The sequence below is a fragment of the Dactylosporangium maewongense genome (assembly GCF_039531485.1).
In the GTDB taxonomy this organism is placed as follows: Bacteria; Actinomycetota; Actinomycetes; order Mycobacteriales; family Micromonosporaceae; genus Dactylosporangium; species Dactylosporangium maewongense.
Genome location: NZ_BAAAQD010000017.1, coordinates 57,672 through 168,826 on the forward strand (window position 1 = coordinate 57,672; position 111,155 = coordinate 168,826).

Below are 111,155 nucleotides of genomic sequence, written 5' to 3' on the forward strand. Positions count from 1 at the left end.
GAGTTCGCGGTCGTGCTGCCGGGCTGCGCCGAGGAGGCGACCCAGGTCGCGGAGCGGATCCTGGCCGCCTGCCAGGCCCCGGTGAACCTGTCCGGGCACCGCCTGGAGCTGCGCGCCAGCATCGGCGTCGCGGTCGCCCAGCGCGGCGGGCCCGACGCCGGCAGCGTCGATCCCAACGAGCTGCTGCACCGCGCCGACCTCGCCATGTACGCCGCCAAGCGCCGGGGCACGCCCAGCTGGGCGGAGTACACCGCCGACGCCATGGACGCCGAGCAGGCGGTGCCGGCGCTCGCCGACGACCTCGCGCGGGCGGCCGACGCGGGGCAGTTGCGGCTGCTCTACCAGCCGATCGTCGCGCTCGAGTCAGGCGATCTGGTGGCCGTCGAGGCGCTCGTACGGTGGCAGCATCCGACGCGTGGCCTGCTCGGACCGGACGCGTTCATCCCGCTCGCGGAGCAGACCGGGCTCATCCACGGCATCGGCGGATGGGTGCTGCGGGAGGCGTGCCGGCAGGTCGGTGCGTGGCAGGCAGAGCTGCCGCCGGGGCGTTCGCTGCACCTGAGCGTCAACCTGTCACCGATCCAGCTGGAGCGGCCGGCCCTCGCCGACGAGATCCTCGAGGTCCTGGAGCGGGAGGGGTTCGACCCGCGGGCCCTGGTCGTGGAGATGACCGAGAGCGCGCTCGTCGACGACCGGTCCGCCGTGCCGCAGCTGGAGCGGCTGCGGGCCCGCGGCGTGAGGGTGGCGCTCGACGACTTCGGCACCGGCTACTCGTCGCTGCGGTACCTCACCCGCCTGCCCGTCGACATCCTCAAGCTCGACCGCTGCTTCGTCGCCGACCTCAGCGGCGACCCGGAGCGGGCCGCGGTCGCGGAGGCCGTCATCCGGCTCAGCCAGATCCTGCACATGGACACCGTCGCGGAGGGCATCGAGGACCCGGCCCAGGCGACCGAGCTCACCCTGCTCGGGTACCGCACCGCACAGGGCTTCCACTTCGCCCGCCCGCTGCCCGCCGGCGACGTCGAGGCGTTGCTGCACCGCTCCGCCGCCGAGTGGCCGAGCCTGCCGACGGCGTTGGACCCCGCCGCGCCCCGCCCGGTGGCCGTCCACGGTTGAGCCCGGCTCCCGGCGGGCCGCGACGGGTCCGCCGGAAGCCGGTCGCCGTGGCTCAGGTGATGGTGAGGCTGTCGATGTTCGCCCCGTTGGCGCCGGTCGTGGTCGCCCGGACGGTGACCTGGCTGCCGGCGGGCAGGGACGCGGTGAACGAGGTGGTGCTCCAGGCGTCCCAGGAGCCGGTCGGGTTGAACGCCAGGGCGCCGTTGACGCTGGTGCCGTTGACCGAGATCGCGAGGGGCCGGTTGGCGGTGCCGCCGTTGGCGTAGCGGAACGTCAGTGTCCTGGTGCCCGCGGCGGGCACGTTGACGGTCCACTGGACGTAGGCGCCGCTGGCCGAGGTGTCGGCGAAGTCGATGAAGCCCGTCCCGGTGTAGTCCGCGTGACGGGTGTCGATGACGGCGCCGCTGAGCAGGGCCCGTTCCGCCGGGTAGGAGGTGCCGCCCGTGACCGCCGGGAAGGCCGCGCCGCTCGGCTCGACCGTGGCGGCCACGCCGCCGCCGGCGACGACCGGGATCGCCGCGGTGACGATCGACAGGACCTTGCGGGTGGCGTCCCACACCGTGCCGCCGCCGCTGGTGATCGCCGTCGCCTCGGTGCTGTAGGCCGGCAGGGTCGCGCCGCCGTTGACCCGCATGCCGACCGGGGCGGTCAGGCCGTGGACGCGCACGATGTACCGGCGCGCGGTGGGTGCGCCGTCGTAGGTGCCCTGCGGGTGCCGGATCACGGTCCTCGTCGCCGCGTCGGTGTAGGTCAGGGTGGTGACGGCCCTGGCGCCGGAGACGCGGTGCGCCTCGGTGACGCCGTCGTCCTCCACCAGGTTGAAGGTGCCGTCCGCGCCGGCGTACACCTCCATCTCCAGCTGCCGCTTGTTCAGGTAGGCGGTGCTCTGCGCGTACTGGTACTTCGGCAGGATCGCGCCGGCCTTCACGAATAGGATGATCTCGCCGGTGTGGGTGACGTAGGGCAGGTCGGACGCGTCGGTCCCGACGTGCTTGATGTCGGCCCAGAAGTTGTACCAGGTGGCGCCGGCGGGCAGCCAGACGTTCTGGGTCGCGCCGCCGTCGGACGTGACGGGCGCGACGAGCAGCGACGGCCCCCACATGTACTGCAGGTCGTGCGAGTAGGCGTTCGGCCGGTTCTGGTAGTCGATGACCATCGCCCGGGCCATCGGCATCCCGGTGGTGCTCGCCTCGTGGGCGATGCTGTAGATGTACGGCAGCAGCGTGTACCGCAGCTCGCCGTACTTGCGGAAGTCCGCCTGGATGACGGCGCTCTGGTCGAGCGGCCAGCGGGAGGCGATCGCGCCCTGCGACGTGGTGCTGGCCCCGCTGTGCGGCCGCCAGATCGGCGACAGGCTCGACCAGGCGGCCGTCCAGTTGCGGTAGAACGGCTCGGGGATCAGGCCGCCGGTCTGGCCGTGGAAGCCGCCGCCGTCGATGTTGGAGAAGGGGAAGCCGCCGATCCCGCCGGCCAGCATGCCCCGGATCTGCTGGCGCATCTCGTCGTAGGTGGAGCCGATGTCGCCGGTCCAGTAGTGGCCGTAGCGCTGCTGCCCGGCCGACGCGCCGCGGCTCCACGTCCACGGCCGCTTGGCGGTGCCGATGTGGCCGGCCGCCTGCGGGTCCCAGCCCTCCTCGCCGACGCCCTTGTGCAGGTAGAAGAAGTACGCGTTGCGCAGCTCCGACCACTTCTTGCCGCCCGCGGAGTCGGCGTTGAACGGGATCGGGCCCAGCTCGTCGGTCTCGTCGAGCCACAGCCCGTCGCCGGGGAAGTGCAGCGCCGGGTTCAGGGCCTTGGTCCAGAAGACGTTCCACACCCAGGCGCGGGTCGCGGGGTTGGTCCAGTCGGGCACCGAGCCGCTGTCGGCCACCCCGGTGAGGTCGCTGGCCTTGAAGCTGTAGCCGGGCGGTGGCCCGCCGACCCAGCCGGCCATGAGGTTGGAGTTGTTGCGGTTGTAGTCCAGCGTCATCGTGACGCCGTTCTCCGCGGCCCACGCCTGGTATCCGGCCGGGTCCGGCCACCGCGTGGGGCTGAACTCGAACCATGAGCCGCCCCACGCGCCGGTGCCGTTGCGCCAGCGGTTGTCGTTGACGTGGTGGTCGAACGGGTAGCCGGCGTCGCGGTGCTGGGTGATCTTCGTGCGCCACCAGTTCTGGTCGCTGACGTCGGGGAAGCCCTTGTCCGACATGTGCAGCCCGAAGATGGCGATCTGCGGCAGGCGCGGCCGCCCGGTCAGCTGGGTGTAGCGGTCCAGCAGCTTCGCGAACTCCGGGCCGTTGATGAGGAAGTAGTCCATCTGCGGCCGCACGCCGGCGGTGTTGTGGTCGTCCGCGGAGAACGCGTAGTCCCTGGCGGCGCCGTTGGCGAAGGCGAAGGTGGTGTCGAAGGTCGTGTTGAAGAAGACGCCGTAGCCCTTGGTGGACAGGTACAGCGGCACGATCGCGGGCGCCTGGTCGGAGCGGACGGTGCCGTAGTTGTGCGACACGACGTCGCCGGTGCGGTCGACCCGGGGGGAGCGTCCATAGAGCCCGTGCCCCGCCTTGACGAAGTGCTCGTCGGCGGGCGGCGGGACGAAGGCCTCGGTGATGACGCTGTTGTTGGTGCCGCCCCAGGTGATGCTGCGGGTCGCGTCCTCCTTCGCCAGCAGCGCCCCGGTGCCGCGGTGGTAGAACTCCAGCCGCAGCGGGTTCTTCTGCAGCACGATCCGGATGCCGTCGGCCGCGCCGGTGACGATCGTCAGGCTGGTGCTGTCATTCGTGACCGTGAGGGTGCCGCCCATGCCGGCGTGGTTGGCGGGCACCACCATCTCGTAGCGGGAGTCGGCGAAGAACGTCTCGCCGCTGCGGATCGCGCGGACCCGGACGATCTGGTTGCCGTACGCGGTGATCCGCAACCGCTGGCCCGTGGTGCTGGTGACGGTGACGCTGCGGGCGTCGGTCAGGTGGGACGCGTAGTCGCCCAGCTGCTCTCCGACGGCCGCGACGGCCCGGCCCGGCCCGGCGGCGACGGCGCCGATCGACAGCCCGGCGGCCATGCCGAGCACGTTCCTTCTCTTCATCGCATCGACTCTCCTCGACAGGTGCGGGCGAATCCGTTGCGCTTGTGGCGGTGAGGTGTGCGCAGCGGCGCGCGCGGCGAATTGGGTCTCCGGGCGGGTTGGCGGTTGGAGCGCGCCGGAAACGGTTCCCACAGTGGTCCGCCGCAGTGAGTTTTGTCAATACCTTGCAATAGGCCGGTTTCGCATCGATGGCCTTCGTGCTACCGTCGACGAACTGACAAGATCTGGAACCGCTTCCAGGATGACGTGAGGAGCTGCGGATGGCGGCGACGATCAAGGACGTCGCCCGGCTCGCCGGGGTCTCCCAGTCGTCGGTGTCCCGCGCGCTCGCCGCCCCGGACCAGGTGCGGCCCGCCACCCGGGAGCGGGTCGAGCGGGCCGTCGCGCAGCTCGGCTACGAGCCGAACCGGATCGCCCGGGGGCTGAGCACCGGGCGCACCGGCACCATCGGGTTCCTGGTGCCAGACATCGCCAACCCGCTGTTCGCCGGCATCGTCAAGGCCGCCCAGCGCCGGTCCCGGGAGTTCGGGCTCGCCGTGCTGCTGGCCGACTCCGACGAGGAACCCGCCACCGAGCTGGACCTCATCCGGACGCTGACCAAGCAGGTCGACGGCTTCGTGCTGTGCGCACCCCGCGCCGGCGACGACGAGCTGCGCTCCGTCTGCGGCGACCTGCCGGTGGTGCTGCTCAACCGCCGGGTGGGCCAGCTGCCGTCCATCATCTTCGACAACGCCGACGGCATCCGCCAGGCGCTCGCCCATCTCGCCGCCCTCGGCCACCGCCGGGTCGCCTACGTCGCCGGCCCCCGCACCTCATGGGTCAACCGCGAGCGACTGCGCGCCTTCCGTGCTGTGGCGGCCGGCCTCGGCCTCGAGGGGGTTGAGGCCGGCAACGTCTCGCCCGACTTCGAGGGCGGCGTCGCCGTCGCCGACCTGGTCCTGGCCGCCGGCGTCACCGCGGTCATCGCCTACAACGACATGATCGGCCTCGGTCTCGCCAGCCGCTTCGGCGCCCGGGGGGTGACCGCGCCCGGTGACGTGAGCATCATCGGCTTCGACGACATCCCGGCCTCGGCCCTGGTCACGCCCGCCCTGACCACCGTCAGCCAGCCGAAGGACCAGTGCGGCCGGGCCGGCATCGACCTGCTCGCCGACCTGCTCAACGACCGCGACCGCCCCAGCGGCACCCGCACGTCCCTGCCGGCCCGGCTGATCGTCCGCGCCTCCACCGGCCCGGCCCCCGCCACCGTGCGCTGAGCGACCGTGCGCTGAGCGACCGTGCGCTGAGCGACCGTGCGCTGAGCGACCGTGCGCCGGACGGCCGCGTGTCGGGCGGTGGGTGGGTACACGTGCCCAACCGGTGGACAGGACGGCTGCAACCGAACCGCTACCGTTTCGCACCGGAGCCGACGGGCGGCTGTGGCGGATCGCCGCGTCCCCGCAGCCGCCCGTCCCCGTCCCCCCTTGATGGAGAAATACCTCGTGCTTCGTCGCATCACGGCGCCCCGGCAGCAGCGGGACGCCGGCTCCACGGTCAACGAGATGCTCGTTGCGGCCGTCGTGGTCGCCGCGCTCGGCGCGATCGCTGTCACCTCGGTCGGCGACCTCACCGGCAAAAGCAGGTCGACCGCCTGCGAGGCCGACAAGCGGGCCGTCGAGATCGCCTATCAGGCGTACGTCGCCGACGAGAACGCGAAGCCGGCGGCGGTCGGCGACCTGGTGACGGCCGGCTACCTGAACGAGGAGCCGCCCGCCGCCAACGGCATCACGCTCGACGCCGCCGGCACGGTCACCGCGACCGCCTGCTGAGGGCCAGCGCCCGCCGAGCGCGAGGGCCGGCAGGTCACCGGGCGCGGTGGCGGTAGTGGTGAACGACGAGGGCGGTCGCGCAGGCGAGGGTGACCAGCCCGAAGACAGCGCCCACGAACGGGTTGACGCCGATGCCGGACATGGCGGCGTTGTTGGCGGCGCTGAGGACCAGCACCAGCCACAGGACGGGGCGGAGCATGCCGCGGCGCTCAGGCGCGTCGGCGGCTTCGATGCGGTAACGGTCAGTCATGCCGGCAACGCTATGCAGCCGGGTGCCCGCCAGCGATCCAGCCAGCGCGCCGGTGCAGGTACAGCAGGCTGTACTTTCCGGGCCGCGAGCGGCCGGCCGTCCCGCTCGTCGCCTATCGTCTCTGCCGTGCGGCAGTACATTCGGGACCGGGTGCGCACGTCCGTCGACGCGCTCGAACGCGTCGTCGGCGGGCTCGGCACGGCGACCATCGCGCTCGGCGCGTTCCTGTCGCTGTTCGTCACGGCGGTCGCGTCGCTGGCCGGCATCGGCCTGGTGGCCGTCCCGTCGGCATTGAAGGCGGCCCGGTGGGCGGCGGACCGGGAGCGGGCGCGACTGTCGCGATGGGACGCCGTCCTGCCGTCGCCGCCGCCGGTGCCGGTCGGCTGGCGCGACGCCGTGCGCGACCCGTGGGTCCGGCGGGATGCCGCGTTCGTCGCCGTCCACGGCACGGGCGGGTTCGCGCTGGGGATGATCGGGCTCGCGCTGCCGCTGTCGGCGGTGCAGTACCTGCTGTTCCCGCTGTACTACTGGGCGCTGCCGCCGGACGTGGGCGGCCCCGGCTACGTCACCTGGCGCATCGACGGGCTGCCCGACGCGCTCGCCGTCGCGCTCATGGGTGCCGGCTGGCTCGCCGTGTCCGTCGCGCTCGGCCCCCGGATCGCCCGCTGGCAGGCGGCGCCGGGGCGGCGGTGGCTTCCGCCGCCGCGGGACGTGGACATGTCGCTGCGGATCGCCGAGCTCACCGCCACCCGCGCGGCCGCCCTCGACGCGCACGCCGTCGAGCTGCGCCGCATCGAACGGTCGCTGCACGACGGGGCGCAGAACCGGCTCGTCGCGGTCACCGTGCTGCTCGGCGCCGCCCGGCGGGCCCTCGCCCGCGATCCGGCACTGGCGGCGGAGGTGCTGGACCGCGCCCACGACGCCGCCGAGCTGGCGCTCGCGGAGCTGCGGACCGTCGTGCGCGGGATCCTGCCGCCGGTGCTCGACGACCGCGGACTTGCCGGCGCGCTCGACGGCCTGGCCGCCGGCTGCGGCGTGCCGTGCACCGTCGAGGTGGACGTGCCGGGGCGGTGCGCGGCGTCGGTCGAGGCGACGGCGTACTTCGTGGTCGCCGAGGCGCTGACCAACGTCGCCCGGCACAGCGGCGCCGGTACCGTGGCCGTCACCGTGACGAGAAGGACCGACCGGCTGCACGTGACGGTGACCGACGACGGCCACGGCGGCGCCGATGAGGGCCGTGGCTCCGGGATCGGCGGCATCCGTCGGCGGGTCGAGGCCCACGACGGCCGGTTCACCCTGACCAGCCCACCCGGTGGGCCGACGACGATACATGTGGAGCTGCCGTGCGGATCGTGATCGCCGAGGACGACGCCCTGCTGCGGGAAGGCCTGGCCCTGCTGCTGCGGGCCGAGCAGCTCGACGTGGTCGCCGTCACCGGCGCGCCGGACACGTTCCTGGCCGCGGTGGACGAGCACCGGCCCGACGTCGCGATCGTCGACGTCCGCATGCCGCCGACCCACACCGACGAGGGCATCGTGGCCGCCGTCGAGGCGCGGCGCCGCCAGCCGGGCCTCGCGGTGCTGGTGCTGTCGGCGTACGTGGAGCAGGCGTTCGCCACCGACCTGCTCGCCGGGGGAGCGGCGCGGCTCGGCTACCTGCTCAAGGAGCGGGTCGGCCGGGTCGAGGAGTTCCTCGAGGCGCTGCACCGCGTCGCCGGCGGGGGCACCGCGATCGACCCGGAGGTGGTCCGCCAGCTCTTCGCCCGCACCCGCCCCGACAGCACGCTGAGCCTGCTCAGCCCGCGGGAGCGCGACGTGCTCGCCCTGATGGCCGAAGGCCTCGGCAACACGGCGATCGCGGAGCGGCTGTTCGTCACCGAAGGGGCAGTGCACAAGCACATCCGCAGCATCTTCGCCAAGCTCGGCCTCGCGCCCGACGACCGCGCCGACCGGCGGGTCACGGCGGTCCTGCGGCACCTGGAGGACACCCGGCGTCTGGGTTGACCGCGGGAGTAGGTACAGCCTGCTGTACCACGGTCCGCCAGCACGCTGGATCGATCATGGCCGGGTGCCGCCATAGCGTCGTCGGCATGGACATGAACGTTGGACAGGACGCCGGCGCGGCGGTCCGCGTCGAGCAGCTGACCCGCACGTACGGCACCGGACCGCAGGCGGTCACCGCGCTCGCCGGCGTGGACGTGCGGTTCGACCGCGGCACGTTCACGGCGGTGATGGGGCCGTCCGGCTCCGGCAAGAGCACGCTGCTGCAGACCGCGGCCGGCCTGGACCGGGCCACGTCCGGCCGGGTGTGGATCGGCGGCACCGAGCTGTCCGGCCTGTCGGAGACGAGGCTGACGAAGCTGCGCCGAGACAGGATCGGCTTCGTGTTCCAGGCGTTCAACCTCGTCAACGCGCTGACGGTGCAGGAGAACATCGTGCTCCCGCTGCGCCTGTCGGGCGGGCGGCCCGACCAGCCGTGGCTGCACCACGTGGTCGACCGGGTCGGGCTGCGGGAACGCCTGCACCACCGGCCGTCCGCGCTGTCCGGCGGGCAGCAGCAGCGGGTCGCGATCGCCCGGGCCCTCGCCACCCGCCCCGAGGTGATCTTCTGCGACGAGCCGACCGGGGCGCTGGACACGGAGACCGCGGCGGACGTGCTGAGCCTGCTGCGCGCCGTCGTCGACGAGCACCGGCAGACGGTCGTGATGGTGACGCACGACCCGGTGGCCGCCTCGTACGCCGACCGGGTCCTGGTCCTCGCCGACGGCCGGATCGTGCGCGACCTGCCGCAGCCGGGCGTGGAGCGCATCGCCGAGCAGCTCGCGTCGCTGGGCCGCCGCCGGGCGGTGGCGGCGTGAGCGGGCCGCAGCGCAGCGGAGGAGCCGCGAATCAGCATTGCAGTGTCGGGTCAGGCCGACGCCGGAGCGCAGCGGAGGTGGCGGCATGACCAGGCTGGCATTGCGGATGCTGCGGCACCGTCCCGGTTCGGCGGTCGCCTCGCTCGTCGCCCTCGCCGCGGGCGTCATGATCCTCATGGCCATGGGCGCGCTGGTCGAGTCCGGGCTGCGGTACAAGCCGGCGCCGGTCCGATACGCCGCCGCCGACGTGGTGGTCGCGCACCGCGACATCACCATCAGCGCCAAGGACCTCGACGGTGAGGTCGTCCGGTCGACGGTACGGCTCCCCGAAGGCGGCACCGTCCCGGCGGACCTGGTCGAGCGGATCCGCGGGCTCGCCGGGGTCGCCACGGTCGCGGCCGACGACCCTGTGCCGGTCGGGTTGCCCGATGTCACCGGGCACGGCTGGGCCAGTGCCGCACTGACACCGTTCCGGCTCGTCGCCGGAGCCCCGCCGGCCGTGGAGGACCAGATCGCGGTCGACCGGCGGCTCGGGATGGCGCCCGGCCAGCAGCTGAACCTGGTCGTCGGCGGCGCCGCACGGACGTACCGGGTCAGCGGCGTCGTCGACGGGCCGGCACCCGCGGTCTTCTTCACCGACGCGCACGCCGCGACCCTGTCGCCGCACCCCGGCCGGGTCGCCGCCATCGGGGTCGTCGCGCAACCCGGCACCGACAAGGCCGCCCTCGCGGCGGCGGTACGCGGGCTCGCGGCCGAAGCGGACGCGAAGGTCTACACCGGCGCGGACCGCGGCCTGGCCGAGGGCTCCGCCGACCTCGACGCGCGGGACCTGCTGATCCAGGCCGGCGGCGCGTTCGGCGGGTACGTCGTGCTGCTGATCGGGTTCGTCGTCGCCGCCACCGTCGGGCTGTCGGTGCGGCACCGCCGACGCGACCTCGCACTGCTGCGCGCCGTCGCCGCGACCCCCGGCCAGGTCCGCCGGATGATCATGGCCGAGGCGGCCGCGGTGGGTCTCGCCGCCGTCGCGATCGGCGTCCCCGCCGGCCTGCTCGCCACCCGGTGGGTGCGCGGCCAGCTCGTCGGCCGCGGCTTCGTCCCCGCGACGTTCCCGATCGCCGACGGCCTGCTCGCGACCGTCGCGGCCGCCGGCGTCACCACGCTCGTCGCGGTGCTGTCCGCGCTGATCGCCGTCCGCCGCGTCACCGCGATCCGCCCCGTCGAGGCCCTCGGCGAGGTGGCGGTCGAGCCGGCTCGCGGCGGCAAGGTGCGCCTCGTCTGCGGTCTCGTCGCGCTGGCCGGCGCGGGCTCCTCAGGCGCGTTCACGCTCGGCGCCGGCGGGCAGGCGGCGCTCGCCGCCGCGGTCGGCATGCTGTACCTGTTCGTGACCGCGGTCGGCCTCCTCGCGCCGTGGATCAACCGGGCCGCCGCCCAGGCGCTGGCGCCGGTGCTGCGCGCGGTGTGGGGGACCAGCGGATACCTGGCGACCGCCAACCTGAAGGCGAACGCGCGCGGCACGGCCGCCGTGCTCACCGCGCTCGTGCTGTCCGTCGGGCTCGGCGGATCCGTATGGTTCCTGCAGGACAACCTCGAACGGCAGACCCTCGCCCAGCGCCGCGACGGCCTGCGCGCCTCGCAGGCCCTGGTCTCCCCGGCCGGGCTGCCCGTCGGCGCCGCCGACGACGCGCGGAAGCTTCCCGGCGTCCGGGCCGCCACGTCGGTACGGCGCACGTCCGTCATCGTGAAGTTCCTCGACGGCGCGGAGACGGTCGGTGCCCAGGCGGTCTCCGGGCCGGACCTGACCGCCACGATGGACCTGCGGGTGCGCCAGGGCGACCTGTCCGCGCTGTCCGCCGGTACCGTGGCCGCATCGTCGATCAGAGCATCGACCCACGGCTGGGAGATCGGCGACACGGTCCCGCTGTGGCTCGGCGACGGCACACCCGTGCGGCTCACCCTCGTCGCCGTCTATGAGCGCGGCCTCGGCTTCGGCGACATCACCCTGGCGCGCGACACGGTCGCCGGTCACACCGCCCGCGACGTCGACGACGAGGTCCTCATCAGCACGTCGGGCCCGGCGGACCTGTCGGCCCTCACGGCCCGGCACCCCGGCAGCACGCTCGTCGCCACCAGCGGCCAGACCCGGCAGCTCGCCGCCGACCTCGCCGTCAGCGCCTGGCTCAACAGGCTGCTCGTCGGCGTCATGGTCGGCTACGCCGCCCTCGCGGCCGCCAACACGATGGTCATCGCGGCCCTCGCCCGCCGCCGCGAGCTCGCCGTGCTCCGCCTCGCCGGCGTCACCCGCGGCCAGGCGAAGCGGATGGTCCACGCCGAACAGGCCGGCCTCCTCGGCGTCGCGGTCCTCATGGGTTCGGCGATCGCCCTGGCCACCCTGACCATGGTGGTGCACGCGGTGACCGGCGAACCGCTGCCCTACGTGCCGCCCCTCGGCTGGGCCACCGTCATCGCCGGCACGGCGCTGCTCGCCCTGCTCACCACCGTGCTGCCGATCGGCCGCCTGCTGCGCGTCCCGCCGATGGAGCACATGGGCGTGAAGGAGTGAGCGCCCGCCGGAGTCCGTACGATGCGTCGGGTGCGGACGTGGGACTTCGGCGCCCTGCGGACGGCCACCGTCGGCGGCGTGGCCGTCGTCGCGGGCATGTTCAGCACGGTCGACCAGGCCACGGCCTGCACGCTGCACGAGGCGGACACGGGCCGGCTGCTCGGCGGGTGGCCGATGCCCTACGACTGGTGCTTCTCCCGCCCCGACACGAACCTGTCGACGTTCGCGGCGGACGGCGAGGCGTACTCGATCGTCCGCGGCCGCGGCTACGACTGCATCGTGCACCGGCTCACCGTCGACGGTCCGGAGCCGGTCGGCCGGTTCGAACCGGACGGCGACGGCGTCTACACCGTGGCGGCGGCCGTGGTGTCCGGGCGGCCGGCGGTGCTCAGCAGCGACTGGCGGCGCGTCCACTACCACGACCTGCGCACCGGCGAGGCGCTCCGGGCGCCGTGGAGCGCGCCGGACGGCTGGCGGGTGGACGAGCTCGTCGCGGTGGCCGGCGGGGCGTACGCCTGGCTGGAGCCCGACGACGACTCGCCGCGGACCGACTGGCGCGGCTGGCTGTGGGACGCGATCGGTGGCCGGCCGGTCGGGCCGCCCGTGTTCGTGCGCGGCTACCGCTGGGGCCCGTGGGCCCTCGGCCGGCGGCCGGCGCTGCTGGTGAAGACCGACTGGCGGGAGTACCGGGTCCTCGACCTGGCCCTGCGCTGCCCGGCCGGCCCGGCGCTGCCGGCGACCGTGCAGGACCTGAGCGCGCCCGCGGTCGGTGTCCTGCACGGCCGTGCGGTCCTGGCCGCCGTGACGGGACCCGCGCTCACGGTGTGGGACCTGCTCACCGGCGCGGCCCGGCACGTCGTCGCCTTTCCTGATGTACCGCTCGCGGTGGCCGTCGCCGCCGACCGGCTGTACGTCGCCGACCCCGAAGGCGAGATCAGCGCGCACCCGGTGCCGCCGCGGGCGCTGCACCCGCTCGCACCCCGGTAGCAACCGGCGGCGCGGCCGTCCGTACATGGATGCATCGCGCACTGGGTATGCGGCACACGGGCGCGCGCGCCCGCCACCTGTCATCAGCTGGATCGACCATGGAGGTGTGCGCCGGATGCGTGCCCTGACCGTCATCCCGCGGCAACGGCAGTCCCTCGCCGTGACCGACGTCCCCGACCCGGAGCCGGGCGACGGCGAGCTGCTCGTCGAGGGGCTGGCCGTCGGGGTGTGCGGCACCGACAAGGAGATCGCCCACGGCGACTACGGCTCGGCGCCGCCGGACCGGCAGCGGCTGGTGATCGGGCACGAGTCCCTGGGCCGGGTCCGGCACGCCCCGTCCGGCAGCGGGTTCGCGCCCGGCGACCTGGTGGTCGGCATCGTGCGCCGCCCGGACCCGGTGCCGTGCGGTGCCTGCGCGCACGGGCAGTTCGACATGTGCCGCAACGGCCGGTACACCGAACGCGGCATCAAGGAGCTCGACGGCTACGCCAGCCAGGCCTGGGCCGTCCAGCCCGGCTACGCGGTGAAGCTCGACCCGGGCCTGGCCGGCGTGGGCATGCTGCTGGAGCCGGCGAGCGTCGTGGCGAAGGCGTGGGACGAGATCGAGAAGATCGGTGCCCGCGCCTGGTTCGAGCCGAAGACCGTGCTGGTCACCGGGGCCGGGCCGATCGGCCTGCTGGCCGCGCTGCTCGGCGTGCGGCGGGGGCTCGACGTGCACGTGCTGGACCGCGTCACCACCGGTCCGAAGCCGGGCCTGGTCCGCGACCTCGGCGCCGTGTACCACCACGAGCCGATCGGCACCGTCATGTCGGGAGTGCGCCCCGACGTCGTCGTCGAGGCGACCGGCATCGGGTCGGTGGTGTTCGGCGCGCTGGCGGGCACCGCACCGTACGGGATCGTCTGCCTCACCGGCGTCTCGTCGGCCGGGCGCCGCGTCACCGTGGACGCCGGCGACCTCAACCGGGAGCTCGTCCTGGACAACGACGTGGTCGTCGGCTCGGTGAACGCCAACCTCGGCCACTACGCCACGGCCGCGGACGCGCTGGCCCAGGCCGACCGGGACTGGCTCGGCCGGCTGATCACCCGCCGGGTGCCGCTGGAGCGGCCCTCGGAGGCGTTCACCGCCACCGACGAGGACGTCAAGGTCGTCATCACCCTCGACGACCGATGAGCACGGGCCGGGCCGGTGCCGTTCAGCGGGACAGCGCCTTCTCCAGCTCGGCCTTGCTCATGGCGGAGCGCCCCTTGATGTTGCGCTGCCTGGCCTCGTTGTACAGCTGCTCCTTCGTGCGTCCCTGAGCGCCCGAGTGCGAGCGCTTCCCGCCGCGATGCCCGGACGACACGTCGTTGATCGAGGAGCGGCTGGCCGTCCGCGACTCTCCCGCGCGGGCCCGCTCCTTGTTGACCGTCCGCGCGGCGATCTCCTCGGCGACGTCCGTTGACCTGCCGCGCCGTTTCACGCTTTCCTTGATGTGCTCGTACTGCCGTTCGCGCTTGGCATTGGAACCGGCTGGCATCTGCTCCTCCTGGGATTGCGCAGGACCTCTTGCCGGTACTGGTTCCCATCCACGCGGCGGGTAAGCGCGGCCGCACCGCCGGTACCCTGGCCGACCGGGCGTGCGGGGATTGTTCAAGTCGGCCCGGACGGTGCCGATGTCTGCCGACGACCAGCTGGCGGGGGCGAGGAGGGTTGAGGATGCGGCTGTCTCGCGGGGTCGGCGCGTTGCTGCCGGCCGGTGCGGTGCTGGCGGTGCTGGCGGTGCTCGCCGGGCTGCTGCTGCCGCCGGACGCCTCCCGGCCGGTGACGGTCCTGGCCGACCTCGGGCTGCTCGGTGCGCTGACGTTCGTGGTGCACCGCACGTCGCGCGTCCCCGGGGTGCCGCCCGCGGCCGCCCGGTTCTGGGTCAGCCTGGCGCGGGCGCTGCTGGTGTACGCGATCGGCATGGCCGTGGACCTCGCCGCGTTGCTGACGACCTCGGTCAGCGGGCGGTCCGTGTCGATGTACGGCGCGCAACTGGTCTATCCGGTCGCCGGCGTGTTCACCATGTACGCCGTGTTCCGCTACCCGACCGTCACCCACAGCCGGTCGCAGAAGCTGCGCGTCGGCCTCGACGCCGGCATCGTGCTCGTCGGCACCGCCGCGTTCATCTGGTACTTCACGGTCAGCAGCCACTGGGCCCCGGACCTTGGCTGGCTGTCGCTGTCGGAGACCCTGGCCCTGCCGGTGACGGTGCTCGTCGCCGGGTTCGGCGTGCTCCGCGTGGCGCTCGTCGGCGCCGGCCTGCTCACCCGCCCCACCCTGGCCTGCTACGCCGCCTGCATCACGCTGTCGGGCGTCGCCACCGCGCTGCCCATCGGGCAGGAGGAGGCGCCGATCGCCCCGACCGTCCTGCTGCTGCTGGCGCAGCTGTCCTCGCTGACCGGGGCGGTGCTGCAGCACCAGGCGAGCGTCGCCGGCACCGTGCCGCCCCTGGCCCGCCGCGACCGGCCGTTCAGCGTCCTGCCGTACGGCGCCTCCGCCGCCGCGTTCGGGCTGCTGGTCGCCGTCGTCGGCCCCGGGCTGGACTGGCGCCGCGGGGGAGTCCTGGCCGGCACCGGCGTCCTGCTGGTCCTGGTCGCGACCCGCCAGCTGGCGGCCCTGCACGAGAACAACCGGCTGCTCACGCAGAACAGGGCGCTCACCGAGCAACTGCGGCACCAGGCGTGGCACGACGAGCTGACCGGCCTGGCGAACCGGGCCTCGTTCAGCCGCCACGTGGACGAGGCGATCGAGCGCTTCACCGCGACCGGCGACGACACCGCGCTGCTGCTCATCGACCTGGACGGGTTCAAGGCGGTGAACGACACCTTCGGGCACGTGGTCGGGGACCAGCTGCTGTGCGACGTCGCCGGCCGGCTGACCCGCGAGGCCGGCGACGACGCGGTCGTGTGCCGTCTCGGCGGCGACGAGTTCGTCGTGCTCACCGGCCAGACCGGCGGGCGCGCCGCAGGGCTCGCCAGCCGGCTGGTGCAGGCCGTCGCCGCCCACGCCGTCATCGGCGGCAACCCGGTCCGGGTCGGCGCGAGCATCGGCATCGCCGCTGTCAGCGACGCCCCGGGCGGCGCCGCCGACCTGCTCCGCCGCGCCGACACGGCCATGTACGCGGTCAAGTCCGCCGGCAAGAACAGCTGGCGCCTCAGCGACACCCCCGCGCCCGCGCCCGCGCCGGTGAGCTGACAGCCCGTCCCGCCCGGGCTGGTCGCTACCGGCTGCTGCGTTTGACGGGAAGCCAGCTCTCCAGCATCGGCGCCAGGGTGGGCACCAGCCGGTCGCCGAAGACGCAGAGCGTCTGCTCCCAGGGGTGTCCGAACGTGCCGGTCCGCATGTCCTCGGTGAGGAAGATCGAGTAGTCACCGTTCGGGACGACCGGCGTCGACCAGTGCTGGTCCTGCTGGCAGGCGAACAGATGCGGCCAGAACCGGAACGTCTGATGCTGCCAGTCGAGCACCACCAGGCCCGTCCCGATCTCGAGCACCCGCGCGAACGCGACCAGCGCGAGGCTCCCGACGGCGCTCGCCGCCGCGGAGAACTCCGGGTGGCTGCCGGCGAAGATCGGCGCCAGGTCGAAGGTGACCGACGGCACGGGCTCGTTGATCGCGGGCCACGATCGCATGCCGGGCCGGAAGGCGAACCGCTGGTGGAACGGCTCCCAGTAGATGTCATCGGCATCCATGGGAATCGGTTCCCACGCCGGTCGGGCCGACGGTTCGGCCGCCGCCACGCGGTCGGCGGAGCCGTGGACGACGCCGGCCAGCCTCTCCTGGATGCCGCGCAGCACGGTGCTGGTGTCGCGGTCGGTGAAGCCGGTGTCCGCCTCCCAGTCACGGGCCCAGCCCAGCGTCTCGCTGGCGAACGCCAGTTCGGTCGCGAGCAGCAGGCGCCGGCAGTCGCGGCGCGTCATGGGGCGGGCCGCGTCGACGAGGCCGGCGAGGCGCTGGACGTCGGCTCGGAGCTGGCGCTGGTCGTCGTAGCCCAGCAGCCGGGCGGAGGTCTCCCTGTCGCCGTCCGTGCGCTCCCACTCCATGACGCCGAGGCGGAGCAGCGTCCGTTCGACCGGTGTGAGGCCGGCGAGATCGACCGGCGCGTCCAGGTCCATAAGGTGATCATGCGGCATGCGGTCGGGTCGCGGCCGCCGGCTTCCGGTGTGGTGGCAGGGGCGGGTGGCGTCAGCCGACCGGGACGGTGGCGGGGCGCTGGTCGCTGATCCACCGGCTGAGGTCGGCCGCGGGCATCGGGCGGGCGTAGTGGTAGCCCTGGGCGATGTCGCAGCCGAGCGCCTGCAGGGCGGCGACGTGGGCGATGCCCTCGACACCCTCGGCGACGACGGTCATGCCGAGGTTGTGGCCGAGCTCGATCGCGCCGCGGACGAGGACGGCGTCGTCGTGGTCGGCGTCCATGTGCAGGACGAACGTGCGGTCGACCTTCAGCTCGTCGACGGGCAGGCGCTTCAGGTACGCCATGGACGAGTAGCCGGTGCCGTAGTCGTCGATCGACAGCCGGACGCCGAGCTCGTGCAGCTCGGTGAGGGTGGCGGTGGCGGTCGCGGGGTTCGCCATGACGGCCGACTCGGTCACCTCCAGCCGCAGCAGCGACGCCGGCACGTCGAACTCGCGCAGCAGCGCGACGACGTGGCCGACCAGGCCCGCGTCGAGCAGGCAGCGCGGCGACACGTTGACCGCGACCGGCAGGGTCAGGCCGTCGTCCAGCCAGGTGCGGACCTGACCGAGCGCGGCGCGCAGCACGTACAGGGTGAGCCGGCTGATCAGTCCGGTGGTCTCGGCGACGGGGATGAACTCCGCCGGCGGGATCGCGCCGCGGGTCGGGTGCTGCCAGCGCACGAGGGCCTCGGCACCGGACACCTGCCCGTCGTTGAGCCGGATCTTCGGCTGGTAGTGCAGGGTGAGCTGGTCGGTGCTGTCCAGGGCGCGGCGCAGGTCGCCGAGCAGCAGCAGGCGGCTGCCGTCCTCGACCTGCATCGCCGGGTCGTAGACGGCGACACCGGTCTTGGTGTCCTTCGCGCTGTACATGGCGATGTCGGCGCAGCGCAGGGCGGCCTCGACCGTGGTGGCGTGCTCCGGGGCCGCCGCGACGCCGATGCTGGCCTCGATGTCGACGGTCACGTCGTCGAGCACGAAGCTGCGGTGCAGCTCGCTCTGCAGGCGGGTGGCCAGGCGGGCGGCGTCGTGCGCGGCGGCCTGCGGCAGCAGGATCGCGAACTCGTCCCCGGACAGCCGCGCGACCAGGTCGCCGGAGCGCACCGTGGCGCTCGTGCGGGCCGCGACCTGCCGCAGCAGCTCGTCGCCGTAGTGGTGGCCCAGGGTGTCGTTGACCTCCTTGAACCGGTCCAGGTCCAGCATCAGCACGGAGGTGCCGGCGCCGCGGTCCTGCGCGTCCCGCAGCGCGTCGGCGGCGCGGCGGGCGAACAGCGCCCGGTTCGGCAGGCCGGTCAGCGAGTCGTGCGAGGCCAGGTACTCGCTGGAGGCGGCGTGCCGCATCAGCCGGCGCTGGTACCCCACGCTGGCCACCAGCAGCACCGTCATCAGCACCAGCCCGACCGCGAACCCGGCGACCGTCGCGATGAACGCGAGCGTCTCGACCCGCTCCAGGTGCCGCAGCGCGCGGGCGGCCTGCGCGTCCCGCTCGACGGTCGCGGTCTGCACGATCCGGTTGATCCGCTCGAACAGCGACTGCGCCCGGCCGGTGTCGATCCGGGCCACGTCACCGTCGTCGACGGCGTCGAAGACGTCGGTGACCGCCTGCAGGTACTGCCCGTGCAGCGCGCCGAGCTCGGTCGCCAGGCGCCGGTCGGTGTCGGTGCCGAACCGTTCCACGTCGAGCAGCGCGTCCTGCAGCGACGCGCCCGCGGTGGTGTGCGACGTCCGCACGACCGATCCTGGCTCGACCCGGTACAGCCGCTCGCTGCGCTCCTCGGTGATGACGGCGTCGTGGATGCGGCCGTACGCGGCGGCGAGCGCGCACACCTTGCTGACGGCCGCCGCCGACCGGCGGGTCTGCGCCACCCCGGTGACGCTCAGCCCGGTCAGGCCCAGCATGATCACGGCGAGGCCGGTCACGGCGTACCACCGCCGTCGCTGCGAACGCTGCACTGCCGCCGCCCCTCGAATGCCTGGCCGTCGTCCGACACCACGACATCGGGGCGCACGGTCCGGGGCTGAGCGGGGCTCGCGGGCCGCTCCCCGGCTGCACCCCGGTTGCGACCGTCGGTCGTCCGCCGGTGTCAGCCGGCCGGGTCGGGTGGGCCGCCGGCCTCGCCCGCGGCCCACATGCGGGCGGCGATGCCGACCCGGTTCCGCACGCCGAGCTTGGCCTGGATGCTGGCGACGTGGGTCTTCACCGTCCCGGTGGAGATGCTGAGCGACTCGGCGATCTCCGCGTTGGTGCCGCCGGCCGCCACCGCCCTGGCGACGTCCCGCTCCCGGCCGGTCAGCCCTGAGACGCCTGAGACGCCTGAGACGCCGGCCGCCGCCGCGGGCAGCGGCTGGAGGCGGCGCAGCAGCCGGACGGTCAGCTGCGGGCTGATCAGCGTGTCGCCGGCCATCGCCGCCCGGACCGCCTCGATCAGCAGCGCCGGCCCGGACCGCTTCAGCAGGAACCCGCAGGCGCCGTCGCGGAGCGCGGTGGTGAGGTAGTCGTCGTGGTCGAACGTGGTGACGACGACGACCCGCGGGCCGGTGCCGGCCAGCCGCCGGGTCAGCTCCAGCCCGTCGAGCCCGGGCATGCGGATGTCGGCGAGGACGACGTCCGGCCGCAGGTGCCGGGCCAGGTCCAGCGCGGCGGTGCCGGTCGCGGCTTCCCCGACGACGGTCATGTCCGGCTGGCTGTCCAGCACCAGCCGGAAGCCGATCCGCACGTTCTCCTGGTCGTCGGCGATCAGGATGCGGGTGGTCACGGCTGCCCCAGCGGCAGCACCGCGGCGACCCGCCACCCGTCGCCGGACGGCCCGGCCTGCAGCGTCCCGCCGAGCAGGTGCGCCCGGTGCCGCAGGTCGGCCAGTCCGGTGCCGTTGCCCGGCGTGCGGGCGCCGCCGGGTGTGGCGTCGTTGGTGACCGTGACGGCCAGCGCGCCCTGCGTCCGGGCCACGACCACCCGCACCGCCGTCGCGGCCGGGGCGTGCCGGCGGACGTTCGTCAGCGCCTCCCGCACCAGCCGGTACGCGGTGGTCCCGACCTCCGCCGGCACGCCCTCGGGCACGGCGACGTCCGACTCCACGCGGGCCGGCCCGTCGAAGCGGCGCAGCAGGTCCGGCAGGTCCCCGAGACCGGGCGCGGCGCCCGGCGGGCCGGCGAGGTCACCGAGCATCGCCACGGTGCGGTCCATCGTGTCCAGCGCCCGCAGCCCGGCCGCCTCGACCCGGGCCAGCGCGTCCAGGGCCCGGGCCGGGTCGGTGCCGGCGACGAACCTTGCGGCCTGCGCGAGCGCGACGATCCCGCTCACGTCGTGGGCGACGAAGTCGTGCAGGTCGCGGGCGAGCGCGAGGCGCTGCGACCGGCGCTCCCGGGCCACGGAGTCGCGGCGGCGGGCCTCCGCGAGCCGCGGGTATCCACCGATCACCACGGCGACCGCCGGCCCGCCGGCCCACAGCGCACAGGCGCCGACGGCGTCCAGCAGCGAGTCCGACGGCAGGAACCGCAGCACGCACACGGCGACCGCGAGCCCGGCGACGCCGACCCCGGCGGCCGTGGCGCGCCGTGGCGCCCACCGGGTCGCGGCCACCACGAGCGCCAGCAGCGCCCCGCACTCACCGATCCCGGCCCAGCCGGCGGCGTCGCCGTAGTCCGGCGGCGCGACCGTCATGCGCACGGTCGCGGCCAGCGACACCGCCCCGGCGGCGACGGCGAGGCGCGCGGGCCACACCCGCCGGTCAGGCCGGCCGGTCGCGGCGACGACGGCCGCGACCACGACGGCGCCGCCCGCGGCCGCCGCGGGCACGACCGCGAGGGCCCCGATCGCAACGCTCACCCGATCAGCGTAGAGACCCGCCGGCGGCGCCGCGGTCCGCCGAACGGCAGAGCCGGCCCCGCCCCGGCCCCGGGAATCCGTCCTTCGGTAGATGCCCCGCCGCCGCCCGCCCGCCGAGGGTTGGACGCATGACACCACGCATCAACTGGCCCGCCCTGGCCGCCGGCTGGGCGCTCGCGTACGGGCTGCTCGCGCTGCACTGGACCGCCGGTGGCGCCGGCTTCCCGTTCGGCGCCGCCGACCCCGACCCCGGCATCGCGAAGGGCCTGTCCATCCTCGGCGGGGTCCACCGGTCCACGGCGGCGCCGGTCATCGCGGCGGCCGCGCTCGGCGCCGCCCTCGTCGCCGGCCTGCTCGCCGCCGGCGCCCGGCTCGCGGTGCCCGCCCGCGCCGGTGCCGCGCTGGAGGCCGCCGCCTGGACCGTGGCCTTGGCTCTGGGCGTCGTCGTGCCGGACTACCGGCCGCTGGTCGCGCTCGGCCACGTCCCGGTCCTGCTCGCCGGCAAGCCGTTCGGCTGGCCCGACGGGGTGTCGGTCGCCTCGCAGCTGCCGTGGCCGGTGCTGCACCAGGGCATCCTGATGGCCGGCGGTGTCCTGTTCGCCCTCGCCGCGCTCGCCCACCGCCGTGCCCGCCGCGGCGCCTGTACGACCTGCGGCCGGGCCGGCCTTCAGGCCCCGGGCCGGGATCCGGCGCGCTGGGGCAGGGCCGCGGTGTGGGTCGCCGCCGGTGTCCCGGTCGTGTACGCCGCGACCCGGTTCGCCTGGGCCCTCGGCATCCCCCTCGGCTTCAGCTCCGCCCAGCTGCGCGACATGGCCGAGGAGATGCCGGGCATCTGGTGGGGCGGCGCGGCGCTGGGCGGTATGGGCCTCATCGGCTCGGTGCTGACCTTCGGCCTCATCCGCCCGTGGGGCGAACGGTTCCCGCGCTGGATTCCGCTGCTGCGCGGCCGCCGCGTGCCGATCAGCCTCGCCGTCGTCCCCGCGGTCGTCGTCGCGATGGCGGTCACGTCGGCGGGTCTGATGTTCGCCCGCGTGCTGTACCTGGACCCCGACCCGGACAAGCTGGCGATGATGGGCCCCGCCCTGCTGTGGCCGGTATGGGGCGCAGCCCTGGCCGTCGCCGCGGCCGCGTACCGCACCCGCCGCCGCGGCGACTGCCGGACGTGCTCGCCACGGGCCTCACACAGGCCTCACACGGCGGCGGACGGGCTGCGCGCGGGCGATTGACAAAACATCTTTTTACGTAAAGACTCGCTTTCGCATGAGTGACCTCGCCCAACTCGGCGGCTCCAGTAGGCAGTACCGAAGGAGATCCCAATGACAGAGCTGACAGAGCACAGTGATCTGCGGCTGAGCGCGGTCATGCCGGCTGCGCTGAAGGTGGTCCACGCCGCGCTGACCGACGCGGCCGCGCTGCGGGTGTGGCTGGCCGAGCAGGCCGAGGTGACGCTGCCCGACCGGTTCCAGTTCTGGGGCCGCCACACGCCCGACGGTGCCGAGCCGCGGCAGCGGGTGCTGTCCGCCGACGAGCGCGGCCTGCGGCTGGCCTGGACCGTCGGCGGTGTCGAGACCACGGTCGAGATCACCCTGACCGAGCACGAGGCCGGCGCCGACGGCACGGAGAGCACGCTGCTCACCCTGACGCAGACGGACCTGCCGACCTTCGCGGAGGTCCTGTCGGACATGGCGGGGCCGCGCGGTGAGCTGCAGACGTTCTGGACGCTCGCCCTGGAGAACCTGCACGACCACCTGGCGGGGCGCGAGCTGACCCCGAAGTGCGACTACACCTCACCGCAGCTGCAGGGCTCGGTGGTCATCGACGCCCCGCCGCAGGCGGTGTTCGACGCGCTCACCCAGTCGGACCGCTACACCAGGTGGTCCGGTGTCCGCGTCGACATCGAGCCGAGGGTGGACGGCCGGTTCGCGATGGGCGGCTTCGACCTGGACCCGTCGGGCGGCGTCAGGTTCGTCGAGTTCGAGCCGGGGCGCCGGGCGTCGCTGCGGTTCCCCGACGGGCTCACCTCCACCTGGGAGCTGGAGGGCTCGGGCGGCCGGACTCGGCTCACGTTCGTGCAGAGCGGGTTCGACGTGGAGAACCCGCCCTACCCGGGCTGGTCCGGCTGGCTCAGTGGCCTCGCCGCGGTGCGGCGCTACCTCGAGGTGCCCGGCTTCCGCCGGATCTGGCGCCAGTACGAGGCACCGGGCATCCCCGCCGGGATGTTCGCCATCGACGACTGACGGCGCCGGCCAGACCCGGTGCGCAAAGGGGGAGGGCGGAGCGGTGATGCCGCTCCGCCCTGCACGGTGTCGCCGGGTGAGCTCAGTGCGCGGCGAGCGGCATCGAGGACGGGGTGATCGGCGACGGCAGGGCGCCGCCGGTGCCGAGGTACTCGTGGACCGCCGCCGCCGCGGAGCGGCCCTCGGCGATCGCCCACACGATCAGCGACGGCCCGCGGCGGGCGTCACCGGCGACGAAGATGCCCGGCGCGTCGGTCTGCCACGCGGCGTCGGTGTCGATCGTGCCGCGCCGGTTGCGGGTCAGCTCGACCTGCTCGAGGTGGGCGCCGTCCTGCGTGCCGCCGAAGCCGATCGCCAGCAGGGCCAGGTCCGCGGGGATCTCGCGGACGGTGCCCTCGACCTCGGTGAGGGTGAAGCCCGGACCGAGCAGGACGTCGACCAGCTCGACCGCCTGGAGCTTGCCGTCCTCGGTGCCGATGAAGCGGCGGATCGCGCAGCCGAAGTTGCGCTCGCCGCCCTCCTCGTGGGCCGAGCCGCTGCGCAGCATGATCGGCCAGGTCGGCCACGGGTTGCGGGCCGAGTCGCGCTGCGGCGGGGGCAGCGGGGCGACCTCGACGAGCTGGACGCTGGCCGCGCCCTGGCGGTGCGCGGTGCCGAGGCAGTCCGCCGCGGTGTCACCGCCACCGACGACGATGACGTGACGCCCTTCGGCGCTGATCGGCGGGGCGTCCAGCGAGCCGGCGACGACCCGGTTGGCGCCCTCCAGGTACTCCATCGCCTGGTGGATGCCGCTCAGCTCGCGGCCGGGGGTGTCCGGCACGTCACGGGCGTCGAGCGCGCCGCAGGCCAGGACGACGGCGTCGTGCTGCTTGCGTAGGTCCGCGAGCGACACGTCCTCGCCGACGTGGCAGCTGGTGACGAACGTCACGCCCTCCGCCTCGAGCTGGGCGACGCGCTGGTCGATGTGGTGCTTCTCGAACTTGAAGTCCGGGATGCCGTAGCGCAGCAGGCCGCCGATGGCGTCGCTGCGCTCGTACACCGTGGTCGCGTGACCGGCGCGGGCCAGCTGCTGCGCCGCGGCGAGACCGGCCGGGCCGGACCCGACCACGGCCACGCTGCGCCCCGACGGCGCCGCCACCGGGAACGGCTTGAGCGGCCCGCCGTCGGTGGCGCGGTTGATGATCTCGACCTCGACCTGCTTGATCGTGACCGGGTCGTCACCGATACCGAGGACGCAGGCGGCCTCGCACGGCGCCGGGCACAGCCGCCCGGTGAACTCGGGGAAGTTGTTGGTCGCGTGCAGTACGTCGGCCGCGCGCTCCCAGTCACCGGTGCGGACCAGGTCGTTCCAGTCCGGGATCAGGTTGCCCAGGGGGCAGCCGTTGTGGCAGTACGGGACACCGCAGTTCATGCACCGGGCGGCCTGCTCGTGGATGAGCTGCGAGTCCGCGCGCTGGTAGACGTCGCGCCAGTCCGCGACCCGCTCGGTCACAGGACGCAGCAGCGGCAGCTGACGCCGGTACTTCATGAAGCCCATCGGATCGGGCATGCCTGACCTCCACCGTTGCCTGTGGGTGCATCGGAATACGGTGGGACAGCGTTGGCCCGGCCTGTCGGTGCACCTTAGCGGTGCAGCCCAGGTTTCTCACAGTGGGTACCGGAGCCAAATTTCCCACACCATGCCCGCACACCTCCCACCTGGTGGAAGCGACGGCGCACGACCTGGCGTTCTGGCAGGCGCTCATGGCGCCCCGGTGCCGATCACGCCGTCCCAGATAGTGGCTGTGCCGTCGTCGCCGCGGGACGGCTGTCCAGGGTCCGGCCCGTCGTGCATACTGTGCCGCCAGATGATCAAGCCCGGGCGGATGAGAGCACAATGAACGACCACGACGACGACCCGTTCCACGGGCTTGACGACTGGGCCAAGGACGTCGAACGGCGGGCGAAGCGGGCCCACCGCTGGGGCCGCGTGGCGCGCCTGTTCCGTTGGTCCTTCGGTTGGTCCGAGGTCACCAAGACGACCCTCTGGATCGCCGGCGCCGTCGCCGCGGCGGTGCTCCTGGCCGCCGCCTTCCCGTATGTGAGAGCGGCGTTCACGTCCGATCCGGGCGGCGGCGACACCGGTCCGGCCGCCTACCCGACCCAACCGGTGCCCAGCGGCATCTCCGTGACCACCTCGGCGAGCGCCGCCCCGACCGGCCCGTTCGACGGCACCGCGGCCGCGACGTACCCCAAGGGCGACGCCGGGATCACCTTGCCGCCGGCCATCGCCGTCACCGGATTCACCCAGGCCGAGGTGGGCGCGGACCTGCAACTGGTGCACCAGGCGCTGGTGGCCGGCCGCCTGGACCAGAAGATGCTCGTCGGCCACGACAACTCCGCGTTCCTCGTGCTGCTGGCACCGAACGCCCGCACCGGGACCACGAAGTGGCTCACCGGCGCCACCCGCATCAACGCGGTGACCTGGATCGACCCGTCCACGAAACTCGACCCCGACGAGCAGCCCCGGGTCAGCGGCCGCGTCACCTTCGACTCCGCCAAGGTCGACGGCGTCCAGACCCTGCGCGTCACCACGAACTTCGTCTGGGTCTACGCGTTCGACGTGCGCCAGCCAACCCCGATCGCCGCCGTGCACGACAGCATCCGCTGGGAGTTCCCGAAGCCCGACCAGGTCCGCAAGAACGACCGCGGCATGTGGATCGCCGACACCGACTCCTACGTCGCGTGGATGGACTGCGCCAGCGCCGACAAGGGCCTGCTCGCCCTGGGCAAACCGGCAGCCGCCACCCCGCACCCGAGCGAATCCGAACCCGCCGACGCCATCCTGCGCCCCGACCACACCCTCGACATCGGCGACGACTGCGCCAAACCCCCCACAACCCCCAAGCCGTAGCGGCCGCGTCACCGGTGGGGTGCGGCGGCCCGGAGCGGCACTACCGGGGCAGAGATCACCGAACTCGAGGACGCCGCCCGGCCGTGTCCCGCCTGAGTCTGCCGAGGGCTTCGCTGATGCGTTCCTGGAACAGTTCGTCGGCCCAGACGACGTCGTCGGCGGAGCTGGCCACGCCGGAGCGGTCGTCGCCGTCGAGGAGCGCTTCCAGGACGGGAATCGTCTCGACCGCGTGCAGTTCCACGATGAGCGGGAGCGCCGAGCGCCCGCCGTAGTCGAGGAGCCCGCGGCTGAGCGGCTCGGCCAGCTCCGCCGTCGGCACGCCGAGCCGGGCGAGCGCCCGGACGGCCGACAGCCTGCTCCAGCGGTCACCAAGGCGGTCGCGCAGCAGCGGTTCCAAGCGGGCGACCGAGCCGGGCGAGTCGAGCGCGAGGTCGGCGATCAGGTCCGCGGCATGACGCGCCGGGGTGTCCCCGGAGGCCAGCACCGCCTCCACGGTTGGCAGCACCTCCGTCGGACCGGCCACCGCCGCCACCACCCTGGCCGCCAGGACTTGTTGGTCCCGCTGTGGGTGGACCGGCGCGGCGACACCGGTCAGGAACGGGGCCGCGACGGTCATCAAGGAGGCCAAGGCATCGCCGAGGTCACGGAGGTCCGGCATCGACGGCCCCGCACCGCTGGTGAGCGCGACCCGGAGAGCGTCGACAACGACGTCGGTTTCCCCGGTCAGCCGCCGGACCGCCAGCGCCGCGTCCAGGTCACCTGCTTCCGTCGCTCGAGTCCGCCAGTACGGGACGGCGGCGTGCTCGTCTTGGCCCAACAGCAGCAGCGCCTGGGCGACCTGCGGACCGGCGTGCGGCAAGGCGGCGGCCAGCGCCGGCACGAGCACGGCGGCGCCGGCGCCCCAGTGCCCGACCATCCCGGCCAGCACCTCGGCGTCCGCCGGACGGGCGACCAGCCGGCCGTGCACCGTGGCCAGGACCTCCGGCGTGCAGCGGACCGCGCCGGGCGCGAACCGGAACCGGTGCCCTCGGGCGGCCGCCGCACAGACCGGCACCACCCAGCGCGGGTCACCGAGCCGGTGCAACGTCTCGACCGCCCGGTATTCGACGGTGAATCCCGGCGCCCCGGCCGTGTCGGGGAAGCGGGCGGCGACGTCGGCCACCACATCGGCGAACCGCCCGGCCGCGGCGCCCGCCCGGCGCAGCACGTGCATCACCTGATCGCGGACGTCAGGATCCGGATCGTCGAGCATCGCCGCGACCATCGGCACGAGCAGCGCGGGCGCCGACCGCCGGGCGTCGCTCCGCGCGCTCAACGCCCACAGCCCGGACTCGCGGGTCCGCGGGTTGCCGGACCGGAGCATGTGCTGGACCACCTCGTGAGTCGCGAGGTCTTCGAACCATTCCGCTCCGCGGGTCCACGGCCAGGCGACGGTCGCACCCGCGTCGATCGCGGCCACCACGGTGGGGACCGTGCCCGCCGGCCAACCCAGGCCAACCCGGAGCAACGCCACCGCGGCCGCCGCGCTGACCGCCGGCCCGCCGCGCAGGGCAGCCTCGCCGAGCGCCGCTTCGGCGGCGCCGGGATCCACCTCGCCCAACGCGAGTGCCAGGGCCGCCCGCGCCTTCGGGTCGTCCTCGACCGCCCACCGTTGCCACAACGCTCCGGCGGCGACGCCGGCCCTGGTGGCGGCATACGCGGCGGCCTCGCGGACCGCGGGCTCGGCGTCGTCGAGCAGGCCCGTCAGCGGCTCCAACTGGTCGATGACCGCCGCCCGTACCTGCGGGAAGGCGGCACCGGAGGCGTGCTGGGGGTCGGCGAGCATGCCGAGCATCCAGACGAAGTCAGCCCGACGGACCGCGGCCACCGCTGCCAGCTCCGCGAGAAACGGCACCGCGGCCGCCGTAGCGGGGTACACCGTGCCCTGGTGGAAGATGCTGCCGTGCAGCTCGGAGATGGCCTCCTCGTTGTCCTCGGATGCCGCCTGCCGGAGAAGGTCCGGCACGTCGCCCGCGCTGCCGTACGCGTGTGACAGCTCGCCCCAGGCAACTGCGTCAAGGCCACCAAGCACGCCGCGCACCCTACCCCGCGGCGGTTACCGGGTGAGTTGGACGACGTACTCGGTGTCGTGGTGGTTTCCGACGAGCTCCGTGAACTCGCCGGCGACGAACGTCCAGCCGCCGGCGTCGATGATGGCCCGCAGCTTGTCGATGGGGATGCGGACGGCGTCGTCTGGGACGTTCCACGCGTCGATCGATTCGCGGGCGCGGGCCTCGAGGTCCTCGATCGTGGCGATGTCGTCCGGGTCGGGTTCGTCGCCGCTGTACGGTGTCCAATCGCCCTCGGTGACGCGTCGCATCAGTTCCGTGGTCGCCGCCTCGGGGTTGTCGATGCTCTCGTCCCAGTCGTGCTCGTAGTAGCTGAACATGAGCAGCGCGGACTCGGTCATGTCGCCGGCTGCCGGGTGAGCTTGACGACGTACTCGGTGTCGTTGTGGTGCCCTTCGAACTCGGAGAACTCGCCCGCGACGAACGTCCAGCCCCCGCCGTCGATGACGGCCCGCAACTTCTCGATCGGGACGCGCACGACGTCGTCGGGCACGTCCCACTCGTCGACCGCCTCGCGGGCGCGGCCCTCAAGCTCCTCGATCGTCGCGATGTTCTCCGGGTCGGGTTCGTCGCCGCTGTACGGCATCCACGCACCTTCGGTGACGCGCCGCATCAGCTCCGCATCCATCGCCTCAGCACCCTCAAGACTCTCGTCCCAGTCGTGCTCGAAGTAGCTGAACATGAGCATCACGGTCTCGGCCACGGTGATGATCGTAGGCGTCACCGGACGATGCCCGCGTGTGGAGCGGCCGGACTGGAGGGATGCCGCTTGGACGAGCAAGGCCTGGCAGGTTGGAGGGCGTCGATCGAGGCGGCCGTCACGCGGGCGCTGCGCGACATCGTGTCGACGTGTTCGGGCCTGTGGGTCAGTCCGCGGGCTGCGTGTGCCGAACCGGCTGGTGTGGCAGCAGCGCGTCGGTGAGCGTGGAGGTCAGCCAGTCGGCGTAGTCGTCGATGGGCCAGCCGCAGGTGGTTGTCAGTCGTTCGAAGACCTCGATCGACGTCAGCGCGAAGATGATGTCGGCCGCGCGGTCCGCGTCGACGCCGGGTCGCAGAGCGCCGGCCGCGGCGAGCATGCCGGCTGGGCCGCGAGTCCCGGTGCGGCGCTGGGCCTCCGACTCCTGCAGGAGTGAACCCAGGCCGCCGGCCGCCGCGCGCAGCACCGCGTGCACCGGGGCGATGCGTTCGGCGGTGGTGGCCACCATGCTGGCGTAGAGCCGCAGTTTGCGCGCTGGGTCGGGCTCGGCGATGATCGCCGCCACGGCCGGCCGCTCGCTCATCGCGACCGGCGCGGCGTCGCCGGCCAGGGTCGTGTCGTAGACCAGCTTTGCCAGGCCTGCCTTTCCTCCGGGGCAGGCGGCGTAGAGCGTCTGGACCGCAACCCCGGCTGCGGCAGCCACGTCGCCCATGGTGGTGTCGGCGTAACCGCGGGCGAGCATGAGTTCCCGGGCGGCGTCGGCAATTCGCTGGCGCGTGCCGTCGGACTGCTCGCGACGGAGTTCGCTCTCGTACCGGCGTTTGGGCTTGTCGGTCATCGGACACCATGTTGCCAGAATTTTCAGTGGAAGACATTCTATTCAATATAAGTCGATCCAATCGAGTGGAGTTCGGTCATGCGTACCTGGTCGTTCGAGGTCGTGCGTGCCCTGGCAACGGCGCTCGTCGCGCTGTATGCCGGCGGCGTCTTGTTCGTGGTCATCGCGCCGAGCGTGACCCGCCTGCCCGCCGACGCCTACACGCGCTGGTGGCAAGCCATGAACACCGATATGAGCCGGACCATGCCACCGATGTTGCTGACCTGTCTGGGCCTGCTGGCCCTCACCGCAGTGCTGAGCTACGGCCGTTCGAAGCCCGCCTTCGTCGCGGCGGTCGTGGCGATCCTGCTCATCGTGGTCACCATCGGGCTGACCGTGAGCCGGCTGGAGCCACTCAACGCCATCGGCGACACGTGGAACCCGGACGCTCCGCCAGCCGACTGGACCGAGGTCCGCAGCCGCTGGCAGCGACTGCACCTGGTGCGTACCTTCCTCGCCCTGCTGACCCTGGTAACCCTCCTGGCTGCCCACGTCGTGGAGCGGGCGGCGACGCCGTCCAGCGCCACACCGAGCCCGAACCCGAGCCGGTCAGCCGAGCTGACGGCAGCTCAACCGACGGTGTAGTCCGTCCAGCCCAGCGGACTCGGCGGCGCCGCCCAGCATGATCGTTCCACTAGCCTGTGGTGGTGGCAGGAACCGAACTGGACGAGTTGATCGTGGCTGACGGCGCGGCGCTGCGCGCGTGGCTGCTGGACCACCACACCGCCTCCCCTGGCGTGTGGCTTGCGCTGACCAGGAAGGACGGCTCCGTCACCACGCTGACCTGGCAGCACGCGGTCGACGAGGCACTGTGCTTCGGCTGGATCGACGGGCAGGCCCGCAAGCGCGACGAGGGGAGTTCCTGGAGGCGGTTCACCCCGCGCCGGCCCCGCAGCGTCTGGTCCCAGCGCAATGTCGCCAACGTGGCCCGGCTGGAGGCGGCCGGCCTGATGCTGCCCGCCGGCCGGGCCGCGGTGGACGCCGCGAAGGCCGACGGGCGGTGGACAGCCGCCTATGCGCCGTCGTCGGAAGCGGAGGTGCCGGCCGACCTGCGCGCCGCGATCGCCGCCGACCCAGCGGCGCAGGCGATGTTCGACGTGCTCACCAAGACCAACCGCTTCTCCCTCATCAGCCGGGTCAATACCGTCAAGCGGGCCGAGACGCGCACCCGGAAGATCGCCGAGTTCGTAGCGATGCTCGCCCGGCACGAGACGATCCATCCGCAGCGAGCCAGGCCGGCGGACCCGCCGGCATCGTGACGGGATACGGCATCATTCGGCTGTGGCGATCGGCGGAACCGCGCGGCACGAGACTCAGCTTGATCTGCCGGACCGTGTCGCCGCCGCGGTGGCGGCGGCCCGCGGCGCTGGTTTCACCGCGTCGTGCCTGCCTGAGCACGGTCGCTTGCTGCGGCTGCTGGCCGCCGGGATCGGCGCCGGACGCATCGCCGAGACCGGCACTGGGTACGGCGTCGGCCTGGCGTGGATGGTCAGCGGGGCGCATCCTGACGCTCAACTGTTCAGCATCGAACGAGAACCGCATCGAGCCCAGCGAGCGCAACAGCTGTTCGCGGATGACTCGCGGGTGAAGGTCCGCTGCGGTGATTGGCGCGAGCTGGTTGACGAGGCGCCGTTCGACATGCTGGTCCTCGACGGCGGCGGCCAGGGCAAGGCGGACGAGCCACCGCTCGAACCAGCCGACTGGCTCCGCCGAGGGGCCGTGGTGGTGATCGACGACTTCACTCCCATGACCAGTTGGCCGCCCCGACACGCAGGAGAGCTCGACGAAGCACGCATGTTCTGGCTGGAGCATCCGCGGCTACGGACAACGGAGATACGCGTGACGCCGACCGCGGCGTCGCTCGTCGCCACGTACATCGGCTGAACAAGGTCACGGCGAGGACGGGGGAGCGGACCGGGCAGATACCGGCTGTCGGGCAAGCGTCAGCACGCCGAGCGCGGCGGCGGCACAGACGAGCATCGTCGCCGCCATCGGAACGGCGGAAGCCTGGCCGGCCAGGCTCATGGCGGACGCCGCGACGCCCGCGACCAGGAACTGCAGCAGCCCCTGCAGCGAGGAGGCGGCACCGGCCGAGGCGCCGTGCCCGGCGAGGGCGAGCGAGGTGGCGTTGGCCAGCACGACGCCCAGCATCGACACGACGACGAACAGGGAGACCAGCAGCACCGGCAGCGGCAGGCGGGCCACGGCGGCCACGGCGACGCTGGCGGCGCCCGTGACGGCGACGCCGAGGGCGCCGCGCAGCAGCGTGTGCTCGTGCGCGACCCGGCCGACGAGCAGCCCGTTGAGCTGGCCGAAGAGCACGATGCCCAGGCCGTTGCCGCCGAAGACGAGGCTGTACTGCTGGGCGCTCAGCCCGTACACCTCCTGCAGAACGAACGACGAGCCGGAGATGTAGGCGAACACCGCCGCGAACATCAGCGCCGCGGCCAGGACGTGCCGCAGGTAGTGCCGGTCGGTGCCGAGGGTCCGGAACGCGCGCAGCGTGTCCCGGAAGCCGGACCGGCGGCGTTGCGCGGGCAGCGACTCGGGCAGCGCGAGGACGACCGCGACGGACAGGACGGTGCCGAAGCCGGCCAGCACCAGGAACACCGCCCGCCAGGTGGCGACCGTCAGCAGCTGCCCGCCGACGACGGGCGCCAGGATCGGGGCGGCGCCGTTGACGAGCATGAGCGTGGAGAAGAAACGGGTCATGGCGGTGCCCTCGAAGAGGTCCCGGACGATCGCGCGGGACAGCACGACGCCGGTCGCGGCGCCGAGGGACTGCACGGCCCGGCCGGCGATCAGCCAGCCGACGTCCGGGGCGAACGCGCACCACAGGGAGCCGGCGACGTACAGGGCCAGGCCCAGCAGGAGCGGCCGGCGGCGTCCCCAGGCATCCGACAGCGGGCCGGCGATCACCTGGCCGGCGGCGAGCCCGACCACGAAGACGGTCAGCGTCAGCTGCACCAGCGGCGCGCTGGTGTGCAGGTCGTGCGCCATGCCGGGCATCGCCGGCAGGTACATGTCGATGGTGAGCGGGCCGAACGCGGCGAGCGAGCCGAGCACCACCGCCAGCCGGGCCCGCCGCCCGCGGCGCAGGTCCTCGCCGGCAAGGGTTATCAGCACATAACTATGATGTCATAATCCACTAGGATGTGAACCGTGGGCAACGACACCGATCTCGCCGACCTGGCGCAGCTGATCCTCAATGTCGGCCGGCTGGTGCGCGCCCGTACACCGGAAGGCCCCGACGTCGTGCCCATGACCGAGACTGAGCGGCACGTGATGCGGGTCGTGGACCTCTTCCCGGGCGCCTCGCCCAGCCAGATCGCCGACCGCGCCGGGCTCCAGCGCACCAACGTCAGCACCGCCCTGCGCGGCCTCGAGGAGAAGGGCATGGTCGCCCGCCGCGCCACCGCCGGCCGCGGCGTCGCCGTCCACCCGACCGAACGCGCCGCCGCCAACCTGCGGACGCTGCGTGCCGTCTGGGCCCGCGAGCTCGCCGAGGCCCTCGGTGAGGACCTCGGCGACGTCCGCCGGTGCACCGCGCTGCTCGACCGCCTGGAGCGGCACTTCACCACGGCGCGCTGAGCGTCAGCCGACGGAGACCCGCCAGCCCATCGGCGTCACGGCGGCGGCCGGGTGGAAGTACGTCGTGGTGCCGCCCGGCGACATGGCCACGATCATCCCGCCGATCTTCAGCCCGGCCGCGTCATAGGTGAAGACGTTGCCGCCGCTGTCGCCCAGCCGGGTCATGACGCCGCCGCCGCTGACCAGCCGGTCGAGGCTGCACGTGGTGATGCCGTCGGTCATCAGCACGCAGAGGTTCAGCGCGTCGACCGTGCCCGAGCACACCTCGCCGCCGAACGCGCCGTTGGTGCAGAACGTCTGGCCGACCACGGAGGCCTTCGTCCCGCGGATGGTGTCACCGTAGTCGCTGGTCGAGGGGCCCTTGTAGGTCCACGGCGTGAAGGTCCCGAGGACGTACTCGACGTCCTTGCCGTTGTCCGTCAGCGTCCGGCTTGTCACCGTGCCGATCGAGACACCGTTGTTGGAGACGACCGCGGCGTTGGCGAAGCAGTGGCCCGACGTGACCATCCTGCGGGTGGCCGGCGTGCCGGGCACCTCGACGAAGAACCCGGCGGTGCAGGCCGTGCCGCCCGAGGTGATCCGGATCCCGGCGGCCCAGGGCTTCCAGTCGGCGGTCCGGCTCGCCCTGGTCGCCCGCGCGGCCTGGTGCAGGGCGACCCGGTCGCCGAACTCCGCCCGCGCGGCGGCCACCAGCCGTGGCGACAGCTCCGTCACGCCGACCGCGACGCGGTTGTGGGTGACGTCGACGTACCACTCCGACAGTGACGCGCCGCCGGGCCGCCACCGGCCGACGCGTTGGCGCACCGCGTCCAGCTCGGCCAGGCTGTGGCTGACCGGGACGAGGTCGACCCGCCATCCCCGCCCGCCCAGGCCGGCGGCGCTAGGGCCCACCTTGGAACGCGCCGCGGCGAGCCGGCCCGGCGCGTACCGGATGGTCAGGACGTTGCCGGCCTCGTCGACGCTCACCCCGCCGAAGGTCGCCTGGTCGGCGCCCGCGAGGGAGACGAGCTCGTCGGCGCGGGCCTGGTCGACGACGAGCGGTGACGGCGCCGCGCCGGCGGGCACGGCGGATGCCGCCGCACCCACGATGCCGACGAGCGCCGTCACGATGTACCGCCTGCACAGCGAACGCATGAGACCGCCTCCGGAAACATCGACGAGCATGGTTGCTCGGTGCACTCGATGGCACCACCCGGGTGCGTCCGGCGGTAGGGCACTCAGCGATCCTGTTGGCGATACAGCAAGCGGTACATCAGGCCGCTGTCACCGAGTCGATCACCTCGAACGCGGCGTCCGGCCGGCCGATGACGACGACGATGTCGCCGGCCCGGCACCGCAGGTCCGGCCCGGGGGACGGCACGACGTGCTCGTCACGGACCACCGCGATCACGGTCGCGCCGGCGACGCCGGTGCCGGTCAAGGGCCTGCCGACCCGCGGCGAGTCCGCCCCGATGAGGACCTGCAGCACCGCGACGCCGTCGGTGTGCCGGTCGAGGCGGGCGCAGTGCGTCATCGGGCCGGTCGTGCCGACCAGTTCGGCCACGGTACGGGCCTCCGCTGCGGTGAGCAGGACCCCGGTGAGGCGGGTGTCCGGGTCGGCCGGGTCGTACACGACGAGCTCCCGCCGGTCGTCGTCGTGCCGGATGACGCCGACGTGGTGCCCGTCCCGGGCGGCGAGCACGTGCAGCGTGCCGATGCCGGGCAGGGGAGCGCTGGTGGTGCGCGGGACGCTCCGCCGGGTGGCCATGCGCGGCGCCGGCGGCGGTGGGGATCCGGGTCGGGGGCGCCGGCGTGCCGGCGTGATCGGTGGTGTGGGGTTCATGACGGACGACCTCCTGAGGGTCAACGCGACGAGACCGTCGACCCCGGCAGGGTCGCGGCTGCGGACAACGTGGACGCTCAGGAGATGGGTGGGCCCCGGCAGGTCGGCACCGCCGCCGGCCGTCCGGCGTGGACGATGGCGGCGGCCGGGCCGCGGCACGCCGGCCCCAGGACGGGGTCGGCGTCGGCGACTGGTGGGAGCACGGCGAGCCAGTGCGGCGCGCCGGACCGTAGGTCCCGCGACTCGGGCAGCTTCCTGCCGTGCGGTGTCTCGGCACCGGCCGCGGCGATGGCGACCGTGCCGCGGGCGAACTGGAACGTGTCGCCGGGCAGCGCGTCGTGGGCCCGGGAGAGTCCGAGCAGCAGGACGCACGCGCTCAGCGCCAGGCCGACCGCGGTCGTGCGCAGGACGGAAGCGATTCGCATCCCGCACCTCCCGCCCGTCGGAGCCGTCTACTTTACCAGGCGAAACGGGCGGGAGGTGCGGGAGTCGCAAGTGGACAGTCAGGCGGTGCAGGGCACCCCGTTGACGAAGACGGTCGGCGGCGGGGTGGGCGGTGCGGTCCGGGTGCCGTACATGCCCACGGTCACCGAACCACCAGGCGGGATGACCCGGTTCCAGCTCGCATGGGTGAGGGTGACCGCGGCGCCGGTCTGGCTGGAGGTGGCGTTCCAGGCCTGGGTGACGCGCTGGTCGCCGGGGAACGTGAAGGTGATGACCCAGTCGGAGATGGGCGTCGTCCCCGTGTTGGTGACGGTCACGTCGGCGACGAACCCACTGGCCCAGACGGATGTGTACGTGAACGTGGCGCGGCACGACAGCGCTGGCGGCGAGCTTGCGGACGGGCTGCCCGGCCCGCCGGTCCCGCCGGTGACGACGACCGTGTTGGAGGCGATCGACACGTTGCCGGCCGCGTCGCGGGCCCGGACGTAGAACTGGTCATGGGGCGACACCACCGCGGCCGTGTACGTGGTGCCGGGGACCGTGGCCAGCAGCGTGGAGATGAACACGCCGTCGAAGCGGTAGACGTTGTAGCCGGTGACGGCCACGTTGTCCGTGGAGGGCGACCAGGTCAGCGTGGTGCTGGGCCCGCTGGTCGGGTCGGCCCGCAGGCCGGTCGGCGCGGCGGGCGGCACGGTGTCCGGGCCGGTGTCGGTGACCGGCGTGACGACGACGACCGTGTTCGAGCCGCCGGAGCGGTGGCCGAGGCCGTCGTGGGCCGAGACCTGGAAGGTGTACTGCTGGCCCGGCCGGATGTCGGTGGTGACGGTGGCCGTGGTGACGTCGCCGACGGCGATGACCCGGCCGTAGTCGTTGAACGCCGGCATGGACGTGATGTCGTAGCCGGTGACCGCGCAGCAGCCGCGGCTCGAGGCGGTCCAGCTCAGCGTCACCGACGTGGACGTGACGGCGGTCGCCCGCAGGTTCGTGGGCGGGGTCGGCGGGAACGGCGAGGTGTTGGGCGTCCCCGAGGTTGAGGGCACGGGCGGGGCGGGGGTGACCGCCACGCTGCCGTTGGCGTCGTTGACGGCCACCAGCAGGGCGCCGGCGAGCATGGCGGTGCCGGCGACGGACGCCAGCCGAAGCAGCGATCGAGTTCCGGGCATGGCCCGAGACTGGCTCATCGCATCGACAGCGGTCAACGAATTGGGTCGGCTGCCACTGTACGGCCAGCGGCGACGTGAAAGTTACGACGCCTGGCGGACGGGGGTGTCGGGGAGCCAGGCGTCGGCCAGGTCGCTGAGGGGGACGCCCAGGGCCTGGCTCAGGCAGACCACGGTGCCGAACGCCGGCGCCGGGAGGCGGCCCGTCTCGATCTTGCGCAGCGTCTCGGGGGAGATGCCGGCCGCCAGGGCCACCTCGACGAGGCTGCGGCCCGCCCGCGCGGCCCGCAGTGCCGCTCCGAGGCGCTGGCCCGCGGCGATCTGTTCGACGGAGAGTGGTTGGCGAACCATGCGAGCAGGATACCGCCTCGGACCGTGTGTGGTATAAAAATACCGCACACGGAAGTGGGGAGAGGCGTCGTGATCGAGCTCAAGTCCGCCGACGAGATCGGCCGGATGGCGGTGGCCGGGCAGTTCGTCGGTGAGCTGCTGGCCGAGTTGAGCGGCGTCGCCGCGGTCGGCGTGAACCTGATGGACGTCGAGCACCACGCCCGCCGCCGGATCAAGGAGCGCGGCGCCGAGTCCTGCTACTGGGACTACGCCCCGTCGTTCGGTAGCGGCCCGTTCCGCAACGTGCTGTGCCTGTCGGTCAACGACGCCGTCCTGCACGGCCTGCCGCACGACTACGTGCTGCGCGACGGCGACCTGCTCAGCATCGACATGGCCGTCGGCATCGGCGGCTGGGTCGCCGACTCCGCGCTGTCCTTCGTCGTCGGCACCCCCGACCCCGCCGACCTGAAGCTCATCGAGGCCACCGAGGTCGCGCTGGAGGCGGGCATCAACGCCGCCCAGCCCGGCGGCCGGCTCGGCGACATCTCCGCCGCGATCGCCGAGGTCGCCCACTCCTACGGGTACAGCGTCAACGGCGAGTTCGGCGGCCACGGCATCGGCCGCACCATGCACGAGGCCCCGCACGTCGCCAACGTCGGCCGCGCCCGCCGCGGCATCAAGCTCGAGCCCGGCCTCACCATCGCGATCGAGCCCTGGTTCTGCCGCTCCACCGACAAGATCAAGTACGACAAGGACGGCTGGACCATCCGCTCCGCCGACGGCTCCCGCACCGCCCACTCCGAGCACACCGTCGCCGTCACGCCCTCCGGCCCCCAGGTCCTCACCCGCCGCCCCACCCCCGGCGCCCCGGCAGACTCCGCGCCGACGGGCGCCACCGCCGCCTGACCCGGGGCGAGGCGCCCGCAGACGGACCCGATCCGGCGACGACCGGTGCGCCACCGTCCGGCGTGACCGGGCGAACGCCACCGCCCGGCGCGGCTGGGGGAGCACCGCCGTCCGGCGCGGCCGGGCGGCCACCGCGGGACGCCGCCAGGCGGCGCCAGAGCAGCGCGGCGGCGACGGCGGCGAGCAGCAGGACGACGCTGCCGGCGATGTCGAGGACGTAGTGGTTGCCGGTGGTGAGGACGGTGGCGGCCATGAGCAGCGGGAAGAGCCACGGCAACAGGGCCACGCGCGGGCGGGCCGGGCGCAGCGCGGTCCAGGCGGCGTACGCGCACCACAGCGACCAGCCGACGTGCAGGCTCGGCATGGCCGAGTAGTGGTTCTGCCCGTTCGTGGTGTCGGTGGAGGCGTCACCGAAGAGGTCGTACAGGGCGACGACGTCCACGACGCCGGGCAGGGCGAAGCGCGGCGGGGACAACGGCACCGCCCAGTAGACCGGCAGGATGAGCAGCAGCATCGCGACCATCGTGCGGCGCACGTGCCGGTACACGGCGGCGTGGCGGAGGTACACCCACAGCAGGACGCCCGCGATCGCCACGTAGTACAGGCGGTAGAAGTACACGGCGACATGGCTCAGGAGCAGATGGCCGGCGAGCCAGTGGTTGGCGCCGCGCTCGACGTCGAGGTGCAGGCCGCGTTCGATCGACTGCAGCGCCACGGCGTTCGAGGTCGCGGCGGCGGCGTCGGTGCCGGCGGCCGCGTGCAGGTGCGTGAACACCACGAGCAGGACCAGCAGGCCGACCACCTCGGGGAGGGCGCCGGGCCGCCGCGGCCCGTCGGCGCCGTGGAAGCGGTGCTCGGTCCCGGTGGCGCGCCGGCTAACCCACCTTAGCACAGCCGAAAAAATCTTTTGTCGGTAATGCACCGACCGTAACGCACCCATTGTCAGTGCGTCAAGCCGGTCACCGAACGGCCGGCGAGGGTGCGTCGCCGGGTCCCCCGTTGAACCCGGCGAAGCGCCGTACGCAGTGCACTACGCCGCGGCGGCGGCCCGCAATCCGTTCGAACCTCGTCGAACGGTGCCAGGCGTGGCGCGAGTCGGTAGAGTTCGACGGTGATCTCGGTGTCGGTCGGTGGTCCGGGCCTCGCATACGTGCGGCTGACGCCGTCGCCGGTCGCGGAGACCCTGGAGTGGCTGCGCCTGGCCGCGTGCGGCGAGCGGCACCGGGAGTACGGCGACCCGGGCGCAGCGGCCCGCTTCGCGCTGCGGGACCGCGACGTCGCCCTGGTCGGCGCGGTACTGCGCACCTACCGCCACTACGTCCCGGACCTGCTGATGCCGAGCCCGCCGGAGCAGGACTGGGACGCCGCCTGGCGGCAGCAGCTCGAGCAGGTGCGTGCGACGCCGGCCGCCGACGCCGTCCGGATGCTGCCCGGCAACCTGCCGCGGGAGGTGCGCGACGCGGTGCAGCAGGGCACGTTCGCCGGGCGAGCGGCCCGGGCGCTGCGCCACTTCTACGACACCGTCCTCGCGGAGCAGATCTCCACCGTCCGCGCCGCCATCGACGCCGAGGTCGCGATGCGCGCGCGGCTCATGGCCCGGCACGGCATCGGGCACGCCGTCAACACGCTCCACCCGAAGATCCACTGGTCGGGCGCGGCGATCGACCTGCGGGTGGCGTTCCGCGAGACGTGGGACCTGTCGGCCACCGGCCTGCCGCTGGTGCCGTCGCTGCTCGGCCGGCCGGGACTGAACATCCAGCTGGGTGACCCCGCCAACTCGTTCGTGCAGTACGCGCTGCGGGCGACCCCCGCCCCGCCGGCCCAGGTGCAGGGCCCGGTCCAGCTCTTCGGCGCGCACCGGGCCGCGATCCTGCGCGACCTGGACGTGCCGCGCTCCACGACCGAGCTCAGCCGGCGGCACCGGCTCAGCAAGTCGACGGTGTCCTACCACCTCGCCGCGCTGCTCGGCGCCGGCCTGCTCGTCCGCGCCCGCGAGGGCAAGGCCGTGCACTACAGCCGCAGCCGCGACGGCGACCAGATGATGGCGCTCCCGGTCACCCGGAACTAGCCGTCACGCTCGCAGGCTCGCGGCCAGCGCGGTGACCTCGGCGGCGGTGGGCAGGCTGGCGCGGGCACCGACGGCCCGGGTCGCGAGGGCGCCGGCGGCGCAGGCGAGCCGGACGGCGTCGTCGAGGTCGCGGCCCGCGTCGAGGGCCCAGGCGAGCGCGCCGCAGAACGCGTCCCCGGCGCCGGTGGTGTCGACCGCCCGCACCGGATGGGCAGGGAACTCGGTGACGCTGTCCGGCCGGTGTACCCGGCAGCCGGCCGACCCGAGCGTGACGACCACCGTGCCGACACCCCGGGCCAGCAGGGTCTCGGGCGGACCGAGCAGCGCCAGCTCGTGCTCGTTGGGCACCAGGACGTCGACCTGCGCGAGCAGCGACGACGGCAGCGGCCCCGTCGGTGCGGGGTTGAGCACGAACGTCCAGCCCGCCGCGGCCGCCCGCCGGCCCGCCTCGGCGACGGTCTCCAGGGGCACCTCGAGGCTGGCCAGGACGACGCCGGCGCCGGTGAGCTCGCCGACGTCGTCGGGTGCCAGGTTCGCGTTGGCGCCGGGGACGACGGTGATCGCGTTCTCGCCCCTGGCGTCGAGCATGACGATGGCGAGTCCGGTCGGCGCCGGGTCCTGCCGCACCCGCGTCACGTCCACACCGTCGAGGCTGCCGTAGTCGAACCCGGCGCCGACCCGGGCGACGAGCGCGCACGCCCCGCCGAGCCGGCTCACCGCGACGGCCTGGTTGCCGCCCTTGCCGCCCGCCACGGTCGTCGACCCGGTGGCGATGATCGTCTCGCCGGGCGGCGCGATCCGCGGCGTGTGGACGACGAGGTCGACGTTGACCGCGCCGACGACCAGCACGCTCATCGGACCCCGCCGTCCCCGCGCGCGACGTTCATGACGCGAGGTGTGTCTGCGATGTCCACCCCGCGATCATCCTCCACGAGGAGTGCCCGGCGTCCGCCGGTACTGATGACCGATGGGGTGATCAGTCCACCGTCAGGCGGTCTGGTACCAGATCTCGAGGAACGCGCCGGTCGGCGCGAACTTCTTCCACTGCAGCTGGTCGTTCTCGTCCAGGGCGCGCAGGCCGAACGTGATGTCGGCACCGCCCCCGGCGGCCTTCTGCTGGACGGCGTTGGTCACGCCGCCGCTGAACGTGACCGCGTGCGGCGCCGAGCCGCAGGTGGTGTTGGCCGCCGTGGAGACCGACGCAACCTTCGTCTGCCAGTAGCCGAGCGAGTTGGCCCAGGTGGTCGTCGCCGGAGTGGTCAGGTCCTGGGTCTTCCACAGGTCGACCGGCGTCGCGGCGCACGAGGCCGAGTGGTTGAGCGTCAGCGTGACGGTCGCGTTGAGGATCTGGGTGCCGGCGACCGGGGCCAGGCCGTCGAAGCGGACGAACGACCGCCACGCCCGGGTGGTGCCGTACTCCCGGCCGGAGCGCATGGCGTCCCGGTTGGTCGTCCAGAACGAGGTGGTCGGGTAGCCGCTGGACACCTGGGTCCACGCGTACGTCGACACGTACAGCACGGCGGTGCCGTCGGCCTGCACCTGCAGGCTGCTCGTGGCGAAGCGGTGGTCGAGCGCCTCGACGGTGATCCCGCAGGCCTTCGCGGCCGCGGCGGCCGCCGCCTCGGTCGGTGCGACCGGGGAGCAGGAGGGTGCCGCGTGGCCCGCGGCGGGCGCGAAGAGCACGGACGCGGCAACAGCCGCCACCGCGAGCAGGCTCTGGGCAGACTTCTTCCAGACAGACGTCATCGAATCCCCCGTGGATCGCTTGGGCCACCGGCGCGCGGCCGTGCTTAAGCACATCGCCCCCGGTGGATGTCGATGCTCAACGTAGGTCAATGCCTTCGCCGGAGCAAGAGGGTCCCGGCAAACTTCGACGGAACCCTGCGCCGTCATGTCCGGGCGACAGCGCGGAAGCGTATGGCGTACTGGCCCGCCGGGACGGCGGCGAGCATGGTGACCGCGAGGAGCAGGACCGCGAGCAGGGGCTGGCGGCTGTTGAGGTAGGTGCCGGCGGCGAGCACGGCCACGACCACCGAGGCGAGCAGTCCGCCGCCGGTCAGCACCGCCCAGGCCTGGCGGCCGGCGCGGACGGCGAGCGCGAGCGCGGCGGCGCCGGCGAGCAGCGCGAGGATCCAGCTGACCTGCCACGGCTGCGGGCCGACGTGGTTGCCGGGCCAGTCCACGACGCCCAGGCCGAGCAGGCCGCGGTGGACGTTGCGGCCGGGTCCGGACGCGTCGATGACGGTGATCGGCGTGAGCGGCGAGAACTTCGCGCGGACCGGGTTGACGCGGCCCAGGACCATGGCCGCGGTGCTGGCGACCGCGAGCAGGACGGCGGTGACCGCGGTGGCGAGCAGCGCCGGCCGGACGCGGTCCGGTGCCGGCCGGCCCGCGCCGCGGACCGCGAACCACGCGACCGGTGCGGCGCAGGCGAGCAGGCACAGTACGGCGATGAAGGCGGACCCGGGTGCGCCGCCGGCGGTGGTGGCGTCCCGGAGCCAGCCGAGCAGGTCGTGCCGCTCGACGCCGCCGTCGCCGTCGTGGACGAACCGCGTCGCGCGCAGGAGCAGCACGGTGCCGGCCGCGGTGGCCGTGAGCGCCGCGGCCCAGGGCCAGGAGCGGGTCCGTGCCGCCAGGACGGCGGCGACGAGGGCGAGCAGCGGCAGCGCCGCCGCATACGCGACGCCCTCCACGGTGATCCCGAAGTCGGTGGAGCCGGGCGAGCGGGCCTTGAGGTCGCCGAACGCTGCCGCCGCCGCGTCCCCCAACCGGCCGGGTGCGTCAGGACGAGACCTGACGGTGTCGCGCCGCCGAGGGTACGGGCGGCCTCACCCCCGGCCCGCCGCAGCACCGCGGCGATCGCGTCACGGACGGGCACCTCGGCACCGCCGAGCAGGAGCGCACCGTCGTCGACGCGGCGCTTCGGGTGCGGCTCGTAGGCCGACGGGTCGAGCCGCGCGCCGCGCTGCGCGTCGCGCCCGACGAGGAGCTCGCCGCCCTCGGCGTGCACCCCGGACGGCAGCAGCGGCGAGGCGTCGAAGAGCAGCAACTCGACGGCGCGGTGCGGGTCGGCCCGGGCGAGGGCGGCCACGGTGTGCGACGTGCCGAAGTCGATGCCGAGCGTCTCCCCGTCAGACATGCACCGAGCCTATCGACCGCCGTTGCTGGACGGCGAGCGTCACACCCGCCGCCGCGCCCAGCGTCGCGGCCCCGCCGTGGACGTCGCCGAGGACGAGCAGCACGAGCGCCGCGACGAGGCTCACCGTCCCCAGCACCCGGACCTGGACCGACGTGCCGAGCACCAGCGCCGCCGCGGCGAGGGACGCGGCGAGGCCGAAGTCGACCAGCGAGCTGCCCGCGCCGACCGGCAGGACGACGAGCCCCCACAGCCCGCCGAGCACCTGCACCGTGCCGGCGAGCACGAGCCACCGCGCCGCGCCCCAGCGGCGTTCGGCGAGCGTGCCGAGGACGGCCAGCGCGACCAGGTTGAAGACGGTGCCGGTCCAGCCGCTGTCCTGCACGACGAACGAGCTGACGAGCCGCCACACCTGCCCGTCCGCGATCGCCGTCCGGTCCCGCCGCAGCGCCTCGAACAGCCCCGGCGCCACCGTCAGCTGCAGCCCCGACACGACCGCGACGACCGCCACCGCGACCAGCGTCGCCACCGGCACCTTCGCGGGCCCGGCCGGGCGCGGCAGTCCCGCCCCGGCCCATCCGGCGGTGACGAGCAGCGCGACGTAGAGGACCGCCATCCGGGCACCCCGAATCAGTGGGCGAGCGCGACGACCGTGTGGGCGACGCGTTCCAGCAGGTGTTCGTCGTACGGTAGCCACGGCACCGCCGAGGCGGGGACCCGGTGCCGCACGTCGGTGGCGACCGGGTCGCCGTCGCGGGTGACGCGGGCGGTGGCGAGGTGCACGGCGTAGGGGCCGACGTGGACGTGCCGGTCGCCGAACGACACGCCGTCGACGCCGGCGAGGATCCGGCGCAGCGCCGCGCGGCGCATCCGGTCCGGCTCGCCGAGCGGCCGGTCGGCGAGCCGGGTGAGCACCTGCCAGCGGGCGTCGTCGCGCAGCTGCGGGTCGTCGTCGAGACCGAACGCGGCCACGCTGACGAGCAGGTCCACGCTGCGCAGCGCCTCCGACACGAGCACCGGCGGCGCGTCGGTGAACCGGGCCGGGCACCACTGGCCGCCGTCGCGGTGCTGCAGGTGCAGCGCGCCGGTGAAGCCGAACCCGGACGCGCCGCGGTGCAGCGGGCCGTCGACGGCGAACGCCACCCGCCACCGGCCCAGGTCGCGGCGGAGCAGCCCGGCGCCGTGATCGCCGCGCCAGCCGTCGCGCACCGCCACGCCGAGCAGCGGCCGGATCGCCACCGCGTACCCGCCGAACATGTCGGTCTCGGTGCCGTCGCCGGCCGGGTAGTGCTCGCGGAACGCCTGCCGGACCGGCTGCGTCAACCGCCGCTCGACGACCGTGTCCCGCCAGGCGGCCCGGTCCGCCGCGCCGGCCCGCGCCGGGTGCCACAGCCGCACCCGCCCGCCCCGCGGCGGCGCGCCGAGGGCCGCCTCCCACCGGCCGGGCGCGGTCTCGGCCTCCCAGATCAGCCGCGCGGCGAGGTCGCCGGGCACGTCGGCGTGCCACCGCTCCCACGGGAAGCTGACGTCGCCGAGGTACCCGCCCTCGAGGGCATGGGTCATCGTCGTCAGCTGCGCCCGGGTCGGGGTGGCGCCGGCGGGCAGGCGCAGCGCGATCGCGGGCCGCCGGGCGAGGCCCTGCTCCGCGACGGGCACCAGCCGGTCGAGCTTCTTGACGAGACCGGCGTGGCGGGCCGCGGTGCGGGCCGCCCGCAGCGCCGCCACCGACTCCGGCGTCGGCCAGGCCGCCACCGCCTGGGCGAGGGCGTGGCCGGCCGCCTGGGACGGTGCGGTCCTCGCCGAGGTCGGCGCCACCACGGCGCCGGGCAGCAGCCGCTGCAGCACCTCGCCCACCCAAGGCTCGTCCCGCAGCAGCGCCACCTGGCACGCCCGCCAGAGCACGTCGACCTCGAGGGGCGTGAACGCCTTGTCCGCCGCGTACGCGGTCCGTCCACTGTGGATGCCGACGATGCGCGCGCCGGCGGTCTCCAGCGCGGTGCGGGCGAACGGCACGTACCCGGGGAGGCCGGCGAGCCGGTCGATGATGTCGGGCAGCGCCGCCACCCCGCCCATGTCCCGGTGCCGGTCGGCCTCGGCCACCACCGCCCGCCCCGCCACGTCCAGCGCGAGCACCTCCTCGACCTCGGCGGCCGCGAGCGGGTCGCCGGCCAGGTCCGCCCGGACCCCGGCGCTGACGGCCGCGTCGACGGCGGGCCCGGCCAGGGCGGCGAGCACGAGCTTTCCGAACCCCCGGGCGTCGCGGGCCAGCACCGTCGCCGGTGCGGCGAGGTCGGGCGGGAGCGGGCCGGTGCAGCGCAGCACCGCGGCCACCGCCACGCCGGGGCTGAACCCGCGCTCCGCGATGGTGTGGAACAGGTCGGTGCACACGGCCGGGGTGAACGCCGGCGAACGCTCCTGGACCGCGAGCCGCACCGCGCCGGCGGCCGTGACCGCCGCCGGTGCCGTCTCCTGTGTCGCCCCTTGTGTTGCCCCTTGTGTTGTCTCCGCGGCCACCTGCCACGCCGCCACGAACAGGGCGCCGAGCTCCTCGTCGCCGACGCGGCTCAGGTCCGGGGGCTCGCCGGTGAACCGCGGGTCGTCCGGGGCGGGCCCCGTCATGGCCTGGAGCAGCCGTTGCGCGTAGGGGCCGAGGGTCACGCCGGTGGAGTGTAGAGGCCGACGAGCCGGGCGACGGCACCCTGGTCTCCGTCGATGTCCACGGCGTCGAGGCCGAGGCCCTCGAAGAGGATGTGGGTCCACGCGGTCGAGTCGGCCGTCACGGTCGCGGCGGGGTCCCGGATCTCGCCGGTCCTCACGTGTACGGCGCCGCCCTCGGCCACGGTGTGGAAGACACGGACGGGCGGGTGGGCGCGCCGGGCGTCGTGGAGGCGCAGCACGACGGCCGGCACCTCGCCCGGCGCCTCCGGTGCCATCGTCCGCATCGCGAGGACGACCGCGTCGGGCGTCATGCCGCCGGTCGTGGCCGGGTCGGGGCCGGCGGAATACCAGCGGCCGAGGGCCGCCAGGACGCCCTCGAGGTCGCGGCCCCACGCGGTGGCGACATACGCCCGGGTGCGGGCGAGGTCGGGCAGCACGACGTGGTCGACGATGCCGGCCTGGCACAGCGACCGCAGCCGCTCGGTGAGGACGGCGGGGGTGATGCCGCGGACCGCGTCCTGCAGGTCCCCGAAGCGCTTCGGGCCGAGGATCAGCTCCCGCACGATGATGAGCGTCCACCGGTCGCCGACGAGGTCGAGCGCGTTCGCGGCGCGGCACGCGTCGCCGTGGTCGCCGTAGCCCTGCCTGACCGGCACGCGCGTCACACCCCTCCCCGCTCCGGCTCACCCTGGATCGCTCCGGAACACTCTGGCTCATCCCGGCTCACTCTGGTGAACATAGGTTCGACTATGTTTAGGATACTGGACATGACCGCTTCCCATGATGTGACGCCCACCCCGGCGGTCGTGGACCGCGCGACCTGGCTGCGCGAGCGGGAAGGCCTGTTGGCCCGCGAGAAGGCCCACACCCGCGAGGGCGACGCGATCGCCGCGGCGCGCCGCCGCCTGCCGATGACCGAGGTCACGCCGACCTCCCTGGTCGGGGCCGGCGGCCCGACCCCGCTCGCCGACATCTTCGCCGGCCGCGACCAGCTGGTCGTCTACAAGCACATGTGGCACCTGGACAAGCCGTTCGAGGACCAGTGCGAGGGCTGCACCGCGTCCATCTGGGACTTCCACGACGCCGCCTACCTGGAGGAGCGCGGCATCTCGTTCGCCGTCTTCGGCGAGGGCCCGTATTACCAGATGGCCCCGTTCCGGGAGTTCATGGGCTACACCCACCGCTGGTATTCGACCTACGGCATCGACGACCCCGCCTACGCCGGTGGTGGCGTCATCGCCTGCTACCTGCGCCAGGGCGACCGGTTCTTCCTCACGTACGAGACCACCGGCCGCGGCGTCGAGGCCATCATGGGCTCGCACAAGCTGCTCGACATGACCGCCTACGGCCGCCAGGAGGCCTGGGAGTCGTCCCCGGACGGCTGGCCCCAGGAGCCGACGTACACCAGGTGGCGCCGCGACGGCCGGCCCGTGCCCCAGTGGACCAGGCCGTCCGTGACCCCGGTCGGCGACCGGCAGGAGCCGCACTGCCACTGAGCCCGGCCTCCGTGGAGGATGCCGGGTTCCTCCGGCGTGCCTATTGACAAAAAAATCTTGTACGTAAAGACTTGGCTTGTCATGAGAGACGTCGTCTACCTCGACCAGATCGAGCAGGCTGAGGCCCTGCTCAAGCCGCAGCGGATCGACGTGCTGCGGCGGCTCGCCGAGCCCCGGTCCTGCACCGAGGTCGCGGTCGAGCTCGACCAGACCCCGCAGCGGGTCTACTACCACGTGAAGCGCCTGGTGGAGGCCGGCCTGGTCAGTCAGGTCGCCGAGCGCCGGGTGCGCGGGATCCACGAGGGGATCTACCAGGCGGCGGGCCGGTCCTACTGGCTGTCCCCGGGCCTGGTCGGCCGGATCGGGCTGCGCCAGGCCCGCGACCTGCTCAGCCTCGGCCACCTGGTCGACCTGATGGAGGAGGTGCAGGCGGACATCGCCGCGCTCGACCTCACCCGTCCGGACCTGCCGTCGATCGGCGTGTCGGGCGAGATCAAGGTGCGCCCTGAGCAGCGCAAGGCGTTCCTCGAGGAGCTGCAGCAGACGCTGCAGGACCTGTTCACCCGCTACGGCGGCGCCGAAGGCGACGGGTTCCGCCTGGCGGTCGCCTGCTACCCGAAGGAAGACCCCGCGGACCGTGCCTGACCCGCGCCTGGTCCCGGCCGCTCAGGCGTTCCTGCCACACCCGGGCACCCGCCGGTGGCCCGGTCACGGCGGGGTGTCGGTCGGTGGGGGCGGCGGTGGCAGGGTGACGGTGACCGTCAGGCCGCCGGTGTCCTGTGGCTCGGCGACGACCGTGCCGCCGTGGGCGCGGACGATCGACCGGACGATGGCGAGGCCCAGGCCGGTGGAGCGGCCGCCCGCCGGGCGGCCGGCGGACAGCCGCTGAAACGGCTCGAACAGGCGGTCGACCTCCGCCGGCGGGATGGCCGGGCCGCTGTTGCGGACCACCACGACCGCCGGGCCGCCGGGGGCGCCGGGGCCGCCGGTCGTCACGTCGACCCAGCCGCCGGGGACATTGTGCCGGACCGCGTTGTCCACCAGGTTGCGCACCAGCTGGTCGAGCAGGGCCGGGTCGCCGAGCGCGGGCGCCGGGCGCAGGTCGGTGGTGACGGTCAGGTCGGCGGCCACGGCCTCGGGGTCCGCGTCGCCGAGCGCGGTGGCCGCGGCGAGCGCCAGGTCGTGCGGCTCGCGGGTGACGGCACCACTGTCGCTGCGGGCCAGGGCCAGCAGGCCGTCCAGCAGCCGCTCGGCCCGGCCGGTCGCGGTGAGCACGCGGGTCGCCATCGCCTGCCACTGCTCGGGCGTGCTCTGCCGCTTGGCGAGCAGGACCTCCGCGCCCGTCCGGACGATGGCGAGGGGGGTCCGCAGCTCGTGCGAGGCGTCGGCGACGAACCTCCGCTGGCTGTTGAACGACCCCTCCAGCCTGGTCACCATCGCGTCGAAGGTGTCGGCCAGCTCCTTGAGCTCGTCGTCCGGACCGGCCAGCGCGACCCGCTCGTGCAGGTGGTCCTGCGAGATCCGCCGGGTCGTGGTGGTCAGGGTGCGCAGCGGCCGGAGCATGCGGCCGGTGACGATCCACGAGACGCCGACCCCGGCGACGAACGTCAACGCCAGCGCCAGGACCGACATCTCCCCGGTGTGCAGCAGCTCGCGCCGGCGCAGCCGCTCGGTCTCGGCCAGCTCCCGCTTCACCGCCTCGAACTTGTCGGCCCCCTCCGAGCCGTCCGTGGGTGGCTGGATCACGGCCAGTTCGGCCGCGGTCGGGCCGTGCACGTTGGTGTAGAGGCTGTTGTACAGCAGCGCGTAGTTGAGCGCGAGCAGCCCCGCGCAGGTGAGGACCAGCATCACCGCGTACACCAGGGTGAGCCGCAGCCGGATCGAGCGGCGGGGCCGGTGCGCCTTCACAGCCGGTACCCCGCGCCGACGAGCGTCTCGATCAGCGGCGGGTCGCCGAGCTTCTTGCGCAGCCGCGCCACGGTCACCCGGACGGTCGCGGTGAACGGGTCCGCATGCTCGTCCCACGCCCGCTCGAGGAGATCCTCGGCGCTGACCACGGCGCCGGCGGCGGACATCAGGATCTCCAGCACGGCCAGCTCCTTCGTGGTGAGCGGGATGATGCGCCCGCCGCGGGTCACGACCCGCCGGCCGGTGTCGAACGTGAGGTCGGCGCGTTGCAGCACCCGCGGCGCGTTGTTGGCCCGCCGCGCCAGCGCCCGGATCCGCAGCACCAGCTCGTCGAAGACGAACGGCTTCGGCAGGTAGTCGTCGGCGCCCAGGATCAGGCCGGCGACCCGGTCCGCCGCCTCGCCCGCGGCGGTGAGCATCAGCACCCGCGCGTCGCTGCCGCCCGCGGCGAGCGCCGTGCAGACCTGGTCGCCGTGCAGCAGCGGCAGGTCCCGGTCGAGGACCACCACGTCATACCGGTTGGCGCCGGCCTTGTGCAGCCCGTCCAGCCCGTCGCCGGCCACGTCCACCGCCATGCCGTGGTCGCGCAGCCCGTCGGCGACCTGCTCGGCCAGCAGCGCCTCGTCCTCGATCAGCAGCACCCGCACCGGACCGTCCTTTCCCTGCCATTGTCGGTGGGCGGGGATAACACCAGCGTTACAGACGCTGTGACGCCCGCGTTGCCGGTCCGCTGCTGCACTGGCCGCCATGAGAACGAGACTCCTCGCCCGGGCCGTGCTGCCGCTCCTGCTCGCCGCCTGCGCCGGCGCCTGCTCGAAGTCTGGCAGCGACGACGGTGTCGCCACGGTCGACGGCACGTCCAGGCCCAGCGCGACCGCGACCGGCAGCCTGCAGGAGCAGGCGATCGCCTACACGCGGTGCATGCGCGAGCACGGCGTCCCGCTCGGCGACCCGGAGGTCAGCGCGTCGAGCATCCGGATGGGCCCGGTCGACAAGGCCGCCGTCGGCAACGACAAGCTGGTGGCCGCGGAGGCGGCGTGCGCGCCGCTGCTGCCGCAGCTCCCGCCGGCGGAGGCGGCGGCGAAGGTGGAGAAGTCCCGGGAGTTCTCGCGGTGCATGCGGGCGCACGGCTTCCCCGACTTCCCCGACCCGGACGCCGACGGACGGGCGGTCGTGCCGGACCCGATCCGCCAGAGTCCGCGGTACGAGGAGACGAAGCGCCTCTGCGACGACCAGGTCCGCTCGTTCACCCCGTCCCCGGCGGCGTCCCGATGAGCAGGTCGCTGACGGCCGGGTCGCTGCCGCTGCTGTGCGACGACCACGTCCGGTCCTGCACGCCGAGCCCCGCGGTGACCCGGTGAGACGGCGCGGGCAGGCCGCCGCGGTCGCCGGGGTCGTGGGCGCGGCCACGGCGGCGGCCGTCGGGCTCGCCGGGTTCCAGTTCGGCGGCGGCGACACCGGCACCCAGGACGCGTCCGACCTGCCGCCGGCCACCGCGCAGGTGACCCGCACGACGATGCTGGACACCGACGACGAGCCCGGCAGCCTCGGCTACGGACCCGCCACGGCCCTCGCGGGCCGGATCCCGGGCGTGCTCACCCGGCTGCCGCAGGCCGGCGACGTCATCGACCGCGGCCAGCCGGTGTACCGCGTGGACGACGCGCCGGTCGTGCTGCTGTTCGGGGAGGTCGCCGCGTACCGGACGCTCGCGCCGGGCGTCGTCGGCGCCGACGTCCGGCAGCTGGAGACGAACCTGCGGGCGCTCGGCTACACCGGGTTCACGGTCGACGACAGCTACTCGACGACGACGGCCACCGCGGTACGCCGCTGGCAGCAGGCGAACCACCTGCCGCAGACCGGGCAGGTCGAGCTCGGCCGGGTCCTGTTCGCGCCCGGGGCGATCCGCGTCGACACCGTCACCGCCGGCGTCAACGCGTCCACCGGGGGCGGCGACGAGGTGCTGCGGTTCACCGGCACCGGACGGGAGATCACCGTCAAGCTCGACGTGTCCAAGCAGCGCCTGGCCCGCAAGGGCGTCGCCGTCCAGGTCCAGATGCCCGACGGCCGGACGGTGCCCGGCCGGGTCGAGCGGGTGTACACGGTGATCGAGCAGCAGGACGGCCCGCCGCTGACGAAGATCGAGGCGATCGTGTCGCTGGGCGACCCGTCGGCCGCGACCGGCGTCGAGGCGGCCGTGGTCACCGTGACGTTCACCGCCGCCGAGCACAAGGACGTGCTGACCGTGCCGGTCGCGGCGCTCGTCGCGCTCGCCGAGGGCGGCTACGGCCTCGAGGTCGTCGAGGGCTCCGGCACCCGGTACGTGCGGGTGGAGACCGCCCTGTTCGCCAACGGCCGGGTCGAGGTCACCGGCGACGGCCTGCGCGAGGGCATGACCGTGGGGATGCCGCGATGATCGAGCTGACCGGCGTCACCAAGGAGTACCCCGGCGGGGTCCGGGCGCTCGCCGGGATCACGCTGCGCATCGGCGCCGGCGAGCTGGTCGCCGTGGTCGGCCCGTCCGGCTCCGGGAAGTCGACGATGCTGCACATGCTCGGCACCCTCGACCGGCCCACCTCGGGCACGGTCGCCGTCGACGGGCACGACGTGTCGCGGCTGTCGGACCGGCAGCTGTCGGCGCTGCGGGCGAGCCGGATCGGCTTCGTGTTCCAGCAGTTCCACCTCGCCGCCGCGGTGCCCGCACTCGACAACGTCGCCGACGGGCTGCTCTACGCGGGCGTACGGGTGAAGGAGCGCCGCCGGCGGGCGGAGGCGACGCTGGAGCGGGTCGGACTCGGGCACCGCCTCGACCACGAGCCGCACGAGCTGTCCGGCGGCGAGCGGCAACGGGTCGCGATCGCCCGCGCCGTGGTCGGCGGGCCGGCGCTGCTGCTCGCCGACGAGCCGACCGGCAACCTGGACACCGTGTCCGGGCGGGGCATCCTGGCGCTGCTGCGGGAGCTGCACGCCGGCGGCACCACGGTCGTCGTCATCACCCACGACGCTTCGGTGGCGGCGGCGCTCGACCGGCAGGTCCACATGCGGGACGGCCTGGTCGTCGCCGACTCCGCGACGGCGGCGGGATCGTGACCGCGGCCAAGCTCGCCCCGGCCCGCATGGACGTGCGGGACGTGGTCCGGGTCGGCGCGGCGGGCCTGCGCACCCGGCCCACCCGGGCGCTGCTGTCGGCGCTCGGCATCGCGATCGGCATCGCCGCGATGGTCGCGGTCGTCGGCATCTCCTCCTCGTCCCGGGAACAGCTCGACCGCCAGCTCGCCGCCCTCGGCACCAACCTGCTGACGGTCGCGCCCGGCCGCACCGTCGAGGGCGACGCGGCGAAGCTGCCCGCCGAGGCCGAGGCGATGATCGCGCGGATCGGCCCGGTCACCGGCGTCTCGGCGACCGGGAAGGTCACCGGCGCCAAGGTGTACCGGACGAACCGGATCAACCGGGCGGAGACCAACGGCCTCACCGTCCTCGCCGCGCGGGAGAGCCTGCCGCGGACCGTCGGCGCCGCGGTGCGCGGCGGAACCTGGCTCAACGGCCTGACCGGCCGGTACCCGGCGGCGGTGCTGGGCGCGGCGGCCGCGGAGCGGCTCGGCGTCGGGCGGGCCAGCCCCGACGTGGAGATCCTGGTCGGCGGCGAACGGTTCACCGTGATCGGCGTGCTGCGCCCGGTCGCGCTCGCCCCCGAGCTGGACGCGGCGGTGCTCATCGGCTGGGACGTCGCCGCCACCGCGTTCGGCTTCGACGGCCGGGCCAGCACCGTCTACGCGCGGACCCGCGACAGCCAGATCGAGGCGGTCCACGGCGTCCTGGCCGCGACCGCCAACCCGCAGGCGCCCGGCACGGTCGCGGTGTCCAAGCCGTCGGCCGTCCTCGCCGCCCGCCGGGCCGCCGACACGACGCTCAACGGCCTGCTCCTCGGCCTCGGCGCGGTGGCCCTCCTGGTCGGCGGCGTCGGCGTGGCCAACACGATGGTCATCTCCGTCCTGGAGCGCCGTGCCGAGATCGGCCTGCGCCGCTCGCTCGGCGCCACCCGCGGCCAGATCCGCCTCCAGTTCCTCGTCGAGTCGCTGCTGCTGTCCACCATGGGCGGCCTCGGCGGGGTGGTGCTCGGCGTCGCCGTCACCGCCGGCTACGCCACCTACCAGGCGTGGCCCTCGGTCGTCCCGGCGTGGGCGACCGCCGGTGCCGTCGCCGCGACGATGCTCGTCGGCGGGGTCGCCGGCCTGTACCCGGCGATCCGCGCCAGCCGGCTGTCACCGACCGAGGCGCTTTCCGCGCCCTGAGCCACAAGTTCGGAGCGGCCGGGCACGGCGGGCCCGGCCGCACGGGTACGGTCACACTCATCGCCAGATCGCTGCGGGGAGGGCACCCGGGTGCGGCACGAGTCGCACTGCCACCTCGACGGCACGGTCGCGGCCCAGGCCGCCGGCAACCTCGAGGACGGTGGCCATGCTGGAGCGGGTTGACTACGACGTACGGCAGCATTCGGTGTACTCGGCCGGGCGGGCGCTGCCGGAAGGGACCGCGGGGCTCTGGTCCGGGGTGTTCGCCAGGTGGGCGGGCGCGGCGAACCCGTTGACGGTGCTGGACCTCGGCTCGGGCACGGGCCGCTTCACCCCGATCCTCGCGGAGACCTTCGGCGGCCCGGTCTACGGCGTCGAGCCGTCCGGGCGGATGCGGGAGCAGGCGGCCCCCCACCCGCGCGTGCAGTACCTGGCGGGCAGCGCGGAAGCGATCCCGCTGCCGGACGACTCCTGCGACGTCGTGCTGCTGTTCCTCGTCTTCCACCACATCGTCGACCGGCCCGGCGCGGCGGCGGAGATCCACCGGGTGCTGCGCCCGGGCGGCCGGGTCCTGGTCCGCAGCGCCTTCGCCGACCGCCTGCCCGACCTGTACTGGCACCGGTTCTTCCCCAGCGCCCGCGACGTCGAGCTGCGCATGTTCCCGACGGTCGCCGAGGTGACCGGCCTCTTCGAGGACGCTGGCCTGACGGTCCTCGGCCTCGACCGGATCCGCGAGACGGTCGCCACCGACCTCGCCGCCTACGCGCGGCGGCTCCGCCTGCGCGCCATCTCCACCTTCGAGCACCTGACCGAGGAGGAGACCCGGCTCGGTTTCGCGGCCCTGGACCGCGCGGTCGCCGCCGGGGACGACCCGGGCCACATCACAATGGACAGCGACCTGCTCGTCCTCGGCGATTCCTGAGGAACCTGTCGGATCGGGCGGGACGTGTTCGTAGATGGGATGAGCGCCGCCGACGAGGGCGGCCCGGACCACGGGAGATGATCCGAGGATGCAGTACCTGGTTTCCGTCCTCTTCGACGACAGCATCGTGCCCAGGGACGACGAGATGGCCGCGATCGACGCGTTCAACGACCGGATGCGGGACGAGGGGCACTGGGTCTTCGCCGGCGGCCTCGCCGCGCCCAGCGCCGCGACGGTCCTCGACAACCGCGACGGCGCGGGCCTGATCACCGACGGCCCGTACGTGGAGACGAAGGAGTACCTCGCCGGCTTCTGGGTCTTCGAGGCGCCCGACCTCGACGTCGCCCTGAAGATCGCCGCCGAGGGTTCGCGGGCCTGCAACCGCCGCGTCGAGGTCCGCCCCTTCGCCCAGCCGTGACCCGCCGGTGGCGACCGCTCGGCCGAGCGGTCGCCACCGGGACAGGCTCAGCTCAGGAGACCAGCCACTCCTGGGCCTTCGTGGCGTTGCAGTCGTAGATCTGCAGCTGGGTGCCGTTCACGGTGCTGGAGTTCGGCACGTCCAGGCAGCGACCCGACACGGGGTTGCGGATCGAGTTGTTCGGGCCGAGCTCCCACAGCTGGTTCGGCGTCAGGTTGCAGTCGAAGAGGTGGATCTTCGAGCCGTTGGTGGTGCCGTAGCCGACGACGTCCAGGCACTTGCCCGCGACGCGGATGGTGCCGTCGCCGAGGACGGTGACGATCTGCGAGTTGGCGCCGCCGTTGCAGTCCCAGGACTGGATCGGGTTGCCGTTGGTGAGAAGGCCCAGGTTGTTGTCGATGCACTTGCCGGGGATGCCGGAGTGGACCATGCCGATGCCGGCCCACTGCATCGTCCACTGCTGGGCGGAGTTGCCGTCGCAGGTCCAGATCTGGATGCCGGCCCCGTCGGCCGTGCTGGCGTTCATGACGTCCAGGCACAGGCCGGAGTTGGGGTTGCGGATCGAGTTGTTCGGGCCGAGCTGCCACTGCTGCGCCACGGTGTTGTTGCAGGTGTACAGCTGCACCCGGGTGGCCGGTGCGGTGCCGGAGCCGACGACGTCGAGGCACTTGCCGACGATGCGGATCGTGTTGTCGCCCGCCAGCGTCCACAGCTGCGAGTTGTACCCGCCGTTGCAGGACCAGGACGTGACGTTGTTGCCGTCGGCGGACCCGCCCGTGTAGTTGTCCAGGCACTTGCCGGGCAGGCCCGAGCGCAGCAGGGTCAGCGCGCCGGCCGGCGGGGCTCCGGTGACGGGCTTGGTGGCGCCGGCCGACACCTGCATGCCGTCGATGGTGCCGGCGAAGAACTCGGCGGCGGCGCCGGCCTGCAGGGTGCGGCCGACGGTGAACGGCCCGGCCGCGTCCCAGGCCCCGGCGATGGTCGCCTCGGCCTGCAGCTTGTCGTCGACGAACAGCCGGATCCGGCCGGCCTGCGCGTCGTACACCGCTTCCAGGAACGTCCAGCTGTTGAGCACCGGCGCGGCGAGCGAGGTCACCTTGACCACGGCCGGTGCGTCCACGTCGGTGCCGGTCACCGCGTAGGCCCACCGGTTGGCGACCTTGTCGTACCGGACGGTGAACGCGGCACCACGCGTGCCCTGCTGGGCGAAGACGCTGCGGGACACGCTGGTGTCGGTGATCCGGACCCAGCCGCTCACCGAGTACGACTGGTCGGTGTGCACGACCGGCCCGGCGGTGGCGGCGGCGCCGGTGACGCCGTCCAGGCAGAGCCCGCCGCTGAGGTCGTTGCCCTCGCACCAGGTCGCGCCGGGCGCGTCGGTGAGGGTCAGCGGGTGCTGGTACCCGGAGTCGTCGGTGACCTGCCGCGGCACGTCCTCGTCGTAGTCCTCCATCGCCCAGGCGCCCGTCGGTACCGGCGCCACGAGCGGCTTGAGGTCCAGCGACGGGTCGATCGCCCGGTCCCACACCCGCACGTCACCGATGTCGCCGGCGAACCTGTTGTTGCGCGAGCCGTTGAACTTGCCCTGACCGATGAGCAGCGCGCCGGTGGCGTTCCAGTTCGTGGGCCGGCTCACGGTGCCGGACAGGTCGCCGTTGACGAAGAGTTTCGCGGTCTTGGTGCCGGCGTCCCAGGACACCGCCAGGTGGGTCCAGCGGTTCGCGACCGGCGGCGCGGCCGAGTTGGCGCGGACGATCGGCGGGTCGGTGGTGTCGCTGCCGTACAGGCTCAACGACCAGCGGTTGTCCGGCGCGGGCCGGTAGTGCACGGCGAACCCGCAGGCCATCGCGCCTTCCTGGCACATGACGGTGCGCTGGCTGTCGGTGGCGGTGAGCCGGACCCACGCGGCGGCGCTGAAGCTCTTCGACGTGTCGAGCACGGGTCCGGCGGTGGCGGCGAGGTCGTCGACGCCGTCGAACCGCAGCGCGCCGTCCGTGCCCGCGACGGGGTGCGCCCCGAGGACGCGACCCGCCACCCAGGTCTGGCCGCCCGTGACGGTGGCGGCGGGGCCACCGGCCGGCGTCGTGTTGAGCGTGACGCCGGTGCCCTCGTCCAGCTTCCACACGGCCTTGGGATCGGAGGCGGTGTTGACGAGGAAGCGGTAGTCCCTCGGCGGCGACGCGTTCTGCGCGGCGTCGCGGGAGCGGACGGTCAGCACGTGCTCGCCACGGTGGGTCGGGGTGACCCAGACGGTCGCGGGCCCGCCGGTGACGGAGGTCGCGACGTACGCCTTCGCGCTGCCGTCGAGCTGGTACTCGTAGTCGACGATGTCGGTCTCGCCGTTGGCGCCGAACGTGAACTGGCCGCTGCGCCCGACGGAGCCGCGCATGGTGTCGTTGGGCGGCGACTCCAGGTACAGGCCGTCGGCCGCCGTGACGGTCGGCACGACCCCCGGCGGTGTCGTGTCGACGGAGAACTCGCACCACGCCGAGTAGTTCGACGTGCCGCCGAGGGTGTCGCTGACCCGCACCTGCCAGCGGTAGGTGGCGCTGGTCAGGGTGCCGGCCGGCACCTGCACCTCGCCGAGGGTCCCGGACGGGATGCCGGAGTCGCTCTTCGGCCAGCCCGCGACGCCGGCCCAGGTGCTGCCGTTGAGCCGCTCGAGCGAGAACGCGGCGGACAGCTGGCCGCTCTGGTCGCCGTCGGGGTCGGAGACGGTCGCCTTGAGCCACGGCGTCATGGACCGCACGATCGGCCGGGTCGAGCCGGTGACGCAGGCCTGCCCGGCGGCGGTGTAGTCGGTGTGCGTCGTCATCTGCGCCGCCTGCGGCGTGTTCGGCAGGCTGTTGTACTCCACGGACAGCGCGGTCGAGGCCTGGTCGAACTTCTTCCACCGGTTGCCGACGGTCTCGTTGGCGCCGTTGCTGTCGCGGGCGGAGAGGCCGAGGGTGTAGCTGCCGCGGCCCTGGCCGAAGCCGACGATGTCGTTCACCAGGGTCTGGTTGGAGAACTCCATGTACATGTTCGGCTGCGGGTCGTTCGCGCAGCCGGCGCCGGTGGACGGCTTGTGGGCGTTGCCGGACTTCTGCTCGATGTGCAGGTCCAGGCCGGGGCCGGACCAGGCCTGCCGGCCGGACCCGGTGAGGTCGCCGGTGCGGTACAGGTTGACCGGCGTCGCGGTGCACGACCACGAGTGCGTCATGTACGTCACGAACTTGGCGTTGCGGATCTGCTTACCCGGCAGCCAGGTCAGGTCGAACGCGAAGAACGAGCGGAAGGTGCCGGACCCGTCGGTGTTCAGGCCGACGCGGACGATGCCGTCGTCGCGGTTGGCGTTGGTGGAGTCGGTGTAGCCCCAGCGGGCGCGGCCGACGCCGGTCCACGGGTCGATCACGACGGGGTACGCGACGTTCGGGTCGGCGAGCATCGCGGCGTCGGGCACGATGACGAGGGAGCCGTCCTCGACCGTGGTGGGGAGGTCGGCCTTGCGTGAGTCGTCGGGCACGTGCCGCAGCAGCGAGTTCTTCCCCGCGGACCGCGCCGCCGCGAGGGACCGCTGCGCGCTGGGCACGCCCGCGGAGTCCCACATGAGGGCCGGTCCGGCGGACGCGGTGACCTTGCCGGTGGTGTCGCGGGTCTCGTAGCCGCCGCCGGGGCGCTGCTTGAGCGACCAGCCGGTGCTGCTCAGCCCGAACTTGAGCTTCGCCAGGGCCGGGTTCGCCGCGGCCTGCCGGGTCTTGACGATCAGCGAGTAGCCGAAGCCCTCCACTGTGGACTGCACCTGGAGGTCGACGTCGGGCAGGACCGACTCGTACACCGCGGTGTCGCCCTCGATGCGGGGTGCGGGCAGCTTCGACGGCCAGGTCAGGTTGAGCGCGCCGCCGGCGCCGGCCAGGGTGACGAGCGGTCCGGTGCCACCGGCGGAGAACCGCACGTCCGCCACGGACGCGGCCGGGGCGAGGGTCGTGCCGTCCTTACGCAGCGACAGGTCGATCTGCCGCCAGGCGCCGTCCTTCTTCGTCCACTGCGGCACCGCGTAGCTCTCCCGCACCAGCGTCCCGCGTGGCGTGGCCATCGTGCGGGCCATCTCGGACCTGGAGTTCGCCACCTCGACCGTGCGGCCGCTCTCGACGGCCTGCCGCAGCGCCGCGGTCTCGGCGGCGCGCTGGTCGACCGGCGGCGCGACCTGGCCGGGCTGACCGGGCTGCCCGGGTGCCGGGTCGGCGGCGGCCGGGTCGCCGGCCACGGCCACGACGGTCAGCGCGAGGCTGATGGGAAGAGCGCCGGACAGGAACCTGCGCACGGCGCGATGAAATGAGATCACTGGATGCCCCCGCGAAGTGAAAGTGAGCGAAACGTAGGGGCAGCCCGACTTCCGTGTCAATCGATCGAGGTGATCTCGGCACGGTTGGTGACGCCGTGACGTCGGCGAATGAAACGGAATGCTTCGGTATGTCCTCCAGATCAATCTCCGCGGAAAACTTCGAGCGGGCGTGTCGGATCGGCGGCGGCGGGTTCGTAGGTCAGGTAGACAGAGGGGCCGAGGAGAGGAGCGCACCGTGCAGCACCTGGCGTCCATGATCCAGCGCAATCGCATGATCGAGGTCCGGCCATCTCTGTGAGTGATGTGCGGGCCGCGCTCACCCGGGCCCACCAGGAGGAATGGGCGTGGGTGGTCGCCAGCCTGACCAGGCACTTCGGCGACCTCGACATCGCCGAGGAGGCGACCGCCGAGGCGTTCGCGACCGCCGTGGAGCGCTGGCCGGCCGACGGCGTGCCGCCGAACCCCGGCGCCTGGCTGACCACGACCGCCAACCGCAAGGCCATCGACCGGATCCGGCGCGAGAGCAAGCGCGACGACAAGCACAAGGAGGCCCGGATGTTGCACGACGACACGCCTGCCGAGCCTCTGGGCGCCATCGACGACGAGCGGCTCCGGCTGATCTTCACCTGCTGCCACCCGGCGCTGGCGATGGAGACCCGCGTGGCGCTGACGCTGCGCATGGTCGGCGGGCTCACGGTGCCCGAGATCGCCCGGGCGTTCCTGGTCCAGGAGACCGCGATGGGGCAGCGGATCACCCGGGCCAAGGCGAAGATCAAGGCGGCGCGCATCCCGTACCGGCTGCCCTCCACCGAGGATCTCCCGGCTCGCGTCGCGGGCGTGCTCGCCGTGCTGTTCCTGGTGTTCAACGAGGGCTACCTGGCCACCGGCGCGGACAGCGACCCGGTGCGTCCCGGCCTGACCGCCGAGGCCATCCGGCTCACCCGCCTCATCCGCGCCCTGCTCCCGGCGGACGGCGAGGCGGCCGGGCTGCTGGCGCTGATGCTGCTCACCGAGGCCCGGCGGACCGCCCGGGTCTCCGCGGGCGGCGAGCTGGTCACCCTCGCCGAACAGGACCGCGGCGCGTGGGACCCGGCGCTGATCGCAGAGGGGCACCGGCTGGTCCGGCAGCGGCTGGCAACGGGGGAGGCGCCCGGGCGGTACCAGATCCTCGCCGCGATCAACGCCGTGCACACCTCCGCCCGCGATGTGCGGGACACCGACTGGTCGCAGGTGGTCGCACTGTACGACCAGCTCGTCCGACTGGACCCTTCGCCGGTCGTCGCGCTGAACCGGGCGATCGCCGTCGCCGAGCTCGACGGGCCGGACGTGGCCCTGGCGGCGGTCGACCGCCTGGAGGGCCGGCTGGCCGGCTATCACGCGTTCCATGTGGCCCGCGCCGACCTGCTGCGGCGGCTGGGGCGCGGTCAGCAGGCGCGGGCGGCGTACGACAGGGCGATCGAGCTGGCCGGCAACACCGCCGAGACCGCGTACCTGACCCGCCGCCGCGACCAGCTCGGCTGAGACGCCGAGGGTCCCGGACCGTTGCGCACCGGCCCGGGACCCGTTGTTCGTCAGCTGTGCGCGACGTTCAGTCGTTCACGACGTCGCGTTGTGCGCGACGTCAGTTGTTCTCGACCAGCGTGGTGCCGCTGGCGGCGTAGTAGCCGACCTGGCACAGCACCTTCGACGTGCCGCCGATCGAGGCGCGCGGGCCGGTGACGCTGTAGGACGACCCGCTGCCCATCGGCTTGCAGGTCGCCTTGGCGCGCAGGTGGAAGTACGACGGGTAACCGGTGCAGGGTCCGCCACGGTAGCCACGGGAATCTTGTGATCCATCCCACAGAGAGCGCTCTCTCGAACCGGTGGACCTACGCCCATTGGTGTAGCGCTGGGTCATCGCTGGGCTGATGACGGTGGCGCCGCGGTGGGCCAGAGTCGAGTCATGTCGAACGAACGCACGGTCGAGCGGCCCCGCCAGCCGTCGCCTCGCAGCGGATCGCCTCGCAGTGGGTCGCCGGGCCGCCTGCCGCGCGTGACGCTCGTGGTCGCGGTCGTCGTCAGTCTCGTGCTCGTTTATCCGTACATCGGCCTCGACGCCTCAGAGAGCCGCCTCAGCGTCAGCGGGACCGTGCACTACGCCACCCTGGTCGCGCACATCTTCACCGCCGCCGTGGCGCTGATCCTCGGCCCGCTGCAGTTCATGGCGCGCGTGCGGGCCCGTCCGCGCGTCCACCGCACCATCGGCCTGGTGTATCTGCTCGCCGGGGTGCTGCCGGCGGCGGTGACCGCGGTGCCGGTCGCGCTGTGGTCGGGCCGTCCGGTGACGCAGGTCGGTCTCACCGTCGCGGCCGTGCTGTGGCTGATCACCGGCGGTCTGGCGTACCGTGCCGCCCGCCGCCGCGACTTCACCGCCCACCGCGAGTGGATGCTGCGCAACTACGCGCTGACGTTCCTCGCTGTGACCGCCCGCGTGCTGGTGCCGCTGCTGCTGCTGATCCGGCTGCCGTTCAGCACGGAGAGCGCCGCGACGCTCGCACCCACCCTGATCCCTTTCGGTCAGACCGCCGGCTGGATCGTCAACCTGGCCGTGGCGGAGGTGTTCATCCGGCGCTTACGCCGGGCCGGCCGGTAGTGTTCGCCGGTGTGGAGCGGCTGGTGCGGCGCGTCGAGGTGGACCCCGGCGCGTCGTGGGATCCGGACGCCTGGTGGGCCCTGATCCCGGCGGTGCGGTCCCTGCTGGACCGGGGCCTCAACCTTCCGGCGGGCGTGACCTTCCTCGTCGGCGAGAACGGGTCGGGGAAGTCCACCCTGATCGAGGCGCTCGCCCAGGCGTACGGGCTGAACCCGGAAGGCGGCTCCCGCGGCGCCATGCACCGCACCCGCGAGACCGAGGCCCCGCTCGGCGCGCAGCTGCGCTTCGTCCGCACGGCCGGCGCTCGCGGCAACGCGTACTTCCTGCGCGCCGAGACGACCCACGGCCTGTACACCTACCTCGAGTCGCTCGAAGACTCGCCCGACTGGGACCTGCACGAGCGCAGCCACGGCGAGGGCTTCCTGGCCCTGCTGGAGCGCAAGTTCAACCAGCCCGGCTTCTACCTGATGGACGAGCCGGAGGCGGCCCTGTCCTTCACGTCCACCCTCACCCTCATGTCCCGCCTGGCGACCCTGGCCGAGTCCGGCGCGCAGGTCGTCGTCGCCACCCACTCACCGGTCCTGACCGCGCTGCCGGACGCGACGGTCCTGGAGCTCGGCGAGCACGGCATCCGCCGCACCAGCTGGGCCGACCTCGCCGTCGTCGAGCACTTCCGGGCGTTCCTCGGCCAACCCGACCGGTACCTGCGCCACCTGCTCTGACCGCGCCGACGGCAAGGCCCCGGCGACCGCGGTCGCCGGGGCCTGTTCGTGCAGAGGGTTACTCGGCGCTGCCGTCCTGCGGCACCACGAGCACCACGCGGCGACGGCGCGCCGCCAGGAACAGCACCACGCCACCCGCCAGCAGCGCCGCGCCGACCGAGGCGACAAGCCCGGTCTGCGCACCGGTCAGCGGCAGGCCACCGCCCGAGCCGCCGGGGTTCGGGTTGATGACCACCTCGGCCACGTCGTTGCCCGGGTTGGCGTCCGCCGGCGGCTCGGCCGGGTCCCGGAACGGGTTGGTGAACGAGACGGTGCCCGTCGCATGGGCGATCACCTGCGTGATCTTCAACTTGAACGCCGTCGTGTACGACTCGCCCGGCTTGAACAGCGACGAGTCGATCCCGCAGTCGTAGAAGCGCTTGCCCGGCACCGGGTCCCAGCCGATGCTGCCGTCGTCCTCCTTCCACCGGGCGACGCAGCCCTCGCCGACCCCGACGACCTCGGTGCCGTCGGGCACGACGAAGTTGAACCTGGCGGCGGGCTCGCCGCCGGTCCGGTACGCGTCCAGCATCGAGACGCCGGTGTTCTTGACGCCGATGTTCACCGTGACCACGCTGCCCACACCACCCGAGGCGGTCGCGCCGATCGTGGCCAGGTCGTGCGAGTTCAGCACGCCGTAGGCAATGCCCGCATAGTTGTCGTTCTTGTCGATCTCCGGCTGCGCCTTGAGCGACTTGACGATCGGCTCCTGCTGCCGGATCTTGAACTTCTTGCCGGTCGTCGCCTTGGTCGTCTTCGTCTTCGCCTTCGCGAGGACCTCCGGCGGAAGGTCCTCCACGACACTGTCGGCGAGGGCGAGGAAGTCGACGCCCTTCCAGCCGAGCGCATCGGGTGCCACGACGGCACCCATGCCGGGCGTCTCCTTACCGTTCTCGTCGATCGTCACGAACTCCCGGCCCGCGCCGGGCTCGATCGTCCCGTCGACCGGGCACTCGACGATCAGCGGGTACTCGGTCTCGGTGTAGGTGCAGCCCTCGTACTTGAACGGCGCGATGCCCGGGTCGAACATCATCGTCATCGTGGCGTCGGCGGCCGCCCGGTTGCCGGCGTTGACGAACGCCGCCTTCGTGAACAGGACGTCGCCGGGCTTGACCTCGGGAATGGGGGAGACGTACACGGGTGCGGTCACGACGAGGTCGGCACCGTCGGCGATCGTGACCTTGTGCACGGACGCGGGCAGGTCGGGCGCGTTGTCGGCCATCGTGTCCAGCGTGAACGTGCCCTTGTCGCCGACCGCCGCACCCTTGTCGGGGTGCAGGACGAGCACGACGGGCACGGAGGTGAAGTCGGCCTGCGGCAGGTCGCAGACGATCTTCTTCCCGGTCGCCTTGCACTGGTCGTTGCCGTCCGGCACGGCGAACGTCGCGACACCCGCCAGGCCGGTCTGGTCGATCTCGAACCGGGGCTTGACGGCATTGTGCGCGTCGACCCAGACGGTCACGGCCTTGCCGGGCGTGCCGACGGCACCGAGGCCGATGTCGGAGTTGGTGGCCGCGCCGACGGACGGGAAGTCGTCCTCGGCCAGCGCCGACGTCGCCGGCAGCGCCGCGAACACGAGCGCGGACGCGGCGAGCGCGGCGCCTGTGGGACGCCCGCCGCGCGAGCGGGCTGGGAGCGGCCGTGCACGGCGCGACCAGGGCGGAGCGGGTGGTCGAGGACTGGATCTCGGCCGGTTGGCTGATCGACGGCACGGACACGCACCCCTGGGCGTATGTGGACTCCTCGGGCTGGTCCAGGCTGGAGATGGCGCTGCTGAGCCAGGCCGATCCGTTGCTCGCGGCCCGCGAGCTGCGGCGCCTCGCGGCACAGTTCGGCCAGCGGTCGTGGGAGCTGCGTCCGGCCCGGCACAAGCGCTGGCCGTGGCCTGACCGGCGGCTGATGCTCGAGGTGGCGGGGGATGCCAACCGGCTCACCCGGGACGCCACTACGCCGTCCAGGACCGGCGCGGTCCGGGCGGATCTGTGCCTGCATCCGGCGCTGCTGCGCGTTCCGGTCGACGCTGAGCTGGTGCGGCACGGCCGGTTCGACGCCGCCGACCTGCACCCCTTGGTCCGGTCCGCCCTGTTCCCCGCCGCGCGTCCGGGCGCCGCGGGTTCGGGCGCCGCGGGTTCGGGCGCGGCGTGGGCACCGGAGATGGTGCCGGCCGGGTTCGCCGAGGGGGAGCGGGTCCGGGTCCGGTGCGGCGCCGCGTGGCACTCGGTCAGCGTCCGGGGCGGCCGCCTCGAACTGCTCGACCACACCGACGCCGAGCGGCGCCGGGAGCACGCGCTCCGCTCGTTCGGCGGCACGATGAGCGGCTGCTTCAGGACCGAGGCCGCCTGGCACGACGGGGAAGGCGTCCTGCCGAGACGCCTGCGCGCCTACCGGCAGGACCTGTGGCGCCGGATGACGCACGGCGGCGGCAAGGTGGTGCACGCGCTCCTCGACGCGGGCATGGACCCGCGGGTCCGCGACGTCGCGGGCCAGACCTTGCTGCACCGGGTGCACCAGTTCGAGCACGCCGACCTGCTGCCCCGCCTGCTCGCCGAGCACGTCGACGTCAACCCGGTCAGCCGGCGCGGCTCCACCCCGATGTGCGACGCCGTCGTCCACAACGCCCCGGCCGACCTGATCGAGACCCTGAGCCAGGCCGGCGCGATTCCCCACCTGTCCCGCCTCGACCCACGCACCTGGCCCGTTCAGGCGCGAGAGCAGGAGGTGGTCACTGGTCGACGGTGAAGATGACGGAGCGGCCCGCCGCGGCGGCGTGCTGGTAGAAGTCGCGGACGTCCTGCAGGTAGGACCACGTGTATTCGAAGTCGTCGTCGTCCAGCACGCCCTGGTAGTCGTCGGGGTCGATGCGGTGGTAGCGGTCGCGGAGCCAGGTCTCGTCCACGGTGCGCAGGGCCTCGGCGACCTTGACGACGTCGGCGGCGAGGACGTGGGCGACGACGTACTCCTCGCCCTCGTAGTGGTGGCGGCCGCCGAGCACGGTCAGCGGGAGCGGGCCGCCGTCGCGGTAGGCGATGTCCAGGGTGCCGTCGCCGAGGCAGCGGTGCATGGCGTCCCACGCCTTGTCGGTCTCGCACAGCCACTCGTCGTCCCACGCCGCTTCGACGGCGTGGACGAACGCACGGACCTCGGCGTCGTCGCGCGTGGCGGTGAGCGCCGCCTCCTGCGCGGCGGTCAGCGCGAAGAACACCCCACGGCAGCCCATGGCGGATGATCTTAGGTCTCGATGCCGCGGCGGTCATCCGGCAGATGGCTGTGGAACTTTCGATGGCGGGCACGCTGCGCGGGGGTGACGGCACGCTGTACCACCGCTGCTCCGGCGGCGTGGTCGGGCCGTGGCGGCCTGCTCCGCCGCTGGTCGGCGGCGGACGGCGGCGGCTGGCGGTTCTGCTGGAACGGCGTTCGGCGGACAGCTGGCTGCTGTAGGGTCACCGCCGTGCGGGGGAGGGTCGTGAGCGTCTGGCGGCATCCGCTGGTGCGGTTCGTGGCGTTCGCGGGGCTCGGGTTCGGGTTCGACGTCGGGCTGCTGCTGGTGTTGAAGGCGGCGACGCCGCTGCCGGCGTTCGCGTGCGTGACGATCGCGTTCTGGGCCACGTACGCCGTGAACTTCGTGCTCAACCGGTACTTCACCTTCGACGCGAGCCATCGGGCGGTGGGGCCGCAGGTCGCGAGGTTCGTCGTGCAGGTGCTGGGGGACTACGCGCTGACCGTCGGGGCGGTTCTCGGGTTGCAGGCGCTCGGCGTGCACCTCGCTGTCGGCCGGGTCGCCGCGGGCGGCACCACGCTGGTGTTCAACTACGTGATGTACCGGTGGTGGACGTTCCACCGGCCGGTGGCCGGCGGCAGTGAACAGGACGCCGAGCAGGCCGTCGCGGCGGCGTCCGGTGGTGCCTCGGCCGGCTGAGAAAGCCGGGCGGTTCGTGGTGCGGGCGGGCGGGTACCCCGGTAGGTGTCGGGACGTCGACGTACGGAGGACGACCATGCTGCCGAAGATGATCGCCCGGTGGGCGGTCGCCGCGATCGCGGTGCCCCTCGCGATCGCCGGTGCCAGGAAGGTCAGTGAGCGGATCGAGGCCCGCCGCGGCGCGACCCGCACCACCCGCCTGCTCCGCAAGGGTGTGGCCACCGCGGAGCGGTTGACCGGCCGCAAGCGCCGCCGCCCGGCCTGGTAGCCGCCTCAGGCGCGCCGCCGGCCGCCGGAGCCGGGTTGCGGCGACGTGGTGCGGGAATTCATGGCAGCGTGGCGGCGATGCCGAGGGCGAGCTCGATGGCGCGGGCGGCCAGCGGGGAGTGGGTGCGGCCGGCGCGCCACAGCAGGTAGATCTCGCGGGGCGGGAACGCCGGGTCCAGCTCGTGTACGGTCAGCGAGTCGTCGACCCTGCTGAGCGCCAGCCGTGGCAGGACGGCGGAGCCGATGCCCGCTCGTACCATCGACAACACCGCGTCGTTGCCGGCGCTGCGGAACACGATGCGGGGGTGGACGCCGGCGCGGGCGAAGGCGGCCTCGATCCGGGGCTGGTCGCAGTCGGCGGGCCACGCGACCATCGGGGCGAGGTGCAGGCCGGCCAGCGGCACGGGACCGTCGGGGAAGTCGCCGCGGCGGGCGACCAGCACGTATGGGTCGTCGAGGAGCTTGCGGTGCTCGACGTCGCCGTCGGTGCGGCCGTCATAGAACATGAGGTCCACGTCGTCGACGCGGGGCGGGTCGCTCTCCTCCTCGAACAGCCGGATGTCGCAGGCCGGGAACTCCTCGCGCAGCGCGACGACGAGCCGCGGCAGGAGCGCGATCGACAGACTCTGGAACGTGCCGATGTCGATGCGGCCCTCGCCGGCGCGGAAGCGGTCGATGGCGTCGACCATGGCGTGCGTCCGGGTCAGCAGGTCGCGCCCGTGGGTCAGCACGACCTGGCCGAGCGGGGTGAGCCGCACCGGCCGGGGCCCGCCGGGGCGGTCGAACACGGCGCCGCCGACGGTCTTCTCGAGGGCGGCGATCTGCTGGCTGACCGTCGACTGCGTGTAGCCGAGACGGGCGGCGGCCCTGCTGAACGAGCCCTCGTCGACGACGGCCGTCATGGTGGCGAGGTGCCGCAGTTCGATGTCGGTCACGACGCCGAGTGTATATCGGTGTAGGCGATGGATAGCATCATGAACGATCGCTTTTCAGCATGGAGAAGCGAAACTAGCGTGATCGGCATGAGCACCTTCGTACTGATCCACGGCGCGGGAGACTCGGGCTGGTCCTGGCATCTCGTCGCGGATGCGCTACGCGCCCGTGGGCACGACGCGGTCACGCCGGACCTGCCCGAGGGTGAGGGCGCCGACCTCACGACCTACGCCGACGCGGTCGTCGAAGCGGCCGGCGACCGGCGGGACCTGGTCGTCGTGGGCCACTCGTTCGGCGCGTTCACCGCACCGCTCGTCGCGGACCGGATCGGCGCCGACGCGCTCGTGCTCGTCGCCGGCATGATCCCCGTGCCCGGCGAGCGGCCCGGCGACTGGGGCGGCGGCGCCGGCTACCGGGACGCCGTCCGGGAGCAGGCCGCGCGCGACGGTGGGCGCACCGGCAACGACGACCCCGATGTCTGCTTCTACCACGACGTGCCCCGCGACCTCGCCGAGGAGGCGAAGCGCCGGGAGCGCGCGCACCCGTCGGAGACCGCGGCCGCGGAGCCCTGGCCGTTGGCCGCGTGGCCGGCGGTACCGACGCGATTCCTGCTGTGTGTCCAGGATCGGTGTTTCCCGCCCGGCCTCTTCCGGCGGCTGGTGCCTGAGCGGCTCGGCATCACGCCTGACGAGATCGACGCCGGGCACTGCGTCGCGCTGAGCCGGCCGGTGGAGCTCGCCGACCGCCTGCACGGGTACGCGCCGTGACCCGGGCGCCGATCTGGCTCCCGCTGTTCGACGCCCTCGCCGATCCCCGCGTCGCGGCGAGGCTCGCCGCTGAGGCGGAGGAGGCCGGCTGGGACGGCTGTTTCGTCTGGGACCACATCCGCTGGCGCGAGCCGGTCCGGCAGGCCGCGGACCCGTGGATCACCCTCGCCGCGATCGCCGCCGGCACTGAACGGCTGCGGCTCGGACCGATGGTCACGCCGCTGCCGCGGCGCCGGCCGGCGAAGGTGGCTCGCGAGACCGCGACCCTCGACCGGCTCAGCGGCGGGCGGCTCACGCTGGGCGTCGGGCTCGGCGGCGATCGGTTCGGCGGGGAGCTGTCCCGGTTCGGCGAGCAGGTCGACGACCGGCTGCGCGGGCAGATGCTCGACGAGGCCCTCGACATCCTCACCGCCGCGTGGTCCGGCGAGCCCGTCCGCCACCGCGGCGCGCACTACGTCGTCGACGACGTCGTGTTCCTCCCGCGACCGGTGCAGCGGCCCGGCGTGCCGGTGTGGGTGGCCGCCATGCCGGGCAGCGTGAAGCCGCTCCGGCGGGCGGCCCGCCACCAGGGCTTCTTCCCGGTCAACCTCCAGCACGCGGACGAGCTCGCCGAGGCCCTCACGAAGATGACGGTGCCGGACGACGTCGCGGTCGCCCTGCCGCCGGGTGCGGATCCCGCCGCGTACGTCGAGGCGGGCGCCACCTGGCTGCTGACCGAGTTCGACGCCGAGGCGCTGTCCCTGGACCACGTGCGCGGCGTGATCGGCGACGGCCCACCCGCTTGAAACCGATTGAGATCAAGTGCGAGTGGTCATGGGCACATCACCGCCGTATGGTGTTGCGGTGACCGAACGTGTGGCGAACCCGCAGCGTGGCGCAGCGACCAAGCGCGCCAGCAGCAGCATCCAGGTGGACAAGTCCAAGGCCGCGAAGCGCGCGGCGGCGAAGGCCGCCCGGGCCAAGGCGGTGGCGGCGGAGAAGCGCCGACGGGTGCTGAGCATGATCGGAGCGGCGCTTGCGGTGCTGCTCGTCGTGGGCGGGATCGTCTGGTTCTCGCAGTCCGGTGACGACGACCCGTCGACGCCCGCGGCCGGCACGAACAGCAGCGCCGGCGCTACTCAGGATCCCGCTCAGGGCGCGACGGACGCGGCCTTCCCGCCGTTGCCCGACGGCGCCGACCCGGCGCTGAAGACGAAGCCGACCGTGACCGGCGGTACCGGGGCCGTCACGAAGCTGGTCTCGACCACGCTGGTCGAGGGCAAGGGCGCGGCCGTGCAGGCGGGGCAGACCATCACCGCCAACTACGTCGGCGTCACCTACGCCGACGGCAAGGAGTTCGACGCGTCCTGGAACCGGTCGCAGCCCCTCGAATTCCAGGTCGGCGCCGGCAGGGTCATCAAGGGCTGGGACGACGGCCTCGTCGGAGTCAAGGTCGGCAGCCGGGTCCAGCTCGACATCCCGGCCGCGATGGCGTACGGCGACAACCCCGAGGGCGGCAGGCCCGCCGGCGCCCTGCGGTTCGTCGTGGACGTGCTCGCCGCCGCGTAAGGCCCCACCCCGGCGTGTGCACATCGCGCACAAACGGGCATGCATCAACTACCGTCGATCTTGCGAGTCTGCCTACAGTCCTCCTCTTGTACCTCGACGAGGAGGGGAGAGCACGTGGTGCTTCGCAGGCTCGTGGGCGCGGCGACCGTCGCGGTCATGGTGGGGTCGGTCGGGCTGGCAGTACCTGCCGCCGCCGCCCCCACCATCAGCACACCGAAACAGCTGACCAAGGCCGTGACGCTGCCCGGCGTCCTGCGGCACCTGCTCGCGTTCCAACTGATCGGCGACCTCAACGGCGGCAACCGCGCGTCCGGGATGCCCGGGCACAAGCGCAGCGCCGACTACGTCGCCGCCCTCCTGCAGCACGCCGGCTACCAGGTCACCCGGCAGCCGTTCCAGTTCAACTTCTGCGACGAGTCGAGCTCGTCCTTCGCGCAGACCGCGCCGGCGGCCACGACGTACGTCGAAGGCACCGACTACGACGTCATGACCTGCTCCGGCTCCGGTGATGTCACCGCCGCCGTCGTCCCTGTCGACCTGAACCTGGCAGAGCCCCGGGTCGCCGTCACCTCCGGCTGCGAGGCCACCGACTTCACCGCCGCTGTCACCGGCAAGATCGCGCTGATGCAGCGCGGCGGCTGTCCGTTCGGCACCAAGGTCGCCAACGCCGAGGCGGCGGGCGCCGCCGGCGCGATCGTCATGAACCAGGGCAACGGCGACCGGGCCACCGCACCCGACCGGTACTCGCTGCTGCTCGGCACCCTCGGCAGCCCGGTCGGGATCCCGGCCGTCGGGGTCTCGTACGACACCGGCGCCGCCTTCTCGACCACCGCCGGCCTCACCGCCCACCTCACCACCTCCACCACCGCCGAGATCCGCGACACCGAGAACGTCATCGCGGAGACCAAGGGCGGCAACGCGGGCAACGTCGTCATGGCCGGCTCCCACCTGGACTCCGTGCCCGAGGGCAACGGCATCAACGACAACGGCAGCGGCAGCGCCGCCCTGCTCGAGGTCGCCCTCCAGATGGCCCGCAGCAAGCCGGTCAACAAGGTCCGCTTCGCGTGGTGGGGCGCCGAGGAGGCCAGCCTCGTCGGCTCGACCTTCTACGTCAACAGCCTCACCCCGGCGCAGCAGACGCAGATCAAGCTCTACCTCAACTTCGACATGATCGCCTCGCCGAACTACCAGTTCGGCGTCTACGACGGCGACGACTCCGCGGCCGCCGGCGCCGGCCCCGGCCCGGCCGGCTCCGCCCAGATCGAGGCCCTCTTCGAGGCGTTCTTCGCATCCCGCGGCCAGCAGACGAACGCCGCCGACTTCACCGGCCGTTCCGACTACGGCCCGTTCATCGCCGCGGGCGTGAACATCCCTGCGGGCGGCCTCTTCACCGGCGCGGAGGTCATCAAGACCGCCGCGGACGTCGCCAAGTTCGGCGGCGTGGCCGGCGTCGCCTACGACCCCTGCTACCACAAGGCGTGCGACGATCTGTTCCGCGTCACGCAGAAGGGCGGCGACCCGGCCCTCTACGCCCAGCTGCGCAGCATGTACACCCTCGTCGGCAACGTCAACACGTTCGCCCTCGACACGAACGCCGACGCGATCGCGACCGCCGTGATCACCTACGCGTTCGACACGTCGTCCATCCCGCCGCGCACCACGACCACCGCCGCGGCCCGGTCCTCGATCTCCTCCACCTCGATCTGACCCGGTTCGGGCGCCGGTCAGCCGGCCGGCGCCCGTCAACCACCGAACCGGCGGTGCCGAGCGGCGTAGGACCGCAGCGCCCGCAGGAAGTCGACCTTACGGAAGCCCGGCCAGTACACGTCGCAGAAGTACAGCTCCGAGTACGCGGCCTGCCACAGCAGGAACCCCGACATGCGATGCTCGCCGCTGGTGCGGATGACCAGGTCGGGATCGGGCAGCCCGCCGGTGTAAAGACGCTGGGCGATCTGCTCCACGCTCAACGTCTGTGCGATGTCGTCGACGGTACGACCAGCGAGCGCCTCCTGCTCCAACAGCGCCCTGACCGCCGCGACGATCTCCTCCCGCCCGTCGTACCCGATGGCGATCGTCAGCCCGAACGGCGCCCCGCTGTCCCTGGTGGACTCCTCGGCCAGCTTCAACGCGTGCCGGGTCGAGTCGGGCAACACGTCCAACCGACCGGCCAGATGCACCCGCCACGGACTCGCCGGCCGCCGCAACCGCTCGGCGACGACCTCCTCGATCATCCGCATCAGGTTCCCGACCTCGCCGGCGTCACGCTTACGGACGTTGTCGACCGACGCCACGAACACCGTCACGTGCTGGATGCCGAGTTCCGCGCACCAGCCGAGCACCTCGTCGAGATGCTCCGCGCCGTACCGGTGCCCGACCCTGGGGTCGTCGAACCCCATCTGCCGCGCCCACCGCCGGTTACCGTCCATGACCATCGCGACGTGCCGCGGCAGCCGCCCACCGGCCAGCCGCCGGCTCAATCGGCGCGCGTACAGCCCGTACACCGCGCCCCGTACTGACTCGAACATACCCGCATCAAACCGCCCCGCCGCCCCGCGAGCGCCCGCCTGCACAGCATCTTCACGCCTTCACCACACCGGCCTCCGGCGCGCCGCCGCGCCGCCGCGCAGGTCAGGGCCGGCGAGGCTGGTTGATACCGGAGGGCGCGTCGCGGGTGTACGTACGGTCGACGTCGCCATCGTGATCCAGGTCCTCGTACACGGTCTCGTGCCCGCCGTGCCCGATGACCACCTGATCCATCTCGCCGTCGCCGTCGGTGTCGACCGCGTACCCCAGGCTGTCCTGCGGGTGCCCGAACGCGTCGCTGGGCACGATGTCCTCCTCGACGCCGCCGGGTTCGTCGGGCAACTGGCGGATCAGGTCGATGTCCCCGTCCCGGTCACTGTCCACGAAGATCCGGTCCATGTCGCCGTCACCGTCCGAGTCGTACAGCAGGTTGTCGGGCTCCGGCGGCTCCGAGTACCGGTGCAACGCACCGTCATGCACGTCGCCGTGCCCGTAGTCGTGCGCCATCTCGCCGCCCGCACCCTCGTGCCCGTAGTCACCGGCCGGCACATCGAAGAAGTCCGTCATGCGGCCACGGTAGGGACCGCCCCGCCGCGCACCCACACTCCGTACGGAATCCGACGCACACGCCATCACGCACAGGCGACGCAGGTGCGGGCGAACGGACGGATCGCGAGGCGACCAGCGGGGATCGGCCGGCCGCAGCGCTCGCAGATGCCGTATTCTCCCGAGTCCAGCCGCGCCAGTGCGTCATCCAGGTCCGCCAGCCGGCGACGGGTCGCGTCGAGGACGGCGGCGAGCTGCGCACGCTCGTAGGCGATCGTGCTCCCCTCGGGATCATGCTCGTCGTCGGCGTTGGAGTCCTGACTCGCCTCGAACACGGCGCGCAGGTCCGCCTCGAGCCTGTCCACCTCGCCGGCAACGGCCGCCCGCAACTGACCCAGCCCAGCCCGGGTCTCGTCGTCGGCCACAGCTCCTACGGTACGTCGCCAACGCGCAGCGCGAGCCGCGCTTTGATCGGAGGTCCGCCGGACGCCGCCCATCTTCCGTGCGTTCCGGCGGTCAAGCCTTCACGAGAGCCGCAAGCTACGCGCGCCAGTGTGACCCTCCGGCCATCGCCGCGTTGTACCTGCTCTGCAGCCTCACCTGGAACGACCTGTTGCCCGAACTGACAGGCACCGACCCGCGCCGCCGGCGGGAAGCCGCGTGGCACCTGGTGCGGGGCGCCGGCCCTGAGAACGTCATCGACGAGGTGGTCCGCGGCCTGCTCGCCGACGCTGATCCCGTGCTGCGACGCACCGGCATCGCGGTCGTCGACAGGCTCGGCCTCACCCACCTGCACCCCGACGTCCGGTGGAGGATGACGGCAACGGTTGGGTCCGCCACGACGCCCGAGCATGCCTCGATGAGGAGTTCGGTGCTGCTCGGGCGGACCTGGACGCCACGCTGGCGGCGCGGGGCCAGCAATGGCAGTCAGAAACAGCTGCAGTTCCCGGCCCGGACTACTGATGCAGCACACGTCACGGCCCTGCAGCACCAGCCGCTCACGACAGAGGCCGCACCGCTCGCGCAGTGCCCGCCTGGCAACCTCTTGACGGTCGGCGGTCAAGTCTCGTTGCGCCACATCAGACCCCGTGTATCAGCTGCTTCCTCTACGCACCATAGATGTCCAGGCTGAGCGTGATTCGACGGTCCGCAAGAGACATCAGCGTGTTGGGCGAGATCTCCAACCCCTCGTTCACGCGCGCTCCATGAACCAGCCGCAGAAGAGACTCATGTTGAACCTGCTGGCGAGCTGTCGCCAGACCTCGATGTCCGGCGTGAGGCGCCCCAACAGCTCGACCGCTTTTGCGTCAACGTCGGCAGGCTCGGTCTCTGGCGCGTGGTAGGTCCAGAGACCGAACTTCGCGACACGTACGGTGCCAAGTTTGCTCGCAATGGTGTCGCCGCGACCGTACGCCATCGAGGGAGGAGCTCCCAGCAAGGAACTCACCTCGTCCGGAATCAAGTCCTCGCCCGTCACACGGAGCGACGCTACTGCACGACTCAGCTCGGCCATCGGCGCAAGGCTATGGTCTGCAGGCCGTACGTGCTACGGATTGGTCGGCGTCCGCTTGTTGGCCAGATTCGTGCGCCGCTCTCATGGACGGCGGAGCCTTCCGGCCCGTTCGCGGTGAGGTCTGCCGGGCGACTCATCGAGTGGAGCTGCATCGGTTGGCTACTTCATCGGCTTGGGCGGGAGGTGGTGTTTGCAGGCCTCATGGGCCGCGATGAAGGCGGCGTCGTCGGTGTCGGCGAGGACTCTGAATCGGTCTGTGAGCTCGATGTTGCCGTCCTCGTCCGGGTCGGGGAAGTCCGGGAAGCCGTGCTCGCGCATGCAGGTGACGTAGTCGCGGGTCTTGGCGAGGTCCTCGGCGCTCGCTGGGGGCACGTCGGAGAAGGCCACCTTCCAGTCGCGCACGAGCGGGCGGCACGGCTCGGGTGGCAGCCAGTCACCCGTCGACTCGGGCGGGAAGCTCCAGCGGCCGCGGTCGTCCTTCACCGGGTCGGGGAACGTGGGGAACCCGTTGGCGCGCATGCACTCCGCCAGCCTGATCGCGGCGGCCTGATTCGAGCTGGGCGTGGGGGACGGACCGGCGGCCGTGTTGGTGGCAGGGGTGCCGGTGCAGGCGGCGAGGGTCAGGATCGTGAGCCCGGCGGTGACAAGCGTGCGCAGTGTCATGGCTCAACAGTCGCGGAATCCGCTCGTGGGGTCGTCCCCGAAAAGTGGGCTGATGGCACCCACGTTCAGGGGTGGTTGCGGCGGTACCCCCGAAGGAGGGGGCGCACGACCAACCAGCGGGGGAGGTCGCGCGGACGGAGCCGGCCGAGGATGGACGGGGACGACAGGAGGACGCCAGTGACCGTGCTGGAGCTACGCGAAGTGCGCAAGACCTACCCGGGAGTGCCGCCGGTCGAGTCGGTGCGCGGGGTGACCCTGACCGTCGACGCCGGCGACATGCTGGCCGTGCGTGGGCCGTCCGGGTCCGGGAAGTCGACGCTGCTGCACCTGATGGCGGCGCTGGACCGGCCGACGAGCGGCAGCGTGCGCCTCGACGGCCAGGCCGTGGAAGCGTTGAGCGACCGGGCCCTCGCCGGGCTGCGTGCGCACCGCGTGGGTGTGGTGTTCCAGCAGTTCCACCTGCTCGAGTCGCTGACCGCGCTGGACAACGTGGCGACCGGCCTGATCTACCGCGGCGTCCCGGCCCGGGCCCGACGGGCGGCCGCCGCCGAGGCCCTCGACCGGGTCGGTCTCGCGCACCGGGGCGGGCACCGGGTGACGAAGCTGTCCGGCGGCGAGCGCCAGCGGGTCGCGATCGCACGCGCGCTCGTGGGCCGCCCCGCGATCGTCTTCGCCGACGAGCCGACCGGCAACCTCGACTCCACCACCGGCGCCGGCATCCTCGACCTGATCCGAGAGCTGAACGCCGACGGCACCACATTCGTCGTCGTCACCCACGAGGAAGCGGTCTCCGACGCCTGCCACCGCACGGTCGTCATGCACGACGGCCGGCTCGCCGACGACGGGCAGGCCGCGCGGTGCTGAGGAGAGGTAGTGACGGAAGGCCGTCCGGACGGCGGCGAGAGGAGGGTCGTGACGGAGGCCGTCGCGCGGAGGGTCGTCGCGCGCCGGTGAGGTGAGGCCGTGCGGAAGGTCGTTACGGAGACCGCCGGGTTCGTCGTGGCAGAGGGCCGCACAGCCGGCGATGGGACGAGGATTGTGGCAGGCCGGGGCCTTCGGGTACTAGGGACGTGCCGGCCAAGGGGACGAGGACGCCCGACGGATGAGGGCCGACGCGTGGTCAGTCCGGGTCGGGTTTGAGCGCGTCGCCCAGGGCAACGACACCCTGTTGCAGGCCGAAGATGGCGGCCTGGGTGCGGTCCTGGAGGTCGAGCTTGGTCAGGACGCTCGACACGTACGACTTCACGGTCTGCTCGCCGAGCATCAGGGCGCGGGCGATCTCGCGGTTGGACCTGCCGCGGGAGATGAGGGCCAGGACGTCGCGTTCGCGGGCGGACAGGCGCGACAGCGGGCCCTGGTCGCCGGCGCGGACCCCGCGGACCAGCAGCGCCGCCACGTCGGGGTCCAGGACGCTGCCGCCGGTCGCCGCGGCGCGGACGGCCTCCACGACCCGGTCGACAGCGGTGCTCTTCGACAGGTACGACACCGCGCCGGCGCGGACCACGTCCAGCGCCCGGTCCTCCGCCGGGAACGACGTCAACACGATGACCGCGGCCGGATCGTCGCGCTCGCGCAGCGCGTGCAGCACACCGAGACCGTCCATGCCGGGCATCACCATGTCGAGCAGCACCACGTCGGGGCGCAGCTCGCTGATGGCGGCCAGGGCCGTGGCGCCGTCCACGCACTCGCCGACGACGGTCAGGTCAGGTTCCTGTTCCAGGGCGAACCGCAGCCCTTGCCGCACCACCTCGTGATCGTCGACGACCAGGATCCGGATCACGCGGCACCCGCTGGCAACAGCACCTTCACCGTCGTGCCCGCCTGCGGGGCGCTGACCACGTCGACCATGCCGCCGAGTTCACGAACCCGGTCGCGCATCAACTGAATGCCCATTCCGTGCCGCCCGTCGGCCTCGGACGGGTCGAACCCGCGGCCGTCGTCGTGCACCGTGACTGTCACCTGACCGGCCGCACGGGTCACGGTCAGTTCGACGGTGTCCGGCGCTCCATGACGTACAGCGTTGCCCAACGCCTCCTGCACGACCCGCAACACCGCGTGCTCGACGGGCGGGTCCAGGTGGCCGGCCTCGACGCGGGCGGTGACGGCGATGCCGAGCCGCTCCTGGTACGCACGGCACAGCTCGTCGAGCGCCTCGGACAGCCCCGCATCCTCCAGCGCGACCGGTCGAAGCTCCAGCAGCATCGCGCGCATCTCCCGCTTCGTGCGCTCCAGCGACGCCTCCAGCGACGCCGCCTGATGCCGCAGCTCGGATCCGGCCGGCAGCGCCTTGCGCAACCCGCCGGCGAGCAGGCTGGCCGAGAACAGGTCCTGGGAGACGGAGTCGTGCAGCTCGCGGGTGATCCGGGTCCGCTCGGCCCGGCGGGCCTGCGCGCCGGCCGCGGCCCGGTCCGAGGCGACAGCCTCCTCGAGGCGCTCGGCCATCGCGTTGAACGACCGCTCCAGCCGCGCGACCTCGTCGTTGCCGGTGACCGGCAGACGGATCCGCAGGTCGCCGCCGGCCATCGCCGCGGTGCCGTCGGCTAGGCGGCGGATGCGGCGGATCAGCGGGCCGGTGCTGAGCAGACCGAACAGCGCACCGACCGGCACCAGCATCAGCATCACGATCCCGCCCGGGATGAGGAGCCCTTCGAAGCCGGCCGTCGCGGAGGCGGACCCCGGCTTCGCGTCCGCGAAGTTCTTGGCCACGATCAGCCGCACGTAGACGGCGCCGACGAAGCGTGCGTTGTCGTTCTGCATCCTGATCTGCACGGGCGACGCGGCCCACCCGGCGGGCTGCCCGTCGACGGTCGTGCGGCCGCTGCGCACGGACGTGCACGCGGCCGCATTCCACACAGCGGTGCCGGTGGGCAGGAGCGACGCCGGCGATGCCGCCAGGATGAAGCCGTTGACATCGGTCAACGCCACAAGCAGCTCGGGGCGGGAGTCGGAATTGAGGTCCTTCGACAGTCCGCCGCCGCGCACCAGGGTCATGAGGAGCTCGGCGTCGGTCCCACCAGGATTCACTGGCGCGCGGGACACCTGCTCGTCGACGGCGGCGGGGGTCGCCACCGCAAGGCGCTCGGCCTTGGCGCGTGCGGCGTCGACCTCGGCGTCGGCGACCTGCTGGCGGGCCTGCTCGACGCTGTCGCGGGCGGCGACGAACCGCGGCAGCATGACGGCCAGCGCGACGGCCTCGACGACAAAGACAGCGATCGCCGACACCACCACGTAGGACACCGCCATGCTGGAGCGCAGGCCCAGCCTCGACATCATGGACCCAGGCTACGCAGAACGCGGGATTGCGAGGCCCCGCGTCGGTACTCGATCCGTCACCTCTTTCGGGGGTGGTGGGCCACCCGGGAAAGAGACGCCACAGCGCCACGTTTGGGGGCGGCGGGCGGCACGCCGCCCCGAGCACAGTGGGTGCCATGAGCGGGAAGCGATGGAAGGTCCTGTCCGCGGTGACGGCGGCAGGGGTGGCGGGCGCCGCGGGGTTCGCCGTCCACGACGGACGGGCCGGGACGAGCGCGACATCCCAGGAGGCTGCGGCGGCAGCACAGGCGACGGCGGACGTGCGCCGTGGCGACGTTGCGGAACGCCGCTGGGTCACCGGGACCCTCGGCTATGCCGGGGAGACGGCGGTGGTGGCGCCCGGCCCGGGCATCCTCACCAGGCTGCCCGCGGCCGGCGACGTGATCGCGCGGGGCGGCGCGTTGTATGAGACCGACGGTGTGCCGGTGCTGCTGATGTATGGGTCCCGCCCACCGTGGCGGCCCTTCGGGCCGGGAATGACCGACGGCGCCGACGTCGAGCAGCTGGAGGCGAACCTGGTCGCGCTGGGCCACGGCGGTGGCCTCACCGTGGACCGGCGCTTCACCGCCGCCACCGCGCAGGCCGTGCGCCGCTGGCAGCGGGCCGCCGGGCTGCCCGTGACCGGCGAGGTGCCCCTCGGCCGGGTCGTGTTCCTTCCCGACGCCGTCCGCGTCGGCACCGCATCGCTACCCGTCGGCGCCGAGGTCGCCGCGGGCGTGGTTGTCTCCCACGGCACCGGCGCGGCCCTCACCGTCCAGTTCCAGCTGGTGCCGCGGCAGCTGCCGGCCGCGAAGGCCGGCGACGCCGTGGTGGTGACCCTTCCCGACGGCACGTCCCGCACCGGCACGATCCAGGAGATCGGCGCCGTTAGTACACCGGCCGGCGACGAGAACCCGTCGCAGAACGGCGGCCAGAACCAGGCGTCCGCGCCGGTGACGGTGCTGGTGGAGGGTGCGCTGACCGGGCTCCGGGACCACACGCAGGTGCAGGTCGCGGTGACGGTCGCCGTGCACCAGAGGGTCCTCGCGGTGCCCGTCACAGCGCTCAATCCGGTCGCCGGCGGTGGGTACGAGGTCGTGGTCGTCGACGGTGGCGCCACCCGGCGGGTCGCGGTCGAGGCCGGGATCTTCGACGAGCGCGCCGGGCTCGTCGAGGTCCGCGGCGATGGCCTCGCCGACGGGCAGAAGGTGCGGGTGCCCCGTGCGACGTCATGACCTGCGACGCAGCATGTTGCGGCCGGCGGACCTGCTGCCGCTCGGCACGCTCGGGCTGCGGTCCCGCACCGCCCGGGCGCTGCTGTCGGGCCTGGGCATCGCGATCGGCATCGCGTCCATCGTCGCGGTCCTCGGCGTCACCCGCTCCAGCCAGTCGCACGTCCTCGCCCAGCTCGACCGGCTCGGCACCAACCTGCTGACCGTCGCCAGTGGCGTCGAGCAAGACGGCGCCGAGGAGCCGCTGCCGGGCACCGCCGCGCCGATGATCGGCATGCTGCCGGCCGTCCGCTCCGTCGCGCCGACCGCGCGCCTGGACGCGGTCACCGTGTACCGCAACGACCGCGTTCCGCAGGGCCGCACCGGCGGCCTCGCCGTCCGCGCCTGCGATGCCTCGCTGCTCGGCACGCTCGACGGCGCGCTGCGCACCGGCACGTTCCTCGACGACGGCCGCTACCCGGTCACCGTCCTCGGTGCGCAGGCCGCCGCCGTCCTCGGCATCGACGACGTCGCCGACGGCCCCCGGGTGTGGCTGGGCGGGCACTGGTACACCGTCGTCGGCATCCTCGACCCGTTCCCGCTCGCACCGGAGATCGACCGGTCGGCGCTCGTCTCGTTCGCCTCGGCCGCGGACCTGCTCGGCTACGACGGCGTCGCCAGCCGCATCTACCTGCGGGCCGACCCCGATCACGTCGCTGATGTCGCCGCTGTGCTGCACCGCGCCGCCAACCCGGAGGAGCCTTCCCGTGTGCAGGTCGGCCGGCCCTCCGACGCCCTCGCGGCCCAGCTCGAGGTCAAGGAGGCCGGCGCCGGGCTGTTCCTCGGTCTCGGGGCGATCGCTCTACTCGTCGGCGCCATCGGGATCGCCAACGTCATGGTGATCTCCGTGCTGGAGCGCCGCACCGAGATCGGCCTGCGCCGCGCGCTCGGCGCCACCCGCGGCCACGTCGCCACGCAGTTCGTCACCGAGTCGCTGGTCCTGTCGACGATCGGCGGCGTGGCAGGCATCGCCATCGGGGTCGTGGTCACCTTCGCGATCGCCGCCGACCACGGCTGGGCCGTCCTCGTCCCACCCGCAGCGGTGTGGGGTGCCTTCGCCGTCTCGCTGACCGCGGGCGCCGTTGCCGGCCTGTATCCGGCGCTCCGCGCCGCCCGCATCCCCCCGACCGACGCCTTACGCACTGTCTGACGGTGCCCGAATGGACGGTGTCAGTCCGTCGGCGGATGACCTCTGGGGCATGCCGGTGACGCCCATCATTTCGTGAAGGAGGCCGAGCAGAAAATGCTGTCAGGGGCGGGCCGTTCGTGCCGTTACGCTGTCGCGGTGCAGGAGCTGAGGGTGTTCCAGGTTGGTGACGTGCGGGTGGAGCTGCGCGAATTGACCCTCCGCGACCAGTACTTCGGCATGATCGAAGGCACTCCGGCGATGCATCGCCGGTTCGTCGTGCGGAGGCTGGAGCAGGAGCTGGCGTCGACGGCCGGGCTGCACGTCCACGACCTCGACCGGATCAGGGCGGACGCTGAGGCCCGCACCGACGAGTGGATGCCCCGCGAGCGGCACCAGGCCCGGCTGACCTCTGCCTGGATCCCGCCTGACTGCAGGCTCGGCGGGCACACCGAACTGTCAGTGGTGTGGTTCCAGCCGCCGTCGGAGGACCCGTTCGACCGTCTCGCTGCCGTCGTCGAGCCGCTCGACTGGCGCACGCTGGCGGTCTTCCACCCGTTCGACCCCGACAACTACTGAGAGCCCATGGACTACGCGATCATCTATCCGGCCGATCTGGACGAGTACGACTGGTACATGACCGGTAAGAAGGGCTGGATCGACGTCACCGTGCGGTGGGACGGCGGCGAGCAGCTGCTTGAGTTCTACGATCCGGTGCGGCTGGGCCAGTGCATCGAAGACGACATCCGGCGGGCCGGCCGCTTCTTCGGCCGGAACGTCATCGTCGTGCCCGAAGTCACCGAGGCGGCGATCGAGGCTGCCGTCGTCGCCCTCGCCGCCCGAGACTTTGTCGACATCGCACCCAACCAAGGCATGGCCGGACCGTAGGTGACCGGGACCGGCCGAACCGGCGGTCAGGGCTGTGGGGGCGGAGGAGTGGTGTTGCGGATCAGCTGCTGCAGGACCTTCACCGTCGTGACGTAGTCGGTGTCGGGGATGCCGTTGTGGATGTGGGCGCGGACGGCTGGGGCGTGCTGGGCGAAGGTGGCGCGGGCCTCGTCGCCGGCGGGGGTGATCCAGAGGCGGCCGGCGGGGTCGCGGGTGAGCCAGCCGCGGGACAGGAGGACCTCGGACTCGGCGGTCAGGTCGTCCTCGCGGCGCAGGTAGGTGCGCATCGCCGTGGTGAGCTCGGGGATCGTCATTCCCTGGCCGTCGGGGGAGAGGTCGTTCGCGGACAGGTTGCGCAGGAGCCAGAACTGCGGCTGGGTGAAGCCGAGCTCCGCCTGCCGCGCCCGGGTGAAGGCGATCAGCGACTCGTAGGCGACGCCGGTCCAGTAGGCGGCGGGCTGGGCGGCGAGTTCGGCGTCTGACATCGACATGTCGGCGACCGTAGGGGCTCAAGCCTGGTTGAGGTCAAGAACTACGATGGCGCGGTGATCACCTCGCCGCTGGTGGAGTTGTTCCCGTCGCTGGCCAGGCACGCCAGGACGGCGACGCGGCTGCATCCGACGGCCGGTGAGGTCACGATGCAGGACAGTCACGCGGGCGGGCCGTTGCTGTGGCCCGACGGGGAGCCGTGGCCGGCAGCGGCCCGGGCGCAACGGCGCGGACGAGCCGACCGGCGTGCTGGTCAGCCGTCACGGCTCGCTGCGCGTCTTGGGTGCACCCGCTGCCCCGGTACACCATCCATCGAAGACATGCAGTAGCCGGCCGGCACAGGATCTTCACGCCGCGCACACCTGGGCATCGCACCGTGCGGTCTACTGTGCGGTGATGAGGCGTTGGTGGTGGCTGGCTGCGGCGGCGCTGGCCGTCTGCGGCGGACTCGCCTACCTGGACCGTGACCGGGACCCGCTCACCGACGCGGACGTCGTCGGCACCTGGTGCAGTGCGGACCGGGGTGAGCTCGTGTTCGGCGCCGATCACCGGTTCACCGCCCGCGACATCCTGAACGTGGCTCTGGCGCCCGCCGTGGAGAAGTTCCGGCCCGGCCCGGCCGGTGAGACCTGGCGCAGTGACGGCGCCGGCACCTGGAAGGTCGTCCCGCGCATGACGGACCGCCGCGGCCCGGCCACCGAGATCGACCTGCACTTCCGCACGCTCAACGGCAGGCCCGAGGCGTACGGCACGCGGCTGGTCTCCGTCGTGCGGGACGTGGTCGTGCGGGACGAGGTCGTGCGGGACGAGGTCGTGCGGGACGAGGTCGTGCGGGACGAGGTCGTGCGGGACGAGCGGCTCGTCCTGCTGTTCACCGTCGGCGACCCGGACAACGGTGCCGAGTACCGGTTCGTGCGAAAGGCCTGCCCGTAGCGGAACCGAGGGTGGAAGTTTCACCGCCGGCCGAAGGGAACGGGACGCCTGGCGGAAAAGCCGTTATCGGTGGGCGGTCCGATGCATCTCTCTCAGCGACAAGCAGTTGCAGGGAAGGAGCAACGGAAGTGCAGCACCGCAGAACAGTCGTCCTCCTCGCGTCGGTCCTGGCCGCGTCCGCCGGCGTCGTCGCCGTGACCGTGTGGCCGTCGGAGGCGGCCGTCACCCCCGTCAACGGCGGCGTCTACACGCTCGCGTCCGCGTCCAGCGGCAAGTGCGTCGTCGCCGCCGGCACCGGCAACGGCGGCCTGCTCACCCAGGTCGCCTGCGCCGCCACGACCGCCGCCCAGCGGTTCACCGTCGTCGCGCAGAACGGGGCGTACGGCCTCGTCAACGCCGGCAGCGGCAAGTGCGTCGACGTGCCCAACAACACGACCACGGCCGGCACGCAGCTGTGGCAGTGGACGTGCGGGGCGTCGGCGAACCAGACGTGGCAGCTGACCGCCAGCGGCGCGGCGTCGGGCAAGTACCTGGTGAAGAGCGCGGCGAACGGGTTGTGCGTCAGCAACAAGGACGGGTCCACGGCGGGGAACAACCCGATCGTGCAGGAGCCGTGCTCGGACGTCGCCCGGATGCAGTGGTCGTTCAACGCCACGACCGGCACCACCCCGACGCCGATGCAGGGCGGCCGCACCTGGTCCAACACCGCCGACGGCTTCGCGCAGGGCACGACCGGCGGCGCCGGCGGCACGGCCGTCACCGTGACCACGTACGCGGACCTGCTCAAGTACGCGACCGCCGCCCCCGCGTACATCATCCGGATCAGCGGCACGATCACCGTCCCCAACTACGGGTACGAGATCCCGGTCGCGTCGAACAAGACCCTCGTCGGTGTCGGGAAGAGCGGGCGGATCAAGAACGGCGGGTTCTTCCTCGGCGCGGGCGTCCGCAACGTCATCATCCGGAACCTGACGATCGGGGACACCGCCGTCGCCTCCGACGACCCCGACGACAAGGACTTCGACTACGACGGCATCCAGATGGACACGGCCGACCACGTGTGGATCGACCACAACACGTTCACGAACATCAACGACGGGTACATCGACTCCCGCAAGGACACCACCAACGTCACCGTGTCGTGGAACATCCTCGGCAACCACAACAAGACCTTCGGCATCGGCTGGACCGAGAACGTCGTGGCCCGGATGACGATCCACCACAACTGGCTGCACGACACCACGCAACGCAACCCCAGCGCGGACAATCTCGCCTACGCACACCTGTACAACAACTATCTGCAGAACGTCACGAGCTACGGCAACTACGCCCGCGGCGCGACGAAGATGGTTTTGGAGAACAGCTACTTCGACCACGTCAACAACCCGTACTACCCGGACGCGAACGCGCAGCTGAAGCAGTCGGGCAGCATCGTGGTCAACAGCAGCGGCCGGCAGGAGACGAGGGGCTCGGCGTTCAACCCGGGCAGCTTCTACTCCTACACCCTCGACCCGGCCGCCGACGTGCCGAACCTGGTCAGGACCTACGGCGGTCCGCAGGCGAACATCGCCATGTGACCGTCATGAGGTCTGCAGGAAGTCCGTGAGCGGAAGGCGCCCGTCGGCCTGGCGGGCGCCTTCCGCGACGGTGGGGTCGGTGGACCGGAAGTCGGCCCTGGTCGCCACCGCGCCCGCCGGCCACGGCCTGCCGTCGGCGCGGGGCACCGCCTGCGCCCGGCGGTTCGCGACGGCGAGGTTGCCCTGCAATGCGGCGGCGGCGTCGGTACAGGTGAAGCCGGCGTCGCCGTTGCGCCACGCCGTGTTGGCGGTGAGCCGGATCGCGCCGCGGAACTCGCGCGTCGGAGAACCCGTCACCGGCGTTGTCCCAGGCCGCGTTGTCGCGCAGCACGTGCGCCGCGGCCGGCACCGGGTCGCCGCCGCCGAGCGTGAACCCGTTGCCGGCGTTGCCCCACGCCCACGTGTGCTCCACGGTGACCGCGCCCGTGAACTCGCCGACGTCGATGCCGCTCTCGCCGTTGCCGTACGCGCGGACGCCCCGCACGACGTTGCCGTCGCCGCCGCCGAACTTGACCGCGAGCCCGACCCCGGCGCCGGTCCCCGCGTGGTTGTCGAAGAAGTCGCTGTCGAGGACCTGGTTGCCGGCGGTGCCCTCACCGCGCAGCATCAGCCCGGCCCGCCCGTTTCGTGACCACCCGCAGCGTGCGCAGGGACGGGTCGGCCGCGTAGGCGATCCTGACTCCGGCGCGCCTGGCCTGGTCGAGGGCCGCGAGGGCGGCGGCGGTGACCTGCTCGCCGGGCGCGAGCACAGGGATGCCGGGCGGGTACGGGGCGACGAGCTCGGCGCAGACCCGGCCGACGGCCCGCTCGGCCGGCACGGTCTCGGTGGCGGCGAAGAACGCCTGCCGCGGTGGCATCGACGTGACCGGGTCGACCCCGTAGACCGCCGGTCCGACGACCGGCCTTGGTGCGCCCCGGTGCCGCCGCACCGAGTCGGCGAGGACCGTGGTCAGGCGGGTGAGGGAGGCGGGGGTGTCGGCGAGGGAGACGACGGCGACGAGGACGTCGCGGTCGGCGGACTCGACCGGCAGCCCGGCGGCCAGGAGGTCCCGCTCGACGAGGTTGCCGTCGGCGCCGGTGCCGAACAGCAGCAGCGTCAGCTTCAACGGGTCGACGCCGGGACCGTCGAGGACGGTGAGGCCGTCGACGCCGCGGAGCCGGTCACGGGCCTCGCGGGTGGCCGCGATGGCGTCGCCGAGCAGCGCGTGGCCGTCGCGCCGGAGCAGCGCGTGGCCGTCGCGCCGGAGCAGCGCGCGGGCGGCGTCGGTGCTGGCGAGGACGGCGCCGGCCGGGCTGGTGGTCGCGGTCGCCTCGACGCCGGCGTCCAGGCGCGCCGCGTCGACGCGGCCGGTGCGGGCCAGCACGAGCGCCGCCTGACTCCAGGCGGGGAGCGTCTTGTGGGCGCTGGTCACCATGACGTCGGCGCCGAGCTGCAGCGGGTGCCGTGGCAGGTCGGGGTGGAAGCCGAAGTGGGCGGCCCACGCCGCGTCGACGACCAGCGGCACGCCCGCCTCGTGCGCCGCGTCGGCGAGGCCGGCGATGTCGCCGACGGTGCCGACGTAGGACGGGTCGCCGACGAACACCGCCCGCACGTCCGGGTTCGCGGTCAGGGCGCGGCGCAGGGTGGCGGGCGCGACGCCCAGCGGCAGGCCGGTGGCGGGGTCGACCTCGGGGCGCACCCAGACGGGCGTCAGGCCGGCGAGCACCAGCCCCAGCAGGAGCGAACGGTGCAGGGTGCGGCTCACGACGACCCGGTCGCCGTCGCCCGCGACCGCTAGGGCGACGGCCTGGTTGGCGTGCGTCGCGCCGCCGGTGGAGAAGCGGCAGAAGTCGGCGCCCCACAGCCGCGCGGCGCGGGCCTCGGCGTCGGCGAGGACGCCGCTGCTGAGCTTCATGGTGTCGAGGCCGGCGTACAGCGGGACGTCGCCGGCGACGACATCACCGACGAGGTCGTGGCGCTGCTTGTGGCCCGGGATGGTGAACGGCGACGGCGGACGCTCGCCGAAGCGCAGCCAGGCATCCAGCAGCGGCGCGTCGCCACGCAACCCGCGCGGGTCAGTCGGCATCGGACCTCCAGCCGGCATCGGAGTTCTGAACGCCGTCGGGCGTCCGGCCGGCGCCTGGTGCCCGGCCGTCGCCGGGGGTCCAGTCGTCGTCGGGGGTCCAGTCGGACAGGACCGCGATCAGGGCGGACGTGAGCGCGCGGACCTGGCGCACGTCGACCCACTCGTCGACCGCGTGCAACCCGCCGCCGGACGGGCCGCACACTAGGGTGGGGCAGAGCCGCTGCCACAGCGGGGCCTCCATCCAGTACGGCGCGTCGAACGTCGCTCCGGTGCCCAGCTCGGCCCCGAGCCGGCGGGACAGCCCGGCGGCCGGCCCGGTGTCGTCGAGCCGCCAGCCGTCGCGGTGGGCGAGCAGCTCGGCGGTGGCGTGCCACTCGGGGTCCAGCAGGGACCGCACCTCGTCGAGCGCCGCGGCGCTGGACCGGCCAGCCGTCGTGCGCTGCTCGACCAGGCATTCGGCGTGGTCGGGCACCACGAACGGCGACGACCCGCCGCGCGCGACCGTCACCATCAGGTCGCCGCCGCCGGCCCGCACGGCCGGGTTCGCGGTCAGGGCCCGCTGGTCGACCGCGTGCAGCAACCGGCCCAGGTGGGTGACGGCGTTGACGCCGAGGTCCGCCTGCGAGCTGTGCGCGGCGCGGCCGGCGAAGCGCACCCGCACGACGGCGAACCCGCGCAGCGACCTGGTCAGGGCGAGGTCGGTCGGCTCCGCGATCAGGCAGGCGTCCGGCCGGATCCCGAGCCGGGGGAGCGCGTCGATCACGGCCTCGCTGCCCAGGCTCGCGTCCTCCTCGTCGGCGACCAGCGCGAGCACCGGCCGGACCGGCGCCCCCACCGCGACCAGGTGCTCCGCGGCGGCGACGATCGCCGCCACGCCACCCTTCATGTCGGCGGCGCCGCGGCCGAAGAGCCGGTCGCCGTCGAGCCGGGGCGTGAACGGCGCCGGCATCCCGTCCACACCCACGGTGTCGAGGTGCCCGTTCAACACGACCGTCGGCCCTGTGGCCGGGCCTGTGGCGGGCACTGACGGCACCGCCACCAGGCTGGGGCGGTCGGTGCGGCCGGCCGCCGGCACCACCGTGGTGTCGAAGCCCGCGCCACGCAGCCGTGCGCGGAGGTGCTCGACGATCGCCGCCTCGCCTGCGCCGGACGGGACCAGGCCCGGGTTGACGCTGTCGATGCGGACGAGGTCGTGCAGCAGGTCCAGGGCGTCGGTCTCGGGGTCCCGCATGGATCACAGCGTAGAGCGACCCGGTCGCGGGACGGGACACCGACGCCCACGGCGGAGTCACTGCGCGCTGAGCGCGGCGAACCGGTCCAGCAGGCCCTGCGGGGCGTTGTCCTCGAAGCACAGCGCCAGGTTGTCGGCGGCCTCCCGCGCGGCTTCGGCGCTGCGCGGGAACAGGTCCCGCTCGTACGCGGCGAGGGCGGCCTCGACGTCGCCGGGGTGCGCGGCGATCGCCTTGCCGAGCTCGGCGCCGTCGAGCATCGCCAGGTTGGCGCCCTCCCCGGCGAACGGCGACATGAGGTGCGCGGCGTCGCCGACGAGCGTCACGCCGGGCACGCGGTCCCAGCGGTGCCGGATCGGCAGCGCGGTGATGGGGCGGGGGACCAGCGGGCCGTCCGCCTCGGTGATCAGGGCCTGAAGCTCGGGCGCCCAGCCGGCGTACTGCTCGACCAGCGCCGCCTTGGCCTTGCCGGGGTCGGTGAAGTCGACGGTCGACGCCCAGTCCTGCGGCACGGTGAGGGCGGCGTAGATGTGCAGGCTGCCGTCGGGCTCGCGGTGGGCGAGGAACCCCTTGCCGGGGCCGAGCGCGAACAGCATTCCGGTGCCGACGACGGCCGCCGGGCCGGGGTGGCGGGTGTCGGCGTCGCGCAGGTCGACCTCGACGAACGACACCCCGGCGTAGGCGGGCACGGCGCCGGACAGCAGCGGCCGGATCCGGGACCAGGCGCCGTCCGCGCCGACCAGCACGTCGGTGGTGACCGCCGGGCCGCCGGCGAACGTCAGCTCGTGCCGGCCGCCGCCGAGCGCCCGGACGCCGCCGACTTTGCGCCCCCACTGGACCGCCCCGGCGGGCAGCGAGTCGAGGAGCAGCTGCCGGAGCCGGCCGCGGTCGACCTCCGGGCGCCCGCCCTCGCCGTCGTCGGCCTCTTCCCGCCGGACGGTGTTGTGCCGGTCGAGGATGCGGGTCGCCTCGCCGCCGGCGTGGATGATCGCCTGGAACCGCTCGAACAGGTGGGCCTCGCGCAGCGCGACCTGGCCGTTGTAGTCGTGGATGTCGAGCATGCCGCCCTGGGTGCGGGCGGACGGCGACTCGTCCAGCTCGTAGACGGTGGCGGGGATGCCGTGGACGTGCAGGACCCGGGCGAGGGTCAGGCCGCCGAGTCCGGCCCCGACGATGCTAATGGTGGTCATGGCTACTCCTGACGGGTTGACGAACGCGTTCGTGACGAACATGTTCGTGATGGCTGCGAAAACGGACTACGGGATCGGCACGCGCAAACCTTCGATGATCGCGGACAGGGCCCAGCGCTGCCGCTGCCCGCCGGTGCCGGCGAACAGCTCCTGCCGCGCCATCGCGATGTGCGGGTAGGCGTCCGCCGGCGCGTCGGCGACCGCCATGGCGAGGTCCTCCGCCTCCCGCTCGGCCTCGGCCGCCTCGGCCCGGCTGCCGTGCTCCGCGGCGGTGGCGGTCGCGTGCTGCAGCAGCAGGTCGACCCCCCACGCCGCCTGCCCGGCCGGCACGCCGCCGGCGTGCAGCAGCCCGAGGACGGTGTCGATCAGCCGCAGGTAGTTGGGCCCCGACGGGCGCAGCGTGAGCACCGACCGGGCGAGGCTCGGGTAGGCGAACAGCAGCTCCGTGTAGGCGGACAGCAGCGAGATGAGCCGCTCCCGCCAGGGCTGGCCGGGCGCGGGCCGGTCCACGCCGGCGAGCAGCTCGGCGAGGAGCTCGTCCAGCAGCGCCCCGTGCAGCTCCGCGGTGTTGCGGACGTACACGTAGAGCGACGCCGGCCCGGTCTCCAGCTCGGCGCCGAGCCGCCGCATCGTGACCCGCTCAAGGCCCTCGTCCTTCATGAGCCGCAGGGCGGTGGCCACGACGCCCTCGCGGCTCAGCGGCGCCTTGGCGGGCCGGCTGCGGCGGCTGACGGGACCTTGTCTCGGACTCACGAACACGATCGTAACGAACGCGTTCGTCAGCGCCCAGCGATCGTGACGGACGAGACGGCTTGCTCCCCAGCGCCCGGCCGCCGCGGCGTTTCCCCGACCGGGGGCCGGGTAGCCGGGACGACATGACAGCATCGACGGCCACGCCCGCCCGGACCGCCCCGTCCGCGCCGCCCGCGACGGCGTCGGCCCTCGACACGGCGAAGGTCGCCCTCGCGGTCGTCGCCCCGACGCTCCTCCAGGGCGTCATCCGCCGGCGACCGCGGATGGTGCGCTTCGCGCGGCGGCTCGACGCCGACAAGCGAGCCGGGCGGCTCCTGCAGCGGTTGCGGCGCCAGTACGGTGGCAGCCCCCTGATGCTGAAGGTGCCGGGCCGGTCGTTCGCGGTGGTGCTGTCGGCCACCGACGTCGAGCGGATCCTGCGGGAGACCCCCGACCCGTTCACGCCCGCCACCACCGAGAAGCGCGCGGCGATGCGCCACTTCCAGCCGCACGGCGTGCTCATCAGCACCGGCGAGGAACGCACCCACCGCCGCATGTACAACGAACGCGTCCTCGACACCCAGGAGACCGAGCACCGCCAGGCCGACGCGATCGTCGCCGCGATCCGCGACGAGGTCCGCCGCGGCGACCCGGCCGGCGACGCCCTGGACTGGCGCCGGTTCTCCACCATGTTCGCCCGGATCGCCCGCCGCGTCACGCTCGGCGAGGCCGCCCGCGACGACGAGCGGCTGACCCGCGAGCTCGACCGGCTGCGCGACGCCGCCAACTGGGCCTACCTGCGCCCCCGCCAGGAAGGCCTGCGGCAGCGGTTCCAGCGCCGCGTCGACGCGTACGTCGCCCGCGCCGAGCCCGGCAGCCTGGCCGGCATGATGGCCGGCACCCCGTCGACCACCGACGTCGACCCGGCCGGCCAGGTGCCGCACTGGCTGTTCGCGTTCGACGCGGCGGCGGCCACCGCCTTCCGCACCCTCGCCCTGCTCGGCTCGGACCCGTCCCGCGCCGAGACCGCCGCCACGGACCTGCGCTTCCTGGGCGCGTGCGTGCAGGACACTCTGCGCCTGTGGCCGACGACGCTCGCCATCCTGCGGGAGAGCACCCGCGAGACCGACTGGGACGGCGCCACCCTCCCGGCGCACACGTCGCTGATCGTCATGAGCTCGTTCTTCCATCGCGACGAAGGCATGCACTACGCCGACAGGTTCGCCCCCGAGGTCTGGCTCAGCGGTGCGGCCCGCCGCAGCCCGCAGATCTTCCCGTTCAGCGCCGGCCCCGCCGGGTGCGCCGGCCGCAACCTCGTCCTGCTCGTCACCACCACCCTGCTCGCCGAGCTGCTGCGCACCCACCGGTACACGGCCGTCCAGCCGCTGGGCCCGCCGCTGCCCGGCACGTTGGACCACACCCGGATCCAGCTCCGCCGGTACCCGATCGCGGCGTGATCGTTCAATACACGCGGACCGGCAGCGCCTACCGTTGCCGGTCATGGACGACTTCGCAAGCGGGGCGCTGGTCGCCGCTGTGCTGCGGTCCCTCGCGGACGACGGCATCGCGGTCTCCACACCCGCGCCGGGCGGTGCGCTGGTCCCGTTGGCGGTGAAGCGCCGCCTGCTCGCCGACGTGGCCGCCACGCACGGGCTCCTGCCGCTGCTGCGCGTCGGGCTGATCCTGCCCCGCCTGCCGCCCGACCCGGCGATGTCTGCGCTCGCCGCCGCCACCGGCCCGCAGGACCTGTTCGCCCGCTGGGCCAGGCTCGAACGGTTCGTGCACTCCCGCCACCGCGTCGTGGTGCACGCGTCGGGGGAGCGCACCCTCACCGCGTCCCACACCGGCCCCGCCGACGAGCCGCCCACGCCCGCCGAGGACGCGTTGGTCGCCGGTGTACTGGCGGCGCTGCTGACGGCCGCCGGCGTCCACGGACTCTCCCTGACGTTCGGTCCGTGGCCGGTCCACGCCGACGGGACGTTCACCGCGCCGCCACCCGACCACCGGGGCGGGCCGTGGCACTTCACCTGGACCTCGGTCGCCGCGCCCCCGGCGCCGTCGCGGGCCGGGACCGACCCGGCGCGGGCGCTGCTGGCCGGCGACCTCGTCCGCCGCTGGACGCTGCGCGACCTGGCCGCCGAGCTCGGCATGTCACCGCGCACCGCGCAGCGCCACCTGCGCGCCGAGGGCGGGTTCAGCGGGCTGCTCGCCGCCGCCCGCGCCGACGCCGCCGCGGGCCTGCTCATCGACACCCGGCACGCGCTCGGCGTCGTCGGCTTCGCCAGCGGCTACACCGACCAGCCCCACTTCACCCGCGAGTTCCGCCGCCGGACCGCGATGACCCCCGCCGCCTTCCGGTCGGCGTTCGCCCGTCCACTGGCATCCGCCCGTCCGGTGGCATCCGCCCGCCCAGCGGCTTCCGCCCTTCCAGTCGCGTTCGCCCGCCCAGTACAGGAGACACCGCAATGCACCTGAACGACCGGACCGTCCTGATAACGGGCGCCAGCCGCGGCATCGGCCGGGAGCTGACCCGGCAGGCGGTCGCCCGCGGCGCCCACGTGGTCGCCGTCGCCCGCGGCTTCGACGGCCCCGCCGGCGACCGCGTCACCCACTGGCCGATCGACCTCGCCGACCCAGCCGCCGTCGCCGACCTCGCCGACCGCGTCACGCAGCGGCACCCCGACCTGTCCGTGGTCTTCAACAACGCCGGCGTGCAGACCCTGACCGACTTCCTCACCGATGACCCGCGCGACCTGCGCCCGGTGCTGCGCCGCGAGATCGCCGTCAACCTCGACGCGGTCGTCGCCCTGTCCACCGGCCTGCTGCCGCACCTGCGTCGCCAGCCGTCCGCCGCGATCGTCAACGTCACCACCGGCCTGGCCCTCGCCCCGAAGCGCTCCGCCCCGGTGTACTGCGCGACGAAGGCCGCCGTCCGCTCCTTCACCCGCGCCCTGCGCTACCAGTGCCAGGACGCCGCCCCGCACGTCCGCGTCGTCGACGCCGTCATGACCCTCGTCGACACGGACATGACCAGCGGCCGCGGCGCCAACAAGATCACCCCCGCGGCGGCCGCCGCGTCCATATTGGACGGTCTCGCCCGCGGCACCGACGAGATCCTCGTCGGCAGGTCCAGGCTCCTGCCGCCGATCATGCGCCTGTCACCCGCCCTCGGCCACCGCATCCTGCGCAACACCTGACCTCATGGCGTCTCCCACGCCGGAATCCGGGTGCCGGCCGGGCCGCCCGGCGCATACCCTGGCCGGCGGCGGCCGAGACGGGGAGGTGACGGCGGTGGCGCGCAGGAGCCCGCAGGAGAAGAAGGCGCTGAGCTACGCCAAGGACCGGCGCAACGACTACGGCGAGAACGACAAGAGCTCCCGCAAGAACATCCGCCGCAACAAGCGCCACCCGAACCGCGCCGACCGGCACCGCTCGCACCAGGTCCTCGCCGCCGCGACCGGTCCCGCCTCGGCGACGGCGTCGGAGGCCGCCGAGACGAAGCTGCTCGCCAAGAAGTCGATGTGGCTCACGAAACGGTGGCGCAAGTACCGCGACGCGCCGCTCGCCGACATGCTCACGTTCCAGCTGCGCCGCCGCGCCCGGCTCGGCATCGACGCACCGTCAACGGCCGAGGCCCGCATCGACCGCATCCGCGGCGCCCGCGACCGCGCCGGCTGGCGGTAGGTCCCCTCACAGGTCCCGCAGGTGCAGCAGCGACCTGAGCCCCAGGTCGCGGCGCAGCCGCGCGTCGTCGAGCGCGTCGACGAGACTGGCGAACCCGACCCAGCCGGCGCCCGCGCCGTCGACCATCGCGCGGACCGTCCGCGCCTGGCTGCCGGTGTCCACCCAGTCGTCGACGGCGAGCACCCGGTCCGCCGGCCGCACCAGGTCGCGCCGGAAGCCGAGCTCCAGGTGCCGGTCCCGGTAGTCCGGCGGCGTCGTGCGACGGATCCACTGGTCGCTGTCACCGGCCGGCGCCCGGTCCTTGCGCACCTCGACGAACCCGACCCCCAGGTGCAGCGCGACGAGCGGCCCGACCAGCGACCCCCGCGAGTCCGGCCCGAGCACCACGGTCGGCTCCGCACCGGCGAACAACCCCGCCAGCGCCGGCCCGAGCAGACCGAGCAGCTCCGCGTCCCGCCACCAGCCGGTGATGTCGGCGTACCGGCTCTCGTCGGTCCGGTCCCCCCGCCACACGAACGCCTCCCGGAGCCTGGCCCTGACATCCACCACCCCGCCCGCAGCCACGCCCGGAGTGTAGGCGCCGCCGCACGGCGGCCGGCGAGCCGGTGCGGTGTGCCAGACTCGGTGCCGTGCTCGACTTCGTCTCCGCGGAAGGCGGCCGGTGGCACGGTCTGCTGTTCGCGAACCAGGCCCTACCGTCGCGCCTGACCTGGTGCTTCGACTTCCGGTTCGAGGACGTGCCCGACGATGACGACTTCAGCCCGCTCAGCCTGGCCGTCGAGTGGATGCCGGCGCCGACGGACAGCTGGCGCCGGATGGGCGGGCTGCACCTGACGAGCGCCGCGTTCACGGACCCCGCCGAGGCGACCGTCTACCACTACATCCACCACCGGTTCGAGGCCGTCGACCTCCGGCTGGGCGAGCAGGACGGGCCGTCGCTGCGAGCGGCGGTGTCCCTGTCCGGCGACGTCGACCGCCTGGGCGCCGACCCCGTCCACGCCGACGCCACGCTCACCTTCGCCGGCCTGCTCGTGGCGCTGCCGGGCGTCACGGCGCCGGACGACGCGCTCGCCCGGCTCGCGGAGTTCACCGACACCACCGGCCTCGTCCTCGACCCGTCGGGTGCGACCGCGGCCCTACGGTTCGTGCCGTCCGCCTGACGCCGGCGGCGCTCGCCGCCGACCCGTCCCGGCCCGCTGCGCCTGCCGTCAGAGGGTGAACCGCAGCCGTGACGGCTCGCCGCGGGTCAGGCGGTCCGCGTGCTCCGCGGTGTTGAGCACGTCGGCGAGGGAGGCGCCGGCGGCGAGGCGCTCCGCGACCTCCGCCTCGGTCGCCATCACCTGGGCGGCGGCGGTGAGGCGGGCGACGGCGACGGCCGGGTCGAGCACCACGATGCCGTCGTGGTCGGCGATGACGATGTCGCCGGGGTGGACGGGCACGCCGCCGCAGCTGACCGTGGCGCCCAGGATGCCGGGCTTCGTCGTGGTGCCCGCCTTCGGGGTGACGTGCCGGCTGTAGACGGGCAGCCGGCACCCGGACACGAACCGCAGGTCACGGTAGCCGCCGTCGACGACGATCCCGGCCAGGCCCTTGCCCAGCGCGACCCGTGCGAACAGCTCACCGGCGAGGGCGGTCTCGCGGCCGCCGCCGTCGACCACCAGTACATCACCCGCCGACGCGAGCTCGATCGCCTGGATCACGCCGAAGAAGTCGTCCCGGCACCGGACCGTGACCGCCGGGCCGCACAGGACGGGATTCGCCGACCGGCAGCGCAGCGCGGGCGACATGACCCGCACGTCGTCGCCGACGTCGCACAGCGCCGTGGTGTCGACTTCGGCGGCGAGGCGGCGGATCTCATCCATCATCCCGCGACGGTACCGCGCGGCGCCGGCTACTTCCGGTCGACCTGAGCGCAGGGCGTCGCGTGCTGCCCGGCCGGTGCCGACATCGTGACCACGCTGTCCCGGAAACCGACGGTCAGCTCCAGCGCCAGCCAGCCGCACGCCCAGCGGCTCACCACGGCCGTCGGGCTGTCCGTCGGCCGGATGTGCTGCGCCATCCAGGTGTTGGTCTCGGCGGCGATGTCGTCGGTGACGATCGCCCGAACACACGCCTGCAGCAGCTGGAGCCCGTCGGGCGCCTGCCGGGTCGAGGCCATGATGTCGACCCGGCACTCGATGGTCCGCAGGTGCCGGTCCTTGTCGTAGACGATGGTGACCCGCCCGTCGGCGCTCGTCGTCTTCGGCTCGGCGCTGGGCAGCGGTTGCCCGTCGGCGCCGAACACGTCGCCAGGCAACGCGATCTCGGTCGAGGTCGTGCCCTCGAGCAGCCCTTCGCGGACCTGCGGCCCGTAGGCGGGGCGGAACCGGTGCTCGATCCGGAAGTCCCAGTCCTGCACCGTCAAGGGGAAGGCCGCGAGCCCCTGCTCGTCGTCGCCGCACTGGCCGGGCCGGGCGTCGCGACACGCCGCACCGGTCGGCCTCGGCTCCAGTACCAGCGCGGACGGCGTCGCGGACGTCTTCGGCGCGACGGCCTCCGGCAGCGAGTGCGTGGTGCCGCCGAGCCGCACGTACACGACGGCCCCGACCACGACGAGCGCCGCCACGACCGCCGTGACCAGCCAGATCCACCGCGACCGCCCCGGCGCCGCCGGCAGCTCCTCGTCGGTCCCCGCCTCGCCGAACCCGGTCTCGTCGCCCCGCTCGTCCATGCCCCCCGCTTGTCGAATGCCGCGCATCGACAACAGTAGTGGACAAAGCCTCGCAGCGGTGTCCGCCTTGCTTCAGAACAGCGCCTGCTGCCCCGGGAGCGGGTCGTCGTCGAGCAGACCGTCGAGCCGCCACAGGCGGAGCCCTTCGGCGTCGCTCGTCAGCCACGTGCCGGGCTCCGCCGACCGGTGGACGTCACGCTGCGGCGCCGGATACCGGACGGCGGAGCGCACGCTCAGCGTGGCCGCCGACAGCAGCAGGTGCCGCTCCAGCTCCGTCCCGTGGTCGTCGAGGTTGTACGCGGCGAGCACCAGCGACTCGCTGACCGCGGTGGACGCGAGCAGGCACGCGCCCGGGTCCGTGGGCTTGTCGGCCGCGACGGCGTTCGTGGCGACGTCCCGGACCGTGAGGCGGGTCCCGTCGCGGGTGCTGGCCAGATACCGGGGTTCCGTGCGGTGCAGGTCGGTGAGCGTCACGTCGGGCACCGGCCGGACCGCGATGCCGGCGGTCGTGGGGCGGGCCAGCCAGCTGCGGTCGCCGGCGAGACCGGTCCAGTCGCCGCGTGGGTCGTCGATCCAGGTGGACCAGCCGGGGTGGACACCGAGGAGGGCCTCGCCGATCAGGCGGCCGGTGGCGGTCTCCCGCGCGCCGAGCCGATCGCCGGCCAGGGTCCACAGGACGCCGCGCCCGTCCAGGTGACACTCGGTGACGCCCTCGAGGGCCTTCCGCCACACCTGCCGGCCGTGCAGGTCCTCAACCGTGACGACGCCATCGGTGACGGTGCCGAGGTGGGTGCCGTCGCTGGACACCACGCCGCAGCCGCCGTCGACGGTCGCCCTGGCGTGCAGCCGCCGGCAGAGGAGGCGCGTGGCGTCGTCGTCCGGGTCGGTGACCAGCCAGCCGCCGCCGGCCACGGGCCTGACCTGGCCGGATGCCGCCCCGACGCAGGACTCGGCGATCAGTCTGGGGCGCATCCGCAGCACGATACGGCTATCGTGCTGCGATGAGCCGGTGGGCGTGGGTGAGGTGTGGGGTCGCGCTCGCCGCCACCATCGGGATCGCGCTGCCGACCGCCGGGATGACGATCCTGCGCGGCGACGCGCCCTGGTTCTTCGTGGGGATGGTCGCTGCGTCCGCCGGGCCGGCCTGGCTGTACGCGTGGCTGGTGCGTACACCCGTCATGTCGGTCCTGGTCGGCGTCGCGTACGTGCTGATCGACGTGCTGCTGCCGATCCCCGGCTACCGCGAGGCGTTCGTGACCGGGGCGGGCGCGGGCGGCTGGCTGTTCTGGTACGACGGCCTCCTCGGCGTGCCCCTGGCCTGGCTGTCGTTCCTGGGCGGCTGGGGCATCGATGCCCTGATCAGGTACTCCACGCCGCCGCGACCCGACGTGCCGCGGCGCGGGTGAGCTGAAGTCTCAACCGGCGGTTCAACGGTACGGTTGACAGGCATGAACCGTGGGAACGCAGCATGATCCTGCCGAAGATTCGGGATCCCCGCTTCATCACGATCCGGCGCGGCGGGACGCTCACCGACGACGACCACCACCTGCTCGCGCTGTGGGCCGCCGTGTGCGCGGAGCACGTGCTCGGCCACTTCGAGGCGGCCCGGCCGGGGGACCTCCGGCCACGCCGGGCGATCGAGGCCGCCCGGGCGTGGGTGCGGGGCGAGGTGAAGATGATGGAGGCCCGGGCGGCGGGCGGGCACGCGATGGGGGCGGCCCGGGATCTGCGCGGTGCCGCGCGGCACGCCGCGTACGCCGCCGGGCAGGCCGCGGTCGTCGCCCACGTCGCCGCGCACGAGCTGGGCGCGGCCGCCTACGCCATCAAGGCCGCGCGGGCGGCCGCACCCGACGGCACCGGCGACGCGGCGGCGCGGCAGGAGTGCCAGTGGCAGCGGGACCAGCTGCCGGACGCCATCCACGAGCTCGTCCTCGACGACCAGCGACTGCGCAACGACATCTGCTGGTCGGTGTTCGAGTGCTGAGGCCCGCCCAGCCCATGGACCGCCCGGGCACGCCGGTCCGCGCGTTCCCCCGTGAACGTCAGAAGGTGTACGGGGTGTCGTACGACGGCAGGAGGACCCGGGTGCGCGGTGAGGCCTCGCGGATCGCGGCGACGAACGCGTCGAGCTTGGCCGCGTCGCCGGCGGCGACCGCCGGCGGGTTGCGCAGCGGGGTCTCGAAGTTGTCCCAGTGCACGGGCACGACGACCCGCGGGTGGTCCAGCGCCGCCAGCAGCCGGCGGGTGTAGTCGTACACGACGCCGGCCGACGGCAGCGCGACCATCGCCACGTCAGGAGCGAGGCCGGCCAGGTTGCGTTCGACGAAGTCGCTGCCGCCCATGAAGAACAGCTTCGGGCCGCCGGCGACCGTCACCTGGTACGCGAGGGTGTCGCCCTCGGGCAGGTCGCCGATCGTCCGCGGCGCCGCGGGAGGGGTGATCCGTACGCCGGGGAACGCGAGGGAATAGGCGGCGTTGCGGCTGTGCAGCGACGCGACCACCTCGACGGTGTAGTCGCCGAAGTCGAGGTGCTCGCCGCCCTTGACCGGGACGGCCTGGCCGCCCGGCACGCCCGAGGCGAGCGCGAGGTGGTAGGCGGTGAGGGTGCCGAGGATCCGCGCCCCCGGGACGGTCTTCGCGATGTGCGGCACGTCGTTGAAGTGGTCCCAGTGGGTGTGCGTGACGAGCACCGTCTCCGCCGCGCCGACCCGCGAGCCGATCGCGTCGGCGTCGACCCGCAGCGGCGTCGCCGGGTCGAACGCGCCGGTGAACAGGCCGGTCGGGAAGCGGGTGAGGTACGGGTCGACGAGCACCGTGCGCCCGTTGACGTCGATGCGCCAGCCGGAGGTGCCGAACCACCGCAGCGTCGCGGTGCCGGTCCGGCCCGCAGGGGCGGCGACCGCGGGCCCCGCCGCGGCGACCCCGGTGGCGGCGACCCCGGTGGCGACGGCGGTACGGATGAGGGCGCGGCGGTTCAGATCACGTGTTTCGGACATGACGCCCACCCAAGCACCGGCGCGTCCGGGCTGTCCAAGACCAGCTCACCGCACCGCCCATACGCGACTGGATATCAGCGCTGGTCACGCAGCATGCCGACGGCTACGGCCGCGGCGCGGCCGAGTGCGGTGTCCACGTCGATGCGGGGCGTGCGGCCGCCCCCGTCGACGAACACGGCCACCGCGTAACGCCCGCCGTCCGGGTACTCCACGACACCGATCTCCATCGCGAGCCCCGGCAGCGTGCCGGTCTTGCCGGCCACCCGTACCAGCGCCGGAAACCCCGACCGGAGCCTCGTCCACGACATCTGACGGCCCATCAGCTCCCGGACCGCGGCACACGCCGCCGGCGGTCCCGCCTCGTCACGCCAGAGCATGCCGAGCAGCTGGGTCAACTCCTCCGGCGTGCTCGACGTCGTGCGCCGCGGGTCGAACACGCGCAGCGCCGCCACCCGCTCCGGCGGCAGCGTCGGGAACAGCCGCGCGAACTCCGCGTCGTCGCGGGCCCCGATGTCGGCGAACATCGACTCCAGCATCTGCCGCGGGCCGCCGACGACCCGCGTGCGGTCCAGGCCGAGCTCCGCGGCGAGCAGCGCCAGCAGGTCCGGGCCGCCGAGCCGGTGCAGCAGCACGTCGGCGGCGGTGTTGTCGCTGATGGAGATGGCGAAGTACGCGAGGTCCCGCAGCGACAGCTCGACGTCGTCGGCGCACCCGGCGGTACCCCAGCCGCCGAAGCGGTCGCCGGCACCGACGACGACGCGCTCGGCCGGGTCGAGCGCCCCCGACGCGACCTGCCGGGCGAACTCGAGGACCAGCAGCACCTTGACGATCGACGACAGCACGACCTGCTCGCCGGCGCCGACCCCGACCGTGCGGTCCGAGTCGATGTCCCGCGCGTGCAGCCGGCCCCGCACCCCGGCGGCGGCGAACGTCTCCTCGATCAACATAGGGTCAGCCTATGGCCGACCTGTCCAGGCATCTGCGGTACTTCCTCGTCGTCGCCGAGGAACTGCACTTCAGCCGGGCCGCCGAGGTGCTCGGCATCGCCCAGCCGCCGCTCAGCCAGGCGATGCGCCGGCTGGAGCGCGAGCTGGGCGTCACGCTCTTCGACCGGCTGCCGCGCGGCACCGAGCTCACCGACGCCGGCCGCGCCCTGCGCGACGAGGCGGTCCAGTTCCTGGCGGCCGAACGGCGGCTGCGGGCGCTCATGCACAGCATCCGCGACGGTGACCTCGGCACGCTGCGCGCCGGCGTGCCCCCGGAGACGCCGGCCGCGGCGCTCGGCGAGCTGCTGCGCCGCCTCGGCGAGCAGGCGCCCGGCGTCGACGTCGACCTGCAGGAGCTCACCACCGCCGAGCAGCTCGACCTGCTCGCCGCCGCCCGGCTCGACGTCGGCCTCGTCCACCACCCGGTCGACGCCGCCGACCTGCGCCGCGGCCCGGTCACCCGGGTCCGCCTCGGCGTGGTGCTGCCGCGGGTCTCGCCGCTGGCCCGGCTCACCGAGGTCACCGCCGGTCAGCTCGCCGGGCAGGGTCTCGTCGTGTTTCCCCGGGTGACGGCGCCCACCTGGTACGACACCCTCCTCGGCCAATGCCGTGACCTCGGCTTCGTGCCGGCGCGGGTGCGGCACGCCCGCAACCCCGAGTTCCTGTGCGGGCTCGTCCTCGCCGGCCTCGGGGTGGGCCTGGAGCGCGAGGACACCGTGCGCCGCGAACCCCGCGTCGCGTGGCGCCCGCTCGCCGGTGACCCGCTGTGGCAGGAGACGTCGGCGGTGTGGCCGCGCCGCGCCCCGCACCCGGCCGCCGCCCGGTTCGGCGAGCTGGCCGGCGCCGTGCTGCGCCCCCGCGCCGACGGCCCCGGCCGCATCCTCGGCTCGCCCGGCCCGTGGTCCGTGGTGTTCGACAAGGCGAACACGCCGGCCCTCGACCCGTAGCCGCGGAAGTCGGTTGCCGCGGGCGGGCCGTGCCGCAATGCTCGTGCGATGGTCGTCCCGTTGGCGGAGCGCACGTGGGCGGTGCGCATCAGCACCGTCCGGCTCGGCGACCGCCAGTACCGGGTGATCCGTCCGGCCCGGGCGGTCGGCTTCGGCGGGCTCTACGAAGGCCGTCTCGGCGCGCAGTTCTGCCTGGACAAGCACACCGCCGCCACGCTCGCGACGGCGTGGGGACTGGCGGCCCGGTCCCCGCACAGCATCGTGTTCCTGCCGGTCCGCGCGGCCCGCAGGCCGGACCGGTGCTCCTGGTGGGGCCGCCCGCTCGACCTGGTGCTGCTGCACCACCGGCTGGCCGTGCCGGCGTCACGGTGGAAGCAGATCCGCGGCCGGTTGGGCGCCGGCGCGCCGTACACCGTCACGCTGCCGGCGGGGGCGTGGCCGGACCGGCCGGTCGCCGACCACCGCCGGGTGTGGAACGACGGCTACCGCGACCACCTCCGCTGGCAGATCGCCGCCGACACCCTCGTGCTCACCGGCAGCCGGGAGGCGTTCGACCTGCAGACCGAGCAGCTGCGGCAGCTCGCCGAGGACTGCCCGGCGCACCTCGCGGTGACCCCGGGCACGCACTGCTGCGCCGAGATCAACCTGGGCCGGATCGGGCGCTACCACGACCGCCGGAACCCGCCCGCGGAGCTGCACGTCGAGTACTGCCGGCTACGGTAACGCCGCGCGCCACGGGTGCGCCGCGAGCAGGCCGGCCAGCGTCCGCCGCTGTGACGCGCCCAGCAGGGGCAGCACCGCGTCGAAGTCCGCCTGGTCCTTCGGGCGTAGCTCCTTGGCCTTGAACAGCAGCACCAGCTCCGGGATCAGGTACGGGACGCCGTCCGCGGTGTGCCGGATGATGTCGCTGTACGGGTAGCGGACCGTCTCGTCCCGCCGGTAGATCCAGGTGTCGCCGTCGTGCGGCTCGCGGAAGACGTCGACCAGGTAGTCGCCGGTCGCCGGGTCGCGCAGCCAGGTCTGCCGCGTGGCGTCCAGGGCCGGCTGGTCCGCAGCCTCCCAGATCTGACCGCCGCCGACGGCGTCGAACACGAGGCCGGGGAAGCGGAGCTCGGCGAACCGCCCCGCTGGCACGCCGATCTCGATGTCGTGGTGCTCGCGGGTCTGCTCGCCGCGGAACAGGTCGAGGGCCCAGCCGCCCGCCACGTACCAGGGCTGCGTGACCCCGGTCAGGCGGCGGGCCACCTCGGCCGGGGTCCAGCAGCGCGCCCAGCGGTCCGGGGTCACTTCTCCATGCTGAGCGGCGACGGCAGGAACCGCGGGCCCGCGTAGGCCGCGAGCGCCTGCGCCACCTCGGGGGCGGTCTGCAGGGTCTCGTCGACCGCCAGCAGGACGATCGACGGGCGGCCGTCCGCCTGGTTGCCGTAGTCCGTCTTCGCGCCCAGGTCGACGCCGGGCGCCGGGGTCAGCACGAGGCGGTGCGTGCGGGTGTCGCTGCCGGGGTTGACGTACGGCTCGAGGAACACGGCGTCGATCGCGCCCCACGGCACGAGCCGGTTGATGCCGGCCACCTTCAGCTGGAGCCCCGCCTCGCCGATGACCACCGGGTCCGGCCGGAACGCCTCCCGCAGCTGCCACAGCGTGAACAGGATCACGATCCCACCCACGATCAGCAGCGCCGTCGAGCCCAGGTTGACGAACACGAGCACGGTCAGCTCGACGCCGGTCTGCGACAGCCAGATGACCGCGCACCCGGCGAGGAAGTAGATCGCGAGCAGCCAGAGCTTGGGGCGGCGGTATTGCAGCGTCATCATGTCTCCGTGCGAGCGAGATCCTCGAAAGCCGCGCCAGTCTCGCACAAACCGCCCCACCGCGATGCCCTGTCCGGGCCGGCCGCTCAACCCCGTGGGGTCAGTGGGGGAAGGCGCGGGGGACGCGGGCGGTGGCGACCTCGTCGCGGAAGGCCTGGATGCGGGTGATCACCTGGCGGCGGCCGATCGTGTGCTCGACGCGGTCGAGGTACAGGCAGCTCCAGCTGCGAGAACGACAGGCTGGCCAGGTGCACCCGCGTCCCACCCTCCCAGAGCGCGAGGGCGAGCGGCAGCCCGGCGTACACGTCGAACCCACCACCCGCCCCGGCGATGAGCACGTTGCGCGCCGGGGCGAGCGCGGCGAACAGCGGCGGCACGGCCAGCGAGAAGGACACCGCGTCGGCGTTGGTCACCAACTCATGATCGACCATGCTGCCCGCCGGGCAGACCCCGCGCGGTTTCGATGCGATGGCGGATCGCGGCCGTGCGGGGATGCTCGTTGCCGAGCACTCGTTCTGAGTCGACGAGCAGGCGCTCGAACTCGGCGACGGCCTCGTCGACACGGCCGAGCGCAAAACGGGCGCCGGCCAGGTTTCCGCGGGTGTTCAGCGTGTCGGGATGATCGTCGCCGAGGACGCGCTGATGATCCGCGAGCAGTTGCTCGAACATCACGACGGCTTCGTCGACGCGGCCCGCTGCCCGAAAGGCGACGCCAAGGTTGCCGCGAGTGTGGAGCGTGTCGGGGTGGTCGTCGCCGAGCACCCGTCGCTGGTCGGTGAGGAGTTGTTCGAATGCGGTGATCGCCTCGTCGAGGCGGCCCGCGACCCGGTTGGAGGACGCCAGGTTGTTGCGGGTGGTCAGAGTGTGCGGGTGGTCGTCGCCGAGCACCCGCCGCTGGTCGGTGAGGAGTTGTTCGAATGCGGTGATCGCCTCGTCGAGGCGGCCCGCGATCCGCATGGAGGACGCCAGGTTGTTGCGGGCAACCAGAGTGTGCGGGTGGTTGTCGCCGTGCACTCGGCGCTGGTCGGTGAGGAGCTGTTCGAGTGCCGAGACGGCCTCGTCGGTCCGACCCCCGTCAAGGTAGGCATCTGCCAGGTTGTTGCGGGTGGTCAGGGTGTCGGGATGATACTCACCGAGCACGCGACGCCGATCTGTGAGGAGCTCCTCGAATGCCGCAACGGCCTGGTCCACCCGGCCTGCTGCATGGTGACACACAGCCAGATTGCCTCGGGTGCTCAGGGTGTTCGGGTCGTCATCGCCGACCAGCCGCTGCTGATCGGTGAGCAGTTGCTGGAGCACGGCGATGGCCTCGTCGATCCGGCCCGCGTCGTGGTAGGCGTCAGCCAGGTTGCCCCGGGTGGTCAGGGTGTCTGGATGGTTCTCGCCGAGCACGCGCTGCCGATCGGCGAGTATCTGTTCGAACGCAGCGACCGCCTTCGCTATGTGCCCCTGATGCAGGCGGTAGGTGGCGGCGCGCTCGCCGACGTCCAGAGCCGTGGTGTCGGTGTGACCGGCGGGAAGCCGGGCCAGCACGGCATCGATGTGGGGTAGCAGCTCGTTCCAGCGGGGCCAGTTTGCGACGTCCGCGACCGGATCGCCCGGCAGCGACGCATCAAGGAGCCGGACGGCCGCGTCCAGCTGGTCCGTTGTGGCGTCGACACGGATCACGGCCTGGACCAGCCGGTGCATGCCGACGCTGCCGTCGCTGCGGACGATCATGTTGTACGAGCTCAGCAGGGCGAGCACGTCGTCGAGGTCGACGGGGTCGTCGATCACTGGCAGCAGCACGGCTTGCGGCAGCGCCTCCGGTGCCAGCCAGGCCAGCACCTGCATCACCCGGTGCGCCGGCTCTGAGCTGGCCCGGACGGCGCGCATGGTGACCTGCCAGACCGACGCGACGGTGCGTTGCGCCGTCGCGACCGGCCCGAATGCGTTCGCCATCCGGGCGAACTGCGTTGCGAGCCGCTCCCGGTAGTCGTCGAAGGCCAGCCCGTGGTGCTGACTGATGTAGCCGCCGGCCTGTTCCAGCGCGAGCGGAAGATCGCCGAGATCCGCTGCCAGCCGGTCCGCCGCCGCCATGTCCTGTGAGCCGGTCAGCCGCATCAGGAGCTCGACGCCGGCGGCCCGTTGCAGCGGGCCAAGGGGCAGCGGTGCCAGTCGCAGCCGCACCCACCAGGCCTGGCCCAGATCGCGACGGGTTGTCACCAGGACGTGCCCCCGGCCCGTTACCTGCCCCAACAGTCCGGTGACGTCCTCGACGGCCTCGACGTTGTCCAGGACCAGGAGCCAGTCCGTGTGTGACTGCAGCCAGCCCACCGCCCACGCCTGCGCGTCGGCGAGCGTCGCGACTGGATGCAGCCGGCCGGTCAGTGCCGCGAGTCCGAGATCGACGTTCTCGGCGGTGTCCGCGGTCACCCACCACACCAGCCGATACCGGCTGGAGTAGCTCAGCGCGTACTGCAGCGCCAGCTCTGTCTTGCCGACCCCGCCGAGGCCGTGGATGGCGGCCCGCCCCGCGACCCCGCTGCCGGAGTCGGACAGCAGCATCGCGAGCCGAGTGAGGTCGCGGCCGACGAACACCCCGGATGCCGGTGGCAGATTGTGGACCGGTCCGTCACTGGTGATCCGTTGCGGTGGTGGCAGCAGCGAAGCGTCCAGGTGCACGTTCGTCTGGCTGTTGCGGTCACCGATCTGCAACCCTCGCGCGTCCGGCGCCGACACGGACAGCCGGTCCCCGTGGTCATGCACGGTCATCCACCGCGCCGGAGCATCGATCGGTGCGCCGAACTTCAATCATTGTCGACCTCGCGGGCGTGACGGGCCGTTGGTGCGGTGTGTCTCATGTGTACCACTGGGAGGCACGGCGCGGTCTGTCGCCGCCTGCTGGTCAGTCACGGTGCGCCGGGCGGACGTCGTGGGCGGCCTCGCGGATGTCGGGGTCGGGGTGGTGGCGCAGCGTGTCGAGGCGGTGCAGCTGGGGCTCGGTCCACGTGCCCTGGATGGTGGCGAGGCGCAGCCACAGCAGGGTCGCGGTGAGGCCGGTGTGCCGCTCCAGGTGGGTGAGGACGGCGGGGAAGCGGGTCGGGTCCGCGTGGTCGTGCAGGGCCCGCCAGGTGTCGAGGTCGATCCGATGTGGACGGTCGGCGGTGGCGGCCAGCAGGCGGTCCCACAGCGCGAGGTCCGGGTCGCCGGCGGGCTGGTCGAGGAGGCCGGCGAAGGCCAGCCGCGCCAGCAGCGTCGCTCGTACGCCCGGCAGGTCCAGCGGCGCGAGGGCGCGTTCGAGGGTGTGGGCGGCGGCGCGGAAGGCGGCAGGGAGGACGGACCAGGCGTCGCGCTGGACGGCGGCGGTCATGACGCGCAGCCGCTCCCGGGCCGCCTGGGCGGCGAGCAGGTCCACGGCCGCGGACCAGGCGAGGTCGCCGGCGGGGGTGCCGAGCGCGGCGCCCAGGGTCGCGCGGGCGGCCTCGAACACCTCGCCGGGCTGGTCGACGCCGACGAGCCGGGCCACCGCGTCGAGGCCTTCGGGCGCGTACCGGGACCAGCGCCCGTACGCGGCAAGGATCGCCGGGTCGGGTGTGTCGAGGGCGGCGGCCAGCAGGCGGGCGACGGCCGGGCGGCGGTCGACCGGGATCCGTTCGACCGGCGTCGCGAGGATCGCCTCACGGACGGCGTCGGGCTCCGCACCCGGCCGCACCGCGGCGGTGAGGACGTCCGCGACCGTGCGCCCCGCATCGGCGGCGGCGGACGTGACCAGGGCCGTGGCGATGGTGGCGCGGACGTCGCGGTGCAGGTCCGGGCGGTGCCAGGCGTCGAGGAGCGCGCCGGTGGCGGCCGGGGTGCGCAGCGCGCCGAGCGCCCGTGCGGACTCCTTCGCCGATGCCACCTTCGCGCTGCGCAGCGTGCCGGCGAGCAGCCCCACGGCGGCCGCCTCGGTGACCGTGTCGAGGGCGGCGCGCAGCGCTCGGGCGGCGGCGCGGGCCCGGTAGCCGACCGGGTCGTCGACGCGGTCGGCCAGGCGGGCGAAGCCGTGCGGCAGGCGCGCCATCGCGCTCAGCGCGGCCACCGCGATCCGGCCCTCGTCCGACCCGGCCAGCCCGGCGAGCAGGTCCGGGTCGTCGAGCACGCGGATCGCCGCGATCCGGTCGGCCGGCTCGGCGGCGGGGTCGGTGGCCTGCTCGGCGGCGGCCTGCCGGTACCAGCGCCGCTGCGCCGGACGCCAGGCCCGCAGCGCCGCCGGGGTCGCCGGGACGAGCGGGCGCAGCGAGCGCACCTCCGGCAGGTCGAGCAGGTCCGTGTGGCGGGTGGTGAGCAGCCGGGCGATCTCCGGCTCGCGGGCGAGCGCCGGGTCGTGCCGCAGCAGCGTCCGCACCCGTTCGGCCCGGTCCGCGGGGGCGCCGCCGACCCAGAGGCGCGCCGCCTCCCGTACCGACTCCGCATCCGCACCATGAAGGACGATGCCGTGGAGCCGGTCGCGCAGGCCCGGCAGCGCGTCGAGGTCGGGGCCGAGCTGCGCGGCGACCCCGAGCAGCGCCCGGTCGTCGAGGTCGCGGCGGCCGGCGATGTACGACACCGCGGCGCGGACGGGCGGGCGCAGGCGCGGCGCGTCGTACCACCGGCCGAGGCCACGCACGGTGCGGGCGTATTGCAGGAACACCTCGGCGGCCCGGTCGACGGCCGCGGCGCCGGCGTCCGGGCGGTTCGCCGCGGCGAGCGCCACCGCCAGCGTCCGGCCGAGCCAGTCGTCGAGGTGCTGCCGGGAGCGGGGCGCTCCGTCGGGCCGGGTGAGCGTGGCGTGCACGACGGCGGCGACGAGCGGCACCGGCACCGCGTCCACGCTGCGGGCGGGCGCCGCGGCGAGCCGGTCCAGCACCTTCTGCTGCACGTCGTGCTGGTCGGTCCAGGCGCGGCCGGCCCGGCCGATCGCGTCGGCGAACGCGGTCCGGTCCGGGTCGAGCATCGCGCTGCGCAGCAGGGCCGGCCAGCCCGCCTCCCGCTGCCCGGCGCGGTGGCTGCGGGTCAGGGCGAGCAGCGTGTCGCGCACCTCGGCGTACGGCAGCAGCGCGAGCATCTCGGGATCCTCGGGGCGCCGCGCCAGGCGGTCCCGCGCCACGGCCACCCGGTCGGCGAACGGCAGCACGCACAGCTCCGGCGTGAACGCCTGGTTGTCGAGAGGCCACGCTTCGAGGGCGGCCCGCCGGCGGGCGGGAGGGAGCGCGTCGAGCAGCGCGGCGCGGCCGTCGCCGTCGGTGAGGCGGGCGAGCCCCGCCAGGTCGGTCGCCGGCAGCGCGCGGACGGTCCGGCGGGCGCGGCGGGGCAGCTGGCCCGTCCCGTGCGGCCGCGGCTCGACCGACCAGAACTGGCCCGCCCGCAGCGCGGCGGCCACGGCGTCCGGGGTCCCGCGATCCTGCCAGCGCTGCCCCTCCGCGACGATCGCGGCCGCCGCCGGGTCCCGCCGCACCGCCGCCTCGACGCCGGCCCGCCCCGGCGACCAGCGCCGCCTGCCGTCCGTGTGGCCGTCCTCGGCGAGCCGCCGCGCGACCGCGACCGGCGCCGTCCTGGCGAGCCGGCGCAGGTCGTCGATCGTCACCGGCAGCGCCGGCAGCCACCGCTCGACGACCCCGGCGGCGCAGGCCGCCAGCAGCAGCGGCCGGTCGCGTTCGGGCACCTCCGGCAGCAGCGACCCGGCGAGCCCGCGCCGTGCGGAGCGGCGCAGCACCCTGTACACCTGCCGCCTGGTCGCAAACGGCGTGGTCAACGCCAGCCGTCGCAGCGCCGCGTCGGACACCGGCAGGCGGATCGCCGCGGACAGGGCCCGCCCCCGCAGCTCACCGTCCCCGAGCGCCCGCTCCACCGCGGCGACGTCCCGCCGCACGACCGCGACGAACAGCCCGTCGTGCCGCTCGTCGATGTCCCCGCCGTCCAGGCGGGCGTGCAGCTCCTGGTACTCCTGCTGGCTCATCCCGAGCGCGAACCGGGCGATCGCCCGCCTCCGCGCCGGCGCGTCGAGTCCGTCCGGAATGGCGTCGAGAAGGCTCAAGGCGCCCACGATACCGAGCCGCGGACGTCCGCACCGCACGCGATTGGATCGGACGCGCCGGGGTAGCCGGTGAACGGTCTGCCGGCATCGCGGGAAGGAGTCCACCGTGCAGCATCGACCGCTCGGCCGGACGGGCGTCTCATGCGGCGACCCCGCCGGCAACGGCTGGGTCAGCCCGTTCCTGCGGCCGGAGGCCCGCCGCCGATGATCACCCGCTACGGCTCGCAGCCGTCCACGCCCGGCCCGGCGGAGAACTTCACCGGCGAGGTCCGCGTCCAGCCGCTGTTCGCGCCCGAGGAGACGGCGCCGTACAGCGGCGCGTACGTCACGTTCCAGCCCGGTGCCCGCTCGGCCTGGCACACCCACCCGGCCGGCCAGCGGCTGATCGTCACGGAAGGGGCCGGCCGCACCCAGCAGGAGGGCGGGCCCGTCGAGGAGCTGCGCCCCGGCGATGTCGTCTGGTGCCCGCCCGGCGTCAGGCACTGGCACGGTGCCGGCCCGGCGTCGCCGATGACCCACCTCGCCCTCACCGGCGTCCGGGACGGCCGGGCCGTCGAGTGGCTGGAGAAGGTCACCGACGAGGAGTACGACCCGCGGCCGGCGGGCCCACCGGGCCCGGGCGGCACCGCAGACGCGTGACGGGGATCAGGCCACCGGGAACGCGACGTCGAAGACCTCGTCGCCGGGCGCGGCGGAGGCGAAGTCGGTCCAGTACGTCTCGCGGGGCCCAGGGGCAAGGTCAAACCGCCGTCAGATCAGGAACGACCGGCGGGTCTCCGCGCCCACGTTGATGGTGCCGACCAGCGTGCCGGCGTGGTCGTACACGTCCGTGCTCCGGTTGCTGCGCATCACCTCGCGGATGCCCGGTGGCAGTGCCGGCGGGTCATCCTCGGTCAGGCGCATCCGGGTCGCGGCGGCGATGAGCAGCGACACGAGCCGGGCGGCGTCGGCGTTGACCGGGACCCGGCCGTACTCCCAGCCGGACACGGTGAGGTCGAGCAGCTCCAGCGTGTGCACCAGCAGCAGGTTGGGGTCGGTCAGCACCATGGCCCGCTTGGCGTCGGCCTCGACGGCCGTCAGCGCCGCCGCCAGGTGCACGTACGGGAACAGCCCCGTCGGCAGCTCCGTCAGGCGGTACCGCAGGTGCGGCCCCATCTGCCGGTACAGCGCCCGGTAGTCGCGCCGGTCCACGCGGTGCCCGCGGACCTGTGACTGCACGTCGGCGTGGGCGTGCTCGGCCGTGTCGTGCACGATCCGGGTCGCCGCGGACAGCCCGTCGTCGCCGGCGAACACCTGCGCCAGCGAGGCCGCCTGCTGCTGCCACCCGCCGGCCACGTGCGGCCCGTACCGCTGCCGGACGTCGGCCAGCAGCGCCTCCTGCCGTGCCGGGTCGACCAGGACAGCCCTGCCGGCCGCCTTGCGCCGGAACCACCGCATGCCCCGCTCCTCACCTCACGCCGATCGATCATGATGTCGGTACGACCAGTACACCATTCGACGTCGACGCATTCGTTGCCCGTCCACCCGGGGGCTGGGTGGCAACGCATATATGGTGGGGGTATGGCTGAGGTTGTCCTGTTCCACCACGCACAGGGGCTGACGGCGGGCATCGTCGCGTTCGCCGACGCGCTGCGCCGGGCCGGGCACACGGTGCACACCCCCGACCTGTTCGACGGGCGCACCTTCGACAGCATCGAGGCGGGCATGGCGTTCGCCACCGAGCTCGGCTTCCCCGGCGAGATCCTGGACCGCGGCGCGCGGGCGGTCGCGGACCTGCCGGCCGAGCTCGTCTACGCCGGCTTCTCCCTCGGCGTGCTGCCCGCGCAGATGCTGGCGCAGACCCGCCCCGGCGCCCGCGGCGCGCTGCTGTGCTACTCGTGCGTGCCGGTCACCGAGTTCGGCGCCGCCTGGCCCGCCGGCGTGCCGGTCCAGGTGCACGGGATGGACGCCGACCCGATCTTCGTCGGCGAGGGTGACATCGACGCCGCCCGCGACCTGGTCGCCGAGGCGAAGGACGGCGAGCTGTTCCTGTACCCGGGCGACCAGCACTACTTCGCCGACAGCTCCCTGCCGACCTACGACCCGGAGGCGACGGCGCTGCTCATCCGGCGGACCCTCGACCTGCTGGGCTGACGGCCCGCGGCGCGTCGAGCAGCCAGGCGTAGGCCGGCACGGCCGGCGGT

At 73.6% G+C, this 111,155-nt stretch carries 115 protein-coding genes (2 of these 115 cut by a window edge); 57 read left to right on the forward strand and 58 right to left on the reverse strand.

Features of this window, described 5'->3' with window-relative positions; genetic code table 11:
• Positions 1-1,116: the 3' end of a putative bifunctional diguanylate cyclase/phosphodiesterase gene (locus tag ABD332_RS36275; RefSeq protein WP_344507336.1), read on the forward strand. The gene continues 1,182 nt to the left of window position 1, outside the view; 1,116 of the gene's 2,298 nt are visible here — the last part of the coding sequence; the start codon falls outside the window, past its left edge; it ends in the stop codon at positions 1,114-1,116.
• 52 nt (positions 1,117-1,168) lie between these two features.
• Here the strand turns inward: ABD332_RS36275 and ABD332_RS36280 are convergent, their stop codons facing one another.
• A complete protein-coding gene (locus ABD332_RS36280) occupies positions 1,169-4,174 on the reverse strand; it encodes a TIM-barrel domain-containing protein (RefSeq protein ID WP_344507338.1) in 3,006 nt (1,001 codons plus the stop codon).
• Between the two features lie 260 nt (positions 4,175-4,434).
• On the opposite strand from ABD332_RS36280, the gene ABD332_RS36285 reads away from it, so the two are divergent.
• Entirely contained in the window at positions 4,435-5,430 is a 996-nt protein-coding gene (locus tag ABD332_RS36285; protein ID WP_344507340.1) for a LacI family DNA-binding transcriptional regulator, read from the forward strand.
• A 225-nt stretch (positions 5,431-5,655) separates the two neighbouring features.
• Entirely contained in the window at positions 5,656-5,982 is a 327-nt protein-coding gene (locus ABD332_RS36290; protein ID WP_344507342.1) for a hypothetical protein, read from the forward strand.
• A 34-nt stretch (positions 5,983-6,016) separates the two neighbouring features.
• Here the strand turns inward: ABD332_RS36290 and ABD332_RS36295 are convergent, their stop codons facing one another.
• Positions 6,017-6,232, reverse strand: coding sequence for a hypothetical protein (locus tag ABD332_RS36295; protein ID WP_344507344.1), 216 nt, complete (start codon positions 6,230-6,232; stop codon positions 6,017-6,019).
• Positions 6,233-6,358: 126 nt separating this feature from the next.
• On the opposite strand from ABD332_RS36295, the gene ABD332_RS36300 reads away from it, so the two are divergent.
• The 6 genes from ABD332_RS36300 to ABD332_RS36325 all read left to right on the forward strand — a co-directional run bounded on the left by ABD332_RS36300 (position 6,359) and on the right by ABD332_RS36325 (position 13,807).
• Positions 6,359-7,588, forward strand: coding sequence for a sensor histidine kinase (locus ABD332_RS36300; protein WP_344507346.1), 1,230 nt, complete (start codon positions 6,359-6,361; stop codon positions 7,586-7,588).
• Positions 7,576-8,235: a response regulator gene (locus ABD332_RS36305; protein ID WP_344507348.1), complete on the forward strand. Its 660-nt coding sequence runs from the start codon at positions 7,576-7,578 to the stop codon at positions 8,233-8,235. Before ABD332_RS36300 ends, ABD332_RS36305 begins: the two co-directional genes overlap by 13 nt.
• A gap of 86 nt (positions 8,236-8,321) precedes the next feature.
• The gene (locus ABD332_RS36310) at positions 8,322-9,089 is read left to right on the forward strand and encodes an ABC transporter ATP-binding protein (RefSeq protein ID WP_344507350.1); all 768 of its coding nucleotides are present in this window, start codon (positions 8,322-8,324) and stop codon (positions 9,087-9,089) included.
• Between the two features lie 85 nt (positions 9,090-9,174).
• Entirely contained in the window at positions 9,175-11,649 is a 2,475-nt protein-coding gene (locus ABD332_RS36315; protein ID WP_344507352.1) for an ABC transporter permease, read from the forward strand.
• A gap of 30 nt (positions 11,650-11,679) precedes the next feature.
• On the forward strand, positions 11,680-12,636 hold the full coding sequence (locus tag ABD332_RS36320) for a hypothetical protein (RefSeq protein ID WP_344507354.1): 957 nt from the start codon (positions 11,680-11,682) through the stop codon (positions 12,634-12,636).
• Positions 12,637-12,751: 115 nt separating this feature from the next.
• Complete coding sequence (locus ABD332_RS36325; protein WP_344507356.1) at positions 12,752-13,807, forward strand: glucose 1-dehydrogenase; 1,056 nt, start codon at positions 12,752-12,754, stop codon at positions 13,805-13,807.
• A gap of 22 nt (positions 13,808-13,829) precedes the next feature.
• On the opposite strand, the gene ABD332_RS36330 is transcribed toward ABD332_RS36325, so the two are convergent.
• Entirely contained in the window at positions 13,830-14,153 is a 324-nt protein-coding gene (locus ABD332_RS36330; RefSeq protein WP_344507357.1) for a plasmid stabilization protein, read from the reverse strand.
• A gap of 179 nt (positions 14,154-14,332) precedes the next feature.
• On the opposite strand from ABD332_RS36330, the gene ABD332_RS36335 reads away from it, so the two are divergent.
• Complete coding sequence (locus ABD332_RS36335) at positions 14,333-15,853, forward strand: diguanylate cyclase domain-containing protein (protein WP_344507359.1); 1,521 nt, start codon at positions 14,333-14,335, stop codon at positions 15,851-15,853.
• A 25-nt stretch (positions 15,854-15,878) separates the two neighbouring features.
• Here ABD332_RS36335 and ABD332_RS36340 read toward each other — a convergent pair whose 3' ends face one another.
• From ABD332_RS36340 to ABD332_RS36355, 4 genes are all read right to left on the reverse strand, one after another.
• Positions 15,879-16,772 (reverse strand): DUF2716 domain-containing protein, encoded by an 894-nt coding sequence (locus tag ABD332_RS36340; RefSeq protein ID WP_344507361.1) that lies wholly within the window; start codon positions 16,770-16,772, stop codon positions 15,879-15,881.
• Positions 16,773-16,842: 70 nt separating this feature from the next.
• On the reverse strand, positions 16,843-18,750 hold the full coding sequence (locus ABD332_RS36345) for a putative bifunctional diguanylate cyclase/phosphodiesterase (protein ID WP_344507363.1): 1,908 nt from the start codon (positions 18,748-18,750) through the stop codon (positions 16,843-16,845).
• 164 nt (positions 18,751-18,914) lie between these two features.
• Positions 18,915-19,586 (reverse strand): response regulator, encoded by a 672-nt coding sequence (locus ABD332_RS36350; RefSeq protein WP_344507365.1) that lies wholly within the window; start codon positions 19,584-19,586, stop codon positions 18,915-18,917.
• On the reverse strand, positions 19,583-20,656 hold the full coding sequence (locus ABD332_RS36355) for a sensor histidine kinase (RefSeq protein ID WP_344507367.1): 1,074 nt from the start codon (positions 20,654-20,656) through the stop codon (positions 19,583-19,585). The genes ABD332_RS36350 and ABD332_RS36355 overlap by 4 nt, the downstream gene beginning before the upstream one ends.
• Before the next feature lie 128 nt (positions 20,657-20,784).
• On the opposite strand from ABD332_RS36355, the gene ABD332_RS36360 reads away from it, so the two are divergent.
• Together ABD332_RS36360 and ABD332_RS36365 are read left to right on the forward strand one after the other, a co-directional pair.
• Positions 20,785-21,882 (forward strand): hypothetical protein, encoded by a 1,098-nt coding sequence (locus tag ABD332_RS36360; protein ID WP_344507369.1) that lies wholly within the window; start codon positions 20,785-20,787, stop codon positions 21,880-21,882.
• Between the two features lie 90 nt (positions 21,883-21,972).
• Complete coding sequence (locus ABD332_RS36365) at positions 21,973-22,893, forward strand: SRPBCC family protein (RefSeq protein ID WP_344507371.1); 921 nt, start codon at positions 21,973-21,975, stop codon at positions 22,891-22,893.
• Positions 22,894-22,975: 82 nt separating this feature from the next.
• On the opposite strand, the gene ABD332_RS36370 is transcribed toward ABD332_RS36365, so the two are convergent.
• Positions 22,976-24,442 carry a glutamate synthase subunit beta gene (locus tag ABD332_RS36370; protein ID WP_344507373.1) on the reverse strand — a complete coding sequence of 489 codons (1,467 nt, stop codon included), beginning with the start codon at positions 24,440-24,442 and terminating at the stop codon, positions 22,976-22,978.
• A 327-nt stretch (positions 24,443-24,769) separates the two neighbouring features.
• Between ABD332_RS36370 and ABD332_RS36375 the strand changes: the two genes are divergently transcribed.
• A complete protein-coding gene (locus tag ABD332_RS36375; RefSeq protein ID WP_344507374.1) occupies positions 24,770-25,786 on the forward strand; it encodes a hypothetical protein in 1,017 nt (338 codons plus the stop codon).
• Positions 25,787-25,841: 55 nt separating this feature from the next.
• On the opposite strand, the gene ABD332_RS36380 is transcribed toward ABD332_RS36375, so the two are convergent.
• From ABD332_RS36380 to ABD332_RS36395, 4 genes are all read right to left on the reverse strand, one after another.
• Positions 25,842-27,857: a hypothetical protein gene (locus tag ABD332_RS36380; RefSeq protein WP_344507376.1), complete on the reverse strand. Its 2,016-nt coding sequence runs from the start codon at positions 27,855-27,857 to the stop codon at positions 25,842-25,844.
• A gap of 24 nt (positions 27,858-27,881) precedes the next feature.
• Positions 27,882-28,235: a hypothetical protein gene (locus ABD332_RS36385; RefSeq protein WP_344507378.1), complete on the reverse strand. Its 354-nt coding sequence runs from the start codon at positions 28,233-28,235 to the stop codon at positions 27,882-27,884.
• Positions 28,232-28,597 (reverse strand): hypothetical protein, encoded by a 366-nt coding sequence (locus ABD332_RS36390; protein WP_344507380.1) that lies wholly within the window; start codon positions 28,595-28,597, stop codon positions 28,232-28,234. Before ABD332_RS36390 ends, ABD332_RS36385 begins: the two co-directional genes overlap by 4 nt.
• A gap of 163 nt (positions 28,598-28,760) precedes the next feature.
• Positions 28,761-29,429, reverse strand: coding sequence for a TetR/AcrR family transcriptional regulator (locus tag ABD332_RS36395; RefSeq protein ID WP_344507381.1), 669 nt, complete (start codon positions 29,427-29,429; stop codon positions 28,761-28,763).
• A 78-nt stretch (positions 29,430-29,507) separates the two neighbouring features.
• Between ABD332_RS36395 and ABD332_RS36400 the strand changes: the two genes are divergently transcribed.
• The 3 genes from ABD332_RS36400 to ABD332_RS36410 all read left to right on the forward strand — a co-directional run bounded on the left by ABD332_RS36400 (position 29,508) and on the right by ABD332_RS36410 (position 31,352).
• Positions 29,508-30,053, forward strand: a complete 546-nt coding sequence (locus ABD332_RS36400) for an anthrone oxygenase family protein (protein ID WP_344507383.1) — start codon at positions 29,508-29,510, stop codon at positions 30,051-30,053.
• A gap of 62 nt (positions 30,054-30,115) precedes the next feature.
• Positions 30,116-30,727, forward strand: a complete 612-nt coding sequence (locus tag ABD332_RS36405) for a YdeI/OmpD-associated family protein (protein ID WP_344507385.1) — start codon at positions 30,116-30,118, stop codon at positions 30,725-30,727.
• Positions 30,728-30,749: 22 nt separating this feature from the next.
• Entirely contained in the window at positions 30,750-31,352 is a 603-nt protein-coding gene (locus ABD332_RS36410) for an O-methyltransferase (protein WP_344507387.1), read from the forward strand.
• Positions 31,353-31,358: 6 nt separating this feature from the next.
• On the opposite strand, the gene ABD332_RS36415 is transcribed toward ABD332_RS36410, so the two are convergent.
• A complete protein-coding gene (locus ABD332_RS36415) occupies positions 31,359-32,594 on the reverse strand; it encodes a multidrug effflux MFS transporter (RefSeq protein WP_344507389.1) in 1,236 nt (411 codons plus the stop codon).
• A gap of 36 nt (positions 32,595-32,630) precedes the next feature.
• Here ABD332_RS36415 and ABD332_RS36420 point away from each other — a divergent pair, with 36 nt between their 5' ends.
• Entirely contained in the window at positions 32,631-33,059 is a 429-nt protein-coding gene (locus ABD332_RS36420) for a MarR family winged helix-turn-helix transcriptional regulator (protein ID WP_344507391.1), read from the forward strand.
• Between the two features lie 3 nt (positions 33,060-33,062).
• Here ABD332_RS36420 and ABD332_RS36425 read toward each other — a convergent pair whose 3' ends face one another.
• From ABD332_RS36425 to ABD332_RS36445, 5 genes are all read right to left on the reverse strand, one after another.
• A complete protein-coding gene (locus ABD332_RS36425; protein WP_344507393.1) occupies positions 33,063-34,193 on the reverse strand; it encodes an alpha-lytic protease prodomain-containing protein in 1,131 nt (376 codons plus the stop codon).
• A gap of 118 nt (positions 34,194-34,311) precedes the next feature.
• Positions 34,312-34,806, reverse strand: coding sequence for a cation:proton antiporter regulatory subunit (locus ABD332_RS36430; protein WP_344507395.1), 495 nt, complete (start codon positions 34,804-34,806; stop codon positions 34,312-34,314).
• A gap of 152 nt (positions 34,807-34,958) precedes the next feature.
• Positions 34,959-35,306, reverse strand: a complete 348-nt coding sequence (locus tag ABD332_RS36435) for a hypothetical protein (protein WP_344507397.1) — start codon at positions 35,304-35,306, stop codon at positions 34,959-34,961.
• Positions 35,307-35,384: 78 nt separating this feature from the next.
• The gene (locus tag ABD332_RS36440) at positions 35,385-36,488 is read right to left on the reverse strand and encodes a cellulose binding domain-containing protein (protein WP_344507399.1); all 1,104 of its coding nucleotides are present in this window, start codon (positions 36,486-36,488) and stop codon (positions 35,385-35,387) included.
• Positions 36,489-36,569: 81 nt separating this feature from the next.
• Positions 36,570-36,836: a helix-turn-helix domain-containing protein gene (locus ABD332_RS36445; protein ID WP_344507401.1), complete on the reverse strand. Its 267-nt coding sequence runs from the start codon at positions 36,834-36,836 to the stop codon at positions 36,570-36,572.
• A 69-nt stretch (positions 36,837-36,905) separates the two neighbouring features.
• Between ABD332_RS36445 and map the strand changes: the two genes are divergently transcribed.
• Positions 36,906-37,721 (forward strand): type I methionyl aminopeptidase, encoded by an 816-nt coding sequence (gene map, locus ABD332_RS36450; protein WP_344507403.1) that lies wholly within the window; start codon positions 36,906-36,908, stop codon positions 37,719-37,721.
• On the opposite strand, the gene ABD332_RS36455 is transcribed toward map, so the two are convergent.
• Positions 37,657-38,613: a phosphatase PAP2 family protein gene (locus ABD332_RS36455; RefSeq protein ID WP_344507405.1), complete on the reverse strand. Its 957-nt coding sequence runs from the start codon at positions 38,611-38,613 to the stop codon at positions 37,657-37,659. The two genes, map and ABD332_RS36455, sit on opposite strands and share 65 nt — an antisense overlap.
• Positions 38,614-38,832: 219 nt before the next feature.
• Between ABD332_RS36455 and ABD332_RS36460 the strand changes: the two genes are divergently transcribed.
• Complete coding sequence (locus ABD332_RS36460; RefSeq protein WP_344507407.1) at positions 38,833-39,789, forward strand: helix-turn-helix domain-containing protein; 957 nt, start codon at positions 38,833-38,835, stop codon at positions 39,787-39,789.
• A 3-nt stretch (positions 39,790-39,792) separates the two neighbouring features.
• Here ABD332_RS36460 and ABD332_RS36465 read toward each other — a convergent pair whose 3' ends face one another.
• From ABD332_RS36465 to ABD332_RS36490, 6 genes are all read right to left on the reverse strand, one after another.
• Positions 39,793-40,644, reverse strand: a complete 852-nt coding sequence (locus ABD332_RS36465) for a ribokinase (RefSeq protein ID WP_344507409.1) — start codon at positions 40,642-40,644, stop codon at positions 39,793-39,795.
• Between the two features lie 132 nt (positions 40,645-40,776).
• On the reverse strand, positions 40,777-41,535 hold the full coding sequence (locus tag ABD332_RS36470; protein WP_344507411.1) for a DNRLRE domain-containing protein: 759 nt from the start codon (positions 41,533-41,535) through the stop codon (positions 40,777-40,779).
• A 143-nt stretch (positions 41,536-41,678) separates the two neighbouring features.
• Positions 41,679-42,557 carry a hypothetical protein gene (locus ABD332_RS36475; RefSeq protein ID WP_344507413.1) on the reverse strand — a complete coding sequence of 293 codons (879 nt, stop codon included), beginning with the start codon at positions 42,555-42,557 and terminating at the stop codon, positions 41,679-41,681.
• A gap of 363 nt (positions 42,558-42,920) precedes the next feature.
• Complete coding sequence (locus ABD332_RS36480) at positions 42,921-43,541, reverse strand: rhomboid family intramembrane serine protease (protein WP_344507414.1); 621 nt, start codon at positions 43,539-43,541, stop codon at positions 42,921-42,923.
• 14 nt (positions 43,542-43,555) lie between these two features.
• On the reverse strand, positions 43,556-45,583 hold the full coding sequence (locus ABD332_RS36485) for a DUF4132 domain-containing protein (protein WP_344507415.1): 2,028 nt from the start codon (positions 45,581-45,583) through the stop codon (positions 43,556-43,558).
• The gene (locus tag ABD332_RS36490; RefSeq protein WP_344507417.1) at positions 45,580-46,239 is read right to left on the reverse strand and encodes a winged helix-turn-helix transcriptional regulator; all 660 of its coding nucleotides are present in this window, start codon (positions 46,237-46,239) and stop codon (positions 45,580-45,582) included. The genes ABD332_RS36485 and ABD332_RS36490 overlap by 4 nt, the downstream gene beginning before the upstream one ends.
• 111 nt (positions 46,240-46,350) lie before the next feature.
• On the opposite strand from ABD332_RS36490, the gene ABD332_RS36495 reads away from it, so the two are divergent.
• Together ABD332_RS36495 and ABD332_RS36500 are read left to right on the forward strand one after the other, a co-directional pair.
• Positions 46,351-47,079 (forward strand): DUF899 family protein, encoded by a 729-nt coding sequence (locus tag ABD332_RS36495; RefSeq protein WP_344507419.1) that lies wholly within the window; start codon positions 46,351-46,353, stop codon positions 47,077-47,079.
• 81 nt (positions 47,080-47,160) lie between these two features.
• Entirely contained in the window at positions 47,161-47,724 is a 564-nt protein-coding gene (locus ABD332_RS36500; protein WP_344507421.1) for a helix-turn-helix domain-containing protein, read from the forward strand.
• A gap of 63 nt (positions 47,725-47,787) precedes the next feature.
• Here ABD332_RS36500 and ABD332_RS36505 read toward each other — a convergent pair whose 3' ends face one another.
• Entirely contained in the window at positions 47,788-48,987 is a 1,200-nt protein-coding gene (locus ABD332_RS36505; protein WP_344507423.1) for a sensor histidine kinase, read from the reverse strand.
• The gene (locus ABD332_RS36510; RefSeq protein ID WP_344507425.1) at positions 48,984-49,634 is read right to left on the reverse strand and encodes a response regulator transcription factor; all 651 of its coding nucleotides are present in this window, start codon (positions 49,632-49,634) and stop codon (positions 48,984-48,986) included. The genes ABD332_RS36505 and ABD332_RS36510 overlap by 4 nt, the downstream gene beginning before the upstream one ends.
• 100 nt (positions 49,635-49,734) lie before the next feature.
• On the opposite strand from ABD332_RS36510, the gene ABD332_RS36515 reads away from it, so the two are divergent.
• From ABD332_RS36515 to ABD332_RS36540, 6 genes are all read left to right on the forward strand, one after another.
• Complete coding sequence (locus tag ABD332_RS36515; protein ID WP_344507427.1) at positions 49,735-50,262, forward strand: hypothetical protein; 528 nt, start codon at positions 49,735-49,737, stop codon at positions 50,260-50,262.
• Between the two features lie 82 nt (positions 50,263-50,344).
• On the forward strand, positions 50,345-51,400 hold the full coding sequence (locus tag ABD332_RS36520) for a peptidoglycan-binding protein (RefSeq protein WP_344507429.1): 1,056 nt from the start codon (positions 50,345-50,347) through the stop codon (positions 51,398-51,400).
• Positions 51,397-52,074 (forward strand): ABC transporter ATP-binding protein, encoded by a 678-nt coding sequence (locus ABD332_RS36525; RefSeq protein ID WP_344507431.1) that lies wholly within the window; start codon positions 51,397-51,399, stop codon positions 52,072-52,074. The genes ABD332_RS36520 and ABD332_RS36525 overlap by 4 nt, the downstream gene beginning before the upstream one ends.
• Positions 52,071-53,276: an ABC transporter permease gene (locus ABD332_RS36530; RefSeq protein WP_344507433.1), complete on the forward strand. Its 1,206-nt coding sequence runs from the start codon at positions 52,071-52,073 to the stop codon at positions 53,274-53,276. Before ABD332_RS36525 ends, ABD332_RS36530 begins: the two co-directional genes overlap by 4 nt.
• Positions 53,277-53,442: 166 nt before the next feature.
• Positions 53,443-54,198: a class I SAM-dependent methyltransferase gene (locus ABD332_RS36535; protein WP_344507434.1), complete on the forward strand. Its 756-nt coding sequence runs from the start codon at positions 53,443-53,445 to the stop codon at positions 54,196-54,198.
• Between the two features lie 88 nt (positions 54,199-54,286).
• A complete protein-coding gene (locus ABD332_RS36540; RefSeq protein WP_344507436.1) occupies positions 54,287-54,616 on the forward strand; it encodes a YciI family protein in 330 nt (109 codons plus the stop codon).
• Positions 54,617-54,668: 52 nt separating this feature from the next.
• On the opposite strand, the gene ABD332_RS36545 is transcribed toward ABD332_RS36540, so the two are convergent.
• Positions 54,669-58,919 carry a ricin-type beta-trefoil lectin domain protein gene (locus ABD332_RS36545; RefSeq protein WP_344507438.1) on the reverse strand — a complete coding sequence of 1,417 codons (4,251 nt, stop codon included), beginning with the start codon at positions 58,917-58,919 and terminating at the stop codon, positions 54,669-54,671.
• A 315-nt stretch (positions 58,920-59,234) separates the two neighbouring features.
• On the opposite strand from ABD332_RS36545, the gene ABD332_RS36550 reads away from it, so the two are divergent.
• A complete protein-coding gene (locus tag ABD332_RS36550) occupies positions 59,235-60,461 on the forward strand; it encodes an RNA polymerase sigma factor (protein WP_344507440.1) in 1,227 nt (408 codons plus the stop codon).
• 100 nt (positions 60,462-60,561) lie between these two features.
• On the opposite strand, the gene ABD332_RS36555 is transcribed toward ABD332_RS36550, so the two are convergent.
• The gene (locus tag ABD332_RS36555) at positions 60,562-60,684 is read right to left on the reverse strand and encodes a hypothetical protein (protein WP_344507442.1); all 123 of its coding nucleotides are present in this window, start codon (positions 60,682-60,684) and stop codon (positions 60,562-60,564) included.
• A 198-nt stretch (positions 60,685-60,882) separates the two neighbouring features.
• Here ABD332_RS36555 and ABD332_RS36560 point away from each other — a divergent pair, with 198 nt between their 5' ends.
• Positions 60,883-61,572 carry a DUF2306 domain-containing protein gene (locus ABD332_RS36560; RefSeq protein ID WP_344507444.1) on the forward strand — a complete coding sequence of 230 codons (690 nt, stop codon included), beginning with the start codon at positions 60,883-60,885 and terminating at the stop codon, positions 61,570-61,572.
• A 23-nt stretch (positions 61,573-61,595) separates the two neighbouring features.
• Positions 61,596-62,294: an AAA family ATPase gene (locus ABD332_RS36565; RefSeq protein WP_344507446.1), complete on the forward strand. Its 699-nt coding sequence runs from the start codon at positions 61,596-61,598 to the stop codon at positions 62,292-62,294.
• Positions 62,295-62,352: 58 nt separating this feature from the next.
• Here the strand turns inward: ABD332_RS36565 and ABD332_RS36570 are convergent, their stop codons facing one another.
• Positions 62,353-63,909, reverse strand: coding sequence for an LPXTG cell wall anchor domain-containing protein (locus ABD332_RS36570; RefSeq protein ID WP_344507448.1), 1,557 nt, complete (start codon positions 63,907-63,909; stop codon positions 62,353-62,355).
• Between the two features lie 65 nt (positions 63,910-63,974).
• Here ABD332_RS36570 and ABD332_RS36575 point away from each other — a divergent pair, with 65 nt between their 5' ends.
• Positions 63,975-65,072, forward strand: a complete 1,098-nt coding sequence (locus ABD332_RS36575; RefSeq protein WP_344507450.1) for an ankyrin repeat domain-containing protein — start codon at positions 63,975-63,977, stop codon at positions 65,070-65,072.
• On the opposite strand, the gene ABD332_RS36580 is transcribed toward ABD332_RS36575, so the two are convergent.
• Entirely contained in the window at positions 65,056-65,550 is a 495-nt protein-coding gene (locus ABD332_RS36580; protein ID WP_344507452.1) for a YfbM family protein, read from the reverse strand. The genes ABD332_RS36575 and ABD332_RS36580 overlap by 17 nt on opposite strands.
• A 44-nt stretch (positions 65,551-65,594) precedes the next feature.
• Between ABD332_RS36580 and ABD332_RS36585 the strand changes: the two genes are divergently transcribed.
• The 3 genes from ABD332_RS36585 to ABD332_RS36595 all read left to right on the forward strand — a co-directional run bounded on the left by ABD332_RS36585 (position 65,595) and on the right by ABD332_RS36595 (position 66,517).
• Positions 65,595-65,771, forward strand: a complete 177-nt coding sequence (locus ABD332_RS36585) for a hypothetical protein (RefSeq protein WP_344507454.1) — start codon at positions 65,595-65,597, stop codon at positions 65,769-65,771.
• Between the two features lie 10 nt (positions 65,772-65,781).
• Positions 65,782-66,249: a GtrA family protein gene (locus ABD332_RS36590; RefSeq protein ID WP_344507456.1), complete on the forward strand. Its 468-nt coding sequence runs from the start codon at positions 65,782-65,784 to the stop codon at positions 66,247-66,249.
• 76 nt (positions 66,250-66,325) lie between these two features.
• The gene (locus ABD332_RS36595) at positions 66,326-66,517 is read left to right on the forward strand and encodes a hypothetical protein (RefSeq protein ID WP_344507458.1); all 192 of its coding nucleotides are present in this window, start codon (positions 66,326-66,328) and stop codon (positions 66,515-66,517) included.
• A 58-nt stretch (positions 66,518-66,575) separates the two neighbouring features.
• Here ABD332_RS36595 and ABD332_RS36600 read toward each other — a convergent pair whose 3' ends face one another.
• Positions 66,576-67,451 (reverse strand): LysR family transcriptional regulator, encoded by an 876-nt coding sequence (locus tag ABD332_RS36600; protein ID WP_344507460.1) that lies wholly within the window; start codon positions 67,449-67,451, stop codon positions 66,576-66,578.
• Positions 67,452-67,538: 87 nt separating this feature from the next.
• On the opposite strand from ABD332_RS36600, the gene ABD332_RS36605 reads away from it, so the two are divergent.
• The 4 genes from ABD332_RS36605 (at position 67,539) to ABD332_RS60215 (ending at position 71,471) form a co-directional block, all read left to right on the forward strand.
• The gene (locus ABD332_RS36605) at positions 67,539-68,216 is read left to right on the forward strand and encodes an alpha/beta fold hydrolase (RefSeq protein ID WP_344507462.1); all 678 of its coding nucleotides are present in this window, start codon (positions 67,539-67,541) and stop codon (positions 68,214-68,216) included.
• Complete coding sequence (locus tag ABD332_RS36610) at positions 68,213-69,001, forward strand: LLM class flavin-dependent oxidoreductase (RefSeq protein ID WP_344507464.1); 789 nt, start codon at positions 68,213-68,215, stop codon at positions 68,999-69,001. The genes ABD332_RS36605 and ABD332_RS36610 overlap by 4 nt, the downstream gene beginning before the upstream one ends.
• Positions 69,002-69,059: 58 nt before the next feature.
• The gene (locus ABD332_RS36615) at positions 69,060-69,764 is read left to right on the forward strand and encodes an FKBP-type peptidyl-prolyl cis-trans isomerase (RefSeq protein WP_344507466.1); all 705 of its coding nucleotides are present in this window, start codon (positions 69,060-69,062) and stop codon (positions 69,762-69,764) included.
• A 114-nt stretch (positions 69,765-69,878) separates the two neighbouring features.
• Entirely contained in the window at positions 69,879-71,471 is a 1,593-nt protein-coding gene (locus ABD332_RS60215; protein WP_425552344.1) for a M28 family peptidase, read from the forward strand.
• 35 nt (positions 71,472-71,506) lie between these two features.
• Here ABD332_RS60215 and uppS read toward each other — a convergent pair whose 3' ends face one another.
• The 3 genes from uppS to ABD332_RS36640 all read right to left on the reverse strand — a co-directional run bounded on the left by uppS (position 71,507) and on the right by ABD332_RS36640 (position 73,258).
• Positions 71,507-72,289 (reverse strand): polyprenyl diphosphate synthase, encoded by a 783-nt coding sequence (gene uppS / locus ABD332_RS36630; protein WP_344507468.1) that lies wholly within the window; start codon positions 72,287-72,289, stop codon positions 71,507-71,509.
• A 103-nt stretch (positions 72,290-72,392) separates the two neighbouring features.
• A complete protein-coding gene (locus ABD332_RS36635; RefSeq protein ID WP_344507470.1) occupies positions 72,393-72,854 on the reverse strand; it encodes a hypothetical protein in 462 nt (153 codons plus the stop codon).
• Between the two features lie 65 nt (positions 72,855-72,919).
• Positions 72,920-73,258 carry a TraR/DksA family transcriptional regulator gene (locus tag ABD332_RS36640; protein ID WP_344507472.1) on the reverse strand — a complete coding sequence of 113 codons (339 nt, stop codon included), beginning with the start codon at positions 73,256-73,258 and terminating at the stop codon, positions 72,920-72,922.
• Between the two features lie 152 nt (positions 73,259-73,410).
• Between ABD332_RS36640 and ABD332_RS36645 the strand changes: the two genes are divergently transcribed.
• Complete coding sequence (locus tag ABD332_RS36645; RefSeq protein ID WP_344507474.1) at positions 73,411-73,965, forward strand: hypothetical protein; 555 nt, start codon at positions 73,411-73,413, stop codon at positions 73,963-73,965.
• Between the two features lie 60 nt (positions 73,966-74,025).
• On the opposite strand, the gene ABD332_RS36650 is transcribed toward ABD332_RS36645, so the two are convergent.
• Together ABD332_RS36650 and ABD332_RS36655 are read right to left on the reverse strand one after the other, a co-directional pair.
• A complete protein-coding gene (locus tag ABD332_RS36650) occupies positions 74,026-74,346 on the reverse strand; it encodes a DUF4279 domain-containing protein (protein ID WP_344507476.1) in 321 nt (106 codons plus the stop codon).
• A gap of 159 nt (positions 74,347-74,505) precedes the next feature.
• Positions 74,506-75,009: a hypothetical protein gene (locus ABD332_RS36655; protein WP_344507477.1), complete on the reverse strand. Its 504-nt coding sequence runs from the start codon at positions 75,007-75,009 to the stop codon at positions 74,506-74,508.
• Positions 75,010-75,186: 177 nt separating this feature from the next.
• Here ABD332_RS36655 and ABD332_RS36660 point away from each other — a divergent pair, with 177 nt between their 5' ends.
• Positions 75,187-75,873 (forward strand): ABC transporter ATP-binding protein, encoded by a 687-nt coding sequence (locus tag ABD332_RS36660; protein WP_344507478.1) that lies wholly within the window; start codon positions 75,187-75,189, stop codon positions 75,871-75,873.
• Between the two features lie 256 nt (positions 75,874-76,129).
• Here ABD332_RS36660 and ABD332_RS36665 read toward each other — a convergent pair whose 3' ends face one another.
• Positions 76,130-76,789, reverse strand: a complete 660-nt coding sequence (locus tag ABD332_RS36665; protein ID WP_344507480.1) for a response regulator — start codon at positions 76,787-76,789, stop codon at positions 76,130-76,132.
• Positions 76,786-78,282: a HAMP domain-containing sensor histidine kinase gene (locus ABD332_RS36670; RefSeq protein ID WP_344507482.1), complete on the reverse strand. Its 1,497-nt coding sequence runs from the start codon at positions 78,280-78,282 to the stop codon at positions 76,786-76,788. The genes ABD332_RS36665 and ABD332_RS36670 overlap by 4 nt, the downstream gene beginning before the upstream one ends.
• 155 nt (positions 78,283-78,437) lie before the next feature.
• Here ABD332_RS36670 and ABD332_RS36675 point away from each other — a divergent pair, with 155 nt between their 5' ends.
• From ABD332_RS36675 to ABD332_RS36690, 4 genes are all read left to right on the forward strand, one after another.
• Positions 78,438-79,535 (forward strand): peptidoglycan-binding protein, encoded by a 1,098-nt coding sequence (locus ABD332_RS36675; protein WP_344507483.1) that lies wholly within the window; start codon positions 78,438-78,440, stop codon positions 79,533-79,535.
• A gap of 1 nt (position 79,536) precedes the next feature.
• On the forward strand, positions 79,537-80,721 hold the full coding sequence (locus ABD332_RS36680; protein ID WP_425552346.1) for an ABC transporter permease: 1,185 nt from the start codon (positions 79,537-79,539) through the stop codon (positions 80,719-80,721).
• Positions 80,722-80,856: 135 nt separating this feature from the next.
• Positions 80,857-81,276 (forward strand): hypothetical protein, encoded by a 420-nt coding sequence (locus ABD332_RS36685; RefSeq protein ID WP_344507485.1) that lies wholly within the window; start codon positions 80,857-80,859, stop codon positions 81,274-81,276.
• 6 nt (positions 81,277-81,282) lie between these two features.
• Complete coding sequence (locus ABD332_RS36690) at positions 81,283-81,585, forward strand: hypothetical protein (RefSeq protein ID WP_344507487.1); 303 nt, start codon at positions 81,283-81,285, stop codon at positions 81,583-81,585.
• 26 nt (positions 81,586-81,611) lie between these two features.
• Here ABD332_RS36690 and ABD332_RS36695 read toward each other — a convergent pair whose 3' ends face one another.
• Positions 81,612-82,076 carry a MarR family winged helix-turn-helix transcriptional regulator gene (locus tag ABD332_RS36695; protein ID WP_344507489.1) on the reverse strand — a complete coding sequence of 155 codons (465 nt, stop codon included), beginning with the start codon at positions 82,074-82,076 and terminating at the stop codon, positions 81,612-81,614.
• Positions 82,077-82,470: 394 nt separating this feature from the next.
• Between ABD332_RS36695 and ABD332_RS36700 the strand changes: the two genes are divergently transcribed.
• Complete coding sequence (locus tag ABD332_RS36700; protein WP_344507491.1) at positions 82,471-83,007, forward strand: hypothetical protein; 537 nt, start codon at positions 82,471-82,473, stop codon at positions 83,005-83,007.
• 128 nt (positions 83,008-83,135) lie between these two features.
• Positions 83,136-84,584, forward strand: a complete 1,449-nt coding sequence (locus tag ABD332_RS36705) for an RICIN domain-containing protein (RefSeq protein ID WP_344507493.1) — start codon at positions 83,136-83,138, stop codon at positions 84,582-84,584.
• Positions 84,585-84,587: 3 nt separating this feature from the next.
• Here the strand turns inward: ABD332_RS36705 and ABD332_RS36710 are convergent, their stop codons facing one another.
• From ABD332_RS36710 to ABD332_RS36730, 5 genes are all read right to left on the reverse strand, one after another.
• The gene (locus ABD332_RS36710) at positions 84,588-84,881 is read right to left on the reverse strand and encodes a hypothetical protein (RefSeq protein WP_344507495.1); all 294 of its coding nucleotides are present in this window, start codon (positions 84,879-84,881) and stop codon (positions 84,588-84,590) included.
• 296 nt (positions 84,882-85,177) lie between these two features.
• Entirely contained in the window at positions 85,178-86,650 is a 1,473-nt protein-coding gene (locus ABD332_RS36715; RefSeq protein WP_344507497.1) for an aminotransferase class I/II-fold pyridoxal phosphate-dependent enzyme, read from the reverse strand.
• Positions 86,640-87,881 (reverse strand): M20 family metallopeptidase, encoded by a 1,242-nt coding sequence (locus ABD332_RS36720; protein ID WP_344507499.1) that lies wholly within the window; start codon positions 87,879-87,881, stop codon positions 86,640-86,642. The genes ABD332_RS36715 and ABD332_RS36720 overlap by 11 nt, the downstream gene beginning before the upstream one ends.
• 57 nt (positions 87,882-87,938) lie before the next feature.
• On the reverse strand, positions 87,939-89,069 hold the full coding sequence (locus tag ABD332_RS36725; protein WP_344507501.1) for an FAD-dependent oxidoreductase: 1,131 nt from the start codon (positions 89,067-89,069) through the stop codon (positions 87,939-87,941).
• Positions 89,070-89,135: 66 nt separating this feature from the next.
• Complete coding sequence (locus ABD332_RS36730; RefSeq protein ID WP_344507503.1) at positions 89,136-89,822, reverse strand: TetR/AcrR family transcriptional regulator; 687 nt, start codon at positions 89,820-89,822, stop codon at positions 89,136-89,138.
• 122 nt (positions 89,823-89,944) lie between these two features.
• On the opposite strand from ABD332_RS36730, the gene ABD332_RS36735 reads away from it, so the two are divergent.
• The 4 genes from ABD332_RS36735 to ABD332_RS36750 all read left to right on the forward strand — a co-directional run bounded on the left by ABD332_RS36735 (position 89,945) and on the right by ABD332_RS36750 (position 93,485).
• Positions 89,945-91,258 (forward strand): cytochrome P450, encoded by a 1,314-nt coding sequence (locus ABD332_RS36735; RefSeq protein WP_344507505.1) that lies wholly within the window; start codon positions 89,945-89,947, stop codon positions 91,256-91,258.
• Between the two features lie 43 nt (positions 91,259-91,301).
• The gene (locus ABD332_RS36740) at positions 91,302-92,276 is read left to right on the forward strand and encodes a helix-turn-helix transcriptional regulator (RefSeq protein ID WP_344507507.1); all 975 of its coding nucleotides are present in this window, start codon (positions 91,302-91,304) and stop codon (positions 92,274-92,276) included.
• Positions 92,267-92,998: an SDR family oxidoreductase gene (locus ABD332_RS36745; protein WP_344507509.1), complete on the forward strand. Its 732-nt coding sequence runs from the start codon at positions 92,267-92,269 to the stop codon at positions 92,996-92,998. Before ABD332_RS36740 ends, ABD332_RS36745 begins: the two co-directional genes overlap by 10 nt.
• A gap of 94 nt (positions 92,999-93,092) precedes the next feature.
• The gene (locus ABD332_RS36750; protein WP_344507511.1) at positions 93,093-93,485 is read left to right on the forward strand and encodes a hypothetical protein; all 393 of its coding nucleotides are present in this window, start codon (positions 93,093-93,095) and stop codon (positions 93,483-93,485) included.
• A gap of 6 nt (positions 93,486-93,491) precedes the next feature.
• Here the strand turns inward: ABD332_RS36750 and ABD332_RS36755 are convergent, their stop codons facing one another.
• A complete protein-coding gene (locus ABD332_RS36755; RefSeq protein WP_344507513.1) occupies positions 93,492-94,049 on the reverse strand; it encodes a phosphoribosyltransferase family protein in 558 nt (185 codons plus the stop codon).
• A 65-nt stretch (positions 94,050-94,114) separates the two neighbouring features.
• On the opposite strand from ABD332_RS36755, the gene ABD332_RS36760 reads away from it, so the two are divergent.
• Positions 94,115-94,645 carry a hypothetical protein gene (locus ABD332_RS36760; RefSeq protein ID WP_344507515.1) on the forward strand — a complete coding sequence of 177 codons (531 nt, stop codon included), beginning with the start codon at positions 94,115-94,117 and terminating at the stop codon, positions 94,643-94,645.
• Between the two features lie 48 nt (positions 94,646-94,693).
• Here ABD332_RS36760 and ABD332_RS36765 read toward each other — a convergent pair whose 3' ends face one another.
• The 3 genes from ABD332_RS36765 to ABD332_RS36775 form a co-directional block, all read right to left on the reverse strand.
• The gene (locus tag ABD332_RS36765; protein ID WP_344507517.1) at positions 94,694-95,350 is read right to left on the reverse strand and encodes an RraA family protein; all 657 of its coding nucleotides are present in this window, start codon (positions 95,348-95,350) and stop codon (positions 94,694-94,696) included.
• A gap of 26 nt (positions 95,351-95,376) precedes the next feature.
• Complete coding sequence (locus ABD332_RS36770) at positions 95,377-96,195, reverse strand: hypothetical protein (protein WP_344507519.1); 819 nt, start codon at positions 96,193-96,195, stop codon at positions 95,377-95,379.
• 72 nt (positions 96,196-96,267) lie between these two features.
• Positions 96,268-97,167, reverse strand: coding sequence for a hypothetical protein (locus ABD332_RS36775; RefSeq protein WP_344507521.1), 900 nt, complete (start codon positions 97,165-97,167; stop codon positions 96,268-96,270).
• A 29-nt stretch (positions 97,168-97,196) separates the two neighbouring features.
• On the opposite strand from ABD332_RS36775, the gene ABD332_RS36780 reads away from it, so the two are divergent.
• Together ABD332_RS36780 and ABD332_RS36785 are read left to right on the forward strand one after the other, a co-directional pair.
• Positions 97,197-97,601 (forward strand): hypothetical protein, encoded by a 405-nt coding sequence (locus tag ABD332_RS36780; protein ID WP_344507522.1) that lies wholly within the window; start codon positions 97,197-97,199, stop codon positions 97,599-97,601.
• Between the two features lie 62 nt (positions 97,602-97,663).
• On the forward strand, positions 97,664-98,179 hold the full coding sequence (locus tag ABD332_RS36785) for a putative immunity protein (protein ID WP_344507524.1): 516 nt from the start codon (positions 97,664-97,666) through the stop codon (positions 98,177-98,179).
• 58 nt (positions 98,180-98,237) lie between these two features.
• Here ABD332_RS36785 and ABD332_RS36790 read toward each other — a convergent pair whose 3' ends face one another.
• On the reverse strand, positions 98,238-99,191 hold the full coding sequence (locus tag ABD332_RS36790) for an MBL fold metallo-hydrolase (protein WP_344507526.1): 954 nt from the start codon (positions 99,189-99,191) through the stop codon (positions 98,238-98,240).
• 74 nt (positions 99,192-99,265) lie between these two features.
• On the reverse strand, positions 99,266-100,138 hold the full coding sequence (locus ABD332_RS36795) for a serine hydrolase (RefSeq protein ID WP_344507528.1): 873 nt from the start codon (positions 100,136-100,138) through the stop codon (positions 99,266-99,268).
• 11 nt (positions 100,139-100,149) lie between these two features.
• Here ABD332_RS36795 and ABD332_RS36800 point away from each other — a divergent pair, with 11 nt between their 5' ends.
• Positions 100,150-101,124: a LysR family transcriptional regulator gene (locus ABD332_RS36800; protein WP_344507530.1), complete on the forward strand. Its 975-nt coding sequence runs from the start codon at positions 100,150-100,152 to the stop codon at positions 101,122-101,124.
• Positions 101,125-101,172: 48 nt separating this feature from the next.
• The gene (locus ABD332_RS36805) at positions 101,173-101,847 is read left to right on the forward strand and encodes a hypothetical protein (protein WP_344507532.1); all 675 of its coding nucleotides are present in this window, start codon (positions 101,173-101,175) and stop codon (positions 101,845-101,847) included.
• Here ABD332_RS36805 and ABD332_RS36810 read toward each other — a convergent pair.
• From ABD332_RS36810 to ABD332_RS36830, 5 genes are all read right to left on the reverse strand, one after another.
• The gene (locus ABD332_RS36810; protein ID WP_344507534.1) at positions 101,839-102,411 is read right to left on the reverse strand and encodes a nucleotidyltransferase domain-containing protein; all 573 of its coding nucleotides are present in this window, start codon (positions 102,409-102,411) and stop codon (positions 101,839-101,841) included. The genes ABD332_RS36805 and ABD332_RS36810 overlap by 9 nt on opposite strands.
• Complete coding sequence (locus tag ABD332_RS36815; protein ID WP_344507535.1) at positions 102,408-102,935, reverse strand: hypothetical protein; 528 nt, start codon at positions 102,933-102,935, stop codon at positions 102,408-102,410. The genes ABD332_RS36810 and ABD332_RS36815 overlap by 4 nt, the downstream gene beginning before the upstream one ends.
• A gap of 86 nt (positions 102,936-103,021) precedes the next feature.
• Positions 103,022-103,348 (reverse strand): hypothetical protein, encoded by a 327-nt coding sequence (locus ABD332_RS36820; protein ID WP_344507536.1) that lies wholly within the window; start codon positions 103,346-103,348, stop codon positions 103,022-103,024.
• A 4-nt stretch (positions 103,349-103,352) separates the two neighbouring features.
• Positions 103,353-105,728 carry a tetratricopeptide repeat protein gene (locus ABD332_RS36825; protein ID WP_344507538.1) on the reverse strand — a complete coding sequence of 792 codons (2,376 nt, stop codon included), beginning with the start codon at positions 105,726-105,728 and terminating at the stop codon, positions 103,353-103,355.
• A 94-nt stretch (positions 105,729-105,822) separates the two neighbouring features.
• Positions 105,823-108,972, reverse strand: coding sequence for a hypothetical protein (locus ABD332_RS36830; protein ID WP_344507540.1), 3,150 nt, complete (start codon positions 108,970-108,972; stop codon positions 105,823-105,825).
• Positions 108,973-109,176: 204 nt separating this feature from the next.
• Between ABD332_RS36830 and ABD332_RS36835 the strand changes: the two genes are divergently transcribed.
• Positions 109,177-109,611, forward strand: coding sequence for a (R)-mandelonitrile lyase (locus ABD332_RS36835; protein WP_344507542.1), 435 nt, complete (start codon positions 109,177-109,179; stop codon positions 109,609-109,611).
• Positions 109,612-109,722: 111 nt separating this feature from the next.
• On the opposite strand, the gene ABD332_RS36840 is transcribed toward ABD332_RS36835, so the two are convergent.
• Positions 109,723-110,409, reverse strand: a complete 687-nt coding sequence (locus tag ABD332_RS36840) for a hypothetical protein (protein ID WP_344507544.1) — start codon at positions 110,407-110,409, stop codon at positions 109,723-109,725.
• A gap of 123 nt (positions 110,410-110,532) precedes the next feature.
• Between ABD332_RS36840 and ABD332_RS36845 the strand changes: the two genes are divergently transcribed.
• Entirely contained in the window at positions 110,533-111,105 is a 573-nt protein-coding gene (locus tag ABD332_RS36845) for a dienelactone hydrolase family protein (protein ID WP_344507546.1), read from the forward strand.
• Here the strand turns inward: ABD332_RS36845 and ABD332_RS36850 are convergent.
• Positions 111,074-111,155: the 3' portion of a hypothetical protein gene (locus tag ABD332_RS36850; protein ID WP_344507548.1), read on the reverse strand. Its footprint extends 62 nt past the window's final position; the window shows 82 of its 144 coding nt (coding positions 63-144); the start codon falls outside the window, past its right edge; the stop codon is at positions 111,074-111,076. The two genes, ABD332_RS36845 and ABD332_RS36850, sit on opposite strands and share 32 nt — an antisense overlap.

What these genes read in the sequence shown, in the direction of transcription:
- ABD332_RS36425 (WP_344507393.1), bottom strand. Translation starts at nt 34,193, where the DNA reads ATGCGTTCGCTGTGCAGGCGGTACATCGTGACGGCGCTCGTCGGCATC.
- ABD332_RS36470 (WP_344507411.1), bottom strand. Translation starts at nt 41,535, where the DNA reads ATGACGTCTGTCTGGAAGAAGTCTGCCCAGAGCCTGCTCGCGGTGGCG.
- ABD332_RS36335 (WP_344507359.1), top strand. Translation starts at nt 14,333, where the DNA reads ATGCGGCTGTCTCGCGGGGTCGGCGCGTTGCTGCCGGCCGGTGCGGTG.
- uppS (WP_344507468.1), bottom strand. Translation starts at nt 72,289, where the DNA reads ATGTTCGAGTCAGTACGGGGCGCGGTGTACGGGCTGTACGCGCGCCGA.
- ABD332_RS36385 (WP_344507378.1), bottom strand. Translation starts at nt 28,235, where the DNA reads ATGACCGAGTCCGCGCTGCTCATGTTCAGCTACTACGAGCACGACTGG.
- ABD332_RS36555 (WP_344507442.1), bottom strand. Translation starts at nt 60,684, where the DNA reads ATGGGCAGCGGGTCGTCCTACAGCGTCACCGGCCCGCGCGCCTCGATC.
- ABD332_RS36465 (WP_344507409.1), bottom strand. Translation starts at nt 40,644, where the DNA reads ATGAGCGTGCTGGTCGTCGGCGCGGTCAACGTCGACCTCGTCGTCCAC.
- ABD332_RS36360 (WP_344507369.1), top strand. Translation starts at nt 20,785, where the DNA reads ATGACACCACGCATCAACTGGCCCGCCCTGGCCGCCGGCTGGGCGCTC.
- ABD332_RS36780 (WP_344507522.1), top strand. Translation starts at nt 97,197, where the DNA reads ATGAGCCGGTGGGCGTGGGTGAGGTGTGGGGTCGCGCTCGCCGCCACC.
- ABD332_RS36495 (WP_344507419.1), top strand. Translation starts at nt 46,351, where the DNA reads ATGACCGCTTCCCATGATGTGACGCCCACCCCGGCGGTCGTGGACCGC.
- ABD332_RS36540 (WP_344507436.1), top strand. Translation starts at nt 54,287, where the DNA reads ATGCAGTACCTGGTTTCCGTCCTCTTCGACGACAGCATCGTGCCCAGG.
- ABD332_RS36440 (WP_344507399.1), bottom strand. Translation starts at nt 36,488, where the DNA reads ATGCCCGGAACTCGATCGCTGCTTCGGCTGGCGTCCGTCGCCGGCACC.
- ABD332_RS36675 (WP_344507483.1), top strand. Translation starts at nt 78,438, where the DNA reads ATGAGCGGGAAGCGATGGAAGGTCCTGTCCGCGGTGACGGCGGCAGGG.
- ABD332_RS36765 (WP_344507517.1), bottom strand. Translation starts at nt 95,350, where the DNA reads ATGATGGATGAGATCCGCCGCCTCGCCGCCGAAGTCGACACCACGGCG.
- ABD332_RS36840 (WP_344507544.1), bottom strand. Translation starts at nt 110,409, where the DNA reads ATGCGGTGGTTCCGGCGCAAGGCGGCCGGCAGGGCTGTCCTGGTCGAC.
- ABD332_RS36770 (WP_344507519.1), bottom strand. Translation starts at nt 96,195, where the DNA reads ATGGACGAGCGGGGCGACGAGACCGGGTTCGGCGAGGCGGGGACCGAC.
- ABD332_RS36445 (WP_344507401.1), bottom strand. Translation starts at nt 36,836, where the DNA reads ATGGTTCGCCAACCACTCTCCGTCGAACAGATCGCCGCGGGCCAGCGC.
- ABD332_RS36295 (WP_344507344.1), bottom strand. Translation starts at nt 6,232, where the DNA reads ATGACTGACCGTTACCGCATCGAAGCCGCCGACGCGCCTGAGCGCCGC.
- ABD332_RS36395 (WP_344507381.1), bottom strand. Translation starts at nt 29,429, where the DNA reads ATGACCGACAAGCCCAAACGCCGGTACGAGAGCGAACTCCGTCGCGAG.
- ABD332_RS36325 (WP_344507356.1), top strand. Translation starts at nt 12,752, where the DNA reads ATGCGTGCCCTGACCGTCATCCCGCGGCAACGGCAGTCCCTCGCCGTG.
- ABD332_RS36315 (WP_344507352.1), top strand. Translation starts at nt 9,175, where the DNA reads ATGACCAGGCTGGCATTGCGGATGCTGCGGCACCGTCCCGGTTCGGCG.
- ABD332_RS36330 (WP_344507357.1), bottom strand. Translation starts at nt 14,153, where the DNA reads ATGCCAGCCGGTTCCAATGCCAAGCGCGAACGGCAGTACGAGCACATC.
- ABD332_RS36280 (WP_344507338.1), bottom strand. Translation starts at nt 4,174, where the DNA reads ATGAAGAGAAGGAACGTGCTCGGCATGGCCGCCGGGCTGTCGATCGGC.
- ABD332_RS36375 (WP_344507374.1), top strand. Translation starts at nt 24,770, where the DNA reads ATGAACGACCACGACGACGACCCGTTCCACGGGCTTGACGACTGGGCC.
- ABD332_RS36715 (WP_344507497.1), bottom strand. Translation starts at nt 86,650, where the DNA reads ATGCCGACTGACCCGCGCGGGTTGCGTGGCGACGCGCCGCTGCTGGAT.
- ABD332_RS36745 (WP_344507509.1), top strand. Translation starts at nt 92,267, where the DNA reads ATGCACCTGAACGACCGGACCGTCCTGATAACGGGCGCCAGCCGCGGC.
- ABD332_RS36720 (WP_344507499.1), bottom strand. Translation starts at nt 87,881, where the DNA reads ATGCGGGACCCCGAGACCGACGCCCTGGACCTGCTGCACGACCTCGTC.
- ABD332_RS36635 (WP_344507470.1), bottom strand. Translation starts at nt 72,854, where the DNA reads ATGACGGACTTCTTCGATGTGCCGGCCGGTGACTACGGGCACGAGGGT.
- ABD332_RS36725 (WP_344507501.1), bottom strand. Translation starts at nt 89,069, where the DNA reads ATGACCACCATTAGCATCGTCGGGGCCGGACTCGGCGGCCTGACCCTC.
- ABD332_RS36795 (WP_344507528.1), bottom strand. Translation starts at nt 100,138, where the DNA reads ATGTTGATCGAGGAGACGTTCGCCGCCGCCGGGGTGCGGGGCCGGCTG.
- ABD332_RS36650 (WP_344507476.1), bottom strand. Translation starts at nt 74,346, where the DNA reads ATGGCCGAGCTGAGTCGTGCAGTAGCGTCGCTCCGTGTGACGGGCGAG.
- ABD332_RS36585 (WP_344507454.1), top strand. Translation starts at nt 65,595, where the DNA reads ATGGCTGTGGAACTTTCGATGGCGGGCACGCTGCGCGGGGGTGACGGC.
- ABD332_RS36695 (WP_344507489.1), bottom strand. Translation starts at nt 82,076, where the DNA reads ATGTCGATGTCAGACGCCGAACTCGCCGCCCAGCCCGCCGCCTACTGG.
- ABD332_RS36560 (WP_344507444.1), top strand. Translation starts at nt 60,883, where the DNA reads ATGTCGAACGAACGCACGGTCGAGCGGCCCCGCCAGCCGTCGCCTCGC.
- ABD332_RS36370 (WP_344507373.1), bottom strand. Translation starts at nt 24,442, where the DNA reads ATGCCCGATCCGATGGGCTTCATGAAGTACCGGCGTCAGCTGCCGCTG.
- ABD332_RS36670 (WP_344507482.1), bottom strand. Translation starts at nt 78,282, where the DNA reads ATGATGTCGAGGCTGGGCCTGCGCTCCAGCATGGCGGTGTCCTACGTG.
- ABD332_RS36815 (WP_344507535.1), bottom strand. Translation starts at nt 102,935, where the DNA reads ATGACGCTGCAATACCGCCGCCCCAAGCTCTGGCTGCTCGCGATCTAC.
- ABD332_RS36535 (WP_344507434.1), top strand. Translation starts at nt 53,443, where the DNA reads ATGCTGGAGCGGGTTGACTACGACGTACGGCAGCATTCGGTGTACTCG.
- ABD332_RS36595 (WP_344507458.1), top strand. Translation starts at nt 66,326, where the DNA reads ATGCTGCCGAAGATGATCGCCCGGTGGGCGGTCGCCGCGATCGCGGTG.
- ABD332_RS36365 (WP_344507371.1), top strand. Translation starts at nt 21,973, where the DNA reads ATGACAGAGCTGACAGAGCACAGTGATCTGCGGCTGAGCGCGGTCATG.
- ABD332_RS36515 (WP_344507427.1), top strand. Translation starts at nt 49,735, where the DNA reads ATGAGAACGAGACTCCTCGCCCGGGCCGTGCTGCCGCTCCTGCTCGCC.
- ABD332_RS36580 (WP_344507452.1), bottom strand. Translation starts at nt 65,550, where the DNA reads ATGGGCTGCCGTGGGGTGTTCTTCGCGCTGACCGCCGCGCAGGAGGCG.
- ABD332_RS36285 (WP_344507340.1), top strand. Translation starts at nt 4,435, where the DNA reads ATGGCGGCGACGATCAAGGACGTCGCCCGGCTCGCCGGGGTCTCCCAG.
- ABD332_RS36690 (WP_344507487.1), top strand. Translation starts at nt 81,283, where the DNA reads ATGGACTACGCGATCATCTATCCGGCCGATCTGGACGAGTACGACTGG.
- ABD332_RS36735 (WP_344507505.1), top strand. Translation starts at nt 89,945, where the DNA reads ATGACAGCATCGACGGCCACGCCCGCCCGGACCGCCCCGTCCGCGCCG.
- ABD332_RS36480 (WP_344507414.1), bottom strand. Translation starts at nt 43,541, where the DNA reads ATGGCGGTCCTCTACGTCGCGCTGCTCGTCACCGCCGGATGGGCCGGG.
- ABD332_RS36800 (WP_344507530.1), top strand. Translation starts at nt 100,150, where the DNA reads ATGGCCGACCTGTCCAGGCATCTGCGGTACTTCCTCGTCGTCGCCGAG.
- ABD332_RS36845 (WP_344507546.1), top strand. Translation starts at nt 110,533, where the DNA reads ATGGCTGAGGTTGTCCTGTTCCACCACGCACAGGGGCTGACGGCGGGC.
- ABD332_RS36785 (WP_344507524.1), top strand. Translation starts at nt 97,664, where the DNA reads ATGATCCTGCCGAAGATTCGGGATCCCCGCTTCATCACGATCCGGCGC.
- ABD332_RS36435 (WP_344507397.1), bottom strand. Translation starts at nt 35,306, where the DNA reads ATGCGAATCGCTTCCGTCCTGCGCACGACCGCGGTCGGCCTGGCGCTG.
- ABD332_RS36340 (WP_344507361.1), bottom strand. Translation starts at nt 16,772, where the DNA reads ATGGACCTGGACGCGCCGGTCGATCTCGCCGGCCTCACACCGGTCGAA.
- ABD332_RS36790 (WP_344507526.1), bottom strand. Translation starts at nt 99,191, where the DNA reads ATGTCCGAAACACGTGATCTGAACCGCCGCGCCCTCATCCGTACCGCC.
- ABD332_RS36525 (WP_344507431.1), top strand. Translation starts at nt 51,397, where the DNA reads ATGATCGAGCTGACCGGCGTCACCAAGGAGTACCCCGGCGGGGTCCGG.
- ABD332_RS36775 (WP_344507521.1), bottom strand. Translation starts at nt 97,167, where the DNA reads ATGCGCCCCAGACTGATCGCCGAGTCCTGCGTCGGGGCGGCATCCGGC.
- ABD332_RS36805 (WP_344507532.1), top strand. Translation starts at nt 101,173, where the DNA reads ATGGTCGTCCCGTTGGCGGAGCGCACGTGGGCGGTGCGCATCAGCACC.
- ABD332_RS36835 (WP_344507542.1), top strand. Translation starts at nt 109,177, where the DNA reads ATGATCACCCGCTACGGCTCGCAGCCGTCCACGCCCGGCCCGGCGGAG.
- ABD332_RS36310 (WP_344507350.1), top strand. Translation starts at nt 8,322, where the DNA reads ATGGACATGAACGTTGGACAGGACGCCGGCGCGGCGGTCCGCGTCGAG.
- ABD332_RS36500 (WP_344507421.1), top strand. Translation starts at nt 47,161, where the DNA reads ATGAGAGACGTCGTCTACCTCGACCAGATCGAGCAGGCTGAGGCCCTG.
- ABD332_RS36605 (WP_344507462.1), top strand. Translation starts at nt 67,539, where the DNA reads ATGAGCACCTTCGTACTGATCCACGGCGCGGGAGACTCGGGCTGGTCC.
- ABD332_RS36430 (WP_344507395.1), bottom strand. Translation starts at nt 34,806, where the DNA reads ATGGCCACCCGGCGGAGCGTCCCGCGCACCACCAGCGCTCCCCTGCCC.
- ABD332_RS36700 (WP_344507491.1), top strand. Translation starts at nt 82,471, where the DNA reads ATGAGGCGTTGGTGGTGGCTGGCTGCGGCGGCGCTGGCCGTCTGCGGC.
- ABD332_RS36655 (WP_344507477.1), bottom strand. Translation starts at nt 75,009, where the DNA reads ATGACACTGCGCACGCTTGTCACCGCCGGGCTCACGATCCTGACCCTC.
- ABD332_RS36740 (WP_344507507.1), top strand. Translation starts at nt 91,302, where the DNA reads ATGGACGACTTCGCAAGCGGGGCGCTGGTCGCCGCTGTGCTGCGGTCC.
- ABD332_RS36400 (WP_344507383.1), top strand. Translation starts at nt 29,508, where the DNA reads ATGCGTACCTGGTCGTTCGAGGTCGTGCGTGCCCTGGCAACGGCGCTC.